Origin of the sequence: Chryseobacterium sp. CFS15, from assembly GCF_031118795.1 — a bacterium.
Taxonomy (GTDB): domain Bacteria; phylum Bacteroidota; class Bacteroidia; order Flavobacteriales; family Weeksellaceae; genus Chryseobacterium; species Chryseobacterium indoltheticum.
Map to the genome: position 1 here is coordinate 57,672 of NZ_JAVHYL010000012.1, position 95,818 is coordinate 153,489.

94 protein-coding genes and 1 riboswitch (1 of these 95 running past the window's edge) are annotated in these 95,818 nt (G+C 34.2%); of the genes, 43 read left to right on the forward strand and 51 right to left on the reverse strand.

Going from position 1 to position 95,818, the window contains the following annotated elements; genetic code table 11:
- The 11 genes from OH814_RS17165 to OH814_RS17215 form a co-directional block, all read right to left on the reverse strand.
- Window positions 1-497, reverse strand: the 5' portion of a protein-coding gene (locus tag OH814_RS17165; RefSeq protein ID WP_308829008.1) for a nitronate monooxygenase. 448 nt of this gene lie to the left of the window's left edge; the window shows 497 of its 945 coding nt (coding positions 1-497); the start codon lies at window positions 495-497; its stop codon lies off the left edge, out of view.
- Between the two features lie 134 nt (window positions 498-631).
- Window positions 632-1,999, reverse strand: a complete 1,368-nt coding sequence (locus OH814_RS17170) for a peptidylprolyl isomerase (protein WP_115619933.1) — start codon at window positions 1,997-1,999, stop codon at window positions 632-634.
- An 88-nt stretch (window positions 2,000-2,087) separates the two neighbouring features.
- Window positions 2,088-3,011 carry a PfkB family carbohydrate kinase gene (locus OH814_RS17175; RefSeq protein WP_308829009.1) on the reverse strand — a complete coding sequence of 308 codons (924 nt, stop codon included), beginning with the start codon at window positions 3,009-3,011 and terminating at the stop codon, window positions 2,088-2,090.
- A gap of 70 nt (window positions 3,012-3,081) precedes the next feature.
- Window positions 3,082-3,639: a gliding motility lipoprotein GldD gene (gene gldD, locus OH814_RS17180; RefSeq protein ID WP_115619935.1), complete on the reverse strand. Its 558-nt coding sequence runs from the start codon at window positions 3,637-3,639 to the stop codon at window positions 3,082-3,084.
- Window positions 3,640-3,857: 218 nt separating this feature from the next.
- Window positions 3,858-4,904 (reverse strand): A/G-specific adenine glycosylase, encoded by a 1,047-nt coding sequence (gene mutY, locus OH814_RS17185; protein ID WP_308829010.1) that lies wholly within the window; start codon window positions 4,902-4,904, stop codon window positions 3,858-3,860.
- A gap of 34 nt (window positions 4,905-4,938) precedes the next feature.
- A complete protein-coding gene (locus OH814_RS17190; RefSeq protein WP_308829011.1) occupies window positions 4,939-5,412 on the reverse strand; it encodes a hypothetical protein in 474 nt (157 codons plus the stop codon).
- Window positions 5,413-5,489: 77 nt separating this feature from the next.
- On the reverse strand, window positions 5,490-6,851 hold the full coding sequence (locus OH814_RS17195) for a DUF5458 family protein (protein ID WP_123885786.1): 1,362 nt from the start codon (window positions 6,849-6,851) through the stop codon (window positions 5,490-5,492).
- Window positions 6,852-6,874: 23 nt separating this feature from the next.
- On the reverse strand, window positions 6,875-7,411 hold the full coding sequence (locus tag OH814_RS17200) for a type VI secretion system contractile sheath small subunit (RefSeq protein ID WP_083677075.1): 537 nt from the start codon (window positions 7,409-7,411) through the stop codon (window positions 6,875-6,877).
- Window positions 7,412-7,563: 152 nt separating this feature from the next.
- Window positions 7,564-9,663 carry a M13 family metallopeptidase gene (locus OH814_RS17205; protein WP_308829012.1) on the reverse strand — a complete coding sequence of 700 codons (2,100 nt, stop codon included), beginning with the start codon at window positions 9,661-9,663 and terminating at the stop codon, window positions 7,564-7,566.
- Window positions 9,664-9,879: 216 nt separating this feature from the next.
- Window positions 9,880-11,934: a M13 family metallopeptidase gene (locus OH814_RS17210; protein WP_076561760.1), complete on the reverse strand. Its 2,055-nt coding sequence runs from the start codon at window positions 11,932-11,934 to the stop codon at window positions 9,880-9,882.
- A gap of 224 nt (window positions 11,935-12,158) precedes the next feature.
- Entirely contained in the window at window positions 12,159-13,409 is a 1,251-nt protein-coding gene (locus OH814_RS17215) for a CinA family nicotinamide mononucleotide deamidase-related protein (protein ID WP_308829013.1), read from the reverse strand.
- A gap of 113 nt (window positions 13,410-13,522) precedes the next feature.
- On the opposite strand from OH814_RS17215, the gene OH814_RS17220 reads away from it, so the two are divergent.
- Window positions 13,523-13,999: a hypothetical protein gene (locus OH814_RS17220; RefSeq protein ID WP_308829014.1), complete on the forward strand. Its 477-nt coding sequence runs from the start codon at window positions 13,523-13,525 to the stop codon at window positions 13,997-13,999.
- 239 nt (window positions 14,000-14,238) lie between these two features.
- Here OH814_RS17220 and OH814_RS17225 read toward each other — a convergent pair whose 3' ends face one another.
- The 4 genes from OH814_RS17225 to OH814_RS17240 form a co-directional block, all read right to left on the reverse strand.
- Window positions 14,239-14,778 (reverse strand): lipocalin family protein, encoded by a 540-nt coding sequence (locus OH814_RS17225; protein ID WP_308829015.1) that lies wholly within the window; start codon window positions 14,776-14,778, stop codon window positions 14,239-14,241.
- A gap of 253 nt (window positions 14,779-15,031) precedes the next feature.
- Window positions 15,032-15,766, reverse strand: coding sequence for a LytTR family DNA-binding domain-containing protein (locus OH814_RS17230; protein WP_308829016.1), 735 nt, complete (start codon window positions 15,764-15,766; stop codon window positions 15,032-15,034).
- Window positions 15,767-15,779: 13 nt separating this feature from the next.
- Window positions 15,780-16,502 (reverse strand): hypothetical protein, encoded by a 723-nt coding sequence (locus tag OH814_RS17235; RefSeq protein ID WP_308829017.1) that lies wholly within the window; start codon window positions 16,500-16,502, stop codon window positions 15,780-15,782.
- A gap of 12 nt (window positions 16,503-16,514) precedes the next feature.
- The gene (locus tag OH814_RS17240; RefSeq protein ID WP_308829018.1) at window positions 16,515-18,284 is read right to left on the reverse strand and encodes a histidine kinase; all 1,770 of its coding nucleotides are present in this window, start codon (window positions 18,282-18,284) and stop codon (window positions 16,515-16,517) included.
- Between the two features lie 131 nt (window positions 18,285-18,415).
- Here OH814_RS17240 and OH814_RS17245 point away from each other — a divergent pair, with 131 nt between their 5' ends.
- The 4 genes from OH814_RS17245 (at window position 18,416) to OH814_RS17260 (ending at window position 23,393) form a co-directional block, all read left to right on the forward strand.
- Entirely contained in the window at window positions 18,416-19,372 is a 957-nt protein-coding gene (locus OH814_RS17245) for an SIMPL domain-containing protein (RefSeq protein ID WP_308829019.1), read from the forward strand.
- Window positions 19,373-19,467: 95 nt separating this feature from the next.
- On the forward strand, window positions 19,468-20,142 hold the full coding sequence (locus OH814_RS17250) for an SIMPL domain-containing protein (protein ID WP_308829020.1): 675 nt from the start codon (window positions 19,468-19,470) through the stop codon (window positions 20,140-20,142).
- Window positions 20,143-20,283: 141 nt separating this feature from the next.
- Window positions 20,284-21,879, forward strand: a complete 1,596-nt coding sequence (locus tag OH814_RS17255; RefSeq protein WP_308829021.1) for a DUF4139 domain-containing protein — start codon at window positions 20,284-20,286, stop codon at window positions 21,877-21,879.
- Between the two features lie 320 nt (window positions 21,880-22,199).
- Window positions 22,200-23,393: a hypothetical protein gene (locus OH814_RS17260; protein WP_308829022.1), complete on the forward strand. Its 1,194-nt coding sequence runs from the start codon at window positions 22,200-22,202 to the stop codon at window positions 23,391-23,393.
- 251 nt (window positions 23,394-23,644) lie between these two features.
- Here the strand turns inward: OH814_RS17260 and OH814_RS17265 are convergent, their stop codons facing one another.
- A complete protein-coding gene (locus OH814_RS17265; protein ID WP_308829023.1) occupies window positions 23,645-24,850 on the reverse strand; it encodes an FAD-binding oxidoreductase in 1,206 nt (401 codons plus the stop codon).
- A gap of 110 nt (window positions 24,851-24,960) precedes the next feature.
- On the opposite strand from OH814_RS17265, the gene OH814_RS17270 reads away from it, so the two are divergent.
- Complete coding sequence (locus tag OH814_RS17270; protein ID WP_076561772.1) at window positions 24,961-25,344, forward strand: STAS/SEC14 domain-containing protein; 384 nt, start codon at window positions 24,961-24,963, stop codon at window positions 25,342-25,344.
- 29 nt (window positions 25,345-25,373) lie between these two features.
- On the opposite strand, the gene OH814_RS17275 is transcribed toward OH814_RS17270, so the two are convergent.
- The 3 genes from OH814_RS17275 to OH814_RS17285 all read right to left on the reverse strand — a co-directional run bounded on the left by OH814_RS17275 (window position 25,374) and on the right by OH814_RS17285 (window position 28,358).
- Window positions 25,374-26,576, reverse strand: a complete 1,203-nt coding sequence (locus tag OH814_RS17275; RefSeq protein ID WP_308829024.1) for an MFS transporter — start codon at window positions 26,574-26,576, stop codon at window positions 25,374-25,376.
- A 181-nt stretch (window positions 26,577-26,757) separates the two neighbouring features.
- The gene (lipA, locus tag OH814_RS17280) at window positions 26,758-27,624 is read right to left on the reverse strand and encodes a lipoyl synthase (RefSeq protein WP_076561774.1); all 867 of its coding nucleotides are present in this window, start codon (window positions 27,622-27,624) and stop codon (window positions 26,758-26,760) included.
- A 173-nt stretch (window positions 27,625-27,797) separates the two neighbouring features.
- Window positions 27,798-28,358 (reverse strand): RNA polymerase sigma factor, encoded by a 561-nt coding sequence (locus tag OH814_RS17285; RefSeq protein WP_076561776.1) that lies wholly within the window; start codon window positions 28,356-28,358, stop codon window positions 27,798-27,800.
- Between the two features lie 206 nt (window positions 28,359-28,564).
- Here OH814_RS17285 and tyrS point away from each other — a divergent pair, with 206 nt between their 5' ends.
- Window positions 28,565-29,860, forward strand: a complete 1,296-nt coding sequence (tyrS, locus tag OH814_RS17290; RefSeq protein WP_115619953.1) for a tyrosine--tRNA ligase — start codon at window positions 28,565-28,567, stop codon at window positions 29,858-29,860.
- Window positions 29,861-29,931: 71 nt separating this feature from the next.
- On the opposite strand, the gene OH814_RS17295 is transcribed toward tyrS, so the two are convergent.
- Both OH814_RS17295 and OH814_RS17300 read right to left on the reverse strand, forming a co-directional pair.
- Window positions 29,932-30,348 carry a hypothetical protein gene (locus OH814_RS17295; protein ID WP_308829025.1) on the reverse strand — a complete coding sequence of 139 codons (417 nt, stop codon included), beginning with the start codon at window positions 30,346-30,348 and terminating at the stop codon, window positions 29,932-29,934.
- A 238-nt stretch (window positions 30,349-30,586) separates the two neighbouring features.
- A complete protein-coding gene (locus OH814_RS17300; protein WP_076561778.1) occupies window positions 30,587-31,003 on the reverse strand; it encodes an MmpS family transport accessory protein in 417 nt (138 codons plus the stop codon).
- A gap of 196 nt (window positions 31,004-31,199) precedes the next feature.
- Between OH814_RS17300 and OH814_RS17305 the strand changes: the two genes are divergently transcribed.
- Together OH814_RS17305 and OH814_RS17310 are read left to right on the forward strand one after the other, a co-directional pair.
- Window positions 31,200-33,185: an ATP-binding protein gene (locus tag OH814_RS17305; RefSeq protein WP_308829026.1), complete on the forward strand. Its 1,986-nt coding sequence runs from the start codon at window positions 31,200-31,202 to the stop codon at window positions 33,183-33,185.
- Window positions 33,172-33,813, forward strand: a complete 642-nt coding sequence (locus OH814_RS17310) for a response regulator (RefSeq protein WP_201135089.1) — start codon at window positions 33,172-33,174, stop codon at window positions 33,811-33,813. The genes OH814_RS17305 and OH814_RS17310 overlap by 14 nt, the downstream gene beginning before the upstream one ends.
- Before the next feature lie 101 nt (window positions 33,814-33,914).
- Here the strand turns inward: OH814_RS17310 and OH814_RS17315 are convergent, their stop codons facing one another.
- The gene (locus OH814_RS17315; RefSeq protein ID WP_308829027.1) at window positions 33,915-34,661 is read right to left on the reverse strand and encodes a DUF6261 family protein; all 747 of its coding nucleotides are present in this window, start codon (window positions 34,659-34,661) and stop codon (window positions 33,915-33,917) included.
- Window positions 34,662-34,692: 31 nt separating this feature from the next.
- Here OH814_RS17315 and OH814_RS17320 point away from each other — a divergent pair, with 31 nt between their 5' ends.
- A complete protein-coding gene (locus OH814_RS17320) occupies window positions 34,693-34,848 on the forward strand; it encodes a hypothetical protein (protein WP_308829028.1) in 156 nt (51 codons plus the stop codon).
- A 44-nt stretch (window positions 34,849-34,892) separates the two neighbouring features.
- On the opposite strand, the gene OH814_RS17325 is transcribed toward OH814_RS17320, so the two are convergent.
- Window positions 34,893-35,246: a helix-turn-helix transcriptional regulator gene (locus OH814_RS17325; RefSeq protein WP_308829029.1), complete on the reverse strand. Its 354-nt coding sequence runs from the start codon at window positions 35,244-35,246 to the stop codon at window positions 34,893-34,895.
- A 152-nt stretch (window positions 35,247-35,398) separates the two neighbouring features.
- On the opposite strand from OH814_RS17325, the gene OH814_RS17330 reads away from it, so the two are divergent.
- From OH814_RS17330 to OH814_RS17360, 7 genes are read left to right on the forward strand one after another with little or no spacing between them, the layout of a single operon-like run.
- Window positions 35,399-36,760, forward strand: coding sequence for a hypothetical protein (locus OH814_RS17330; RefSeq protein ID WP_308829030.1), 1,362 nt, complete (start codon window positions 35,399-35,401; stop codon window positions 36,758-36,760).
- A 17-nt stretch (window positions 36,761-36,777) separates the two neighbouring features.
- The gene (locus OH814_RS17335) at window positions 36,778-37,356 is read left to right on the forward strand and encodes a DUF6705 family protein (RefSeq protein ID WP_308829031.1); all 579 of its coding nucleotides are present in this window, start codon (window positions 36,778-36,780) and stop codon (window positions 37,354-37,356) included.
- Window positions 37,356-37,919 carry a DUF6705 family protein gene (locus tag OH814_RS17340; protein ID WP_308829032.1) on the forward strand — a complete coding sequence of 188 codons (564 nt, stop codon included), beginning with the start codon at window positions 37,356-37,358 and terminating at the stop codon, window positions 37,917-37,919. The genes OH814_RS17335 and OH814_RS17340 overlap by 1 nt, the downstream gene beginning before the upstream one ends.
- A complete protein-coding gene (locus OH814_RS17345) occupies window positions 37,919-38,485 on the forward strand; it encodes a DUF6705 family protein (RefSeq protein WP_308829033.1) in 567 nt (188 codons plus the stop codon). The genes OH814_RS17340 and OH814_RS17345 overlap by 1 nt, the downstream gene beginning before the upstream one ends.
- On the forward strand, window positions 38,485-39,045 hold the full coding sequence (locus OH814_RS17350; protein ID WP_308829034.1) for a DUF6705 family protein: 561 nt from the start codon (window positions 38,485-38,487) through the stop codon (window positions 39,043-39,045). Before OH814_RS17345 ends, OH814_RS17350 begins: the two co-directional genes overlap by 1 nt.
- Window positions 39,045-39,605 carry a DUF6705 family protein gene (locus OH814_RS17355; RefSeq protein WP_308829035.1) on the forward strand — a complete coding sequence of 187 codons (561 nt, stop codon included), beginning with the start codon at window positions 39,045-39,047 and terminating at the stop codon, window positions 39,603-39,605. Before OH814_RS17350 ends, OH814_RS17355 begins: the two co-directional genes overlap by 1 nt.
- Window positions 39,606-39,656: 51 nt before the next feature.
- Window positions 39,657-40,613: a hypothetical protein gene (locus OH814_RS17360; RefSeq protein WP_308829036.1), complete on the forward strand. Its 957-nt coding sequence runs from the start codon at window positions 39,657-39,659 to the stop codon at window positions 40,611-40,613.
- A 121-nt stretch (window positions 40,614-40,734) separates the two neighbouring features.
- Here OH814_RS17360 and OH814_RS17365 read toward each other — a convergent pair whose 3' ends face one another.
- From OH814_RS17365 to OH814_RS17385, 5 genes are all read right to left on the reverse strand, one after another.
- Window positions 40,735-42,312: a DHA2 family efflux MFS transporter permease subunit gene (locus OH814_RS17365; RefSeq protein ID WP_115619976.1), complete on the reverse strand. Its 1,578-nt coding sequence runs from the start codon at window positions 42,310-42,312 to the stop codon at window positions 40,735-40,737.
- A 386-nt stretch (window positions 42,313-42,698) separates the two neighbouring features.
- Window positions 42,699-43,802: an HlyD family secretion protein gene (locus tag OH814_RS17370; RefSeq protein ID WP_076561789.1), complete on the reverse strand. Its 1,104-nt coding sequence runs from the start codon at window positions 43,800-43,802 to the stop codon at window positions 42,699-42,701.
- A 21-nt stretch (window positions 43,803-43,823) separates the two neighbouring features.
- A complete protein-coding gene (locus OH814_RS17375; protein ID WP_279194940.1) occupies window positions 43,824-45,137 on the reverse strand; it encodes a TolC family protein in 1,314 nt (437 codons plus the stop codon).
- Complete coding sequence (locus OH814_RS17380; protein WP_076561791.1) at window positions 45,121-45,747, reverse strand: TetR/AcrR family transcriptional regulator; 627 nt, start codon at window positions 45,745-45,747, stop codon at window positions 45,121-45,123. The genes OH814_RS17375 and OH814_RS17380 overlap by 17 nt, the downstream gene beginning before the upstream one ends.
- Window positions 45,748-45,977: 230 nt before the next feature.
- Window positions 45,978-47,096: a DNA polymerase III subunit delta' gene (locus tag OH814_RS17385; protein WP_308829037.1), complete on the reverse strand. Its 1,119-nt coding sequence runs from the start codon at window positions 47,094-47,096 to the stop codon at window positions 45,978-45,980.
- Window positions 47,097-47,312: 216 nt separating this feature from the next.
- Here OH814_RS17385 and OH814_RS17390 point away from each other — a divergent pair, with 216 nt between their 5' ends.
- The 3 genes from OH814_RS17390 to OH814_RS17400 are packed head-to-tail and all read left to right on the forward strand — an operon-like array spanning window position 47,313 to window position 50,241.
- Window positions 47,313-48,590, forward strand: coding sequence for a hypothetical protein (locus tag OH814_RS17390; RefSeq protein ID WP_279194938.1), 1,278 nt, complete (start codon window positions 47,313-47,315; stop codon window positions 48,588-48,590).
- A complete protein-coding gene (gene lptC, locus OH814_RS17395; RefSeq protein WP_308829038.1) occupies window positions 48,563-49,189 on the forward strand; it encodes an LPS export ABC transporter periplasmic protein LptC in 627 nt (208 codons plus the stop codon). Before OH814_RS17390 ends, lptC begins: the two co-directional genes overlap by 28 nt.
- Window positions 49,190-49,191: 2 nt before the next feature.
- Window positions 49,192-50,241: an anhydro-N-acetylmuramic acid kinase gene (locus tag OH814_RS17400; RefSeq protein WP_308829039.1), complete on the forward strand. Its 1,050-nt coding sequence runs from the start codon at window positions 49,192-49,194 to the stop codon at window positions 50,239-50,241.
- An 11-nt stretch (window positions 50,242-50,252) separates the two neighbouring features.
- On the opposite strand, the gene OH814_RS17405 is transcribed toward OH814_RS17400, so the two are convergent.
- Window positions 50,253-51,173, reverse strand: a complete 921-nt coding sequence (locus OH814_RS17405; protein WP_308829040.1) for a mechanosensitive ion channel family protein — start codon at window positions 51,171-51,173, stop codon at window positions 50,253-50,255.
- A 192-nt stretch (window positions 51,174-51,365) separates the two neighbouring features.
- The gene (locus OH814_RS17410) at window positions 51,366-51,755 is read right to left on the reverse strand and encodes an orotate phosphoribosyltransferase (protein WP_076561796.1); all 390 of its coding nucleotides are present in this window, start codon (window positions 51,753-51,755) and stop codon (window positions 51,366-51,368) included.
- A 29-nt stretch (window positions 51,756-51,784) separates the two neighbouring features.
- Between OH814_RS17410 and OH814_RS17415 the strand changes: the two genes are divergently transcribed.
- Window positions 51,785-52,396: an NUDIX hydrolase gene (locus tag OH814_RS17415; protein WP_115619983.1), complete on the forward strand. Its 612-nt coding sequence runs from the start codon at window positions 51,785-51,787 to the stop codon at window positions 52,394-52,396.
- On the opposite strand, the gene murF is transcribed toward OH814_RS17415, so the two are convergent.
- Both murF and gldJ read right to left on the reverse strand, forming a co-directional pair.
- Entirely contained in the window at window positions 52,389-53,660 is a 1,272-nt protein-coding gene (gene murF, locus OH814_RS17420; RefSeq protein WP_308829041.1) for a UDP-N-acetylmuramoyl-tripeptide--D-alanyl-D-alanine ligase, read from the reverse strand. The genes OH814_RS17415 and murF overlap by 8 nt on opposite strands.
- A 140-nt stretch (window positions 53,661-53,800) precedes the next feature.
- Window positions 53,801-55,402, reverse strand: a complete 1,602-nt coding sequence (gene gldJ / locus OH814_RS17425; RefSeq protein WP_076561799.1) for a gliding motility lipoprotein GldJ — start codon at window positions 55,400-55,402, stop codon at window positions 53,801-53,803.
- Window positions 55,403-55,567: 165 nt separating this feature from the next.
- On the opposite strand from gldJ, the gene porU reads away from it, so the two are divergent.
- From porU to OH814_RS17440, 3 genes are all read left to right on the forward strand, one after another.
- Window positions 55,568-59,467 carry a type IX secretion system sortase PorU gene (gene porU / locus OH814_RS17430; protein WP_308829042.1) on the forward strand — a complete coding sequence of 1,300 codons (3,900 nt, stop codon included), beginning with the start codon at window positions 55,568-55,570 and terminating at the stop codon, window positions 59,465-59,467.
- Between the two features lie 56 nt (window positions 59,468-59,523).
- Entirely contained in the window at window positions 59,524-60,690 is a 1,167-nt protein-coding gene (gene porV, locus OH814_RS17435) for a type IX secretion system outer membrane channel protein PorV (RefSeq protein ID WP_076561801.1), read from the forward strand.
- A gap of 168 nt (window positions 60,691-60,858) precedes the next feature.
- Entirely contained in the window at window positions 60,859-63,123 is a 2,265-nt protein-coding gene (locus OH814_RS17440; protein ID WP_308829043.1) for an FUSC family membrane protein, read from the forward strand.
- Here OH814_RS17440 and OH814_RS17445 read toward each other — a convergent pair.
- Complete coding sequence (locus tag OH814_RS17445; RefSeq protein ID WP_123885826.1) at window positions 63,104-63,718, reverse strand: 4'-phosphopantetheinyl transferase superfamily protein; 615 nt, start codon at window positions 63,716-63,718, stop codon at window positions 63,104-63,106. The genes OH814_RS17440 and OH814_RS17445 overlap by 20 nt on opposite strands.
- A gap of 500 nt (window positions 63,719-64,218) precedes the next feature.
- The gene (locus OH814_RS17450; RefSeq protein WP_308829044.1) at window positions 64,219-64,749 is read right to left on the reverse strand and encodes a pyridoxamine 5'-phosphate oxidase family protein; all 531 of its coding nucleotides are present in this window, start codon (window positions 64,747-64,749) and stop codon (window positions 64,219-64,221) included.
- Window positions 64,750-64,914: 165 nt separating this feature from the next.
- Between OH814_RS17450 and ahcY the strand changes: the two genes are divergently transcribed.
- From ahcY to OH814_RS17470, 4 genes are all read left to right on the forward strand, one after another.
- Entirely contained in the window at window positions 64,915-66,228 is a 1,314-nt protein-coding gene (gene ahcY / locus OH814_RS17455) for an adenosylhomocysteinase (protein ID WP_308829045.1), read from the forward strand.
- Between the two features lie 136 nt (window positions 66,229-66,364).
- Entirely contained in the window at window positions 66,365-67,171 is an 807-nt protein-coding gene (locus OH814_RS17460) for a hypothetical protein (RefSeq protein WP_308829046.1), read from the forward strand.
- Window positions 67,172-67,437: 266 nt separating this feature from the next.
- Window positions 67,438-67,830 (forward strand): inner membrane protein YiaA, encoded by a 393-nt coding sequence (yiaA, locus tag OH814_RS17465; protein ID WP_076561807.1) that lies wholly within the window; start codon window positions 67,438-67,440, stop codon window positions 67,828-67,830.
- Between the two features lie 69 nt (window positions 67,831-67,899).
- On the forward strand, window positions 67,900-69,450 hold the full coding sequence (locus tag OH814_RS17470) for a BspA family leucine-rich repeat surface protein (RefSeq protein ID WP_308829047.1): 1,551 nt from the start codon (window positions 67,900-67,902) through the stop codon (window positions 69,448-69,450).
- Window positions 69,451-69,550: 100 nt separating this feature from the next.
- Here the strand turns inward: OH814_RS17470 and purE are convergent, their stop codons facing one another.
- Window positions 69,551-70,054 carry a 5-(carboxyamino)imidazole ribonucleotide mutase gene (gene purE / locus OH814_RS17475; RefSeq protein ID WP_076561885.1) on the reverse strand — a complete coding sequence of 168 codons (504 nt, stop codon included), beginning with the start codon at window positions 70,052-70,054 and terminating at the stop codon, window positions 69,551-69,553.
- 177 nt (window positions 70,055-70,231) lie between these two features.
- Here purE and OH814_RS17480 point away from each other — a divergent pair, with 177 nt between their 5' ends.
- A complete protein-coding gene (locus OH814_RS17480; protein ID WP_308829068.1) occupies window positions 70,232-71,143 on the forward strand; it encodes an EamA family transporter in 912 nt (303 codons plus the stop codon).
- Between the two features lie 92 nt (window positions 71,144-71,235).
- Window positions 71,236-71,589, forward strand: coding sequence for a hypothetical protein (locus tag OH814_RS17485; protein WP_308829048.1), 354 nt, complete (start codon window positions 71,236-71,238; stop codon window positions 71,587-71,589).
- A gap of 42 nt (window positions 71,590-71,631) precedes the next feature.
- On the opposite strand, the gene OH814_RS17490 is transcribed toward OH814_RS17485, so the two are convergent.
- Together OH814_RS17490 and OH814_RS17495 are read right to left on the reverse strand one after the other, a co-directional pair.
- The gene (locus tag OH814_RS17490; RefSeq protein ID WP_308829049.1) at window positions 71,632-72,741 is read right to left on the reverse strand and encodes a 5-(carboxyamino)imidazole ribonucleotide synthase; all 1,110 of its coding nucleotides are present in this window, start codon (window positions 72,739-72,741) and stop codon (window positions 71,632-71,634) included.
- A gap of 167 nt (window positions 72,742-72,908) precedes the next feature.
- Complete coding sequence (locus OH814_RS17495; protein ID WP_308829050.1) at window positions 72,909-73,457, reverse strand: DUF1543 domain-containing protein; 549 nt, start codon at window positions 73,455-73,457, stop codon at window positions 72,909-72,911.
- Between the two features lie 87 nt (window positions 73,458-73,544).
- On the opposite strand from OH814_RS17495, the gene OH814_RS17500 reads away from it, so the two are divergent.
- Together OH814_RS17500 and OH814_RS17505 are read left to right on the forward strand one after the other, a co-directional pair.
- On the forward strand, window positions 73,545-74,375 hold the full coding sequence (locus OH814_RS17500) for a sulfite exporter TauE/SafE family protein (protein ID WP_076561814.1): 831 nt from the start codon (window positions 73,545-73,547) through the stop codon (window positions 74,373-74,375).
- Window positions 74,372-74,755 (forward strand): DUF1634 domain-containing protein, encoded by a 384-nt coding sequence (locus OH814_RS17505; protein WP_076561815.1) that lies wholly within the window; start codon window positions 74,372-74,374, stop codon window positions 74,753-74,755. The genes OH814_RS17500 and OH814_RS17505 overlap by 4 nt, the downstream gene beginning before the upstream one ends.
- A gap of 32 nt (window positions 74,756-74,787) precedes the next feature.
- On the opposite strand, the gene OH814_RS17510 is transcribed toward OH814_RS17505, so the two are convergent.
- The gene (locus OH814_RS17510) at window positions 74,788-75,165 is read right to left on the reverse strand and encodes a VOC family protein (RefSeq protein WP_308829051.1); all 378 of its coding nucleotides are present in this window, start codon (window positions 75,163-75,165) and stop codon (window positions 74,788-74,790) included.
- Window positions 75,166-75,171: 6 nt separating this feature from the next.
- Window positions 75,172-75,609, reverse strand: coding sequence for a nuclear transport factor 2 family protein (locus OH814_RS17515; protein WP_076561817.1), 438 nt, complete (start codon window positions 75,607-75,609; stop codon window positions 75,172-75,174).
- Between the two features lie 116 nt (window positions 75,610-75,725).
- Here OH814_RS17515 and OH814_RS17520 point away from each other — a divergent pair, with 116 nt between their 5' ends.
- Window positions 75,726-76,808 carry an endonuclease/exonuclease/phosphatase family protein gene (locus OH814_RS17520; RefSeq protein ID WP_308829052.1) on the forward strand — a complete coding sequence of 361 codons (1,083 nt, stop codon included), beginning with the start codon at window positions 75,726-75,728 and terminating at the stop codon, window positions 76,806-76,808.
- A 253-nt stretch (window positions 76,809-77,061) separates the two neighbouring features.
- Here the strand turns inward: OH814_RS17520 and OH814_RS17525 are convergent, their stop codons facing one another.
- On the reverse strand, window positions 77,062-77,760 hold the full coding sequence (locus tag OH814_RS17525; RefSeq protein WP_308829053.1) for a phosphatase PAP2 family protein: 699 nt from the start codon (window positions 77,758-77,760) through the stop codon (window positions 77,062-77,064).
- Between the two features lie 190 nt (window positions 77,761-77,950).
- Here OH814_RS17525 and OH814_RS17530 point away from each other — a divergent pair, with 190 nt between their 5' ends.
- Window positions 77,951-78,373 (forward strand): hypothetical protein, encoded by a 423-nt coding sequence (locus tag OH814_RS17530; RefSeq protein WP_308829054.1) that lies wholly within the window; start codon window positions 77,951-77,953, stop codon window positions 78,371-78,373.
- A gap of 47 nt (window positions 78,374-78,420) precedes the next feature.
- On the opposite strand, the gene OH814_RS17535 is transcribed toward OH814_RS17530, so the two are convergent.
- The 9 genes from OH814_RS17535 to OH814_RS17575 form a co-directional block, all read right to left on the reverse strand.
- Entirely contained in the window at window positions 78,421-78,567 is a 147-nt protein-coding gene (locus OH814_RS17535) for a hypothetical protein (protein ID WP_308829055.1), read from the reverse strand.
- Between the two features lie 16 nt (window positions 78,568-78,583).
- A complete protein-coding gene (locus OH814_RS17540; RefSeq protein WP_374990586.1) occupies window positions 78,584-79,639 on the reverse strand; it encodes a diphosphomevalonate/mevalonate 3,5-bisphosphate decarboxylase family protein in 1,056 nt (351 codons plus the stop codon).
- A 64-nt stretch (window positions 79,640-79,703) separates the two neighbouring features.
- On the reverse strand, window positions 79,704-81,476 hold the full coding sequence (locus OH814_RS17545; RefSeq protein WP_308829057.1) for a long-chain fatty acid--CoA ligase: 1,773 nt from the start codon (window positions 81,474-81,476) through the stop codon (window positions 79,704-79,706).
- A complete protein-coding gene (locus OH814_RS17550) occupies window positions 81,476-82,492 on the reverse strand; it encodes an NAD-dependent epimerase/dehydratase family protein (protein WP_308829058.1) in 1,017 nt (338 codons plus the stop codon). Before OH814_RS17550 ends, OH814_RS17545 begins: the two co-directional genes overlap by 1 nt.
- Before the next feature lie 404 nt (window positions 82,493-82,896).
- Window positions 82,897-83,685: an alpha/beta fold hydrolase gene (locus OH814_RS17555; RefSeq protein WP_308829059.1), complete on the reverse strand. Its 789-nt coding sequence runs from the start codon at window positions 83,683-83,685 to the stop codon at window positions 82,897-82,899.
- A 97-nt stretch (window positions 83,686-83,782) separates the two neighbouring features.
- Window positions 83,783-84,505 carry a pyridoxine 5'-phosphate synthase gene (locus tag OH814_RS17560; protein ID WP_308829060.1) on the reverse strand — a complete coding sequence of 241 codons (723 nt, stop codon included), beginning with the start codon at window positions 84,503-84,505 and terminating at the stop codon, window positions 83,783-83,785.
- 130 nt (window positions 84,506-84,635) lie between these two features.
- Window positions 84,636-84,857, reverse strand: coding sequence for a hypothetical protein (locus tag OH814_RS17565; protein ID WP_076561826.1), 222 nt, complete (start codon window positions 84,855-84,857; stop codon window positions 84,636-84,638).
- Between the two features lie 10 nt (window positions 84,858-84,867).
- Window positions 84,868-85,203 (reverse strand): DUF2085 domain-containing protein, encoded by a 336-nt coding sequence (locus tag OH814_RS17570; RefSeq protein ID WP_076561827.1) that lies wholly within the window; start codon window positions 85,201-85,203, stop codon window positions 84,868-84,870.
- A 23-nt stretch (window positions 85,204-85,226) separates the two neighbouring features.
- Entirely contained in the window at window positions 85,227-86,492 is a 1,266-nt protein-coding gene (locus OH814_RS17575; protein ID WP_279194906.1) for a mechanosensitive ion channel family protein, read from the reverse strand.
- Between the two features lie 169 nt (window positions 86,493-86,661).
- Between OH814_RS17575 and OH814_RS17580 the strand changes: the two genes are divergently transcribed.
- The 4 genes from OH814_RS17580 (at window position 86,662) to OH814_RS17595 (ending at window position 88,878) form a co-directional block, all read left to right on the forward strand.
- Complete coding sequence (locus tag OH814_RS17580) at window positions 86,662-87,096, forward strand: carboxypeptidase-like regulatory domain-containing protein (protein WP_308829061.1); 435 nt, start codon at window positions 86,662-86,664, stop codon at window positions 87,094-87,096.
- A 101-nt stretch (window positions 87,097-87,197) separates the two neighbouring features.
- Window positions 87,198-87,839, forward strand: a complete 642-nt coding sequence (locus tag OH814_RS17585) for a hypothetical protein (protein ID WP_308829062.1) — start codon at window positions 87,198-87,200, stop codon at window positions 87,837-87,839.
- 61 nt (window positions 87,840-87,900) lie between these two features.
- The gene (locus OH814_RS17590; protein ID WP_123885842.1) at window positions 87,901-88,392 is read left to right on the forward strand and encodes a DUF456 domain-containing protein; all 492 of its coding nucleotides are present in this window, start codon (window positions 87,901-87,903) and stop codon (window positions 88,390-88,392) included.
- A 6-nt stretch (window positions 88,393-88,398) separates the two neighbouring features.
- On the forward strand, window positions 88,399-88,878 hold the full coding sequence (locus tag OH814_RS17595) for a hypothetical protein (protein WP_308829063.1): 480 nt from the start codon (window positions 88,399-88,401) through the stop codon (window positions 88,876-88,878).
- A 15-nt stretch (window positions 88,879-88,893) separates the two neighbouring features.
- Here OH814_RS17595 and OH814_RS17600 read toward each other — a convergent pair whose 3' ends face one another.
- Together OH814_RS17600 and OH814_RS17605 are read right to left on the reverse strand one after the other, a co-directional pair.
- Window positions 88,894-89,535, reverse strand: a complete 642-nt coding sequence (locus OH814_RS17600) for a uracil-DNA glycosylase (RefSeq protein WP_308829064.1) — start codon at window positions 89,533-89,535, stop codon at window positions 88,894-88,896.
- A 171-nt stretch (window positions 89,536-89,706) separates the two neighbouring features.
- A complete protein-coding gene (locus OH814_RS17605; RefSeq protein WP_308829065.1) occupies window positions 89,707-90,216 on the reverse strand; it encodes a GNAT family N-acetyltransferase in 510 nt (169 codons plus the stop codon).
- 224 nt (window positions 90,217-90,440) lie between these two features.
- Between OH814_RS17605 and OH814_RS17610 the strand changes: the two genes are divergently transcribed.
- The 5 genes from OH814_RS17610 to OH814_RS17630 all read left to right on the forward strand — a co-directional run bounded on the left by OH814_RS17610 (window position 90,441) and on the right by OH814_RS17630 (window position 95,769).
- Window positions 90,441-92,588: a DNA mismatch repair protein MutS gene (locus tag OH814_RS17610; RefSeq protein ID WP_279194899.1), complete on the forward strand. Its 2,148-nt coding sequence runs from the start codon at window positions 90,441-90,443 to the stop codon at window positions 92,586-92,588.
- 122 nt (window positions 92,589-92,710) lie between these two features.
- Window positions 92,711-93,199, forward strand: a complete 489-nt coding sequence (locus OH814_RS17615; protein ID WP_115620011.1) for a YcxB family protein — start codon at window positions 92,711-92,713, stop codon at window positions 93,197-93,199.
- A gap of 327 nt (window positions 93,200-93,526) precedes the next feature.
- Window positions 93,527-94,186, forward strand: a complete 660-nt coding sequence (locus OH814_RS17620) for an ATP-binding cassette domain-containing protein (RefSeq protein ID WP_308829066.1) — start codon at window positions 93,527-93,529, stop codon at window positions 94,184-94,186.
- 34 nt (window positions 94,187-94,220) lie between these two features.
- Window positions 94,221-95,018: a hypothetical protein gene (locus OH814_RS17625; protein ID WP_228421438.1), complete on the forward strand. Its 798-nt coding sequence runs from the start codon at window positions 94,221-94,223 to the stop codon at window positions 95,016-95,018.
- Window positions 95,019-95,096: 78 nt separating this feature from the next.
- A riboswitch (cobalamin riboswitch) is annotated at window positions 95,097-95,274 on the forward strand.
- 111 nt (window positions 95,275-95,385) lie between these two features.
- A complete protein-coding gene (locus tag OH814_RS17630) occupies window positions 95,386-95,769 on the forward strand; it encodes an acyl-CoA thioesterase (protein WP_074229813.1) in 384 nt (127 codons plus the stop codon).
- Window positions 95,770-95,818 lie beyond the last annotated feature (49 nt).

The window sequence follows — 95,818 nt, forward strand, 5'->3', positions numbered from 1 at the left end:
ATATGTTTTTTAACATTCGGAATCAGGCAAAAAGTTGTTGTTTCATCTCTTCCGTTGTGACCTCCTGCTTCAAAACCTTCAGCAACGATTGCATCAACCCCTGCCTCTTCACATTTAACGGCAAACTTGGTTGAAGAAACCACATGAGCGACTTTTAAACCTTCTTTCTGAAGCGTTTCGGTATATGTTTTAGGACTCCCAGCAGAAGTGAAGACTATTTTCACGCCTTCTTCCAGAATAATATTGATAATTTCTTCTAAATTGGGGTAAAGCAAAGCGACATTTACACCAAAAGGTTTATCGGTAGCTTTCTTGCATTTCTGAATATTCTCTCTTAAAATATCCGGATACATACTTGCCGAACCAATTAAACCCAATCCACCACAATTGGAAACTGCCGAAGCCAACTTCCAACCTGAATGCCAAATCATACCGGCCTGAATAATGGGATATTTTATATTGAAAAGTTCTGTGACTCTATTTTTGTTTTCGTTCATTTCATGAAGCTTTTTAGCGGAGTTGAAATCTATAAAATTACTCATAAGGTAAAAATACTAAAAACGTAGATTCTATAATACATGTGAGAACTATTTTCACAAAAAAACCTTCAGAAAGTTCTGAAGGTTTTGTATTATTTTTTAAGAGATTCTTTTTTCCAGTTCCCTTTAAAATCACAGCTGTCATATCGACCGTCTATAGAAATAAATGTGGTTGGAAGTTTTGAATTGACAAACTTCTCAATCATTTCACTTTTTTTCTTGTTGAGAGCCATCTGCTTTATTCTGTCATAATCTGTTTCAAGAGTTATCTGGTGCGCAGGAATAACATCTTCAATTTTAATGATTTTTACAACTTTTCTCTTTCTGTCATCTTCATCATCAAACGCAGTTGTAATATCATTTTTATTAAGACCGGCAAGCTCGTAACTAATCACTCCCGGAATACTTTCTCTTTCGATTTTACTTGAACCATCTCCACCGGTAATAACACCCGCATTGAATTTAGTTTTTTTATCATCGGAAAACTTAAATGCAGCATCTTTAAAACTCAATTTTTCAGCTAAGACCAAACCTCTTATACTGTCTAATTTTTGTTTTGCAGTAGTAATTTCTGCATCTGTAGGTGTTGCCATCAAAAGAATATGTCTTGCATCATAGGCTTTCCCTGATTTTTTCACCAACTGAATAATATGGTATCCAAACTCAGATTCTACAGGGTCTGAAATTTCACCTTCCTGTAAGTTTAATGCTGCAGCTTCGAAAGGCTTTACCATTTGTCCTTTAAAGATATTTTTCATCAAACCTCCATTTGGTGCTGTTCCCTGGTCTTCAGAATAAATTCTTGCCTGACTTTCGAAACTCTCTCCACCTACAATATCAGCTTTGATTTTCTTTAATTTGCTTATTAACTCTTCTTTATGAGCCTCCGTTAATTTAGGATACATCATAATCTGAGAAAGAGAAACTTCATCTTTTATTTCAGGAAGCTGAGATTTATACATGTTGAAAAAATCTGTTACTTCATTCGGAGTAACATCGGCTTTTTCTGTAATTCTTCCATATTTTGCCTGTCCGTAATATTGATCGGTATCAATTTTTTCGATGGCATTTTTCATCTCAAACTGATTTCTGAACTTATACGCAGTAAGCATCGACTTTTCGTCCGGAAACTGAGAAAGCAATTGGTTGTACTTTGCATTTGCCCCATCTTTAATCGCCGCAGAACGGTTTTCGATCAGGGTATCTCTTTTAGCTTCGTATACCAGAAGTTTATTATTGATTAAGTTTTCCAAAAACTCACATCTGTCGGTTGTTGAAGCACCCTGCTGTTTTCCGTAATTCATCTGCTCTTCAACATCAGATTCCAAAACGATCTCATCACCAATTACTGCCGCAATACCGTCTACCAACTGACCTTTCTTTAGCTGAGCATTGATGTTTCCTGAGAACAACATCGTGAAGACTGCAAGAAGGAAAGTGATTTTTAGTTTATTTGTCATTATACTATTTTAAACAAGTTGCAAATTTAGAATTCTTAATGAATTGCACTCAATTTTTTATTATAAATATTTCTTAAAAAGAGATGATTTATTGCAATTCTACATTAAAAGTTGTCAATTCTTTAAATTGCTTCAATCTGTTTGTAATATCTGCTTCATTTACCTCCTGAATTCTTTCTGTTCCGAATTTTTCTACGGTGAAAGATGCCATTGCGGAACCTACGATTAATGCAGACTTCATGGTTTCAAAATCAAAGGTTCCTTTTTTAGCAAGATAAGCTGCAAAACCGCCTGCAAAAGTATCACCCGCACCAGTCGGATCGAAAACTTCTTCTAAAGGAAGTGCAGGAATTGCGAATACTTTATTATCATGGAACAATAAAGCTCCATGCTCTCCTTTTTTGATAATCACATATTCAGGCCCCATTGTGTGGATCTTTTTAGCTGCTTTTACTAAAGAATATTCACCGGAAAGCTGTCTAGCTTCTTCGTCATTGATGCTGATTACGTCAGTTTTAGCAATCATATCTTTCAGAATATCCATTGCAGAATCCATCCAGAAATTCATGGTATCTAAAATAACCAATTTTGGGCGCTTATTCATTTTTTCTAGAACTGAAAGCTGAACTCCAGGGTGAAGGTTTCCTAATAACAAAATCTCTGCATCTTGCATAGAAGCTGGAATTTTTGGATCAAAATTTTCCAAAACATTCACTTCAGTAGCTAAAGTATCTCTTGTATTTAAATCATTATGATATTTACCAGACCAGAAAAAAGTTTTTCCTTCTTTTACAATTTCTATTCCTTCGATGTTTACATCTCTGTTGGTAAACATATCAAGATATTCTTGTGGGAAATCTCCACCAACTACCGATACAATTCCAGATTTCACACCCAAAATAGAAGATGTAATCCCGATGTAAGTAGCTGCACCACCCAAAATTTTATCTGTTTTACCAAACGGCGTCTCAATTGCATCAAATGCCACGCTTCCTACGACTAAAAGTTTCATATGTATTTTTATCTATTTTTTTTAATTATATGTAATCTTACCGATTCATATGTAATTTATTCTGTTTATTTTATTTTTTCCATTCAAAAGTATCCAGCAAATGCATCATATCTTTTTTGATATAATCGATTGCAGGCGCTAAAGAATCTGGTTTTGGTCTGGAATTAAAGTATAAATAGCCCGTTACGAAATGCTTTGTACTGTCGGTTGCATAAAACTGCAGATTGGATGCAGCCTGACCTTTCAGTTCATAAAAATTTCCGTAGACTTTTTTCTCAGGATATTCGAAAGATTTTGTATCGATAGAACTCGCTTTTACAGTATGTTTATAAACCATTTTTTCGGTTTCCATGATCTGCTGGGCAAAATCATTGTTTATTGGATAATACGTCAGGAAAATCTTAGCCTTCATTTTCGGGTAATTAAGATAATACCAACAAGGTTTTTTTGCATCATAAATTTTAGCATAATCTGAAACTTCAAAAGAATACAGACAATTGGGCTCAAATTTCTGATATTTTGGTGCGGGATACTCTAATCTCAATTCACCGTAAGGCTTTGGAGTAGATTCTTTTTCGCACGAAATAATCAACATTGAAAGAAAAATAAAAATGACTTTTTTAATCATTTTGCAAAAATACAAATTAGATTTTAGATTTAAGGACACAAATTTCAGCATTTCAATGAGTTTTGAAATTTGGATAACAAGAATTTATTTAAATGCCAATATCCATAAAGTCTGTCATTCCGTAGGATTCTCAACTCATTTAATAAACAATAAATAAAAAAACAGCGCTTAGATTCCTAAGAAATTACAATTATGTTGGAGATTTTTCATATTTAACATTAAAAAATTTTATACGCTATATCGTAATTTTGAATATAATTTTCTAAAGGTTTCGGAAATGATCTTTCGTGCGAACCTTCAACATCCGTAATAATGTAATTGTTTTGAGCAATAAAATCTTGCCAAGCCGATTCAGAATCAACCTCAACATTAAAAATTTCTATGCTTAAATTTTTGTGGGTAAGCTTATGACTGACGGTTTTTAGACTTTTAATAAATGTATTTAAATCTTCAGAAATACTCAGTGGAAATTCAAATAATTTCTTCCAGATAAAATCATCCTTTCTTTGCTGGATTAAAAACTGTCCGTTCCGATGAACGAAATAATATTTTAAGTGTAAATCTTCCGTCTTTACTTTTTTAGTTTTGACAGGAAATTGTGAAGTTTTATGTAAAGAAAAAGCAAGGCAATCAGCATTTACAGGACATTCTCCGCACAAAGGATTTTTGGGTTTACAGATTTCCGAGCCTAAATCCATCATTGCCTGATTAAAATCGCCTACATTTTCAGGCATAATCAAAGTTGATAATTCCGAAAAATAATTAAAAGCTCGTGAATTTGAAATATCAAAATCATCAGCAAAAATTCTGCTTAAAACCCGATAAAAATTTCCATCAACTGCGGGCATTTTTCCACCAAAGCAAATACTTGAAACTGCGGCAGCGGTATATTTACCTATACCTTTGAGTTTTAAAATCTCTTCGTAATCAGAAGGAAAAACTCCGTTATAGTCATTAATAATTTGTTGTGAAGCTTTATGAATGTTGATGGCACGGGAGTAATACCCCAAGCCTTTCCAATACAGCAAAACATCATCTTCAGAAGATTCTGCCAAAGTTTTTAGGTCGGGAAATCTTTCGATAAAATTATTGTAGTGATTCAATCCCTGAGCAATTCGGGTTTGCTGAAAAACGATCTCGCAAATCCAGATTTTATAAGGATCTTTGGTTTTTCTGAACGGTAAATCTCTCGCATTTTTATCATACCACTTCAGCAGCTTGTTCCCGATGTGAAGAAAGTCTGAACTTTTTTTATTCTTTTCCAAAAAACCAATTCATTTTAGTGAGGCAAAGATAAAATTATTTTTTTGCGCTATCAAGAAGATAAACTGGTGCACCTTTCAACCATTGATATTTGATTTGTTTCACTTCTGCAATAGATTTATAGCCTTTAAGTTTTTCTAAAAAGACGTATACCGAATCATTTTTTTCTTTTTTAAGATTTAATCTCTGATTGGAAAGAAACCGGTAAGGATACGAAATTACAGAATCTCTTTTGCTGAATAACAAATCTCCCGAATTGATGCTATAGATATAAATTGCTTTGCCTCGACCTGAAGAACTGTCGGTAACAGAAATATCTGAACTTGCCACGACCATATCACTGATTCCGTAAGCTTCGTCTTCAGACATTATATAAGCCTGATTGCTATCTTTTTTTTCGTTTTTGAAAAGATCAACTTCATATTTTCGGGGGCGTTGATATTCTTTTTCACAACTTAAAACAGCAAATAACAGACAGGCTAACAAAGTATAAAACGTAAACTTTTTCATTAAACCGCGTTTAAAAATAATTAGAAAAAAAACCGATGTTTTTGACGCACCGGTTTCTATATTAAATATTGGGAAGATTAATCCTGGATATATTCTGCATCCCACTCGTTACCGTCATCACCTTTGTGGCCGTCAAGCTTGATCACAAAACTTTTTGTCGGGAAGTATGGAGTCAGTCTGATATCTAGCCAAACTCTGTCTTTATTTACTTTATCCTGCTCAAAACGTACAATTTTGAACTTTTCTATTAATTTATCAGCACCCTTGATACCGTCTAAGAAACTTACAATCTGTTTTCTCAAATCGTCTTCGTTTCTTGCATTCCAGTTTTCAAAGGCTCTTCTGTTTAAGAAATCCAATAAAACTTTAGTTACATAATCGAATACACGAACTACAGAATACGTCTGAAGACCGATGTTATCTCCTGTAAACAATGTTTTTGCAGAGAATGCCATGATTTTTCCGTATTCGTTCACCATAGGAACCAATCCCATTTTTTCTAACTGGGAAATTTCACTTTTCTTTAATTCAAATTTCACAGCATCTACTTCGTTGATATTACCGTGTTTTTTACCGGCAGCAACCTGTGACATTAATGTTTTGTGAATTTTTCCTGCCAATGAAGTTGAAGGTGGAAGTTCTACATTTTCTTCTTCTCCTACTTCTTCTGCTCTACCACGACCAACAAGCCAGTTACACGTCATAATGACATTACTTCTGTGCAATTCGCCACCCGTAAGATTTGCAGAGTGAAATAGATCGACTACATCATCAGGCTTATCAAGATTGGCAAAATCGGTAACCATCATTACTTTGTTTTCGTTACAGATTTTTGCCCATTTTTCAATTACTTTATTCGATCCCAAATATCCCGGAATCGCCAAAATAGAATAGTTATCTCTTAGATCTAAACGGTCGTAATAATTTTTAAACTCATCAGAAATAGCATCGATAAATAACGGGTTATCTAAATCTGAAACCTGCTCTAACGTTGCATTGACGATGCTTACATTATCTACCTTGTCTAATTCTGTATTTTTATAAAACTGCGCAACCGTTCTGTATGAAGTTTCCAATTGACGAACAGCATCAAGAGAATTTTTAAGATTTAACTTTAAATTCTGATCTGCATTTTGTGCTTTATTTTTGCAAGTTTCTGCCATTTTTTCGGCAGATTCGTTACTGCTTAAAAGCTCTACCCAGAGATTAATTTTCTGTAGCAGCTCTTTTCTCTCATCGGTTTTATTACCATCATTCAGAAAGATTTCTTTTCTTGCTTTTCTGGTTGGGTTCATATTGGCAATCCCGTCTACGACAGATTCTATAAAGCCAAAACCTCCGATTTTATTTAGTTCTTCAAGCGGATTTCCTTTTGGTCTGCCTGCCTGTTGTTGTTGATTATGCTGTTGACTTTCTGCAGCCTGTAATTTACTATCCATAATATTTGTGTAGGTAATTTAGATTATTTTTCAAGTTCTTGTGCAACATCTTTTAATGCTTCAATAAAAGCAGCTCTGGTCTGCTCGTTTTCCAACATATTGCGAAGAATCTTATTGGTTTTCAGCTGACGTACAATTTTATTGTACTGCTCCTGCTCCATGCTGAGCTGCTGAAGATAATCTGATTTCTGAACAAGATTTTTGGGAGTAAAGTCTGCAAGATTCTGAAAACGGAATTCTTCTTCTACCACACTTCCATCTTCTGTCTCATGCTGTACAGCGACGGAAGGCTGAAAATGTCTGAAAACATCATCTACGGTTTTTAATCCTGTAACGATTTCGGGAACATAAGTTTCGTCTGTTGTAAGCTGGCTTACGATGAGCGATTTGTTTTCCTGAATTTCCTGAATAGCTTCATTAGCGTCGACCTTGACTTCGTTTCCGCCAACACCATAATTAAACATTGCCATATTATTATTATTTTGAGATTGTTGATTTTGGTTTGGATTAGCAAATTTTTGACCAATCCATTGTTTAAATTTATAAAAAAACTGTAACATACAAAATTTTGTGAAGATTTTTCTTAAAATAATTCAATTCTCTATTGATAACCGAATGATTGTTAATATGTTTTGGTATCACTAATCTATGAAAAATAAACAAAAAAACGCACCAAAATGATGCGTTTTAATAATAAGTTATTATACGAGAATTACCAAATTTTGATTCTCTCGGCCGGAGCTTTATAAAGCTTGTCTCCAGGCTTAATATCGAATGCTTTCATAAAAGAATCCTGATTTACCAGAGGCCCGAAAGCTCGGAAATATCCCGGTGAATGCGGATCTGTTTTCACCTGATTCATCATATACTGATCGGTAGATTTTGTTCTCCAAACTGTTGCCCAGCTCATGAAAAACCGCTGATCCTGATTAAACCCGCTAATCAAACCTACATTTCCTTTATCTTTTAAATACATCTGTAAAGCATCATAAGCAACCGCTACGCCACCTAAATCCCCAATATTTTCACCGCTGGTAAATTTTCCGTTTACAAAACTTCCTTTTACCGGTTCGTAAGCGTTGTATTGAGCTGCCAATTGTCCAACTTTTGCATCAAAATTCTTACGATCCTGATCAGTCCACCAATTATTTAGATTTCCGTCGCCATCGAATCTTGAACCGCTGTCATCAAAACCGTGCGAGATTTCATGACCAATCACTGCTCCGATTCCTCCGAAATTCACCGCAGCATCTGCTTTAGGATTGTAAAAAGGTGGCTGTAGAATTGCAGCAGGGAAAACAATTTCGTTATTTGAACCGCTGTAATATGCATTTACGGTTTGTGGAGACATTCCCCATTCCGTTTTATCAACAGGTTTTCCTACTTTTTCTAAGCTTTTCTGATATTGCCAAGCGGAAACATTTTGTAAGTTGGAATATAACGTAGCCCCTTGAGCCGGAGCCTCTACTTTTAATTTAGAATAATCTTTCCACTGATCCGGATAAGCGATTTTCACAGAGAATTTTGATAGTTTTTCCTGAGCTTTTACCTTGGTTTCCGGCGACATCCAATCCATATCATTGATATGTTTTTTGAATGATTTTAAAATGTAGTCGATATACATTTCCATCTGCTGTTTAGATTCCGGCGTAAAATATTTATCAACATACAATTTTCCGAATGCTTCACCCAAAACTCCGTTTACAAGCGCCAAACCTCTTTTGTCCATCGCTCGCTGTTCTTTCTGTCCCTGAAGATATTTAGAGTAAAAATCGAAACGGATATTGTCTAGATTATCGCCCAAATTACTTGCATTGCCATTGATGATATGATATTTCAAATAATCTTTCAACAACGGAAGATTTTTCTGATTGATAAACTGATCCATATTTTGGTAATATTTCAGTTCACCCACGATTACTTTATCAGTATTTACGCCTGCATCTTTCAGATATTTAGCCAAATTTACATTTTTTACCAAGCCAGAAAGCTCAGTAACATTTTTAGGATTATATCTTAAATTGGCATCTCTGTTTTGCTCTAAAGTCAATAAATAATTGGCCAGTTGCTTTTCAAAATCAACTACATTTTTAGCCGTTGCATCAGAATTTTTATATCCTAAAACGACAAACAATTTAGCAACATAATTTTGATATTCAGCTAAAGTTTTGGTATTGGCTTCATTTACTTTTTGATAATAATCTCTTCCTAAACCAAGATCTGGACCACCAAGATAAACCGCATTCATCTTAGAGTTTTTCATGTCTGCGCTTACTCTCCAACCATAGAATGAATTGTCTCCCAATTTGGTTGCTTCTAAAAGATATTCCTGAAGATCATTTACATTTTTAATGGCATCAACTTTTGCTAGATCTCCTTTAATTGGATTGATACCATCTGCATTTCTTTTGCTGACATCCATAAAAGATGCATACAGATTCTGAATTTTTTGTCCTTCAGAGCCTTCAGCATATTTCTCGGTTAAAATTTTATTTAAAATACCTAGCGAAGCATCATCTACATTTTCTCTCAACGCATTGAAAGATCCCCAACTTGCTTTATCAGAAGGAATCTGAGTTTCTTTTACCCAATTCCCGTTGACATAACTGAAGAAATCATCCTGCGGACGAATCGTTTTATCCATATAAGATAAATTAATTCCGTTTTCAGGATAAATAGTCATTGAAGAATTCTCAACAACGATATTTGTAGGAGCTTTTTCCACAGTTGCAGTTGTATTTTTGGTAGTACCACAAGAATTTAAGAATACAATACCTGAGAATGCAAGTACTGCAATATTTAGCTTTTTCATTAAAATAATTTTGATGTGTAAAACAGTTTGATCAAATATAGCAATTAATGTTAAATTAATTTTGTGCGTTTTTTTACATTCCTGAAATTCAAATGAAAAATAGTATCATTTGGCTAAAGCCATTTGAAGAGTTTATTAAGAAAACGAGCTAAATCCCGCTTCTATTGAATAAAAAAACCGCTCATTTCTGAACGGTTTTGATAGTATTGAATATTATTACCAGATTTTAATTCTGTCTTCTGGTTTTTTGTATAGTTTATCACCAGGTTTCACATCAAATGCCTTGTAGAAAGCATCAACGTTTGTCAACGGACCGAAGCTTCTGAAATATCCAGGAGAGTGCGGATCTGTTTTTACTTGATTTACCATATATTTTTCACTTGATAAAGTTCTCCAAACGGTTGCCCAGCTTAGGAAAAATCTCTGATCTTGTGTATAACCGCTGATCATGCCAGGGTTACCTTTATCTTTAAGATACATTTGTAAAGCGTCGTACGCAATGTTTACACCACCAAGATCGGCAATATTTTCACCATTTGTGAACGTACCGTTTACGAAAGTTCCTTTTACAGGCTCGTACTTATCATATTGAGAGGCCAAAGCTTTAGTTGCTTTTTCGAAGTTAGCCTTATCTTCCGGCGTCCACCAATCCACTAAGTTTCCTTCTGCATCAAACTGAGCTCCAGAATCATCAAAACCATGACTCATCTCGTGACCGATAACAGCACCGATTCCTCCAAAATTAACTGCAGCATCAGCTTTAGGATTAAAGAATGGCGGCTGAAGAATTGCAGCAGGGAACACGATCTCGTTATAAACCGGGTTGTAATAAGCGTTTACAGTTTGTGGGGTCATTCCCCATTCTGTTTTGTCAACCGGTTTTCCGATTTTTGCTAAGTCTTTATTGTATTGCCATTCAGAAATATTCTGAAGGTTTGCATATAAATTACCACCTTTAGATTCGGGAACGATATTTAATTTAGAATAATCTTTCCATGTATCAGGATAAGCAACTTTTACCGTAAATTTATTTAGCTTAGCCGTTGCTTTTTCTTTTGTAGTAGCGGACATCCACGCTAAACCGTTGATGTGAACTGCAAAACTTTTCTTTAAATAATCGATCAACTCAACCATCTGAGCTTTTGCTTCAGCCGGGAAGTATTTTTCAACATATAATTTTCCGAAAGCTTCACCCAAAGAACCGTTGATTAACTCATATCCTCTTTTGTTTAAAGCTCTCTGCTCTTGCTGACCTCTTAAATATTTACCATAAAAAGCAAATTTTGCATCTCCTAATTTTTCACTTAAATAAGAAGCGCTTCCATTGATCATGTGGAATTTCAGATAATCTTTAATTACAGGTAATGTTTTGGCATTTACCAATTTATCAAAGTTTTTATAATAATCCAGCTCCCCAATAATCACTCGGTCTGTATCTACCCCAACTTTCTTTAGATAAGCAGGAAGATCTACATTTTTAACCAAAGTTTTAAGTTCAGTCATTGTTTTTGGGTTGTACTGAAGCGTATTATCACGGCTTTGCTCATTCGTTAATAAATGTTTAGCAATACTTTTTTCGTAATCTACAATACCTTTCGCAGCTGCATCAGCGTTTTTGTACCCTAATTCTTTCAGCATAGAAGCTACATACTTTTGGTATTCTGCAAGAGCTTCTGTGTTTTTAGCATCAACTTTCTGATAGTAATCTCTACCCATCCCTAATGAGGCGTCACCAAGGTAAACTGCATTCATATTAGAGTTTTTTAGATCAGAATAAACACCCCATCCGTAGAAATTATTTTCTCCGTCTTTGGTAACTGATGTTAAATAATTCTGAAGATCATTCAGGTTTTTGATTGCATCAATTTTGTTGATGTTTTCCTGAATAGGCTTGATTCCGTCTGCATTTCTCTTCTCCATATTCATGTACGTTGCGTACAAATCCTGGATTTTTTTGCCTTCACTTCCTTCTGCAAATTTATCTTTCAGAAGCGAGTTAAGAATTGTCATCGAATTGTTATCGGTATCATCCGCCAATTTGTTGAAACTTCCCCAAGTTGGTTTATCAGAAGGGATTTTGGCAGTTTTCATCCAAGTTCCGCTTACATAATTATAGAAATCATCCTGTGGACGAACAGATTTATCCATCAAACTGATGTCTAAACCTTTATCTGTTGTAGATGCTGATTGAGTAGATTTAGTCTGAGCGTTCAACGTATTTTGTGAACAAACCCCTGCTAATAAAAACAAAGAAAGCGTTAATTTTTTCATTGTAAATAATAATTTATACAATAAGTATATTTAAATTTAATTTTGTTACGATAAAGTTAATTTATTTTGTGAATTGAATTTTTGGGAAACAATGTGAAATTTTTAAACGCAAAGTTCGCAAAGCTATTTATAAATATTCACTGTTTTAAGGGTCGCAAAGGCGTTTCGCTCAGCAAAATTATAAAGACTTTCTTTATTACAATTTCTTTCGTTTTAAGCTAAGCTTATTTTTTTATTAAAATCCCTACCAAATCCTGAAGAATTTTCTGAGATACGAAAAATGCAAAATCCTGTCGATCTAAATGCGGAAGATGTAGTTTAAAAGATTCAGATTTATTTTTGACTCTGATTGTATAGTAAACAGTTCCCACATCTTTACCATCCTCGCCCTTTCCGGGACCTGCGACTCCAGTTGTAGAAAGTGAAATATCTGTTTTAAATAAATTCTGACAACCTTCTGCCATTTCTCTTGAAACCTCTTCGCTTACTACCGTAAAACGCTCAACGGTGCTTTCAGAAACATGTAAAATATTAATTTTCATTTCCGTTGCATAAGCTACCATTCCACCGATAAAATACTTTGAACTACCCGGATTTGAAGTTAACAAAATAGATAATTCTCCGCCGGTACAACTTTCTGCGGTAGAAATCGTAAGATCTTTTTCGTGTAATATCTCACCTAAAATCTTTTCAATTTTATCTTCTGAAGTCGCAATAATATTTTCACCGATGATAGGAAATAGTTTCTGAATTTGATTTTCGAGCTGAATTTGCAAAAACTGTTCATTTTCTCCGGTTGCTGTCAATCTCAGTTTCACTCTCGTTCCGACGGGAAGATAAGACAAAGCTATATTTTCGGGTAAAGCCAGTTCCCAGTTTTCAATCTGATCTGCCAAAATGCTTTCGGGAATTCCAACCACAGAAACGATGCGTGTAGAAATGTAATTAAGATTAAATTTTTCTTTTAAATAAGGAATAATCTGATCTTTTATCAGAGGTTTTATTTCATACGGAACGCCGGGTAAACTGAAAGACAGTTTTCCATTTTGCTGCATCATCATACAAGGTGCAGTCCCGTAATGATTTTGAAAAACCGTAGATTTTGTAGGCACAAAAGCCTGTTCACGGTTTCTTTCTAGAATTTCTATTCGACCACGTCTTTCCATATAGGCTTTAAGGTGTTCGAAAGTGGGTTCATCCAAAGCAATTTCATCATCAAAAAATTCGGCTAAAGCTTTTTTTGTTTTATCATCTCTCGTTGGCCCCAAACCTCCTGTTGTAATAATCAGGTCTCCAATTTCAAAAGCTGATTTTAAAGTCTCTTTTATTGTTTCTATTTCGTCTGAAATGGTAATGATCTGAGAAACTTTTATCCCTATATTTTTAAGTTCGGTAGCAATAAAATTTGAATTGGTATCAACCGTATTTCCTGAAAGAATTTCGTCACCAATGGTGATAAGAACTGCGTTTTGCATGCGTTTAATTTTGAATAAATCCACTACAAATGACGTGAAAATCTCTGTAGTGAACAAAAGAAAATGATTTTTTATATCTTTGATTTAAACTGTCTGAAACTATAATAAAGATTATGACTAAATATGATGATGCTTCGTGGCATTATGGCGGAGATTTTCCTGAAGGACTTCCCGAAAAAAACGGCGCTACACACACCGGAATGTTTCTTAACTGGTGTATCAACAACAATTTGCATTCTGACGAATTGAAGGAAGATTCACGAAGTGAAATTGAAAATTTGTTAAAACGTGAAATAACCGGTGCAGAATTTATTATCGAATCTATGGACGGAAAATTTTCTGAATATGATCTGAATGACCTGGGAAACAGTTTTGCCAAAGATTATTATGCCGACGAAACCGATTTCGCAGATAAATTCAGCTCATTTGCTACCGATTACATTAATATTTTTGATACTGTAGCAGAAGAAAATGATTTTGAATACGAAACTTTTTATCATATTGAAGATACGTACGAAAATTATGATGTGATGAAACAGATTATCGATTACCGTTTTCAGGAGTGGAAAGAGTATAAAAGCTTAAAATAATTCTCTTTTGTCTTGAAACAAAAGAGACAAAATTCAAGACTTGGAAACTTCCGCTAAAAATTTAGAATTAATCCTAAAATCCCCAAACTTGTGCGAATTCAAAATTAAATCTTTATTTCACAAGGTTTATCGCACTTCGAACAGTGGTAATTTTTTAACGGATTAATTCCAAATTTCTTAACGCTCCATTTTCCTATGTCGATTTTAAGATTGCTTCGTTGTCTAGATTATCGCAATGACTAATCGTGCTTTACCCAAATTAAATCATCGGTATTATAACCTAATTTCTGCGCTTTTGCTAAGAATCTTTCTTTAATACTGTTTGGTATTTCTTTGTTTCGGGATAAAATCCAGATATATTTTGTGCTGTTTCCTACAACTAAAGCATTTTGATAATCATCATCAATATCAATCACATTATAGCCAGCCCAAATAGGTTTGAAAAAGGAAACCTTCAGTCTCGCCTCAGATTTATCATTAACGAATCTTGCTTCTCCGATCGACTCCTTCCATTCTTTCTTTACATAATCATAGCCTCTGTTTTGCACTTTAATTGTTCCGTCGGGATTGAGTGAATAAGTAGCAGTAACATTATCCATATTTTTCTCAAATTTATAATCGAAACGGGCAATTTCGTACCATTTACCAAGATATTTTTCTGAATTAAAATTTTTGACTGCAGTTGCTCCTTTCGGAATCCCAACCGAGCATGAATTTAAGATTAAGAAACCAATAATACCTAATGAAACTGGAATGGCTATTTTCTGAAAAGTTTTCATAATATAAAATTTTGATAATATTAAAATTCAAAAATGATGCCTTAATAAGATTTTAGGATTTAACTGAAAACATGTATTACTATAATTTTGAGATTTGAGAAATTTATTCTTGAATTGTAACCATTAAGGTTTATTAAAAAGTTGAGAAAAGTTAAGTTGAGCTTCGCTTTAAGTATAGATACAATAAAAAAATTATTTGATTTTCTTAATTAAACTAAACACCCTCAATCTTCTTAATGGTTAAAATTAATATTTAAGAAAAAACCTTTAAAAACTGATCTTTAAAACTTCCTGAAACTTCAATTTCGGAGTTATCAGACAAAGTTGCCGTACCGCTTTTATGATAAGATTTTACAAAATTGGTATTGATAATATGCGAACGATGCACCCTTACAAAAGGACTTTCAAGCAAATCATCAAAATGCTTTAAAAACCTGCAAACCATTTTTTTTGAACCGTCTGTAAGATAAACCTGCGTAAAATTTCCATCAGCCTGAAGTCTTATAATATCTTCTGTTTTCACCACGTCAAAACCCTGCAAAGTCGGAAGGATCAATTGTTGTTTTTCGGGTTTTAATTTTAAATTTTCGAGGAGGATTTTGTTTCGGTTTAATTCGTCTTTCTTTTCAATACTTTCTGCAACCTTATTTACCGCCAAAATAAGCTCCTGAATATCAATCGGTTTTAAAATATAATAACTTGCAGATTTATTTAAGGCCTGCAAAGAATATTGAGAAAAAGCAGTAATAAAAATGGTTTCGTAAGAAAATTCTTTCGTTGCTTCCAACACATCAAAAGCATTCCCGAAAGGCATTTCAACATCCAAAAAAACCAGTTGCGGCTGCATTTCTGCGATCAGAGGAACAGCATCTTTTATATTTTCAGCTTCTCCCAGAATCTCGATTTGCGGACAGTATTTTGTGAGGTAATTACTCAGAACTTCTCTTGCAATTTTCTCGTCGTCTACGATTACTGATTTTATTTTCATCTTAATTCAGGTTTTATTTATAAACAGAATTATAAAATTTCAAGGTTTTATAAGAAATTTTTGAAGTTTTATCTTCGGTACATTCTCCATTTACCTTTTTGCTTATTATATGATTACTTTCAGTTTTAATTTTAAGATTGTTAAAACCATTCGTTTTCACTTGATCAACAATAATGACCGAATTATCTTCGTCAAATTCTCCGGAACATTTCATATCCCATTCTCCGCCGTATCTTCTTAGGTTATAGCCATCAAGAACTTTTTTCAAAGTTTTATCTTCAGGATAATACAATGATATATCGGAAGAAGAATAAGGATTGGGATTGCTGCTTCCGTGATAATTTGCAGTAATTCCAAAAGCCCGAATACTGGAATTCAGCTTATAAAGCCCGGTATCTATTGAAAAACCATCTAACATCACTGCATCTGATATAATTTCGGTATCCTCAATATATTTGTTTTTGATTTTCCCCTGATCATCGGTAATTAGTATCGTGTTTTTTACAGTAAATCCGTCATCTTCAAGTTTCCCAAGCAAAACAGGCACTACAATAATATAAGAATTTTCAATATTGGGCATTTTCTTTTCGGTATAGAGTTCATTGTGAACCTCGGAAGAATTAAGTTTTAATTGTTTCAAAACATTTGCAAATCGAACATCATCGTATTGCTGAGCCGACAAAGAAAACGTCATCAATAGCAATAAAAATGCTGCTGTTTTTTTATATAATTCCATCATTTTTTTCTATTAAATTATTATTGAAACCTCAACAAAAACTCCGTTTTCAGAATCTTTTACCGTGCAGACAATATTTTTTTTGTACAAATCATTCAGCAGTCTGATTCTTTCTAAAGTATTTTTCATTCCGCGGCCTTCACGTGTTTTTTGGTGTTCTGTTTTTTGTTTTTTACTTTCTTCTATTCCTATCCCGTTATCTTTAATGGTGATCTTCAGCAAGTCGTTGTTTTTTGTGAATTTTAAACTTAAAAATCCCTTATCAGTTCTGTATCTTAAGCCGTGCCAAACTGCATTTTCTAAAAATGGCTGTATCAACATTCCCGGAACTTTTAGATTTTGCGTATTTAAACTTTCATCCACTTCAATTTCGTAGTCAAATTTATCGGCAAAACGTGTTTTTTCTAAAGCCAGATAATTCTGAAGTAAATCTAATTCCTGCTGAAACGGTATAAAATCTTCACTGGAATTTTCCATAACGCCACGCATTAATTTTGAAAATTTGGTTAAATATTGATTGGCTTCCAGTTCGTTATTGGTTGCAATAAAATGATTGACAGAATTTAAACTGTTAAAAATAAAGTGCGGATTCATCTCACGACGAAGCGACTGCAACGCAATTTTTTTGTTTTTAATCTGAACTTTTTTCAAAGTTCTAAAAATAAAAATTATTAAACCCGTCAGTAAAATCAACACTCCAATTAAACTGTAATTGAAAATATTTTTCTTGCGAATTAGTTCGTCTTTCAATTTCTTTTCTTGCAGAAGTTGAGAAATTTTCTGTTCTGTATCTTCAAGGATTTTATTATCTACCAAACTTCTGTCTTTAGAAACCAGATCAGGTAATTTCCCAAGAAAATCACGATAAAGCAACACAGAAGCATCTGTATTTTCTGAAATATTATAAAGACTGTCAAGTTTTTTTACACTTTTCTGAGCTTCCAAAGTGTGACCTTTCTGTAAAGCAATATCATAAGCATTTTTCAGTAAAACAATTGCTTCCTTCGGATCATTTTTTTTTATGTAAATTTCTGCGAGTTCCTGAATCTGTTCTACTTTTTTCTGAGAATTTTCCTTAACGAAATTTTCTTTTAAAACAGATTTTTTGGCTTCTATTGCTTTGTCAAAATCTTTATTGTCGACATAAAAATTGGTCAGTTTCTGATTGATTGCCAAAGCCTGTTGAGGCGCCTGTTCTTTGGAAATCTGATATGCTGTATTCAGATTTTCCTCCGCTTGCGGAATATTTTTATTTTCAATATTTACATCAGCCATTTGGCTGTAGCTTGCGGCAAGATCTTGTTTATTGTTTTCTTTTTCGCTGATATGAATGTTACTTTGAATAGCTTCAGCTTTATTTTCAGATGCCGGAGAAGAAAGCCTTGAAGCGTCATTGGCATTTAAACTTCTTTTTGATTTAGAATATCCAATTTTTGAAGCCTTTTGGTAATTGCTTTGCGCAGATTTCAGCTTATTCTGATTTTCCTGAGACTGCGCTAATTTTCGGATTACTTTTTCGAGATTTTGCTTGTCATTAAGCTTTTCGTAGATATTTTTAGATTTTATAAAATACTCTTCACTTTTAGAAAAATTTCTATCATTAAAAAATGTTTCGCCGATATTGTAATAAGATTCGGCTTCTGCAGATTCGTTTTTTGTTTCGACTGCTTTTTTCAGTTTTGACGTTTCTGCTACAACTTCCTGCGTCTCCTTACTTTGCGAATAAAGAGTATTCACAGAAATCATCATAAAAACCAACACAAAAAGCCGAACTAAATTCATAAAACAAAGATATACATATATATAGTTTACCCAAAAACTATTCACCAAGTGAAAAGCAAGGTTGACCAAGTTGACTTCAAACAGCTTTTGAAAGACCAATAAGTTTGTGATATAATTTAAACTTAATCATTATGAAAAACATTTTATGCCTGACTTCAGCTTTCTTTTTTCAATTTACTTTTGCACAGTTCTCAGGAAATATTAACTATCAAAATCAAGTGCGTTATCAGGAAAATAATATCAGTATTAATGTTTCTGTAGACAATCACATTGTTATTAGCATAAAAGGTATGGCCAATGTAAAGGCTGATAAATACGTTGCGATTTTTAGTCTGACACAAGTAGCAGAAACAGCGGATGAAGTGAATTCACTGATGGATAAACGTCTAAACACCGCATTAAATCAAATTAAAATTAATAAAGGAATTGAAACGTATGTTGACATGGTTTCTTTTGTGCCGGTCTATCAATATGCGGTAGAGAAAAAGATTTTCAGCCGAAAAACTTACAATGAAGTGCCAACCGGTTTTGAACTTAAAAAAAATCTGCACATTCAATTCTCAGATCCTTCACAGTTGAATGAGTTTATTTCAGTTTTATCAAAAAATGAAATTTATGATCTGGTAAGGGTAGATTATTTTGCAAACAGCCTCGAAACCATCAAAAAAGATTTGATGAATAAAGCAAAAATTGCGCTCCAAGAAAAAGTAAAAAACTATGAAACACTTCTCGGAGAAACTTTTGTAAACAGCGACAAATCAATTAACGATGGATTTCAAACTAAACTTCCGACAGAAATGTACAAATCTTATGAGGCTTACAACAGTTCGTCTCTGGCTTTGACGAAACTGGCAAACGTAAATCAGGCAAATAAATCAACGACCTTGTATTATCAACCGATTTTTGACAAAGAATTCGATTTTGTGATTAATCCCACAATTCTAGAACCCGTTATTCAAGTGATGTATGAAGTGAAATTAGTGATTAATAGAGAGAAAAAAGATGTAAACAAGGAAAGCAAATCTTATATTTTGATAACTCCCAATGGAGAAATGCGAGATTTGAATATTCCTAAATCTAATAAATAAAAACATTCACCAAGTGAAAACCTCAGTTCACCAAGTTTCCAAAATTTCAGTTTCAAATCGTGGTAATTTTACTTTAGAAATTTAAAATAAACAATATGAAACTTAGACACCTTTTATTATTAGGAATCTTTGCAGCAGGAAGTTTGATGAATGCGCAGGAAGTAAAGAAAAATGCAATTGAAGTAACGGGAGTTGCCGAAATGGAAGTAGAACCGGATGAAATCATTTTTAGTATCGGTATAAAAGCCGACAACAAAAATCAATTGGCAGACAGCGAAAAACTTTTATTTGAAACACTGAAAAACAATGGCGTAAAAAATGAAGACATAAAATTTAAATCGATGTACCAGAATTTATATTCGAAAACAACGAAGTTTACCAAGAGTTTTCAGTTTAAAGTAAATGCTAAAACCAATGTGAGTAAGCTTTTTGAAGACCTTAATCAGAAATGGGTAAGCAATCTGAACATTGCAGAAATCAAAAACACAAAAATTGCTGATTTCAGAAAAACGGTTAAAATTAATGCCTTAAAAGCTGCGAAAGAGAAAGCAGATTATCTTTTGGGAAGCATCAATAAAAAGGCCGGAGATGCGATTGAGATTACAGAAATTGAAGATTACATGAGCGATTCGATTCTTCCTGTTGCTTACAGAAGCAAAATGGCGAATGTACAGTTGGAAGCAGCCGATCAAAGTATGGATTATTCGTTCGACAACATCGAAAATATCAAGCTGAAATACAGCATCAAAACAAAATACGAAATTCTTTAGTTTTTTAAGAGGCAGTCAGAAATGGCTGTCTTTTTTTTCGCTTAAAAACTCTCACCAAGTGAAAACCTAAGTTCACCAAGTCTTCAGATTTTCGGTTTCTAATCAAAGTAATTTTACTGTAGAACTTTAAAACAATAAACAATGCGACACTCTATTTTAATACTCATTTTGATGGTTTCGTTTTTTAAATCTCAGGAAATTAAAAAAGAAATCGATGTAAAACAGGCCACTGTATTTCTGCAGGGCGCAAAAGTTTTCGGAAGCACAAACGTTACTCTCCAAAAAGGTAGAAACACCGTAAAAATCATTAATCTTCCGAATGATTTAGATGAAAATACTTACAAAATCAATCTTGAAAAAAACACAACGCTTTTATCAATTACCCCACAAAATAATTATCTCAAAAATGATGAACTGACCGATGGCGAAAAAAAACTGGATGATGAAAGAAAAAAATTTCAGAGACAGGTTAATTTATTGAATATTCAGATTAAAAATCTGACGGGCGAACAAAATATTATTAATGATAATCTTAAAGTTTCAACGAATGATAAATCGACTCCGCAGGAACAGTTGATAAAGCTGACTGAATTTTATAGAAAAAGAATGCTGGAAATCGACAATCAGGTTTTTCTTCTGAACGAACAAAAAACTACGTTTGATGAAAGTATTGCCAAAATCAACAAGCAATTTACCGAAGAACAGACTCATAAAACACAAAACAGAAAAGAATTAATTCTTGAAATTCTCGCCGAAAATGAAATGAATCTGAATCTCGGCGTAAGCTATATCGTTTCTAATGCAGGTTGGATTCCTTCTTATGATTTAAGAGCACAGTCTACAAAAAAACCTTTAGAAATTGTCTACAAAGGAAAAATTTATCAAAAGACCGGACAAGACTGGAACAATATCAAACTTTTTGTGTCCACTTACAGACCTTCTTTCAACCAAAACAGACCTATTTTATCGCCTTTATATGTCGCTGAATATACCGCTTACAATAATGAAGATGCAAAAGTAGGTTATATGCAAAAAGCGAAAGCAGAAATATCAAATTCTTATCAGATGAGAGCAGAAGTTTCTGAACCAAGTCAAATCCCTGTTGCAACGGTTTCGGATAATCAGATGAATATTTTATATGAATTGAATTACAATCAAACCATCGTAAGTCAGGAAAAAGAACAATATGTGATTCTAGATAAGAAAAATGTAGAAGCCAATTATAAATATCACACCGTTCCGAAACTGAACAATCAGGTCTTCTTAATGGCTTTCGTGAAAAACTGGCAGAATTTAAATCTAATTTCAGGTGAAGCGAATATTTATTTTGAAGATAATTATATCGGAAAAACCAATATTACAAGCAATTATATAAAAGACGAGTTCCCAATTTCTCTTGGCATTGATGAAAGAATTGTGGTAAAACGCATCAAACTTGAAGATAAAACAGCTCAAAAATCTTTCAATTCTAATAAATGGGAAACAGAATCTTACGAAATATCCATCAGAAATAATACGAAAGAAAATATTGAACTGGAAGTTTTAGACCAAATTCCATTAAGTGAAAATCAGAAAATTACTGTCAAAACTTTAAACATCGGCGACGGAAATTATGATGACAAAGCCGGAAGTATTCTTTGGAATAGAAAAATCAACAGCGGAGTTTCAGAGAAAATCAATTTCTCTTATGAAGTAAAATATCCGAAGGAAATGCAGATTCAGTATTACAGTCGGTAATTAAGTTTGAGGGTTTGAGAGTCTGAGTGCAGTTGAGAGAGTGCTGAAGGGATGATTTTCTAAAGAACGGGATGAAGTTCTATTAAAAAAGTTATTAATCGCAAAGGCGCAAAGGTTTTAGGAAAAACAAGCTGTTTTTAAGACGCAGAATCACTTCGACTTCGCTCAGTATGACGGAAGATTTTCATTTAGAAATTGCTAATGAATTCTATCGAAGATAAATCCTTGCGGCTTTAAAAGTTTATCAAAATAAAATTGCGTCTTTGCGATTCCGAACAAAAAAGATTTAGTATAAATAAAATTCATCAAAAACATACAATATGAACACATTAAAAGTTTTAACAGTAACAGCAAGCGTATTCGCTTTTTTGAGTGCAGGTGAAATTTCAGATAATCGTTGCAGCAGCAAAGCCAACGATAGAGAAATTGTAGAAAGTAACATTTCAAATCAACGACAAATTTTGGTTTCAAAAGATAATAAAATTCAGGTGGCTTTGCTTTTGGACACTTCCAACAGTATGGATGGCTTAATAGACCAGGCAAAATCAAGACTTTGGAATATCGTCAATACGTTGACCACTTTAAAATACAACGGACAAGCTCCGCAAGTAGAAATTGCTCTTTATGAATATGGAAATGATGATTTAAAAGATGAAAATTACATCAGACAAGTAACTCCGCTTACGCAGGATCTGGATTTGGTTTCAGAAAAACTTTTTGCTCTTAGAACCAATGGCGGAAATGAATATTGTGGAGCCGTAATTCGTGATGCATCATCCAATTTGAAATGGGACGGAAACGAAAAAAGCATGAAACTTATTTACATTGCCGGAAATGAACCTTTTGACCAAGGAAAAATTAGTTATAAAGATGTTATTTCTAAAGCTAAAACCAAAAATATTTACACCAATACAATTTTTTGTGGAAGCCGTGAAGAAGGAATTCAGTCGCATTGGCAAAACGGAGCGAGCTTAGGAGACGGAAAATATTTTAATATCGACAGCGACCAAAAAGTGATTTATATTGAAACGCCTTATGATGTGAAAATTTCGCAGTACAATTCTAAACTGAATGACACTTATATCTCTTACGGACGACGTGGCTCTGAAATGAAAAACAAGCAAACAACTCAAGATTCAAATGCAGAAATGCAATCTGCTTCTAATGCTGTTGAAAGAGCCGTAAGCAAATCAAAGAAAAATGCTTACAAAAATGATCATTGGGATTTGGTGGATAAAGTTGAAAAAGACAAAAGCTACATTTCATCAATAAAAGAGGAGGAATTACCTTCTGAATTAAAAGGTAAAAGCAAAGATGAAATCAAAAAAATTGTAGATCAAAAATCTGCAGACCGAGATAAGATTCAAAAAGAAATTGAAGTTCTTGCTAGAAAAAGACAGGAATTTATCGACGTAGAAACCAAAAAGCGAGGAAATTCTGAAGGTGATGATTTGGGAAAAGCTATTGAAAAATCGATTGTGGAATTGGCGAAAAAGAACGGATATAGTTTTTAGTTTCGGGTTCCGAGATATAGGATTCGAGTTTGAAATTATTTTATTTATTGTTCGAAAGTCCCAAAGGGACGACCTAATAAAGGATAGGATAAAATCCTATCAAAAAAAGTAGCAAAAGAACTGGTCTCAAACATCAGTTCCGTGAAGCAATGATGTAAATGTTAGTATTGTTTATTTTGTTTGGGGGTGTGGCTTTGCCGAATCCCCAAACTTTTTCAGTCAACTTTTAAAACGGAATTTTTAAAGTAAAATTATCTTCCAAATTTAAAATATTCAGAAAGTTGATGTTTTTTATTTTTCATAAAAGCAGAAGCCATTTCCATTCCGGTCACAGAAAAAGTAATTCCGTTTCCGCCAAAACCTAAAACAAAATACGAGTTTTTGAAATTTTCGTGAGTGCCGATATAAGGCAGTCCGTCCTTTGTTTCACCAAACGTTCCAGCCCACACAAAATCAGTGTAAAAATGATAGTCGGGTTGTATTCTTTTTAGGCTTTTCAGAATTTCTTTTTCTTTTTTATTTAACAGAGAATCTCTTTTTTCAGGATCCGAAAAATCTTCATCACCTCCGCCGATTAGTAGTCTTTCGTCGTCTGTAGATCGCATATAAATGTAAGGATGATCGGTATTCCAGACGAGCGTATGTTCAATATTTTTAAATTTATTTTTATCGATTTCTGATACAGCGGCATATGTACTTTTAAGATCTACAAAATCCTCTTTAATCATGGTTTTACTTTCGTAGCCTACACAGTAAATAACTTTTTTGGCCTTAATATTAAAGCCGTCCGTTGTTAATACTAGATTATGATCTCTTAAGTATTTTACAGACTTCATTTCTGTTTTATCGAAAATTTTCAAGCCTTTATTTAAGTTAAATCTCAGCAATTCGTGAGCAAATTTAAAGGCATCTATACTTGCACCTTGTTTAGATAAAATTCCACCGTAGGTATTTTGGAAACCGAATCTTTCTTCAATATCTTCAGCCCCTAACCAAGTCACATCAAATCCAGCTTTTTTTCTCGCAATATATTCCTTTTCAAGCCAGATTGCATCTTTCTTTTTAGAAGCAAAATATAAAGATTGTTTTCTTTTAAAACCAGACCGGGCTTTTATTTCTTTTGCTAATTTTTCAATATCGTCTATAGATTTTGAACAGGCTTTGTAACTTTCTACCGCACCTTTTTCACCAATCATTTCAATCAACTCGTATAGCGGAGTATCAATTTCGTACTGCAACATTGAAGTTGTTGCCGAGGTACTTCCGTTGCAAATTTCACGCTTATCAATTAAAATGGTTTGATATCCGTCTTTTATCATTTGATGGGCAATAAGACTTCCTGTAATACCGCCGCCAATAATAAGAACATCACATTCTTCATCAGATTTCAGGGACGGATAGGAAGATAACAGACCATTTTTCAAAAGCCAGAAAGGTTCGTTAGATTTCAAGTCCATAGAGTTTTTTCAAAATATTAGCAATAATTGAGCCTTAACCATGATGATTATCCAATTATGGTTTAATTATTGATAAAATAAAATCACCAAAACCAATTAAAATATAAATTATGATAACAATACTTAATGATGCTCCGGAAAATGTTGCCGCTTTCAATGCAACAGGTGATGTAACCAAAGAAGATTTTGAGAATCTCGTAATCCCTTATGTGAAGAGTAAAGTAGAACAATTTGATGAATTAAATTACCTTCTTTATCTGGATACTGATCTAGGTAATTTCACGATGGGAGCATGGCTTCAGGATGCACTTTTAGGGATAAAAAACATCACAAAATGGAACCGCGCAGCTATTGTAACAGACAAAGAAGGCGTGCAGAATTTCACAGATATTTTCAGTGTTTTAATGCCTGGAGAATTTAAATCTTTCCCGAAAGAAAATCTTTATAACGCTTTATACTGGTGTCAAAACGGGAACGAAGTTCAAAGCGATTAACAAAAAAGAGAAGCAGTGCTTCTCTTTTTTTATTGGTCACAGGTAGCACATTCTACCGCAATTTCCTTTTCATTTATATTTGGCGATCTGTACAGATAAAAATAAATAATACTAATGCTTAACCCAATAACCGTCATTCCTACTCCTACAAGCGACGGATAATTGTAAGGCAAACCATGTTCTAAAGGAATACCTCCTAAGAAAGCACCCATTGCATTCGCAATATTAAAGGCAGCCTGCATAAAAGCTGCCGCCATCATTTCACTTTTTGGTGCTGCTTTCATCATCATAATATTAATTGGAGCTGCAACTGACATCGATAAAGCTCCACAAATAAATGTTAGCACCAAAGAAATACTTTGATATTCTGAAAGAAAAAATACACCTGATAAAGAACACATCATTAAGAATAACAACAATACACATGTTTTTTCCGGGCCTAATTTATCTGAAAGAAAACCTCCGGCTAAATTTCCTACAACCATTCCGCCACCGGCAAGAATCATAACATACGCCATGTAGCTGCTTTCAATCTTTGAAACAACCGTCATCAACGGCGTAATGTAACTAAACCAAGTGAACAGTCCACCAAAACCGATGGCCGTAATCATTAATACCAACCACGATTGTTTGCCTTTGAGAAATTTTAGTTCCTCTAAAAAATGACTATCTTCTTTTCTTTCCATTGCCGGAAGCCAAAGCTTTAAAGCCAATAAAGTGGTAATCCCAATTACTCCCACAATGGCAAAGTACCAACGCCAGTGAAAAGCATGCCCGATGTAAGTAACTAAAGGAACCATCGCCAAATTAGCGACCGTTAATCCTGTAAACATAAGTGAAATGTATAATGCCTCCTTCCCTTTTCCGGCCATTCTTGATGCGACTACGGTTCCGACTCCGAAAAATGCTCCGTGTGGTAAACCAGACAGAAATCTGATAATTAACATCGAGTTATAATCAGGAGCGATAGCAGACAATGCATTAAAAATAGTGAAGATCACCATCAAAGTAAGCAACACTTTTTTGGGAGGGAATTTTACAGAATATCCAATTAAAATAGGTGCGCCAATTACAACTCCCAAAGCGTACGCCGCAATTAAATGTCCCGCTTGTGGAATGGTAATCTGCAGTGTATTTGCAATATCGGGAAGCAATCCCATAATCGTAAATTCTGTAGTTCCAATGGCCAAGCCACCGATTGCCAATGGCAAAATTCTTTTATCAAACATCATTAATCAATAATTATTTAAAGCAATATTTCCATTGCTTCTTTTAAAAGCACAAAAGTAACTATAATTGGAAAGAAAATGTTGAAAGGTTTGATATAAATTTTATATCAGAACTATAATTAAATCAACTTAACCAATCTTTGAATCAAAAAAATCGCTTCAAAAATTGAAGCGATTTATATTTTTAATGAATATGTTTTTCTGCGTGGTAAGAACTTCTTACAAGAGGCGAACTCTCGACATGTCTGAAACCTAAGCTTCTTGCAAAATCTCCGAATTCATCAAACTCTTCAGGCGTGATAAATTTTTTCACAGGCAAATGCTTTTTAGTCGGCTGCAAATATTGTCCCATCGTAATAACGTCAACATTAGCGTTTCTGATGTCTTCAATAGTCTGGAAAACTTCATCTCTGTTTTCTCCTAAACCAAGCATTAATCCAGTTTTTGTTCTGTTTTGTCCTGCTTCTTTTAAATATCTTAAAACCTCAAGACTTCTCTCATATTTAGCCTGGATTCTTACTTCTCTTGTCAGACGTTTTACCGTTTCCATGTTGTGAGAAATCACTTCCGGAGCAACATCAACCATTCTGTCAAGATGTTTTGTGAGTCCTTGAAAGTCAGGAATTAATGTTTCCATCGTGGTTCCCGGAGAAATTCTTCTTACCGCATTTACAGTTTCACCCCAAAGGATAGATCCCATATCTTTTAAATCATCACGGTCAACAGATGTTAAAACAGCGTGTTTAATTTTCATTAATTTGATTGAACGGGCTACTTTTTCAGGTTCGTCCCAGTTAACATCCATTGGTTTTCCAGTTTTTACACCACAAAATCCACAGCTTCTGGTACAGATATTTCCTAAAATCATGAAAGTTGCCGTTCCTTCTCCCCAACATTCACCCATATTTGGGCAGCTTCCACTTTGGCAAATTGTATTTAATTTATATTTATCTACCAAAGTTCTCAATTCTCTGTAATTCTTTCCGGTAGGAAGTTTTACACGAATCCATTTTGGTTTTTGAACGGTAGTATCTTGAACTAAATTCTCCATTTATCTCTCAAATTGAGGTTCAAAGTTAGTGATTTTTTTATCGACTTCATCTACGATGTAGATTGATGGAAATGATAATTTGTTTTTGCCACGAATGCACGAATGGTTTATTCACTTCCTGCTTAAATTAAAAAATTAGTGCATTCGTGGCAAAAATATTAGTATCTAAAAAACTAGTTATCCTCAAAATCATTATTTTTCAGCAATTCTGCTAAAACTTTTTTCGCTCTCATTACACGAACTTTCGTATTGGCAACAGAAATCCCAAGCTCCTCGGCGATTTCTTTGATGCTTTTTTCTTCAAAGAATCTCAATTTAATAATATCCTGATAATTGCCATCTAAAGATTCGATGGTTTTAATAATCTTTTGCTGCTCTTCGTCAGAAATCATTAACTCTTCAGGAGATTTTGCGTAATGATTTTTTACTTCATCTAAATTTTCTGTAGGATCTTGATTTTCCCGGCTTTTTCTACGCCAGAAATCAATAATTGTATTTTGAGCAATCGTTAGAATCCAGGTTTTAAACTGAAAATGAGGATCGTATAAATCGAGTTTCGATAAAACTTTTGAAAAAACATTGACCGTAATTTCATCTGCATCATTTTCGTCGTGTACTTTTTTCATCACAAAAGAAAAAACGTCTACCCAAAATACATTGATCAGTTTGGTTTGCGCTTTCTGGTCTTTTTCCTTTGCCTTTTGGATGAGAGGAAATAATTGCTCGTCTTTCATTATTAACAAATATAATTGAATTTTGCTAATGAAACAATAAGCGCTGGAAGTTGGATGATCGGTGTTGGAAGTTTGCAACTTTGAAAACATCGCTCTAAAAGTATTAACAGCTATCTTGAAACTAGAAACTTCGAACCTAAAACCCGAAACCCGAAACTCAGGTGATTTTCTTATCTTTGCGTATTAAATTTTAAACTGAAAAAATAATGAACTCTTTTATTGAAGAACTGAAATGGCGTGGGCTTTTTGCCGATATGATGCCCGGAACAGATGAACAACTGAATAAGGAAATGACAACTGCCTATATCGGTTTTGATCCTACTGCAGATTCTTTACACATAGGAAGTCTTATTCAAATTAAAATTTTGGCTCATTTTCAGCAACATGGTCATAAACCAATCGCTTTGGTAGGTGGCGCTACAGGAATGATTGGTGACCCTTCAGGGAAATCTGCAGAGAGAAATCTTTTGGATGAAGAAACACTATTGCATTATGTTGACTGTCTGCAAAATCAACTTTCAAGGTTTTTAAATTTTGATGGAAATGAAACTAACAAAGCCGAATTGGTCAACAATTACGACTGGATGAAGAAAATTTCTTTCCTTGATTTTGCTAAAAATGTAGGGAAAAACATCACCGTTAATTACATGATGGCAAAAGATTCTGTAAAGAAAAGACTTTCAGGGGAAGCCGGTGTTGACGGAATGAGTTTTACAGAGTTTACTTATCAATTAATTCAGGGATATGATTTCCTGCATTTATATCAGAATAATAATGTAAAACTTCAAATGGGAGGTTCTGATCAGTGGGGAAATATCACGACAGGTACAGAATTGATCCGTAGAAAAGCACAGGGAGAAGCATTTGCATTGACTGTTCCTTTGATTACAAAAGCTGACGGTTCGAAATTCGGAAAGTCTGAAAGCGGAGAAAATTACTGGTTAGACAAAAAGAAAACTTCGCCTTACAAATTCTATCAATTTTGGTTGAATGCAACCGATACAGATGCTGAAAGATTTATTAAATTCTACACATTCTTAGGAAAAGAAGAAATTGATGCTTTAATTGAAGACCATAAAACAGCACCACACGAAAGAAAACTTCAGAAAAAATTGGCTGAAGAAGTTACGGTTTGGGTTCACGGAAGAGAAGAATATGAAAGAGCTTTAAAAGCTTCAGAAATTCTTTTTGGAAAATCAACTGCTGAAGATCTGGTAAGCCTTGATGAAGAAATTTTCCTGGAAATTTTTGACGGAGTTCCTCAGAAAGAAGTGGCTAAGGCGGATGTTTTAGGAATTAATATCGTTGATTTACTTTCAGAAAAATCAGGTTTCCTGAAGTCTAAAAGTGAGGCGACAAGAGAATTGAAAGGAAATGCAATCTCTGTAAACAAAGAAAAAATCAATGAAGTTTATACCGCAAATGAAACCGATTTGATTGACGGTAAATTCTTATTACTACAAAAAGGAAAGAAAAGTTACTTTATTGTAAAAGTGATTTAATCTTGAAAACATAAAAAATAATCCGACTCAGCTTTTGAGTCGGATTATCTTTTTATCAAAGTGGATTGTTTTTAAAATGTATAACTTGTTGAAGCCGATAAAGTAAGCCCGCTTGCGACACTTTCTTTTTTAAGCTGGCCATCTACCCAAATCTGAACTTTTAAAGTAGATGCCGCATCAACTCCTGTTGCATTTACCACAACATTAGAATTATAAACTACGCCTTCGGCAGTAATTTCCGGGCTCGTCCATGTTGTTCCGCTCAAACCGGTTACGGTAATAGGATTTCCGTCGATTCCGTAAACAGCTTTACTGATGTTAACTCCGGATGACGCCTCTGCCTTGAAAACTACTTTTTGGGTCTTAATATCTTCAGAAGTATCATCATCATTATCTTTGCGACAAGATTCAACAAGACTCAAAACCATTACTGCTATCAAAGCAACAAATACTCCTTTAAATACCTGATTCAATTTTATTTTTTTCATAAATTATTTTGTTAATAGTATTCGGAATCTCCTTGATTAAACATCCGCAAAGATATCATAGACTAAAAATACTGTCAAGCTTCAAATTTAAAAAAAAATTCTACTCTATTTTAGATATTTTTGAGTTCTGTGTTTCATAGAATTATTTTCGTTAATGGCTATGAAGAATATGGTTTGTTCCACCAAAAAAAGTCCGACTCAAAATTGAGCCGGACTTTTTTTTCATCATTAGTTTATATTAGAATGTATGGCTTGCTGAAGCAGATAAATACTGCCCGCTTGAAGTTCCTTCTTTTTTAAGTTCACCATCTACCCAAATCTGAACTTTTAAAGTAGACGAAGCATTAGCACCAACTGCATTTACGGCAACATTTGCACTCATTGCTCCTGCTTCAGTAGTAATTTCGGGGCTAGACCATGTAGTTCCACTTAAGCTGGTTGCTGTGGTAGGATTTCCATCAATACCGTAAACAGCGATTTCAATATTACTTCCTGCAGATGCTTCTGCCTTGAAAACTACTTTATGAGTTTTGTTGGTTCCTGGAATGTCATCGTCATCATCATTGCTGCAAGATGTCACAAAACCAAAAACCAACGCTGCCATCACCATTACAAATGAGCCTTTCAATACGTTTTTCAATTTCATTTTTTTCATAATTTCTCTTGTTTAAATATTACTGTTAATTTTAATTTGTAATCTTTCTGATTTAGTACCTGCAAAATTATGACGGTCTGACAAGGCAATCAATCCTTAGAATTAAGGAAAATATTCTACCGGATTTTAGGTATTTTTCAATTCTGTATTTTTCACTAAATTGTGGAGTTTTATTTTAAAAAATGAAATTGAGACAATGAAGAACCACCTTATCACCATCTGTATTTTCTTATCTATTTATGTACAGTCGCAGCAACTCATTCCGCTTAATGAGAAAGCCTATTCAGACAGTCTGAAAAAGGTTGCAAACAGCAAGGTTGACAACAACGCCAAAGCGAATTCATATTTCTTATTATCAAACTTTTATAGAAATACAGACTCATTTTTAAGTAAAAACTATTTAGAAAAAGGGAAAGCTTTAAGTGCGAATACACCTTTAAATACTGCGAAATATCATTATTATGAAGGTTGGCATTTTTTAGAAAGCAATAAAGAAAAAGCAGCAGTCTCATTTCAAAAAGCTATAAAGGAATTTTCTAAAATTAAAAGTCAAGAAGCTGACTTTTTTATCGCGTCATCTTGGTACAACTACGGTGTGACCCAGAAAAATAAAGAAGGCTATCCTTTTTTGGTGAAAATCCTGGTCGAAAAAAGCATTCCGCAGATAGAACAATATAAGGATCACAAAACGTTAGGACAATTCTATTCGCAGCTTGCCATCATTCTTACGTATAATGCCGAGTTTGCAAAAGCCTATGAATACAACACAAAAGCCATCAAAATATTAGAAAAAAATGCATCCCATTCTGCTGAATTGTTTTTTGCTTACCTCAATACCGCAAGCAATTTCTGTTATCAGGCAAAAGGTGACGAGGCAAAAAAATATTTAGATAAAGCCGAAAAACTCATTCAGCCTTATCCGGATTCTAATTCAAACGCCTCTTTTTATTATGGAAAAACACTTTACTTCATCACCAAACAGAAAAATGAAGAAGCACTTCCGATGATTGAAAAAGGTTTGGTTTATGCTAAAAGATCCCGCCAAAATCTTTTAACCCAGATGTTTTACATGAATAAATATGATATTTTAAGGAAGCAGAATAAGCTGAATGAAGCAAAAAATGTTCTGGAAAATATCTTATCCGAAAAGACACTCATCATTGATGCAAACAACAGAAAGATTTTCTATAACCAGCTCTCAAGTCTTAACGAACAGATGGGCAACCTTAAAGAAGCTTTGGTCTGGGAAAAGAAATATTCAAAATTAAATGACAGCTTAAATTCTGAAAATGTAAAGCTTGAACTCAATACACTGGAAACGAAATTCAGAACTGCAGAAAAGCAAAAAGAAATTGCCAACCTCAACACTGAGAAAGCTCAAAAAGAGCTTGAACTCAACAAGAAAAATCAATATTTATGGGTGATGGTTTTTGCATCATTATTCCTTCTTATTTTAATTATTTCCATTTATTTCTACACTAAAAAATTAGCTAAAGAAAAAGAAATCAATCATTCTCAGAAGCTTAAAGAAATAGCACAACAGGAAGAATTAAAAATAACAAAAGCCATTCTGGAAGGTGAAGAAAAAGAAAGAGAAAGAGTGGGAAAAGACCTTCACGACGGGCTTGGTGGAATGCTTGCCGGCGTGAAAATTAATTTTTCAGCTTGGGCTTCACAAAATTTAGAGCCAGAAAACAAACAAAATTTCAATGAGATTCTACATCAACTGGATCATTCGGTGACCGAACTCAGAAATATCTCTAGAAATCTAATGCCGGAATCACTTTTAAAACTGGGATTGGAAACCGCTTTAAAAGATCTCTGCGAATTTTACTCCAGAAAAGATCTACATATTGACTTTCAATCTATTGATATCAATTCAAAACTTCCTTTGGCAGTTCAGATCAATATTTTCAGAATTGTACAGGAAATTCTGGCTAATGCTGTGAAACATTCAGAGGCGGAAAATATTCTACTTCAATGCTCTCAGTCGAATGACGTGTTTTTAATTACCATTGAAGATGATGGCAAAGGTTTCTCACAAGATTCTTCACCAACCAAAAGTATGGGACTTCATAATCTAAAAACCCGTGTCGATTATTTAAAAGGTAAAATGGAAATCAATTCTGATCATGAAGGCACTTCAATTAATATAGAACTCAACACCAATGCAATCTCATAAAATCAACATCGTCATTGTAGATGATCATCCCATCGTTATTGAAGGACTGAAAATAATGTTATCTCACAAACCGTTTTTTCACCTTTCAAAAACATTTAACAATGGTGGTGAAGTTATTCAGTTTATTAAATCTAATGAAGTAGATATTATTCTGCTCGATATTTCCCTGCCCGATATCAGCGGAATACAGCTATGTGAAGAAATAAAAAAAATATCTCCGAATACGTCCGTCATTATGTTTAGTAACCGTTCTGAAAGGAGCATTATCATGCAGTGTATACAAAACGGAGCCAGCGGTTATTTATTGAAAAATGTTTCTCTGGAAGAATTGATGGAATGTTTTCACGGCGCACTTTCAGGAAATATTGTTTTCTGTAACGAGACCAAAAATATCATCAGTAAACCTTCGCCACAGGAATTGACCACTACTCCACGCCTGACAAAACGGGAAAAACAGATTCTTCAGTTTTTAGCAAAAGGAAAAACAAGCAATGAGATTGCCGATGAACTTTTTCTAAGCCCCTTAACCGTAGATACCCACCGTAAAAATTTACTGCAAAAGTTCGGTGCCAAAAATTCTGCTGAGCTTGTACACATTGCAGTACAGCAGAATATGATATTGGAATAACAAAACCTCTGAGATTTTCAGAGGTTTTGTTATTGTAAGTTCTTCAGATTGGGGTTTCAGAAGAGCCTTGTCAAGGTTCAGAATCTTGACAAGGCTTATAATTATTTCGCAGAGTCTTCAGTACCTCTAATATCAGTTGATTCCGGTTTCCGGTTAACGAGCAATGCATTATATTGGTCGGTCAATGCATTGAGCTGGTTGATGATTGTAACATAGGGCGACGGCGGAGTTTCTACCAAAAGATGGAGTGCATCGATTCTGTCTCTCAATGCATAATAGGCAACATTTACGTCTTCCCTTGTCAGCTTAATCGTTTCCGGGCTTGCATCACCATATTCCTGGGTACGTGAAAGATATTTTGTATTAAATTCTTCGTTCGCTGCTTTCAGCTCAGCCATCCATTCGCCAAGGTTGAATTCTGAAATGGCATTGATGAGCTCGGGCTTGCCTTCCCAGTCGCGAATAAGATTGTTGAGGGTAGCCGTCTCTGCCTGATAATTGAGCCTTGCGATACCGCTTCCGTACAGAGCCATGTTATCTAGCAGTACCTGTGCATTGTGTTGCTTTGCCGTTTCGAAATGATAGGTATGAGAGAGCAGAAAATAATAGATCCCGTTGATGGCAGCATCTCTCCTGGCGTCTATGAGCAGAAGCTCCTGAGTTTTTTCACTGGCAAGGGCTTTCTTGTAAAGAGTTTCAAGCTCTCCTATTTTAGTATTAAAGGCGTTCAACTTCGCTTCAATATCAAACTGAGCCGAGTTGTTGAGGTTGATAATGCCTGAAAAATCTTTCATGTACTGCAGATATTCTGCATTTCGAAGTTTTTGAAGATCGATTGAATTCATCATTGTATTTGTGTTTATTATATAAAGCCGCCTCGTGCGGTTTGTTTCTTATTCATTTACCCGAAAGCTTCAGGAGGGGCTGAAACATTGCTTCGGGAGCATCCGAAAGTTCGCTGCAGTGTCGCAGGAAGGTTTCGGGATCTTCCGAAACTGTGCTGCAGTGCAGCGTCCGCTTTTCGGAGGTTTCTGAAAACTGCTGCACGACCGCAGGAGGTTTTCGGGAAAGGCAGAAGGCTATTTACTGCCCTGCGATCGGCTTTTCCAGTAGTCTACCTGCTCTTTCAACTCTTTAATACGCTCTTCGTATTGCTCAATGAGTTTTTCGGAAGTATTAATTGTTGCATAATTTTGGGCTATTGCAATCTTATTATCACTTTGGTTTACCGTTATACTGTCACCGCTCAAAAAATCCAGCACACTTACATCTAACACTTTTGCCATTTCCTCTACCTGAGAAAACCCGGGTTTGCTTTTATCATTCTCAAAATTGGAATAGGTCTTTTGAGAAACATTCAGCATCTCGGCAAGGTATTCCTGCGTAAAGTTTTTGTTGATTCTTGCTTTTTTCAGTTTCTCGCCCAGTGTCATAGCCTAATTTTTTTTTCAAAAGTACATAATTTTTCTTTTAGTAAAATAATACGGAAACCAGTAATTTCCTACATGCTCTTTTACGGATATTTGTCACATATTTGTAGAGTTAAGAAAAAAGTATATATTTAACACGCTAAAACACAACCAATATGAAAAAAAATCTATTGCTCAGGCTCTGCCTGATAATGACGGTGCTACTGTCTCTTTACTCCTGTATTCATGAGGAAATCATTTCTTCATCTGACCCTTCTACAGAATATATCAACAAAAGCCTCTGGAAAGAAGATGAAACGTACATTAAAAATGTAATGCAGGTGTATTTTGAAAACGAGGCAGAGATCAAAAAAGCAAACGGCATCCCTTTTTGGAACTATGCCACTACCGTAGAAACTTTTGATGAGCGTTTTCTAATGGTTCCTGTGGTATCAAATAACAAAGTAGTTTCTGTTCTTCAGGTTCCCAGAAGGGGCAGTAAAATTTATTTTTATTATACTTATTATCCTGAGCATATATCATTTTTTCAGGCTTTGGTTTTTGGGAAACACAAAAAAGCGATTACTCGTGAAAACTCTACCGCTGCAAAATCTATAAGCTGTACTACTCAAACATTCGCTATCTGGTATCCTGCAGATGAAAGTAATCCTGACCCTGAATCAGGAGAAGGAAGCTGGGGAACACGAACGGTCGTTGTTTGCAGAGAACTTCTTGAAGATTGTGTAAGTATTATAGATGAGTTTGGCCAATGCACCGGCGGCGGCGGTAATGATCCAGGATATCAATATCCCGGAGGCGGAAGTGATAGTCCCCCTAAGCTGCCTCCGCGAAAAAACCCGTGTGAAAAAACAAAAGTTATATCCACAGATCCTGCTGTGAAGGCGAAAATTGAATTCATAAAAGAAAAAGCAGATCTCAATGGTAATGAGTTTGGTTTTAAAATACAAGGAAACGGAGAAACATCTGCTGTAACAGAAGGAGGGAAAGACTTCTGGGATCCTGGTGACCTTAGCAGGGTTTCTGGTTTGTATCATTGTCATTCTGGTGATGGCGTTAATATCTTTTCTCCTCCAGATATACACAATCTTTTTCCTCACATTATTATATCTGTAACATCGCCCGGAGGTGCTCCCACAGTAAAAGATGTATTTAAAGGAATTGTAGGTTCTGCAGAATGTAATAATTGCCCGGGAGGTAAAGAATATTTCCATTACATTATACGTTTTAACGGTACGATGGATCAAGCATCTACAATTTCTTCTACTAATTATGATATGACGAAATTAAAAAAAGAATATAAAAGGCGAGATAATGAATTGGTATCTGCTTCTATGTATTCAAATAATGATGGTTTATCATTAAATAGTAAGGGAGTAGAAAAATTGTTTTTTGAAACTTTAGATAAAATGGAGATTGCTAAAGACTTAATGATATTACAAAGCGTAGATAGTAATGGAAATATAAGTACAATAAAATTAAACCCGGATGGAACAACTGAAGCTGTACCGTGCCCATAACTTTAAAATAAATTATTATGAAAATACTATTATATAAAAAAATATTTTTTTCTTTTGTTTTGATTGGTATTATTTCCTGTAAAGCACAACAAAACCCTCTTCCACTAAACACATGGATGGAAAATATACCCCAAGGTGCCTATGTGAAAGATTTAAATAATGAATTATCTCCATACGTTGGAACATATAAAGCAACCTATCAAGGGAATGAGATTACTTTATTTATTACAAAAGAAGAAAATAAGTTAGAAGAGTTAACTAATAAATATTATTACAATGATGTATTAAATGTAAAGTATAAAATAAAAAATAGTTCCGGACAAATTTTACAAGAAACACAAAATGGAACAACTCCTAATAATATTATAACCAGTACACGTACTAAACCTAGTACAGGACAGATTATTTTATATTATGAAGGAACCAATTGTGGAGTTGGATGGGGAGATATTTATTTAAAGAAAATAAATAATACTCAAATTTCTTGGACATATAATGCAGAAAGTACATTAATTACTGAACAAAACTGTCCGGGAAATCCTGACAAAACAGTTTATCTCCCTCAAACTAAGGATTTGATCTTTACAAAGCAGTAATGAGAGATATTATTTTATGTATAGGGCTATTTGTTGTGCTTTCCTGTAAGGCACAACAAGATCCTCTTCCATTAAATACATGGATGGAAAACATACCACAAGGTGCCTATGTGAAAGATTTAAACAATGAATTAAATCCTTATGTAGGAATTTACAAGGGAAACTATAAGGGAAACGAAATCACACTATTCATTAATAAAGTAGAACATAAGTTTGAGAAGAGAACTAATAAAGACTATTTTATGGATGTTTTGGATGTAAAATATATTGTAGAAAATTCAGCCGGATTAGTTCTGCAAGATACGTCTAATGGTAATTTTTCCAATATCAAACTCTATAGCTTAGGAGTAAACCCTGAAGATAGTTCTGCAGACTTTCATTATAGCGGTACGAATTGCAGGGTTGGCTGGGGATTAATAAATTTAAAAAAACTAAGCTCAACACAATTATCTTGGGAATATTATCCTAACAACAGAATTGTTAGTGATGCAACCTGCCCGCCTGGCACAGATACAACTGTTTATCTGCCACATACTAAAGGTCTGGTTTTTACTAAACAGTAATGAAGAGATTTATAATATTTTGTGGATTGTTTGCTGTGCTTTCTTGCAAAGCACAGCAACTTCCCTTGAATACAAATATGGAAGATATACCTATTAACGGATATGTAAAAGATTTTGACAATGAGCTAAATCCGTATGTAGGCACATACAAAGCAACTTACGAAGGAAAAGAAATCACATTGTTTATAACAAAAGAAGAAAATAGACCAATGAAACTAATGAATAAAAACTTCTATAACGATGTTTTGTCAATTAGATATATTGTTAAGAACTCTTCGGGAATAGTTCTTCAGAATACTAAAGATATGAATTTAAATAATCAAACTCGTTTCAATATTTTAAGTATGGGAACGATGCCAGAATTAGGGAAGGTTGCTTTTGGTTATGATGGAACTAATTGTGGAGTCGGCTGGGGACAGATAGACCTTAAAAAGCTGAATGCTATGCAAATTTCGTGGGATTATTATCCTAACAACAGAATTGTTAGTGATGCAACCTGCCCGCCTGGCACCGATACAACTGTTTATCTGCCACATACCAAAGGGCTGGTTTTTACTAAACAGTAATGAAGAGATTTATAATATTTTGTGGATTGTTTGCTGTGCTTTCTTGTAAAGCCCAGCAACTTCCTTTGAATACTTGGGTAGAAAATACTCCTAATAATGCTTACTTAAAAGATTTGGGTAATGAGTTGGCTCCTTATGTAGGAATCTACAAAGCAAATTATAAGGGGAATGAAATCATCTTATTTATTACAAAAGAAGAGGATAAATTAATTAAATATCCTGATAAACAATTTTATCAAGATGTTTTAGTAATAAAATATATTGTAAAAAATTCATCAGGAATAACAATTCAAGATACTCAAAACATAAATCATCAGTCTTACTTTAAGATTACAAGCATGGGAACAATGCCGGAATTAGGAAAAGTTGCTTTAAGCTATAGTGGTACCAATTGTGGCGTTGGCTGGGGACAGATAGATCTTAAAAAGTTGAATGACATGCAGATTTCGTGGGATTATTTTCCAAATAATATAATTTTAGATGAATCAACCCGCCCATCGGGCACCGATACAACTGTTTATCTGCCACATACTAAAGGTCTGGTTTTTACTAAACAGTAATGAAGAAATTTATAATATTTTGTGGATTGTTTGCTGTGCTTTCTTGCAAAGCACAGCAACTTCCTTTGAATACTTGGATGGAAAATACTCCTAACAATGCCCACTTAAAAGATTTGGGCAATGAGCTGGCTCCTTATGCCGGAATCTACAAAGCAAATTATAAAGGGAATGAGATTACTTTATTTATTACGAAAGATGAAGATAAATTAATTAAATATCCTGATCAGCAATTTTATAAAGATGTTTTAGTAATAAAATATATTGTAAAGAATTCATCAGGAATAACAATTCAAGATACTCAAAACATAAATCATCAGTCCTATTTTAAGATTACAAGCATGGGAACAATGCCGGAATTAGGAAAAGTTGCTTTAAGCTATAGTGGTACCAATTGTGGTGTTGGCTGGGGACAGATAGACCTTAAAAAGTTGAATGACATGCAGATTTCGTGGGATTATTATCCTAATAACAGAATTATTAGTGATGCAACCTGCCCGTCTGGCACAGATACAACTGTTTATCTGCCACATACCAAAGGGCTGGTTTTTACTAAACAGTAAAAAAATAAACTGCTGAAAGGCGGTTTTATTCATTATCAATAAAATACAAATATGAAGAACACTATAGTTTATGTTTTAATTTGTTTTGTGCCATTTCTGCTGAATGCACAAAAAGTTAAAATAGAAGGGTATGTTGAGCAACCTAAAAATGGTTGGCAAATAAGCTGTATTATATTAAACGATACAATTAATAAACTTGATAAATTAGGAATAAAAGATGTCTCTATAAGGAATAAGTTAATCGATAATAAGGATGTTTTTACCTGTAGCGATGATACCAATTATTTTTCAATTAATGCAAGGCCAAGTGACACCTTGTTTTTCAAAAATAATGTTAGACTATACCACGTAGAAAAACATGCAGTTTCAGATTTAATTAAGAAAAAAAATCTTGTTATCAAGTTCAGAACAAAACCCTGCATCACACCAAAAGAATGTGATCAGAAGTTACCTTCTAAAACATATATTTTCGTTGGAAGTAAAATAAATGTATCATATGCAGATACATCAGATTATTGTTATATGCTAATGGATTCTAAATATAATGCCAACTACAAAATTGAGCAAGAATTTGGCGACCATTTTCCAGATTCTACAATAGCATTTACGGCATATGATCATAACAGTATGTCACAATATTTATTTAAGAACTACGAAAACGTACTGATTTTTGTTGGAGAATACTGCGATGATCTTATCCATATGAAATATCAGTTTTTCCCTGTTTACAAAACACAAAATGGAAGATGGGCAACTCCTGTTGATGCTTATAAGGTTAAATATGATAAAGCTAAAGAAGATTTATATGAAAATATCGTTTTTGACAAGTCAGTAAGTTTCGATCTACCTAATGAACAATCTGATGAACAAATGGCTCAATTTATAAAGAATAGATTTCCCGAGAAATATTACAGCATAAAAGACGGAAAAGCATATCCTATAATGGGAAGATATGCTGAAGATTTGGTAAAATATTGGATGGAAACATATTGGAGCAAAGTGAAATGAAACAGTTTGCCCAAACATTAATGAGAAATATTGTAGTTTGTTATTGAGTGCTTGCTTTACTCCCCTATAAGACACAAAAGAGGCTGTCTCAAAAATGAGAGAGCCTCTTTTCATTTATATTTTAGTGCATTGCTTCACTCAGATCTATTTTTTCTTTGCTTTTCCGCTCTCTAATAAATAGGATAAACGGAATACATATCAGGAACGCTATACCGAGATAAAGGAAAACATCCATATAAGATAAAACAGTTGCCTGTTTGGTGACGGTCATATCTAAAACCTTGTAAGCTGCATTCATGGCTGCATCAGGGGTCATTCCTTTTGCTATAAAATTAGCTTTTAAACCGGCTAATCGCTGCTGAACATCAAAGCTGTCACTGTCGAGATGGGATATTAAATTTACCCTGTATTTCTGACTGGCGTTGGCAATAAATGTCGTAATCGCTGCAATTCCGAAAGAACCGCCAAGCTGTCTCATCATTCCTGTAAAAGCTGCTCCCTGTCCGATTTCCTGACCTTTCAATGTGCTTAATGACAAAGATGTAATTGGAATAAACAATAAACCAAGTCCCATTCCTCGTACAATCAGCATCCAGAAAAAGGCTTCTTTACTGGTATCGGGTGTCAGAATTTTGTAACCCCAGAAACTGTAAACAAAGAAGATAAACAATCCTAAGGAAACCAGAATCTGCTGTTTTGCCCCTTTTGAAAGTAATCTTCCGATAATAGGCATCATGAAAGCTGTCGTTAAAGCTGCAGGAATCATTAATGCTCCTGACTGAAGTGCCGTCCAGCCCAGAATACTTTGCGTATATAAAGGAACGATAAACGTTGAACCGTACAAACCGAATCCTAAAACAAAGGACATGACGGTTCCGATCCTCAGGTTTCCGTTCTTTAAAACCCGGAGCTCCACAATAGGATATTTGAAGGTGAGCTCTCGCCAGAGGAATAAGATAAATCCTAAAACAGCTGTCGTTGTAAAGGTTACGATCATTCCGCTTTCAAACCAGTCTTCTTCATGACCTCTTTCCAGAATAAACTGTAAAGAACCGACAGTTAATGCCAACAACATAATTCCAAGCCAATCGACATCCGAAGCTTTGCGTTTTTCAGAGAATTTCGGGCTTTTCACAAACTGTAAAGTCATTAATGTTGCTGCAATACCAATTGGAATATTGATGTAAAAAATATACGGCCAGCTGTAATTATCAACAATATAACCTCCCAAAGGCGGACCTAAAGTTGGACCAATGATTACTCCCAAACCGTAAATTGCCTGTGCCATACTACGTTTTTCAACCGGATAAGATTCGGTAATAATGGTTTGTGAGGTTACGAGTAACGCTCCACCACCAATTCCCTGACACAATCTGAAAAATACCAGTTCCCAGATATTATCGGCATTTCCGCATAAAAATGAGAAAATGGTAAATATAATAATGGAAGCTGCAAAATAGTTTCTTCTTCCGAATTGCTGCGAAAGCCAGCTTGTCATTGGTACTACGATAACGTTACCAATCGCATATGCTGTAATTACCCAACCCACTTCAGAAAGTGTGGCACCCATGTTTCCCTTCATTTCGTTGAGGGCAACATTTACAATCGTGGAATCCACAATTTCAAGCAAAGCACAAAGAATCGCTGTAATCGTAATGATTACTCTTCGGGCTCCATATTCTACTAATGAATCTTGCATTGATTTTTTAATGTGTTTTAAAGAAGGTTGAGGTAAAGATTTAGGCTAAGAATAAAGTATTTCTTAAGCTTAAAATCATTGTTCCTCATCTTTAAGAATTATAAAAAGTGAATTGTCAATAATCAATCAACATCGTTGTCTATTTTACTACTTCATTTCCAATCTGTCATCAATCATTGCCATAATCCTCATCAACCATCCTGCATCTAATTCCTCAACATTCCCAATTGACTCGCCTCAGCAAACTGACAATTCACTTATATATTTTTAATAAAAAATGAATTGTCAATACCCATCAACATTGTTATCAATCTTCAGCTGCATTTCCATTCACAATTGACCTGCTTCCGCAAAATTGACAATTCACTTAACTAACTTTTTCAATATTATTTTAAAGAAACTTCTGCTTTCACATTCATTCCTGTTCTTAATCTTTTTGCAATTTTCGGATCAAGATTTACAAAATCGATTTTTATAGGAAGTCTCTGTACTACTTTTACAAAGTTTCCGCTTGCATTATCCGGAGGCAAAATTGAGAATGTAGAACCTGTCGCAGGAGAGAATGAGCTTACAACTCCTTCAAATTCTGTATCAGGAAAAGCATCAATTTCTATTTTCACTTTTTGTCCTTCAACCATTTTGGCAACCTGAGTTTCTTTAAAGTTTGCAATTACCCATTTTTGATCATTTTTAACCAAGCTAAATAACTGTGCACCTGCCTGTAAAAACTGACCTTTCTGAATAGGAACTTTCCCAACAAAACCGTCTTCCGGAGCAACAATAATAGTATAAGAAAGATTTAATTTTGCGCTTTCTACATCAACTTCTCTCTGTTTTGCTACCGAACCGGCCACTGAAATCTGTTGTGAGCTTGCTTCTGTTTGTGAAGACGCTATTCCTGTTTGTTGTGCGATCTGGTTTCTTGTGTCAACTAAAACCTGTAATTGCTTATCTGCAGATTGTTTTGCCGCTAAAGCCTGTTCGTACTGCTGTTCTGTAATTGAATGATCTTTTACAAGAACTGAATATCTTTTCAAATCCTGCCCTGTTTTCCAAACGTTTACCTTTGCAGCTTCTATCTGTGCATTTGCTGTTGCTACAGCCGCTTGTGAACTGCTTATGTTTTTTGATGTTGCATTGGTAGAAGACTGCGCTGAAGAAATATTGCTTTTCGCCGTTGACAAAGCTGCCTGAGCTTGCTCCAACGCCATTTTCTGATCTTTATTATCTAAAATAACCAGTGTATCACCTTTTTTTACAAATTGATTGTCTTTCACTCTCACCTCGGCTACATATCCTGAAATTTTAGAAATCACAGGGTTCATGTTAGAAGCAATTTGAGCATCATCAGTTTCTTCGTGCACTTGCCCGTAAGAATAGGTTCTATATCCATAAATCCCGCCTACGACAATGATTACCGCTAAAATGATCGGGAAAACTAAACTTTTTTTCTTTTTTGGTTCAGTTGCTTGAGTATTGTTATTTTCCATTTTGGATATTTGTTCTTGTTTTTATTTGATTGTTAAAGTTCCTGTAGTCTGCAATAGTTTTCTGTAAGCCAGGGCTGCGTCTGCTTTCGCATTGATAACACCTACGTTTGCGGCAATCTGAGCAGCATCAGCATCCAAAAGTTCCGTCATGGTTGCAAGACCGTTATCATACTTATTTTTTGTAATTCTGTAGTTTTCATTTGCCTGAACGGCTGCTTTTTCGAAAACAGCAATTCTTTTTTTAGAATAATCTGAATTCTGATATTCTCTATTTACGTCTAGTTTAATATTATCATTCAATAATTCATTGGTTGCAGACAACTGCATCTCTCTGGCTTTAGACTGTTTTAAAGAAGAATTTTCTTTCCAGAGATTCGACAGGTTATAAGAAACTCCCACCCCAACATTAACAGCATTATAAATTGTTAAAAATTTTGGAATATCTGCCGCTACATATCCGCCTGTAAATGCAATTGAAGGAAGGTTTTCAGCTTTTGCAGATTTCGTTCCCAACTCTGCTGCTTTTCTCTGCTGATCTAGAGCCTGTAAATCTTTACGATTTTCTCTCGCTTCATTCAGATAAAAATCAACTGGTTTTACATCATCAGATTCATCAATATAGTTTTGGTCGACTTCAATTTCCGTAGTTTCAGGAAGACCGAGCAACAGATCCATATTGATATTGGCAATATTGTAGTTGTTTTTAGCTTCCAATAACTGCAATTCGATGTTTGAAGTCTGAAGGTTTGCTTTTAAACGGTCGTTTCTAGCAATTACTCCATTATTTTCAAGCTTTAGAAATGTTTCATCCCTTTTTTGAGAAGCGGTAAGGTTTTCTTCCAAAACTTTAATAGACTGATTGGCTTTAAACAAATTGTTATAAGCCTGAGCCACATTGTATGCAATGGCAACTTTATCATTTTCGGTGCTCAACTTTGATGCTTCCACCAAATATTTCGCAGACTGAATACCATATTTTATTCTTCCACCGCTGTAGATTGGAACACTCAAATTCGCCGAACCAAACGCTACCTGATGTACTTCTGGGCCGCCAGCACCGGAAACACCCGGAAGTCTGATGTCAACATTAGGCTTTAAAGGCAGATACAAATAACTTGCAGAAACTTTCAATTCCGGGAGCTGTCTGTTTTTTGCTTCCAAAAGATCGGCTGTTGCTTCTTCTATTTTGGCAGCATCTATTTTTAAACTTTTGCTGTTCTGGATTCCCAACTGCACGGCTTCATCTAGGCTGAGCTGTTTTTTCTCCTGAGCGTGGGTGTACATCATCCCTGCAAAAAGGGAGAGTACAATAACTGAGTTATTTATTCTCTTCATAACCTAAAAGGTCTTTTAAAATATGTTTTATATGTTTGTTGAGTTCCGAATAATATTTTTCTTCAAAAGCTTCTTCGTCTTCTGTATTATTAAGAAATTCTTTATACATTTCTTTAGCATTGGACGCATAAAATAACGTTCCGCTTACGGTAGAATGTAGTAAATAAATAGGTGGATTTTTAGTGAAAATTCCTTTTTGAATTCCGCTTTCCAGAATTTTAGAATACATGGAAATAAAGCTCATTTTGGTTTCCTTCAAAAACTGTACAATCTGAGGGTTTTCTGTATAAAGCTGTTCTCGCTGCATAATTCTGTAAAAGCATTTATTATGTCTTACTCTTCCTGCAAACTGATCAACAATTTTTTGAATTTTTTCCCATTCGTCAATATCTGTTCTTTCTAAAATGTCTTTTGAGAAAAACTGTCCTTCCTGCATTCTATACTCCACCAGTTTCTCGTAAAGTTTTTCTTTAGAACCGAAATAATAAGAAATCATAGAAATATTTACATTGGCAGCTTTAGAGATCTCTCTGGTTGAGGTACCCTGAAAACCATTTTCTGCAAATAATTTCTCTGCTGCAAATAATATATTTTCTTCTTTTGAAATCATTTTATACTCTCGTTTTTTCAGGGAGCAAATTTACAACAGATTTCCGAAAAATCAAACGATTGATTGATTTTTAATTTAAATTTAATGATTAGTTAATTTATACATTTTTAAATAACTAAAAATCAGTTACTTAAACTTCATTTATAAATTAGATTAATATTATTGATGGTGTAATTATTAGAGTTTTCGAGCAAATAAATGCTTCAACTCCGACCAATTGCCAGAGTTTCTTACGAATTTTTATGAATATATCTTGAAAGTTTGATTCCTAAATCGGTCCAGACGATTTTAGGATTTCCATTTCTGGTAAGATGCAGATCTGCAGTATTGATCTCATCTAAAATACTGACGATGTTTGCCCCACTGATGAATTTTGAAAAACCCGACCAATTGAATCCATTGGCATCAATCTTTTTATATACCAATTCTTCAGACTGATAATTTTGTAACAATGCCAATCTGAAAATTTCTGAGGCATAATTGAGAAAGTTCTTTTGTTTTTCTCTGTTCCAGCCAGCAATTTCTTTTGCCCAGATAATAATATTTTTAAGAAATTCAGGTTTCTTTTTTACCATAAATGCGTCACGAACCCATTGTACAAAAAGCTTTTCAAACTCAGGATTTTTATCTTGCGAACTTAGAAATTTTACAGCATCATTGAGGTTTCCTTGTGATTGATGCACAATTTCTTTCCCTTTTTCATCTGAAACATTAAATTTATTTTTCAGATAAACTTCCAGATCTTCATCACTTATTCTGGGAACGTCAATAAGTTGTGTTCTGGATAAAATTGTTGGTAAAATATCGTCGCTGCTTTCTGCTGTTAAAAGAATAATGGTTTTTGCAGGTGGTTCCTCCAAAAATTTAAGAAACTTGTTGGATGCTGCAACATTCATTTTGTCAGCTCGCCAAACAACGAGAATTTTGGTTCCGCCTTCAAAACTTTTCAGAGCAAATTTTTGATTTTGCTCGTCTATTTCGTCTGCAGAAATAAAGAACTGTTTGTTTTCAGATTCCAAAACGGCCGTCCAGTCATCAAAACTAGCGTAGGGAAAATCTAAAATCATTTCTCTGAACTCTTCGAATTTATTTTTACTCAATGAGTTTCTGTTATCTGTAAAAACCGGAAAGCTGAAGTGTAAATCTAAATGATTGAGATGCTCTACTTTTGAGGCAGCATGCTCGTTTTCACGTTTTAAGATCTCTTTTGCATACGCTAAAACTAAAGGCATTGTACCATAACCTTCTTTTCCTATAAAGAGCTGGGCGTGGCTTACTCTGTTTTCGGTAATGCTGTCTTGTAGAAGTTTTTTAAGATTTTCTTGTCCGGCGATGTTTTCCCAATTCATGTTTCAAAGATAAGAATTTTTAAAAATGGTAGCGAGTCAAGTGTCAATTTTGCTTCCCAAGTGAATAGTTAATTTAATGTCTTTAAAAAATTGACAGTAAAGCTAATTTTTTGTTGACAATTCAAGACAAATTCTCCCTTAACAAACTTTAACCTCAGTAAATTTTTACAATTCATTAATATTTAAGATATTTGCGCATTATTTTAAAAATATAGAATGAAAAAAATTTTTGTACTATCATTCATTTCAGTTGGGTACTTCCTTAACGCGCAAAGTTTGAGCAACTCACCTTATGCAACTTATGGAATTGGTGATGTAAAATATGATAATACGATTGAAACTTCCTCAATGGGAGGGATCTCAACTGCTTTTATAAGTGATTTCAGCAGTAATTTTAACTTTGGAAACCCTGCTAATAACAGCAATTTTGAGTTAACAAGCATTAAGCTTGAAGCTACTAACGAAAACAATTATTTCAAAACTGATTATAATAATACGAAGTCTACAAAACATTCCACGTATTTATCGAATATTTCCCTAGCATTTCCTATTTCATCAAAAATAAAAATGGGATTCCTTTATCAGCCTTACAGTTCTAAGAGCTATGAAGTTGTACATACTGAAACTCAGCTTGATGGTACTGTTTATGGAAATAGATTCAAAGGTAGTGGTACATTAAATACCGCTCAGTTAGCATTATCATACAAGATAAATTCGCAATTTGCTGTAGGAGCAAGAGCTAATTATTACTTTGGTAATCTTTATGATCTGAATGAATTTTCTACTTCGACCGCAGAATTAATCAATGGGTACGAAACCAAAAACAGCATAAAAAACTTCAACTTTACATTAGGTACAAGCTATCAAAGCATAGATACGCGTAATGACCACAAATTGACGATTGGTGCAACTGCTACATTTGGTAATACAAGTAATATGACTACCAATTATATTAACAGCACTTATTTTTACAGTGATGTTGACATCAAAGGTGGAGAAAAAATTATTGACCAGAAAAGTACAAGCTCAAATAATTTATTACCCCTTCAGGCATCAGTGGGTGTAGGATATGGTAGCGAAAACGAATGGTTTGTATCAGGACAGATTGATTATAAAAAAGGAGAATCTATAAGCTATTTCGGTAATACTTTTGATTATCAGGATTCTTACAGAATTTCTGCCGGAGGTTGGTATTTGCCAAACTACAATAACTTTAGAAGCTATTTCTCGAGAATTGTTTACCGTTATGGTGCTTTCTATGAAAAAGGAAGCCTTGAAATTGCAGGAAACAGCATCAATAAATTTGGTATATCAGGAGGTGTAATGTTGCCTTTCAAAACCAGCAGCATCACCAGAATGAGTGGTCTTGAAATTGGTGTAGAAGTAGGAAAAAGAGGAACGCTTAAAAATAACCTGATCAACCAGAATTTTGTCAATCTAAAAGTTGGTTTCAATTTTGCTGACAGATGGTTCAGAAAACAGCTTTACAACTAAGAATGAATCTTATTTCAAATAAAATTTTTACAAATATAGCATACCTTTTTAGTTGTGCTATATTTTTTATATTCACATCCTGCGAAGAAGATCTTACTAAACTCAATGGGGACAATGACAAGAACTTCCCATCGCAGATTATTCACAATGCAAATATTATACAGAGAGATTCTGGTATGATTACTTTAAAAGCCACTGCTCCTATTATTGAAAAATACGAATTGATCGACAGCCCATACACCGTCGCCAAGAAAGGAATGAAAATAGAGTTTTTTGATAAAAAAAATCCTACAAAGCCTGGTAACATTACTGCGAAATATGCAAAAATGTATGATTACAAAAAATTCTATGAAGCAAGAGGTGATGTGAAAATTCTTACCAGTGACGGACAAAGATTTGCTACACAAAGTGTTTTTTGGGATCAGAAAAAAAATAGAATCTACACAAGAGATACGGTTTACGCTACAATGGAAGACGGCTCTACTCTTGTACACGCCAACGGAATGACTGCGAAAGATGATTTCTCAGAATATAAATTCTTTAATAATTCCGGGGATCTCGATGTAAGTAAGACTAAAATGGCACAACCAAAACCCTAGCAATGATCGTTTATAAAGCAATTGGGTTAATGTCCGGAACCAGTCTGGATGGCTTAGATATTTGCTTTGCAAAGTTTTGGAAAGAAAATTCTTGTTGGAAATTTGAAATCATTGAAGCAGAAACTATTGCTTATTCTGAAACTTTAGAAGAACAACTTAGAAATTCTATTCATTTATCTGCGCAAGACTTATTAGCTTTACACTCAGAATATGGTTTTTATCTTGGTCAGACGACAGATGATTTCATTACAAGAAAGCAGCTTTCTGCTATTGATGTCATCGCTTCTCATGGCCATACTGTTTTTCATCAGCCAAACAGAAAATTCACCCTTCAGATCGGTGACGGAAGAGCCATAAAATTACAAACTAAAATACCCGTTATTTACGATTTCCGGTCTCAGGATGTTTTACTTGGCGGAAACGGTGCACCTTTGGTTCCAATAGGTGACGAGCTTTTGTTTTCTGAGTATGATGCCTGTCTTAATTTAGGTGGATTTTCAAATATCTCTTTTAAAATTAACGACCAAAGAATTGCTTTTGATATTGCTCCTGTCAATATTGTTTTAAATAAATTAGCTCAAAACTTTGGTCAGAACTTTGATCAGAATGGAGAGTTGGCCAAACAAGGAAAAATAAATACTGAACTGCTAAATCAACTTAATTCTTTGGAATTTTATCATCAGCCACATCCAAAATCATTAGGAATTGAATGGTGCAATGAAAATATATTTCCGCTGTTTACCGATTTAGATGCTAAAGATATTTTAGCAACTTTCACGGAACATGCAGCTGAACAGATTTCAAAAGTTTTAAATCATTATCAATTAAAAAAGATCCTTTTTACAGGCGGCGGAACTTACAATCAATACTTTATTGAAAAGATTAAAGGAAAAACTACATCAGAAATTATTATTCCCGAAAAAGAAATTATTGACTTCAAAGAAGCCTTAGTTTTTGCTTTTATGGGTGTTTTAAAAATGAATAATGAAATTAATGTACTTTCTTCTGCAACCGGAAGTTCACAAAATCACAGTTCGGGAATTTTTGTTTAATTTAAATTGATTTATTTCGTAGAAATTTCGTTTTCATCCGCTTTGTTGAGTTTGAAAGGAATTTCTGATGCATTCTTATACAATTTAAGCTCAATAATATCTGAAGGAAGATTGAAGTCTTTAGCTGCCAACGCTTCTTTCACCTTTCTGATAATCAATCCTCGCAAAATCATTGAAGCCTTACGATAATCTACAGTATAAACCCAGAAAAACACTTTCAGGTTGACTGTACTGGCCGCAAGATTATCTTCAATTACATAGTTTTCGTGCTCAATATCTTTTACAATATCCTCATTTTCATCCAAAACTTTCTGGATCACCTTTTTTGCAGATTCAATGTCATCTTCATAACCAATACCAACTACAAAATCAAGCCTGTAAAAACCGTCTGCCGTATAATTTTCGACCGGTTTTGTAAGCACATCACTATTCGGAATAAAAATATCCCGTCCGTCAAAAGTTTTTATATGGCTATAACGGAAACTCAACGCCTTCACTTTGCCGAAAATATCATCAATTTTTATTGTATCATTTATGTGAAAAGGGCGGTTGAACGCTAAGATAATTCCTGCAAGAAAATTTTTGCCAATATCCTGAAATGCGAAACCTAAAATAATAGCACTTCCGCCTACTGCTGTAAGTAGTCCGGCTGCTAAACCGTCTAATCCTGCAATGCGTAATGCGAACATTATTGCCACTATGATCAATACCAGTTTTACTGCCTGTGTCAAAAACTTTGACATCAGCGGATCATCAGATTGTTTTAAGAATTTTCTTCTGTAAAAATTGGTAAGTAACTGAGCGATTAAAACTCCTAAAACAACGACTAATAAAGCTAAAGCAAGTCGCGGAAGGATACTGAGAAAACCTTCATAATAATTGTTGAGAGATTTCTGAATGGCTTCGGTGGAAGACTGAAGTAAGATAATCATAAGTGTTTTTTTATAAATATAAGAAATATATATTAATCTTATGATAGATGAAACTTTAGTCGTAATTAATATTATTTATTCTAAAATATGAAAATAACAGTAGTGTGTTAGTTGAACATATATTTAAAATTTAAGCGAAATAATTTATCATTTCAAAGCATAAAAAAACCTTCATTTCTGAAGGTTTGTGTTTTATTTGTAAGCTTCGATCTTATCTGTCAAAGTATTAATAAAATTCTGAAGTGGTTTCTCAACCATCATCTTAATAAAAGGATTAAATTTTCCTTCAAAAAGCATTTGTACTTCAGTTTGATTTTCATTCAAAGGCTTTAAAGTTGCTGTAAGCGTAAAGTCTAAGCTTGAGCTAGCCGATTTCAAAACAGCTTTTTCATCAGTAACTTCATCTATTTTAAGTGCAATTTCAGGCATTCCCTGAAGTCCGAATTTGAAGCCGTCTTCTCTGGTTTCAAACTTTTGAAGACCATCCGGCATAAATTCTTTATAATTTTCAGGAGATTTCAGCAACTCAGATAAATCTTTAGATGATTTATTGACAATAATTTTTCGTCCTTCTAAATTCATTTTTTATTTTTGTATTTAAATTACTACAAATGTATAAAGTTTTTGTGAACGAAAAAAAATTATTGATATCTAAGAAGCCGGAAAACTTAGAGAAAGTCTTAAATTACGAAAGTTTCACAACTTTAGAAATCGCCCTTGATCTTCTGCAGAATACATCTGCTTCCGAGCTTAATGTATATGGCGAGAAAATAGACGAGATTTGGGAAGAGTTTAAAAAACTTTTCAGAATCATTGAAGCAGCGGGAGGAATTGTAAACAAGCCGAATGGAGATACACTTTTCATCAGAAGATTAGGAAAATGGGATCTTCCGAAAGGTAAAATGGAAAAAGGTGAGTCGCGTGAAGAATCTGCGATAAGAGAAATTGAAGAAGAGACAAATCTTCTCAATGTACAGCTTAGAGATTTTATCAACACCACCTACCATATTTATATTGAAAGAAATGGCGACCGTGTTTTGAAACACACGCATTGGTTTGAAATGTTTTTTGACGGTGAAGATACTTCAAAACCTCAGTTGGAAGAAGGAATCACAGAAGTTGCCTGGAAAAACACCACTCAGATTGAGAATGAAGTTTTTCCAAATACCTTCCAGAATATAAAATTGATTTTAAAGGAATTTTGGGATACAAAATCTAAATAAAATCGATTGCTTTTTCTAACGAAATTCCTCGTGAAGCTTTAAGAAGAATATTTTCTGACTTGATTTTGTTGTCTTTTAAATATTGAATTAATTGATCTGTACTTTCAAAAGCCGCAGAACTTTTGTTGACGTTTTTAAAGTGTTTTCCAACAGTGATAATTTGGTCAAAGCCTAGCTCCTGAGCCAGTAAAAGAATATCCTGATGTTCTTTTTCGCTTTCGTCCCCTAATTCTAGCATATCGCCTATAACGATTGTTTTTGAGCCTGTAAAATTGGTGAAATTGTACAATGAAGCAGACATTGAGCTTGGGTTTGCATTGTAGGTATCTAAAACTAAAATTTTATCATCTTTTTTTACAACCTGAGATCTCATATTGGTTGGAGTATACGATTCTATTGCAGTTTGAATTTTATCAAAATCTATCCCAAAATAAAGTCCTAAGCTTGCTGCTGCGCACAGATTGGTGAAATTGTAGTCTCCTGTCAGTTTTGATAATGCTTTCTGATTCTGATATTGTAAACCGACAAAATTATTTTCAGAAAAAGCATCAAAATAATAGTCAGAATCTGCTTTTCCGAAAGTTATTTTTGATGCATAATCCTTAGTTTTATCAAACTGAATAGGATCATTTTCATTAATTAAAACTATTTGATTTGCATTTTTCAGATAATCATACAATTCAGATTTCCCTTTTATAACGCCCTCAAATCCACCGAAACCTTCTAAATGTGCTTTTCCGAAATTGGTTATATAACCATAATTTGGTCGTGCAATAGTACAAAGCAATTCGATCTCTTTCTGATGATTGGCTCCCATTTCAATAACCGCCATTTCATGTTCAGGTTTAATAGATAGGATGGTTAACGGTACACCGATGTGATTATTTAAATTCCCAAAAGTATATTGTACGTTAAATTTTTCTGATAACACAGCGTGAATAAGCTCTTTGGTCGTAGTTTTACCATTACTTCCGGTAAGGCCTATAATCGGAATATGTAATTGATTTCTGTGATGTACAGACAGTTCCTGCAAAAACTCTAACGTAGAAGGAACATAAAAAATATTTTTCTCTGAATTTTCAAATTCTTTATTCTCTATAATTACAGCAATTGCGCCGAGGTCAACAGCCTTTTCAGCTAAGGTTGCTGCATCAAAATTATCTCCCGAAAATGCAAAGAAAATATCATTCTTCTCTATTTTTCTACTGTCAATAGTTACTTTTTTTGCATTTAAAAAGATCGGATAAAACTGTTCTATATTCATTATATTTTTTTTCAGAGGTCACGCTGCAATTGCAAAATCTACGTTGGTTTTTTATATTTTTCAGCAAAGCAATTTCACGATTCAAAAATAAAAAACCTCCCGACAATTCGGGAGGTTTTTTTTAAGTATTTTGATAAATATTATCTTCTTGTTCTAGCTTTGTCGTTTACTCTAGCATCTTGTGCAACACGGAAACCGATCCAACCATAACCAGATGCCTGATCTTTGTATCTTCTCTGTCCCGGATCCAACCAATATGCTGAATCTTGCCAAGAACCACCTTTCACAACTCTGATGTCATTAGAAATCGCTGAAGTTCTGTCTTTAGTATCTTTTTGCATGATTACTCTGCCGTTTGCATCAACAACAAATTTAGTTGTTGGAGCATTATACATATTGTATGTTGAAGCAGAATCGTTTGCATTTCTATAATCTAATGAAGACTGTCTGTCACCATCTCTGTAGTTTCTGTAATCTGCGATAGTCTCTCTCTCAAACTGACCAGGTAAGTTTTTGTAAACTAATCTTCCGTCTGCTAAAGTATCGTATTTCATATTACCTTCCTCTACCATTTTGTAAGTTCCGTCACCGTTTCTTACGATAGCCTGAGGCATATTTCCTCTGTAATAGTTGAAGTCGCTACCTGATTCATCAATGATTGGTCTGTAAACATCTGCAGTCCATTCTGAAACGTTTCCAAACATACCGTAAATACCAATATTGTTTGTAGGAAACTGTCTAACATCTGAAGTTTTAGCAGCACCATCATTTTTCCATCCTGCAGTACCTGAGTAATCTCCTCTTCCTTGCTTGAAGTTTTCAAGGATCATCCCTCTATTTTTACCTTTGGTGCCTCTAAGAAGATCTACCTGAGGTTTTTTCTCTAAGTAATTGTTGTACTCTCTGTTTTTCTCCATTCCAAGAGCAGCAAATTCCCATTCTACTTCTGTCGGAAGTCTGAATTTGGTAACCATCGCAGCATTCGGAGCACCGTTTGCAGCCTGAATTCTTTGGTTGGTCGTTTTCATACCAGTCCTTTGATTCATTCTTTGCTGATTGATGTAACCTTGCATTTCAGGATCATTCGATTTGAATTTATCCATATTGAAAGCTGTTCCACCTTGGTTATTAGATTCGTTGATGTACAAATCTTTTGCAATAATACCTGCCTGCATCAAAGCTTTTTCGTTTGCTCTGTCTGTCAACCATTCACAATATCTGTTTGCTTGTGTCCAAGAAACTCCTACTACCGGGTAATAATCGTAGTTCTGATCTCTGAAATAAGTTTCATTAAGATCATTTCTAGACAATTTATTATCCCATAACAAAGTATCCGGTAAAGCACCGTTGTAAATTTCTTTATAACTAGGATCACTTGGAGGGAATACATACTTCAACCATGTAAGGTATTCGCGGTATTCGTAGTTAGTAATCTCAGTTTCACCGATAAAGAACGAACTCACCTGCATTCTGCGAGGCGTGTTATTCCAATCGTGCATTACATCATCTTTCACTAATCCCATTGTAAAAGTTCCTCCTTCAACATATACCATTCCCGGCCAACCTTTTTGCTTCTGTTGCTTTCCTGCAAAAAACCAACCCTGTTTTTCGTTTGGTTTCCAACCTGTCTTGCTGACAAATTTTTTGGTACCCCCGCCTCCGGAAGTTCCTGAACCACCACAGCTGGTTAATGCAAGTGTAGAACTCAATGCTATTAATGAAAACAACTTTAGTTTTTTCATAGTCGATATAAATATTATTCAAAGTACAAAGAAAAAATAAATTATTCAATAAATCAAATAAAGATTTGATTTTTTTGAAAATTCTTAACAAATTAATTTTATGGTATCACATATTAATTACAAAATTTTCATTTATTTTGTAATTTAGAAATTTCAAACATAAACATGAGACTAAAAATCGCTCTCTTACTTATAATTGCTTTTGTATCAACCTCTTGGGCTCAAAGAGTACCCATTAATTGGGAAGGTGCCAAAATTCAGGATTATGGTGATACAAAAAAGAATCTTCCTAATTTTACAAACGAAGGTTTTTCGTATAGCCAAAATAATATTTTTATCGTTAATAAGCAAAAAGCAGGCGAAAAACAGCTTCGTGTTTCTAATCTTATTTGGGAATCTGTATCTGCTAAAGATTTATTTGAACTGAATAAAGATCTTATCCAGGATTTTGATATTTCAGACATCGACTATTATTATTTGGATGGAGAAAGATATGCAAGTGTAAAGGTTGGGTTGTTTAAAAATAATAAAGGCAAAATCCTTAGACTTTCATCTTTTGATATTTCAGAAAGCAATTCTTCTGCACCTTTAGTCGCCAGTAAGGTGGGAACAACTCAAAATCCTTTATCAAGTGGCGGTTTTTATAAAATTAAAGTTGATAAATCGGGCGTTTTCAAAATAACCACTCAGTTTTTGAAAGACAATGGAATGAACCCGGCTAATATAAATCCTAAAAATTTCAGAATCTACGGAAATGGAGGGATAATGCTTCCGGAATTTAATCAGGATGCAAAATATAGCGCTTTACAGGAAAATGCTATTCAGGTGGTTGGTGAAGATGATAATGTATGGAATGATGGCGATTATGCTCTTTTCTATGCTCAGGGACCAAATGGATATAATCTTTACAACACGACAAACGGAAACGGATTTAAGAGAGCTGAAACAAGGCTGAATGACAGAAGTGAAAATGTAAAAAACATCTATGAAGACTTTTCTTATTACTATATTAATTTTGATAAAGGTGCAGGAAAACGGGTGCAGAATGTTGATCTGAATCTTCCTGCGACACCTCTTATCTCAAGATTTGACAACTATCAGGTTATTAATAATGATCAGAAAAATTTATTAAAAGTAGGTAGAATCTGGGTAGAAGATCAAGGTTTTACCACCGATAAAGCAGTTACATTCAATTTAGCATCGCCTATTCAGGGAACTGATGTTATACGCTACAGAACTCAGGTTGTAGGATGGAGATCACAGCAAAACAGCATTACGTTTAATATCAATAGTCAAAATCCTTTACCGAAAATAGTACCGCCAAATGATCAGGATTACGCCTATGATTTTTTTCCAATGACTTACAGCGGCACAATATCTAATCTATCTGGTAATCAACTTACAATTAATTATCTGCCCAATATTTCAACCAATCCGAATGGAACTTTTTATCTTGATTATGCAGAAGTACAATACAAAGATGATTTGAAATTTAATGGAACTCAAATGAGTTTCAGAGATTTTTCTTTAGCAAGCGGAACCAATACCAATTACGGTTTTAGTATTTCAAATACCGGAAATCTGGAGCAGGTTTGGGATGTAACTGATATTACTAATGCTAACAGAAGAGTAAATAAGGCGGCGGGAACTGGAAATTTCAATTTCGGATATGCTACTTCCGATCCTAATTTTAATAACGAATTTGTTGCTTTCAGAGCTGATGCAGCTTTTTCACCTCAATATGTCGGAAGAATAAATAATCAAAACCTTTCTGCATTACAAAATGTAGACTATTTGATTATTACCACGCCTCAAATGATGGCACAGGCGCAGAGAATCGCCAATTATCATCAGACAAAAAATAATTTTAGCGTTCAGATTGTAGACACAGATAAAATTTATAACGAATTTGGGAGTGGAAGCAGAGATCTTACCGCAATAAGAGATTTTGTAACTAAACTCAATACGCCGCTTGGAAGTCTAAAGTATGTATTTATTTTAGGAGACACTTCTTACGACTACAAAAACAGGATTTCAGGAAACTCAAATATTGTTTCAAGTTATCATAGCGAATGGTCTTCCGATTTTGTGAGTTCATTTGTCACAGATGATTATATTGTGATGACAAAGCCGCAAACTGCCAGAGAAATAACAAATAACCTTCCGGATTTACCTGTAGGGAGAATTCCGGCAGCCAATCCTACCGAGGCAGCCAATATGGTTGATAAAACTTTAGCATATTACAATTCACTTCCAGGGCAATCATCGCCTTTCGGAGAATGGAGGATGAAGTTAGATTTCGTAGTGGATGATGATGGACAAGGCGGCGGTCCTTTTCACAATGTGATGAACAACACTCTTGCAAACACATTTGAAATTCCATTGACAAATACTTTGAAAGAATACAATGTAAGAAAACTTTATCTGGATGCATTTCAGGCACAAAGTACGGCAGGAGGCCAGAGATATCCTCAGGTAAATCAGGCAATATCCAATGACATAGGCAACAGTCTTTATTTATTCTATTTCGGACATGGAGGTATTAATGGATGGGCTCAGGAACGGGTTTTAACAACAGATGAAATTCAGAACTCAAATAATTTCTCCAATGTTTACAGCCGTTTTCCATTTGTATCGACTATTACTTGTGAATTTACACTTTGGGATGAGCCTTCTACTTTTTCGGCGGGAGAACAGTTTATTAAATTAAAACAAGGAGGTCCTGCTGCAATGATTACATCGAGTCGAGCAGTTGGTGTGGGTTACGGAAGAGATTTCACAGATCTTTATACAAAAGAAATGTTCAAAATGACCAATGATGATTTTAATACAGTCGGAAATGCTCATTTAAATGCTAAAAAACTAAGACCTGGAGACAGCAATCACTTAAAGGTAAATGTCTTGGGAGATCCTGCAATGAAATTGAGCAGACCACAAAGACTATTGGCAATAGACGCTATAGAAACTCCTGTGCCAGGATTGATAAGAGGTTTGGATTTTGTAAAAGTAAAAGGTCATATTAATAATCCAAACGGAACCGTAAATACAACATTTAACGGAAGAGTCGTGATTAATATTTTTGATAAAAAATTAAATAAAACAACATTAAATAATGATGGAGATTTAACTCCTGTTTTAAGCTATAAAGAAGAAGGAAGTGCTATTGTAAAAGCTTCAGGAACAGCAGTAAACGGAGTTTTCACTGTAGAATTTTATGTTCCGAAAGATATCAATTACGCTGTGGGAGAAGGTAGAATCTTGGGATATGCAGATAACAAATCAATTGATGTATTTGATAACCAGTTTGTACAGGTAGGAGATATTAATCCTAATGGACTTAATGATAATGAGCCTCCAAAAATAAAACTGTATATGAATAACACCAATTTTGCAAATGGTGGTATTACAGATCAGAACCCGATGCTTTTGGCATGTTTGAATGACGATACAGGAATAAACTCTACCGGTTCTGGTGTTGGCCATGATATTACAGTATATCTTGACGGGCAAATTATCAACACCGTTGTTTTAAATGATTTCTTTGCTTCAGGTGAAGGAAACGGATGTATTAATCCTGCCTTAGCAGACTACCAAAAAGGAAATGTAACCTACCCTTTCAGAAACTTAGCGATTGGTCAGCATCAATTAACATTTAAAGTTTGGGACATCAACAATAATTCGACAACTGAAACGTTAAACTTTGAAGTTAAAGACGAAGCCGATCAACATTTGATCATCAACAGACCGTTGAACTGGCCAAATCCTTTCACCAATAAAACATACGTTCAGTTTGAGCACAATTGTGATGATATTTTAGATGTAAACGTTCAAATCTATACGATTACAGGAAAATTGGTGAGAACTTTAACAAATGTTGTTGTTGCAGAACCGTTCCTACAGGGCTTTAGAACGCCACGTCAAGCAATAGAATGGGACGGAAAAGACGATTTTGGTGACACTGTAGCAAAAGGTACGTATATTTTTAAGATATTTGCAAAAAGTCAAAATCAAGAAAAATGCAAAGGAAGTGCTACAGCTGTAGAAAAAATGGTACTTTTGAAGTAAATAAATAATTAATCAACAATATCAATAAAAAACTGATAATATATAAAAGACAACATATGAATTTAACTACTAAACTGCTTTTAGGGATTGGTTTGAGTGCTGGTTTTTTAAGCTACGCGCAAGATTTGAGTCAGGTAAGACCTGTATTAACCGGAGCTCCATTTCTTAGAATTGCACCAGATGCACGATCAGGAGGTATGGGAGATCAGGGTGTGGCAACTTCACCTGATGCATTCTCACAATTCTGGAATGCGGCAAAATATCCTTTTAGCAGAACAAGTTCTTCTGTAGGTTTGAACTACACACCATATATGGGAAAATTAACCAATGATGTGTTTTTATTGTACGGTGCTTTCCACAAATTTTTAGGTCAGGAAGAAAGATCTACTATTTCTGCAAGTATCTATTACTTCAATATGGGAGAAGTAGAACTTACCGAGCTTGGTGTAGATAACACAGTAACATCTAATGGAGTTTCAAAACCAAACGAAATGTCAATTGATGTTGCCTATGGTTTGAAATTATCAGATTCTTACTCAATGGCAGTTACAGGTAGATTCATTCGTTCAGACTTATCTGGAGGTTTCAACACCGACACTACTCTGAAACCCGCAAATACATTTGCTGTAGACGTTTCAGGTTACTATACATCTCCGAGATTCTCTAGCTTTGGAAATTACGAAGGTAAAGTGAATGCAGGTTTTGCAGTAACAAACTTAGGTCCGAAATTAGACTATACAGGTGATGAGGCTTCAAGATCTTATCTTCCGACAATGGCTAGATTAGGTGTTGGTTACGATATGTATCTTGACGAAATGAACAGAGTAGGTATTTCTGTGGAAGGATCTAAAATATTGGTTCCGGGATCAGAGTTTGTAGGTACCGACCCTAATACAAGACAGCCGATTTATCAGGTACCCAACGTTGGTGTAATGGCAGGTATCGGAAAATCTTTCAAAAATACCAATTCAATCATGTATAGTGGTGCATTAGAATATTCTTATGACAATGCATTTGCTGTAAGAGGAGGTTATTTCCACGAAAGTGAAGAGCAGGGAGCAAGACAGTTTGCAACTGCAGGTATTGGTTTAAAGTACCGTTCTTTCGGTCTTGATGTATCTTATTTGATCAATATGTCTAAAATCAATACAGCATTAGACAACACGATTCGTTTCGGTTTAACTTGGAACATCGGTGATGAAACTTCAAATGTAGATTATTAAAAAACATACTATAAAAAGTTTTGAAAAGTCTCATTTGTATGAGGCTTTTTTTTGTTTTGCTATTTTGATGTCATTTTCAAGAGCGTCTAATAAAATATTTAAATAAAAATTCACAATTCACGTACGAAGTAAAACTGACAATTCACATTTAACCCTTATTTTTGTAAAATGAACTATTCTGCGGAGCTTAAAAAAATCGTTACCAGCCAATATGTATATTCTTCGATACGAATTACATTGGCGACGGTGATTCCGTGTTTAGTTCTCTCCTATTTTGGTCTACTCAAAGAATATTTCCTTTTTCCTTTGGGAACCAGCTTTGTGGCATTGACTGACCAGCCGGGACCATTTATCAGACGTAGAAATTCATTGACATTTGCTATTTTCTGCTTTGTTGTTGTTGCATCAATTGCGAGTTTAGTGAAAGGCATTATTCCGCTTGTTCTTCTGGAAGTTATTGTTTTCGGAATGTTTTTCTCATTAATCGGAGTTTACGGACAAAGATTAGCGGCCGTAGGCTCATTAGCCTTAGTCGTGTTAGCCATTTTTATCGACGGTCATTTAACAGGAGCCAATATTCTTAAAAGCTTACTTATTTTCGCAGCCGGATGCATCTGGTTTTTGTTGATTTTCCTTATCGTCACAACGATTCAGCCTTATAAACTGGCAAGTCAAATGATTGGTGAAAATTACCTTCAGCTTGCTGAATTCCTGAAAATAAAAGCAAATTATTATCAGAAAAATCCTGATTTCGACAAGTTAAGCTTACAGATAATTGCCAAACAGATCGGCATAAAAAATCTTCAGGAGGAAACCCGGGAAACCGTTTTTAAAACCAGAACCATCGTTAACGAATCTACAACAATCAGCAGATTATTGATGCTGATGTTCCTGAATTCAATGGATCTTCATGAAAAGCTGATGACCTCTGAAAGCGATTACAAAAAGCTGCAGGAAAGTTTTAAAGACACTACAATCCTGGTAAAAATACACGATTATCTGAATATTCTTTCAGAAGAAATTGCCAATATTGGGATCTCTTTACAAAGCAGCGCCCGCGCAAAACCTATTTCCGATCTGGAAGTACATTTTCATGAGCTCAATGTACATTACTACGAATTGCGAAATAAAGAAATGACTCCCGAGAATCTGGAAAACTTCATGATTCTACGCCAGATTATGATGCGTATCAATGAAATTACCAAAGAGATCAATGAGATTTATAAAGTTTTTTCACAGAATGTAAAGCTGGCGAAAAGTCTTTCTACAGGTTTAGATTTAAAGAAATTTATGCCTAAAGAAGAGAAAATCAATTTTAAGGTTTTAAAAAGCAATATTTCTCTTACCTCATCCCATTTCAGGCATGCAATAAGAATTACCATCGCTCTCTTAATCGGTTATCTGGTTTCTCTGCTGCCATTCCTGGTGATTGGGCATACCTATTGGATTTTAATCACCATTGTTGCAATCTTAAAACCAGCCTACTCTATTACCAAACAGAGAAATTTACTGCGTTTTTACGGCACCGTTGCCGGAGCAGTGATTGCTTATGGTTTATTGCATTTCATTCATATTAATGCTGTGCTTTTCGGTATTCTTTTATTAAGTATGATTTTGTGTTTCAGCTTATTAAAAGGTAAATATTTCTGGGCAGTTTTATTTATGACGATTTATGTTTTTATGAGTTTTAATTTCTTAAATCCTGGAAACGTAAATGTTATTTTCAAAGATAGAATTGTAGACACTTTTATCGCAGGGATTATTGCATTTTTGGTTTCATACATTGTACTTCCGGTTTGGGAACATACGCAAAATTTAGATTTAATGAAAAAATCTGCAGAATCTAATCTTACGTATTTTCACAGCGTGATGTCTAAGTTTCTGAACGAAAATTTCGATGTAGAAAACTATAAAGTTAAACGTAAAAACGCAATCATTTCATTAGCCAATCTTTCAGATAATTTCCAGAGAATGATTTCTGACCCCAAAAATCAGCAGAAAAAACTGGAAGTTGTGCATCAGTTTGTAGCAACATCACATTTGATTACAGCTTATACCGCTTCGTTGTCACAATATGCCAAAAGTAATCAGCAATACCCCGAAATAGATTCTGAAAGCTGGAGTAAAAAGATAGAATCAGAAATGAATCAGGTATCGGCAATACTTAATGGAGATAAAATTTCAGAAACATTAAGAATGGACAGTCGTCTGGAACCTGAAGAATCGTCAATCGAAGATATGCTTCACAAAAGAAAAACCGAACTTCTGGAAAATGAGCATTTCGACATACGAGATCCTAATAAAATCTCTCATTTAACAGAATTGAAGAACATTCATGATGTTTTAGAACTTATTTATGATGTTGCTAAAGAACAGCGAAAAGTAATCGAGAAGTACAGAAACGAAGAGAAGACTACTCTTCCACAATCGTAAAGCAGTATTCATCAAAAAACTCTACTCTTGCCTTGAGTTCATCTGAGATCTGATCATCATGAACTCTGCACTTGATGTGGTGCAGATATTTTAATTCAAAAGGTCTTACTTCATAATGCTTTTTCAGCGACCAGTGCTTTGAATGATGAATCTTGTACATACTTTCCTTTACACTCCAAATGATGGTATAAAAAACAACTTCTGTATCAAAAGGGATAAATCCTCTTTCATTTTCGTACGTGAATTTATCGATAACCCTTAAAATTTTAGGATTAAATTTTTCAATATCAATTCCTATTTTATTCTTAGAAATAGCAATCGCTGCAAAAGGAAAAGAATGGGTGATGGAAATTTCGGCATCTTTGGGAGACAAGAAAGGCTCTCTCTCTTTATACAGAATTTTAGAGTTGGGTTTTAAACTTTTCAAAAGTTTTCTGACCATTAAAACCTCCAGCAATTTTTTAGGATGATAATCTTTCACTTTATCAGCATTTTCGGGCTCTAAAAGCTCATCAATATTGAGCTCTTCATTCTCATCATATTTCCAGACTAGAATAGTTGCAGTATCATCAGAAAAATCTCGGTAAAGAGGCATGGGTTTGTTTATTGGGTAAAATTAGTGAAAAAATTTTGGTTGGAAGATGGATGTTTGGTGATGGAAGTTTTTATTACTAATTCCTTTTTTATTTTTAACGCAAAGGTTTATTAATCGTTATGCTAAAGTTAAGGAGCAAAGAAAATCAACAAAATTGATTTGATGAAGCGTTTGTTTTATACGTAAGCTTCATCTGCGACTTGTCGCAAAACTTTGCTCCTTAAATAATACAAGTTTGCAAAACAAATCTTTGCGTTTACTCAGAAGTTTTCGAAGATTCTCAAACATAGTTTGTCATGATGAAAGCATCTAAACAACGTTTAAACGCAATATTGAGATGCTTTCAGCATGACAAATTGATCGCAGAAATTTAGATTAAAGTTTAAACAAAAAATTCACTTAAATCCTAGACCTAAGTGAATTTGAATATTATTTAAAGCTAAAAACAGTAAAGCGTAAAGCATTAAACTTCCCACTTCCATCGTCCAGCTTCCATCAATTTATTTCGACTGATGATTCTGATCATTTCTATGTTCCATAATCTGAAGATTTTCATCTACAAAATAAGCGCTTCCGAAACCGTTTACATAAGAACCTTTTACAGGATGAAGACCAATCAGGATAAAATCTTTCATTTCAGAAATAACATCTACTACTTTTCCGTGCGTTTCTTTTAACTGAGAAACAACAGTGTTCCAAATCTCAGAATCTCTTTCTACCTGCGAAGTTGATGCCTCAATGGTTAATCTTTCACGAGCATAAATCTGTTTTGTAGCAGATTCATCTTCGATAAACATAATCGACGTTTGTCTTCCGTCAGCAAGATTTTTGGTATGTTTTGCCATGAAAGAAACCAAAATATAGAATGTATTTTCTACCTGTACAAAAGGGGCATAGCTAGAATTGGGTGTTCCCTCTCCGTCTACCGTCGCCAGAATGATACTTTTTGTTCTTTCAACCAATTCTTTTACTTTGGGAGCAAGAGGCTTTGCCTGTCTTTGGGCCTCTTCCTGCGCATGTGTATGATTCATAATAGAGATTTATTTTGTGCAAAAATACATAATTTAGAATAAATAAAAATAAAATTCATAGTATGTATTATTTCATGCTAATCGGCAAGATGCTTTTTTTTATATCTAAATTATATGTTGTAATTTTGCACTTTATTTAATTGAAATTAAAAATTATTCATCGATATGAGTACTACAACACAATACGTTCCTTATAAAGTTAAGGATATTTCTCTTGCAGAATGGGGAAGAAAAGAAATCACCCTTGCAGAAGCAGAAATGCCGGGTTTAATGTCTATTCGTGAAGAATACGGACCATCTCAACCGTTGAAAGGATCTAGAATCGCAGGATGTCTTCACATGACGATACAAACTGCCGTTTTGATCGAAACTTTGGTCGCTCTTGGTGCTGAGGTTACTTGGTCTTCTTGTAATATTTTCTCTACTCAGGATCACGCTGCTGCTGCTATTGCTGCTGCAGGAATCCCTGTTTACGCTTGGAAAGGCTTAAACGAAGAAGAATTTGACTGGTGTATCGAGCAGACTTTATTCTTCGGTGAAGACAGAAAACCATTAAACATGATTTTGGATGATGGTGGAGATTTAACAAACATGGTTTTTGATAAATACCCTGAATTCACAAAAGATATCAAAGGTCTTTCTGAGGAAACTACAACCGGAGTTCACAGATTGTACGAAAGAATGAAAAACGGAACTTTGGTAATGCCTGCAATCAACGTAAACGATTCAGTTACCAAGTCAAAATTCGATAACAAATACGGATGTAAAGAATCTGCAGTAGATGCTGTAAGAAGAGCGACAGACCTTATGTTGGCAGGAAAAAGAGTAGTAGTTTGCGGATACGGAGACGTAGGTAAAGGTACTGCAGCTTCTTTCAGAGGAGCAGGTTCTATCGTTACTGTTACTGAGATCGACCCAATCTGTGCGCTTCAGGCTGCAATGGATGGTTACGAAGTAAAAAGATTAGACACTGTTGTGGATAACGCAGATATCGTAATCACGACTACAGGTAACTTCAACATCGTAAGAAAAGAACATTTCTTAAAATTAAAAGATAAAGCGATCGTTTGTAACATCGGTCATTTCGATAACGAAATCGATATGGCTTGGCTAAACGAAAATTACGGTCACACAAAATCTGAAGTAAAACCTCAGGTTGACATCTATACAATCGAAGGCAAAGAAGTAATTATTCTTGCTGAAGGTAGATTGGTAAACCTTGGTTGCGCAACAGGTCACCCGAGTTTTGTAATGTCTAACTCTTTCTCTAACCAGACTTTGGCTCAGATAGAACTTTGGACTAATTCTGAAGCCTATGGAAATGAAGTATATATGCTTCCTAAGCATTTGGATGAGAAAGTAGCTGCTCTTCACCTTAAAAAATTAAGCGTTGAGCTGGAAACTCTTTCTACTGAACAAGCTGAATACATCGGTGTAGATGTGAAAGGGCCATTCAAGCCTGAGTATTACAGATACTAAGATATTGCGATGCTTAGCTTGTTGAAGCATTTCAACTAAAAAATAAAATCCCATTATTCAAAATAATGGGATTTTTTCTTTCAATATTTTAAAACTCATTTAGGAATTGCTATTTTTGACAAATTAAAATTTGAAAATGAAAAAGTATTTTTTCCTGAGTTTAATGAGTTCTGTAGTTTTTTTTAACAGCTGCAACAGCACCGATGAATATGAGCTGATCACTGATCCTGTACAACAAAGAATATTGTTGAGTAAAGTGACAACGGTTTACTATGATAATCCCGCAAATCCTCAAACTACGGTATCAACTTTAGAATATAATAATCAAGGAGATTTATCAAAAATGAAATCTGAAGGAAGAACTTCAATTTTTGAGTATGATACAAACGGAAAACCTTCAAAAATAAATTACTATAATTCTGCGGGAACTTTAGAATATTATTTACTGTATACTTATTCTAACAACGAACTCCAGAATACTAAAGCAATTTACAGCAATCCCGACTTCAATAGAACCATCACCTATACTTATGATAACGGCAAGGTGGTTACTTCCACTCAATGCCAATCTGCAAACTGTAGCAATCCTAGCCTCTCTTCATACACTTATAATGGGGATAATATCACTGTAGAAACATCAGAAATCGGAGGCACTTTTCCTTCATCCACTAAACATGAATATTTATATGACAATCAGCTCAATCCTTATACTTTTACCAATAAATATTTCAGAATAATGATGGGAGGTGCGTATGCGTTGAGCAAAAACAATTACGCTTCAGAGAGAATCAGCTTTAAAGACAGCGCAGGAAATTGGGTTCAGAATCAAAACATTATCTACGAAATTCAGTACAACAGTGCACAATTACCTGTTCAGGTCATCGGAAAAGCAGCAAACGGAAGCAATTATGTAAAATATAATTACGAATATATTCTTCAGTAATAAAATGATCAAAACTTTCCTTTTTGGAGAGTTTTTGTTTTTTTAGGAGCAATTCCCGCTATCCGTTGTATCTTTTCTCCAAGCTAAACCTCATAGGTTTTGGAAATCTATGAGGTTTTTCCATTCCTAAAAAAAGGATATCTCTCCTATTGGGCTATTATTTAACAACAGATTTCAATAAATTTCAATATCCTATGAAATAACGGTAAGCATTAACTTAAAAAATAATATATTTGAATGAATAATAAACAAAAAAATAACAAGTAATGAAAAAACAAGGAGTTTCAAATGCATTCGTAGCCGCATCTTGGGTGGCGCTCGCTGCAGGAATGATAGGATTTATTGTAGGGCTCGCAAGAGCTGAAATGCAGCTTAACGAAAAAGGATATTACTTTACCATACTGCTTTACGGTTTGTTTGCGGTAGTTTCTCTACAGAAAGCTGTTCGTGACCGATTAGAAAACATCAAAGTTACCGATATCTATTACGGAATTTGTTGGTTTGCCACATTATCATCGATCGTTTTACTGGCAATTGGTCTTTGGAATGCGACCATCCTTCCTAGTGAAAAAGGTTTTTATGGTTTTGCATTTTTACTGGCTTTATTTGGTGCAATCGCCGTCCAGAAAAATACCCGAGACAATATGACTCAGGAATAAATAACTCACACTCACCAAAATTTGGTGAGTTTTTTTATTTTACATATATTTATTTCACAAAATACTGATATGTTTAAAAAACTTTTACCATTTATTTTATTACTCACTTTTCATTTCCTGCAATCGCAGAACGAATTTATTACCATTTGGAAACCTCCTACCGCGCCTAATATGGATTTCACCGTTGTAGCACCCTACCAGGTTGGAGCCAATCAGATATGGTTTCCCGGCGTAGGACAAAATTATACGATCAGTTGGGAAGAAGTAGGTTACCCGCAACACAACGGTACAATGCCTAATGTAACTTCTACTACTCAGATTTTAATTGACTTCGGAACAGCTTTAAATCCTTTATCGAATGATGTAAAATACAGAGTAAAAGTTAGCAATGGCAATGGCAGCTTCAACCAGATAAAGTTTGGATTGATGTATCCCAGTACAGCTTCATACCAATTTCCGATGTTCCAAAATCTTGGGAGTATTGAAAGAATACTTGAAGTAGAGCAATGGGGAAATATTCAGTGGACATCAATGTACAGTGCATTTGCAAATTGTGAACACTTAAAAATCACAGCAACAGATTTACCCAATTTTAATAATGTTACAGATGTCTCTTATATGTTTTATAAAATTCCTAATCTCGTTGCACATGCATCAATGGGAAATTGGAACATGTCAACAATTAAAAATTTTCAGGCAATGTTTGGAGGCTCCTCGGGCGATCTAATTACTGATACATTTAATGCACCTATATATTCTTGGAATATCTCTTCCGCAGAAAACCTCAGCCATATGTTTGAGGGAAGATTCGCATTCAACCAGAATATCAATAATTGGAATACCACCAATGTTAAAAACATGAGCTATATGTTTGCCGGCTGTGAGGCTTTTAACCAACCTCTAAATAACTGGAATACTTCTAACGTTACAAACATGTCGAATATGTTTCAGAGTAGTAATTTTAATCAACCAATTAACAGCTGGAATACATCTAAAGTAACAGATATTTCCGGTATGTTTCATGATGCAGATTATTTTAACCAACCTCTTGTTTCCTGGAACACCAATAAACTTGAAAATATGAACAGTGCATTTGTGGGAGCAGACAGTTTTGATCAAAGCCTCGGAAGCTGGGATTTAAGCTCGCTTACGAATGCGACTCTTGCTATTAGCGGAACGGCAATGAGCTGCATTAATTACAGCAACACTCTTACAGGATGGGCACTAAACCCCAATACAGCCAACAATATTTCGTTGGGTCCGTTGCTTATGCTTTCCTATTCTCCAGATGTCATTACAGACAGAAATACACTAATCAGTAAAGGCTGGCAAATTTTCGGAGACACCTTAGGAACCTGCGTAACAAAAGAAGGTCTTGGAACTTCAGAAACAGTTTCTTTAAAATCTTCTGTTTATCCAAATCCTGCGCATCACATTATTTATTTAAAAAATATGTCTGCTGCAACAAACTTTATCATAACAGATCTGAGTAGTAGAATAATGATGAAAGATATAATAAAAGAAGATTTTATCAATATTCAAAACCTTACTTCTGGAACTTACATTTTACAAATCATTACAAAAGAAAAAACAGAATCTTTCAAATTCATCAAAAAATAAGAAAAGCCTCACAGAAATGTGGGGCTTTTCTATTTATAAAAAAGAATTAATCAATTTTCACGGAATCAAAAACTCACAATTGACAATTCATTATTCACTCTTAATTATCATATTGGTTAGGATGCTTTGCTTTAATATCATCCACGGTACCCAAAACTTTATCTTTCAAAGTATCTTGGTAAACCTGTAGTTTTTCTGCAATTTCTTCATTTCCGCTTCCTAAAATTTTAGCCGCTAAAATCCCGGCATTCAGTGCGCCGTTTAATGCAACGGTAGCTACAGGAATTCCGCCCGGCATTTGTAAAATAGACAAAACAGAATCCCAGCCATCAATAGAATTGCTGGAAAGTATAGGAACTCCGATTACCGGTAAAGTAGTACAGCTTGCAACCATTCCGGGAAGGTGAGCAGCTCCGCCCGCTCCGGCAATAATTACCTTCAACCCTCTTTCTTTTGCAGTTTTTGCATAATCAAACATTCTTTCTGGAGTTCTGTGAGCCGAAACCACGGTCAGTTCGTAAGGAATGTCTAAACTTTTCAAAAAATTAGCCGCTAATTCCATAATCGGTAAGTCACTCTGACTTCCCATAATAATTCCTACCATTTTTTCAATTTTATTAGATTTCAAAGATAAGGATTTTAAAAAAGTGAATGTGAATTCTGTCATTTGTAATTTTATTTATTCTGCGGGTTAAAGCTAAAAAATAACTTTTTGAGCATTAAAAGAGCGGGAATTTCCGGCTCATTATTTTTATATTTGCATACGAATCACATTTTAATTTTGAGAAATTACAAACTTACTTTAGCCATCCTCACTGTAGCCGTTGTTTGGGGAACTACTTTTTTATCTATTCGTGTGGCTGTAGAGACCATTCCCGCATGGTTTGTAGCGGGAATCCGTCAGTTTTTAGCCGCAATTATAATGATGGTGATCCTTTTTTACAGAAAAGAATTCAAATGGATTGGCTGGAAAAACCTAGGCTACCAAATTGTTTTTTCAACCTTAATGCTTGTTATCGCCAATGGTATGACCACGGTTGCTGAGGAAACCGTCACCAGCAGTCTGGCTTCATTAGTGAGTGCCTGCTCACCCATCGTCGTATTTCTAGGAAGTGTGGCGATCGGGTTACAGAAATTTAGTTTTCGCGCTTTAGTAGGGATAATATTGTGCTTCAGTGGTATTCTTTTTATATTTTGGGATGGCTTGAATGACCTTTCAAATCCTGATTATCTGGTAGGTGTCATCTTTCTTTTTATCGCAATTTTAGGATGGGCATCGGGAACTATTTTCACAAAAAAACTGAATATTCAAAGTAAAAACATAACCCTTAATCTTTTTTATCAATTTCTTTTTGCTGGAATAGTACAGTTGTGTTTTGCATTTCTATTTTCAGACGCCTATCAATTTGAAAACTGGAGTATAAAAAGTATTTCTGCAATGCTTTATTTATCTATTTTCGGTTCTGTGGCTGCTTTTTTTGCTTTTCATTATGCGTTAACAAGAGTATCTCCGGTTCAGGTTTCAATTTTAGCGTATATCAACACGATAATTTCAATATTCTTAAGCTGGCTGATTTTGGATGAAACGATTTCTGCTAAATTTATCATCGCAGCGATCTTGATTATCGTCGGGGTTTTTATCATTAATTATAATAAAGAGCTTTTTAAGAGAAAGAAAATAGAAATTGAATAATGAGAAAATATCTGCCATTTTTAAGCAAAGATTTAATCATAAAAACCTAAAACACGAAAGCTTATTAACTAATATTGTATTTTACCTTAAGTATGAAAAAAACACTCATCATCTCCATATCAGTAATCGCTCTAATCATTTTATCAATTACCATTTATTGGAAACTTCCTATTGAAATCACCAGAAAATCTGATATTAAATCGGGAAATAAAATAGTTGAGAATATTGAGAATTACCGAAAAAACAGTTACAAACTTCCTGAAGTTAACGATTGGCAAACTTTAGAGCAATTGGGATTACAAAAAGATAATCCTGAAAAACCGGTTTACAACAAGGATGAGACAGGAAATTACGAACTGGTCTATGATGACGGTTTAGGCGGTCCTTATTTATTATGGAATTCAACGGAGAAAAAATGGACGATTGATCAGCCGAAAATCAAATAAAAAAGACTGCTTTTGGGCAGTCTTTTCAATATATTTTAAACGTTAAGCAATCACTCTTACCATCGCTTTTACCTGTATCAATTTCTCCATCAATTCTTCTCTGGATTCTGCCAAAACATTGATGTGTCCCATTTTTCTTCCGGGTTTGGTTTCTGTTTTTCCGTAAAGGTGAATGTAGGTTTCCGGAAGTTTTAAAACGTCTTCCATTCCTTCATAAATTACTTTTCCTGAAAAGCCTTCTGCTCCGACTAAATTCAGCATTCCGCTGTAAATAACGGCATCTGTATCAGCTAAAGGAAGATTTTTTACCACGCGATACATCTGTTCGAATTGCGAATTGGCATTTCCTTCCTGACTTTGATGTCCTGAATTGTGAAGCCTCGGAGCCGTTTCATTGACCCAAACTTTTCCTTCTTTATCTAAAAATAATTCAATCGCAAAAAGTCCCGGAGAATTAACGGCATTCAGGAATTTCTCAGTAATTGAATCGATTTGATCTTCAATTTCTTCACTCAAAAAAACCGGACAAATATTAAAATCAAGCAAATTCAACTTCGGATCTGCAACCATTTCCGTTACAGGAAAAATTTGAGTTTCTCCGTTTTCGTTTTTAGCAACAATTACCGAAAGTTCTTTGTCGATATCAACCAGTTTTTCAAGAACAGAATCCTGTATCCAAAGATTTTTCATGTCTTCATTGGTACGAATAACCTGAACTCCTTTTCCGTCGTAACCGCCTGTATTCATTTTCTGTACAAAAGGAAGTGGTATTTTTATTTCATCTGAACTTCCATCCATAATTTCAAAGTCCGGACTTGGAATATCATGAGCCTTATAAAATTGCTTTTGAAGAATCTTTTGCTGAATGGTTTTGATGATTTGCGCATTAGGCACCACTTTCACCCCTTGTTTTTCGAGTTCAGCCAAAGCATCTGCATTTACATGCTCGATTTCGATTGTTACAACATCTTTATCTTTCCCGAAATTCAAAACTGTTTCATAATCATTGAAACTTCCTTGCGTAAAATGCGAAATATTATGACAAGGCGCATCTGATGCCGGATCTAAAGTGTAAAATTCATCATCATACTTCAGCGCTTCCTGAATCAACATTCTGCCGAGCTGTCCGCCTCCCAAAATTCCTATTTTCATTTTTACTTTTATTTTTTCTATTAGATTTAATTTTTTCTAAATTTTTAAACATCCAAATTGTCATTCCGACGAAGGAGGAATCTCTACACTGAATATTTGAGAATCTTCACTCCACTACGTTTCATTCAGAAATCGAAGTTTCGACGAAGTCAATGACATTAGAATATCTAAATTTTATCAATTTTCAAATATCCCAATCCCATCGGATTTTCCTGATTTTCAGTATCAGACTTCATTAAAACAATCGAATATTTTTCTTTCATTTTTCCAGGAAGAATATCATTCACATTGAAAATATCGTCAATATCAACACCATGTTTATCATCGATATGACTTACCGCACCTTCAAATCCCATTGTTTTATAAAACTCGGTTTGTTTTGCTTTTTTCACGATTTCAGCCATTGAAGTTCCAACCATTAAATGTTGCTCATGAAACTCTTCAAAATAGCCTTTCTTATATCCACCTAAATTGATAAAATACAGCTGATTATCTGAAACTTCTTCTCCTTTTTCTGCAATCTTTACTTCAAAACCATCAGCAAATTTCACTTCCTGATAACAGTCGAGATGAATTTTCCCATCAGCTTCTTTCCAGAACTCTTTAATATCCGGAACCAAATCTTTGAGGCTTTCAGCGATCCCAAAGAAAACATCATGTTGTTCTATATTTCTGCCTTTTGGCGTTGCACCGAGGATCATATAAAATAACTTCATTTTGAATTTTATTTTTGCAAAAATACGGCAAAAAATAATCTTGGGTTAATGTTTGCCTGAAAACCGCAATAGTTTTATATTTGTACCATGTCGGAGATCATTATTCTTTTTCTTGGCGCTATCTCGGCCGGTCTTTTAGGTTCACTTACCGGTTTGGGAGGAGGAGTTATCATTATCCCTTTATTAACGCTTGGTTTTGGCGTTCCTATGCATTACGCAATTGGCGCTTCACTGATTTCGGTGATCGGAACATCTTCCGGTGCGGCCGTTGCTTTCGTAAAAGAAGGTTTTACCAATATGAGGATCGGAATGTTTCTCGAGATTGCAACCACTTCAGGAGCAATTGTGGGAGCTTTAGTTTCCGGAATGCTTAATCCTAATACAATCGGGATCATCTTTGCCAGCATACTTTTGCTTACAGTTATTTTAAATCTTAAAGGAAAACCCGATCATCAGGAGCCTCTAATTAAAGGAAGCCTTGAAGATAAGCTCAAGCTCTACGGTACTTTTCCCGATAAAGGAATTGTAAAAAACTATGCCGCAAGAAATACTGTTCCCGGGTTTTTTATGATGATGTTTGCAGGCGCAATGTCGGGGCTTTTAGGAATCGGTTCAGGAGCTTTGAAAGTTTTGGCAATGGATAATATGATGAGATTACCTTTCAAGGTTTCTACAACGACCAGTAATTTTATGATTGGCGTAACTGCAGTAGCCAGTTCATTGATCTATTTTCAGAGAGGAGAAATTATTCCCGTAATTGTAGCACCCGTTTTGGTAGGTGTTGTTGTTGGAAGTTTTATAGGATCTAAAACCTTAATGGTTTCAAAAACAAAAAAACTGAAGACGTTTTTTGCCATCGTTATTACGATTCTTTCAGTGTATATGATGTATAACGGTATTAGAAGCAATTTCTCATGAGAAAAGATTTTACAGATATTGATCTTAACCGTTCTGTCGGGAATCTCCTTCGTTTGGGCGTTATTTTATCGGTTATCACTTCATTGATTGGTTTTGTAAAGCTTTTTATGGAAGGTTTCCAAATGCCCAGAAAATATAAGCTTCTCGATATGGGAACTTCTTCAGAGAAAGTCTGGAGTCATTTCTGGGAAACACTTTGCAAAGGTGACGGCATGGCCATCATTCAGTTGGGAATTCTGATGCTTATTTTCACACCGTTGATGAGAATTATTTTTGCACTTATTGGCTATCTTAAAGAGAAAGATTATGTCTACGTTGTCATTTCTTCAATTGTCTTGGCAATTATGGCGGTAAGTTTCTTTACGGGATATGCGCATTAATTATCATTGATGATTGATCAACAATAATTGATTTAATTCTCATAAAATTCCAGAGGTAAATCATCCGGATCTTGTGTAAAGAAAAACCCTTTTCCGGTAAATTCATCAATGCGTATTTCTTCGCAGTTTAAACCTTTTTGAATTAATTCTTCACGTTTTTCATTGACGTTTTCTACCGAAAATGCCAAATGTCGTAAGCCACAAGATTCAGGTCTTGAAGGTCTCTTGGGAGAGTTAGGAAAAGAAAATAACTCAATAACATAATGTTCCCCGATAGCTAAATCAAGCTTGTAAGACTGCCTTTCTTCACGGTATACTTCACGAATAATATTTAAACCTAAAACATCCGTATAAAACTTTTTTGAAACTTGGTAATCTGAGCAAATGATAGCGATATGATGAATTTTCATTTTAAATTATTTATTACAGTTTGTTCTTCTTGTATCGATTAAATATTGAATTTTCCAGACATTATTTTGTTTTACCAGCTGAAAACTATTGGCTCCGCAATGTGAGAATTTCCCTTTGTAATAAAATTCGTACGGTGTAAAAACGCTTGCCAGATTTCCGTCAACATGAATAGCTTCAAATTTAATCTTTTCGTCTGCATCATTTTTTGATAGCTTAGAGAAAGAGGATAAGAAATCTTGTAGCTTTTCTGTTTTCACTGCATCACTTTTCGTAATTGTTTGTAAAATTGCGTTATCGGCAAAGACAGATTTTATCATGACTGTATCTGCATTTTTCATGCCTGTAAAAAGATTTTCTATACTTTCTTTTATTGCATCGTTTTCTGTTTTTTGAGCAAAACAAAACGAGCTTAAAAACAACAGAACTATTAAAAATTTTTCCATGATTACGGTTTAAGGTTTAAAATTAAAAAAAATATGCTCCGACACAACTGTTTATATAAAAACTGGCACGAAATTACCTGAAAATAGCTTATTTTTATCCGTTTATTTTAAGATATATGTGGGAAACTTACCTTGTTCTAAGTATTTTATTACTGATTTTAACCGTATTGCCAAAACTTCCAAGCCCGCATTGGATTTTTCGCTTTCCCGATTTTGGTAAAATACAGATTACCTATTTTACAATTATCACTTTTGCTTTAGGATTTATTGTCGAAAAAACACAGTATTTTTGGTATATGCAAGGTTTATTATTAGCCATGATCATTTACCACGGGATCACACTAATAAAATACACTCCGCTTTACAAAGTAAAAAAACAGCCGCAGACCGATAAATCTTCAAAGAAATACCATTTTATATCTGCCAATGTCTATCAGTTTAATACAGATTTCAGTAAATTTATTCATCTCATCAAAAAAAATAAGCCTGAAATATTCTTAACGATGGAAAGCAACGGAGATTGGGAAAAAGCGTTGCAGGTTTTAGAAAAGGATTATCCGTACCAACATAAAGTTACGCTTGAAAACACGTACGGAATGCATTTTTATTCTAAAATGAAAATTGAAGAATCAAAAACGCATTATTTCGTAGCGGATGATATCCCGAGTATTGAGGCACATTTAAAAACCGAAGATGGTTTTGAGTTTGTATTTTTTGGGGTTCATCCGCCACCGCCAAGTCCGACAGAAGAAGAAACTTCAAAGGAAAGAGACGGCGACATTCTAAGTGTTGCCAGAAGAGTGACCGAAATAAAAAAACCTGTAATTGTTGTAGGAGATTTCAATAATGTTGCGTGGTCTAAATCTTCCGTTTTATTCAGAAAAACAAGTCATTTGATCGATCCTAGAGTCGGGCATGCCTTTGTGTCTACATTTCATGCAAAGTACAGACTTTTTAGATTTCCTATTGATTTGATGTTTCACAGTGATGATATTTTCATTAAGGATTTAAAAACACTTGAAAATTTTGGTTCAGACCACCTTCCAGTATATTGTGAGTTTTTCATCGACCATCATAATGATGATCAGGAAGAACGTGTAGAACAGGCAGATGCTGAGGAAATAGCTGAAGCAAAGGAAATGATCGAAGAAGGCAAAGAAGAGGATGGTGAGCGCGATGCGGTAGTTACCGAAGATTGAGAATTACTTTAAAATTTATAATAGCATTTAATTATTGACTTTATCAGAATAATTTTAACAATCTGCAGGCTTTAAGGAACGATGATTTTTTAGCTTCATCAAATCAACTTGTTGATTATTCCTTGTTTCTTAATTTGATTACCGAAACTTAATTCTTTGCAGGGAAATTGATATGCAAAAAATTTTTAGAAACCGTTAAAGAAAGTTACAAAGGCAAATGAAGCTTTAATAATTCATTTTTTTAATAATGAATTTATTTCTGAACTTGAGTCGATTTCTTTTTGCTTCTCAGATAAATACTTCCTGTAAGCATCACAAAAAGAACTCCCACGATAAATCCGCCAATGACATCTGTAAACCAGTGCGCACCCAAATAAATACGTGAAACAGCTCCCAAAACAATCATTGCCAGACAGATTACTGTAATCATTATTTTCCACGAAATTTTTAAAATGCTCGAAGAGATAGCAATCACCATTAATGTTCCGAAAAAAGCAGTATAAAACAAAACATGTCCGCTGGGAAAGCTTTGATAATGTGTTTCTTCAACAATTCTTACAAAATCGGTCGTTGGTCGTGGACGGTCGATGAGCATTTTTAAAACATAACTTACGCCGCCTGATAATAGACATGATAATACAAATAATCCTTCCCTGAAATATTTAAATATCAAGAAAACCAAAGAAAATACAGTAACCATGATCGCTGCAACATAAACTGTTCCCAGCCAACTAAAACCTTTCATCAAAACATCCAAAAGCGCACTCGGATCTTCCTGCAGTTCCTGAGAAACAAGAAGATCCCAAGATTTTGGAGACGAGTCGACAACATAAAAACTCAAAAGGAGAAAAACAATGATAAAAAAAATAGAAAAACATAAAAAAAGTGTTTTTCTTCTATCTCTAAAATAGGTTGAGAAATTACTCAGAAACTCATTATTTTTAAACTCCATGTGATATGAATTTTGAATTATTTTAATTGAACATTTGTGTTTGCAAATTTGATGCAAATGCTTTCGAAATGACAAATTAATCATTTTTATTTAAATTATATTTTCTAAAAACTCATTGTAGATTTTTAATAAAATAAAGAAAGTATATTTGAAACATTAAACTTTATAATTTTTTTGAAGATCAATTATGATGAAAAAGCAGATCGCAAAAATAATAGGTTCCGGATTACTTGCCAGCTTTTTGGCAGGAACAATTTTTATGATTGGATTTTTGATCATAATTGATATGCAAACTTCAGATTATTATGAAGACGGAAGACCAAAAATGAATTGTTTTGGCGGTTTGCAATATGGGATCGCAATAGGAATTCAAATTTTGATAGCTTTGTTTAATTTACCTGCATTTCTAATTCTTTTTAAGCAAATCAGAAAAAATAAATATCTTGTATTTCTAGCATTTTTTGCCGGATACTTGCTCTATTTTACTTTAATTTTAGCAAGTTTTTCCGAATTTTCAGGTGAAGAATATGTTATCATTATTCCCTGGGTCAACTTTTTGGTGTGGATTATTTATTACTTTAAATTGAGAAGAATGATCAACAGAAATCAATGAAACTTTGCATAGACAAAAAAAGCGAACTAAAAGTCCGCTCCTATATTTTAAAAAGGCCAAAGATCTCGCCAATCCCATCCCCAATTGATTGTTCGGTTTCTTCCCCAAGTTTCAACAACCGAACCTTTATTATAACTTACATTAAGATAGAGTAATAGCAGAAAACTAATCGATAAGCAAATTAGTAAAACCATTTTTTTCTTTTTCATTCTAAAACTTCATCACATCCTTCACTACTCCACTTTTCTGGGTATGTTGTAGCAATTCAGCTTCAATAAAAGTTTTTATTTTTTCTTCTGAACCATCATTTGGAAACAGTAAGTGAACATTTGCACCGGCATCTAAAGTGAAGAATAGCGGCAAATCGGTTTCTCTTCTGAAATCCCAAATTTTATTGATCACTTCTAAAGTTCCTGTTTTCATTAAAATAAATGCAGAGTCGCTCATCATCATCATCGCATGAAGCGTCAATGCTTCATGTTCTACCAATTTGATAAAATGCTGCATATCTCCACTTTTCAAGATTTCTTTCATCGGAACAAAATTTTCTCTTGCCTCCTGAAATCTTCTTTCTGCATAAGGATTCGTATTCATCAAACCATGACCAACTGTAGAAGAAACGCTTTTTACTCCTTCATGAATCAGTAAAACCCAATCGTTAAAATCTTTGAAAATATCATGAATTTCAGAATTCGGATATTGTACGGAAAACAGATCTGAGCTTCCTTCAACCTCATCAGTTTCACCCCAAACAACCAGTCCGTTGTAAAGGCTTCTGCACGCACTCCCGCTTCCTAATCTTGCTAAAAAAGAAGCTTTTGTTAAAGATTCTTCGTCAGATTTTTTCCCTGAAAAACTTTCATCGAGTTTCATAAGACATTTTGCAATCGCTCCAAAACCTGATGCTGAACTCGCAATACCTGAACTGTGAGGAAATGTGTTTTCTGTTCTGATAATGTATTTTCCTTGTAGAATCCAAGGCAGATATTGCTCGATACTTTTAAAATATTTTTCAATTTTTTCGGCAAATTTCACTTCTTCGTTTCCTGATAGAAAAGTCTGCACAGAAAATGATTCATTTGCTACAAATTCCATCTCAGTATTTGTTTTGCAGTGATTCAATGTAAAACTGATACTCGGGTTTGCCGGAATCTGATCTTTATATTTCCCCCAATATTTAATTAAGGCAATATTTGACGGACAGCTTTCTGAAACTGTTTGTGTATGTATATTAAACTCTTTTTTTCCTAAAAATTCTTGTATTATCATCGTTTAATTACTAAACTTTTAATTTTATATTTTTTGTATCAACCTAAATCTCAACCTCAAATTAATACATCTTTTCAATAATATCTGCATATTTTTTCAACACGATATTTCTTTTCACTTTTAAAGTCGGGGTGATTTCGCCTGAGCCAATTTCAAATTCAGAAGGCATTAAGGTAAATTTCTTCACCTTTTCAAAATCAGAAAGATGCTTTTGAAATTCGTTTACTTTTTCTTTGTAAAAATCCTGTATTTCTTTCTTATTTACAATTTCTTCCCAATTGGTAAACGGAATATTATTTTTCTTAAGATAACTTTCTAAAAACTCAAAATTTGGTACAATTAAGGCTGAAACAAATTGTTTTCCTTCTGCAATCAAAACAATCTGCTGAATAAAATTATTATTGGTCAACAAATTTTCAATCATTTGCGGGGCAATATATTTTCCATTGGATGTTTTCATCAGATCTTTGATTCTGTCGGTAATAAACAGATTTCCTTTTTCATCAAACTTTCCGGCATCACCGGTTTTGAACCAGCCATCCTGAGTAAAAACCTTTTCGGTTTCTTCAGGTTTGTTGTAATAACCTTTCATAATTCCGTTTCCTTTTGCCTGAATTTCATCCTGTTCTCCAATACGAATTTCAACGCCTGGCAAAGGTTTTCCACAGCTTCCATGTTCAAAATTTGTGAACGGAAAAGCTGTTAAAGTCGCAGTAGTTTCCGTAAGGCCGTAACCAACGGTAAGATGAATGTTCACCGACTCAAAAAACTGGGTAACTTCCGGTGACAAGGAAGCGCCTCCGCAAGGCATAAACCAAAGTCGGCCGCCCATTTTTTCTTTAATTTTACTGTAAACCAGCAATTCGGCAAATGTTTCTTTTATTTTTAAACCGAACGGAATTTGTTTTTCCGTTCTTCTCAATTCTCGTGTTTGTTTACCAGTTTCTAAGGCCCAATTGAAGATTTTCTTTTTTAATGACGAACCTTCTTCTGCTTTTTCTAAAACCCCGGCATATACCTTCTGAAAAAATCTCGGAACAGCGCACATCATCGTTGGCTTTACCTCTTCCAAAGCTTTCGCTATACTTTTCGGATCTTCTAAAAAATAGACTCTTGCTCCGCCATACAGACAAAGCAAACTCCAGCTTCTTTCGAAAACGTGGGTTAAAGGTAAAAACGCTAATGAAAGCTCTTCTTCAAAATTTTTAAATTTAAAAAACTCAAAATGAGCATCAAATGCTTTAGTGAAATTTCCATGTGTTAACATCACTCCTTTTGGAGTTCCCGTGGTGCCTGAAGTATAAATAATGGTGGCTAAATCATCATCATTTTTAGAAATAATGTCAAGTTCCGGAGAAGATTTGGCAATAAAGTCTTCAAGGTAAAAACTGCTGAATTCTTTCTTAATCCAGACTGCTTTTTTAGAAACAATAATTGTTTTAAGATAATTATCTGCGTCTTCTTTTTTCAAAATCTCAAGGCATCCGTCATATTGTACCTGATCTCCGACCAAAACAATTTTTGCACTTGAATCTTTCAGTATAAATTCTGCCTGTTCTGCATTATTGGTAGAATAAATAGGAACTGTAATCGCACCAATTGACATGGCTGCCAAATCGAAAATCATCCATTCTGCAGAATTTTCGGCATAGATCGCTACTTTATCATTTTCCCCAACACCCGAATCTTTTAGCGCATTGGCCGTTTTATAAACAATTTCGCCAAACTTTTTCCAGCTCAATTCTTTCCAGCCTTCCTTCTTTTTGAAACCGACTGCCGATTTTAAAGGGTGCTTTTCTATATTTTTTTTAATAATTGCCTCTGCAAGATTCATTATTTTTTGTTCAGCTTTTTGTCGTTAATATAATTGTTGAGATGAAAATCGATGCTTTCATGTACCGGAATAAACTTGAAATCTAAGGTATCCTTAATTTTTTGATTAGAGATCACATTAAGAGACGAAACCGCCTCAATATTTGATTTTGTAGCCATTTTCAGTTGAGGAAAAATCCACCCGAAAAGTAAATTGGCAATTCTACCGATTTTCAAGGTACTTTTAGAAAGAATTTTAGCATCTTTCAAGCCTAATTTTGTTCTGATCTGTTTTCCAAGATCAGCGTATTTTTTACTTTCTGATACGAGAATAAAACGTTCTCCGAAAGCATTATTTTCCATTAACTTAATTGAAATTTCAGCCACATCTCTTACGTCAACATAACTTGTTCCGCCAGAGAAAGTAAAACTATTATTCTCAAAGGTCGGGAAAATATCTCCGCTGCTTTTCCCCCAGTTTCCGGTTCCGATGATCATTCCGGGATTGATGATTATCGTGTTTAAGCCTTCTGCAGAAGCTCTCCAGATTTCCATTTCAGAAAGATGCTTTGAAATAGCATAAGCAGAATGCTCTTCTTTAGGATTAAAATCTGAACTTTCGTCGAGCTCACCTTTTTCATTAAATGAATCCAACACAGCAATGGAACTGACGTGAAGAAATTTTTCTACTGTCGAGTTTTCACAGGCAAAAAGAAGATTTTCGGTAGCCTTAATATTCGTATGATACATTTCTTTCTCATCTTTCGGATGAAAACTTACTTTTGCAGCACAGTGATACACTTCGGTAATATCTTTTAAGGCAGATTCAACAGCATTAATATCATCAAAATCGACATCAATCCATTCGATTTTATTGAAAAAATCATCAGGCTTTTCGGTATAAAACTGATAAGAATGTTTTACTTCGTTGATGTTGCTTGAAGGTCTTTTTGCAGCACGTACTTTTCTACCTTTTTTCAAAAGTTCCAAAACAATGACTCTGCCTAAAATTCCTGTTGCTCCTGTTACAAAAACCATGAATTTACTTCTAATTGATGACCTGCTAAAATTAGTCGATTTTAAATTTTTTAAAAAATAATTTAAGCGTAATTCAGCTTAAAAACGATTTATGCAAATTTGCAACTTTTTCAGCCAAAATTCATTAGATTTTTATAATTATTAAGATTAAATAGGGTCATAAAAAAAGGAAACCTACGTGCTAAGTTTCCTTTCTTATATAAATTTGCTAAGTATGAATTATTTACTAAATTCAAGTTAATAACTCAAATATTCATCTATAAATTAAGATTATTTTTCAAATAATCTGACATAAACCAATATATTTATCAACTTGACAAAACTAATTTACAATAAAATAATTCACAATATTTAAAAATAAAATATTTGGGAAAAATTTAACAGTACTTAAAATGACTGTTTAATTATTTAATTTGTAAAAAGTCTTTTACTGCGATTGAAAAATCAACAGGATTATCTGCCTGAACCCAATGCGCTGCATTTTTAATTTTCACAAACTGAGCTTTTGGAAACTGCTGTTTGATTGAAAATTCATCCTGTGGCAAGATGTAATTAGATTTTTCGCCAGCAATAAATAAAGCTTCGCCTTGAAAAACTCCGTATTTAATCGCATTAGAAACAAATTCGTTGTATTTCTCAGAAAGTGTTTTCAGATTAAATCTCCAGTTGAGTTTTTTACTATCACCGGATTCTTCCCAATACAGATTTTTAGCTAAAAACTGAATCGTCGATTTCTCCGGAATATATTGCGTTAAAACTGCTTCAACTTCATTTCTGGAAGCAACCGTATTAAAATCTACTGTTTCCAACGCTTTGATAATTCCCTGGTGATGCGGCGGATAAGCTTTTTGAGAAATATCTACAACAATTAATTTATCTACTTTTTCAGGATAATTGATTGCGAACTGCATTACTGCTTTTCCACCCAAAGAATGTCCTAAAACGTGGGCTTTCTCTATTCCGTAATGCGTCATATAATTGGCAATATCATCCGCCAGATCATCATGCGACATGTTTTCAGAGTGAAAACTTCTGCCGTGATTTCTTAAATCTATCAAATGAACAGTCAAAAACTCGCCCAATTCTTTTCCGAAACTTCCCCAATTATCAAGCATTCCAAACAAACCGTGAAATACCAAAAGCGGTGTTGACGATATATTTTCGCCAAATATTTTTGAATGTAAAATTTCCATATATAAAATTTTTTAAGGAGGAAGTTGGATGATGGAGGCAGGAAGTTATTAAAAGTGTATAATCAAACTTCCAGCTTCGAACATCCAGCTTCCAGCTTTATGCCCATTTTGCTAATCTCTTTAAATACGCCTGAACCGTATTTTCCATTCCCATATATAAAGCTTCTGAAACCAAAGCATGACCAATGGAAACTTCCAAAAGATTGGGAATATTATCTGCGAAATATTTTAAATTTTCTAAACTTAAATCGTGACCCGCATTGATTCCTAAACCAAATTCAGCAGCTTTTACAGCAGTTTCATAATATGGTTTAATAGCTTCTTCTTTATTTGTTGTATAATTTTTTGCGTACGCTTCTGTATACAGTTCAATTCTATCGGCTCCGGTTTTAGCAGCATACTCTACCAATTCAGGATCGGGATCAAGGAAGATAGACGTACGAATTCCTGCATTTTTAAATTCAGCGATAATTTCTGTTAAAAAATCAAAGTGCTTTTTGGTATCCCAACCTGCGTTTGAAGTGATTGCATCATCAGCATCAGGAACCAATGTTACCTGTTCCGGTTTTATTTCCAAAACCATGTCGATAAACTCCCGATGAGGATTTCCTTCAATATTATATTCGGTAGTTACCAAAGGTTTCAGGTCATACACATCTTTTCTTGTAATATGTCTTTCATCAGGTCTTGGATGGATGGTGATTCCGTGCGCACCAAATTCCTGAATTTTTATTGCTGCTTCAGTCACACTTGGCGTTTCGCCGCCTCTTGCATTTCTCAGCGTTGCAATTTTATTAATGTTTACACTTAGTTTTGTCATTGTATTATTCAAGTTTAAGGCTAAAAATCAGAATTTTAAGTATGATAAACTTAAACTTAAAATCTCTTACCCTCATTAATTAAAGTACAAAAATAAAAAAACCACTCGAAAGTGGCTTTATAAAAGTTTTTTAACTTCCTGTGAGCGCAAGTCTCACTACCGTGAGAACGACGTTTACCCCAAGCCCAATCAATGCTAAATTACAAGCTGATTTTGCTGCAACAGGCTCATTTTCCTTTTTAACAAAGTAAATAATTGCTCCGGCAAGTGGAATACAAAATGATAAAACCTTAAGTCCGATATGTAAATCTTCGTTGGACTTCTGTGGTAAGTTTTCTTTAAATTCTGACATAGTTTATATTTTATGATAATAGTAATTCGATAAATTTATAGGTATGATACGTTATTCGCTCGCTAAATCCGCTCATTCCTATTCCAGCTAAAATTCCGGTAGAGAAACGCAAAAAATTTGTACTTTCTCTATTTAAATAAGCCTGCGTAAGCCCATCAATCAATGTGGGAAGAATAAGAATTATACTTATAATCATTCCTATCTGATAAAACCAAAGCAAAGGAATCATTATAAAAAAGCCCAAATATATACCTGTGCATCTTGCGCACACAGGAAATTGTTTCTTTTTATAAAAAAAAGATCGCGAAGGTATTCGGTGACAATCTACCCATTCTATTTTTGTCATCTTGCTAAAGTAATAAAAAATATTTATTTTGGAAATCCTATTTGCATAATTTGAAGATCAAATTCTTTTGAAGCAACCAATAAGTGATCAAAAATATCTGCCTGAATTTCCTCAAAACGTTGCCAATTTGAATCATTAGTAAAACAATACACTTCCATTGGAAGCCCTTGCGTAGTAATTTCTAGCTGACGTACCATGATTGGATTTTCTTTATTTATTTCACGATCATTTTCGAGATATTTCTGAGCGTAGTACCTGAAAACGCCAATATTAGTGAGCTGTCTTCCGTTAATTACTTTATCTCTATGGCCAATCGATTCTTTTTCATGATTGATTTCAGAAATTTTTTCGATCAGGTAATCAGATATTAGATTGATTTCTTTTAAACGTTCAATCTCTTCAGGATTTAAAAATTTAAATGAATTGATATTAAAGAAAATAGATTTTTTAATTCTTCGGGTATTCGATTCAGACATCACCTGAAGATTTTTAATCTCGGTAGTCAGCAAATCATACGTTGGAATTGATGAAATTGTTTTATCGAAATTAGCAATTTTGGTAGTTAACAAGCTGATATCCAAAATATTTCCTTCGATACTGTATTTAGGAATGCCGATCCAGTCACCTACTTTTAAACTTTTAGAAGTTGCTACGTGAATACCGGTTACAAAACCCAAAATAGTGTCTCTGAAAACTAATACCAAAACCGCCGTAATCGCCCCTAGACTTCCTACAATTGTAGTTCCTTTGATCCCGAAAACCACGCAGATACTCACAATGCTAAACAAGAATATTCCCAGAATTTTTACAGTTTCGGAAATCGCATTGATTGCCATTACCTTGTAATAATCCTGCTGTATTGTAAAATAGTTTCTAAATGCCGTTAATGAGCGGTACAACATTCCCGCAAGGATCATAACCAACCCTAAATTTACAGATCTGATAATGAAAATTGTTGTTTGTTTTAAAGCTCCTACAAAAATAGCCTCATGCATAGAACCTACAATCGCCAAAGCTGTAAAATGAGCGACTGAATTGGTTATTTTAGATTGATAAATAGATTTTAAGATAGGAAATCGGTTTTCATTTCGGAAAAGTCGAAATACATAATTGATGATGATTTTAAAAATAAAATCCAGAAACAAAAAAATCGCCACCAGCAAACTTAGTTTCACAATGATGTGAAAGACCCAATCGAGCCCCGTAGGAGAAACCTTACTGATGTAAATGTAAAGTTGCTCGCTCATTTCCTGAAAAAAACTCTTGGTATCTTTTATTTCGTCTTTCATTGACAACAAATTTAATAAAATTAAGAGTTACTGCAACCCTAATCAAATAAGAATTTTTGATAACATTACACAAATATGACTAGCAATTACATAAAATATATTTAATAATAAAATCAAATTAACAATAAATTCATTAATTTAGTATTCTAAACCACAAAACTATAATCTTATGAAAAACTTCAACTTACTATTGATCTTCATCATTCTTTTATCATTTGGATCATGCCGATCAGATTCTGAAACACCTGCCGAAATAACAATTGATAACACTATCAAAACCGGCAAACTTACTGGAAAAGTGATGTCCCAAAATGGTACCAAACCCATCGGCGGAGCATCAGTTTTTACTTTTGATGAAAAATACAAAATCTACTACACCACTTCTGATGCAGACGGCAATTTTACCTTAGAAGCTCCAGCCGGAAATCAAACGATTCATATTCAAACCGGTGACGGTAGTAATTTCCGTACCCAAATTGCAGCTACCGTAAAAAATAATGAAACTGTAAATCTGAATGCAGACCAAACTAAACTAAATCAGGTTGCAAAAATAGCCTATGTAAAAGGAACCTATGATAAATTGAAGACATTATCCAGACTTTAGGGTATAACGCTACCGAGATCACCAATGCAGACCTTGCCAACATCAATACAATTGCTCAGTATGATATTATATTTCTGAACTGCGGTTCAAGAAATTACAGTGTGAATCAATCACTTTATCCTGCAATAGATGCCAATTTAGCTGTTTTTGTTGCCAACGGCGGAAGTATCTACGCTTCAGATTGGGATGTTTCTTATTTGGTTGGCGGAACAGACAATACCAGCAACTGTTCGCTTGCCGGAGGATTTGTTCCGGACACAAAGTTATGTTCAAAAAATACAGGAACTTCAGGAATAGTTGCAGCAACCGTAAACAATGCAGGATTATCAACAGCTTTAGGATTTAATACTGTTAATATTGATTTTGATTTAAGTTCATGGCAAAAAATCACAAATTACGATCCTGCGTATTGGGAAGTTTTAGTAAAAGAAACCTCCTCCAATAATGCTTTAATGATCAGAACCAATCATTTTACGGCAACAGGAATTCCGGCAACTCCAATTGGTAATGCTCCCAATTCTACATTTACAACCGTTTGTATTACACTTCCGGGAAATATCCAGATCAGTATTTCTGTCCCTACCATTACAGTTCCTTATCTGGTGGCTTTAGGGGCAACTGTAGGGCCTTGTTCGGGATCTACAAACAGTGGCTACATTTATTACACAAGTTTCCACAACCATGCTTCAGGAAACATTGGTAACGCAGGAGTAATTCTACAGTACGTTATTCTGAATCTATAAATCGGCTTAAAAATTGATACATAAAAAGTGGCTTTAAGTCACTTTTTTTATTAAAATAAATATGGATCATTCAATCATTACGTTTTTAAGTATTGTCTTGCTTATTCTGGGAATCTTAGGAACTTTTTTACCGGTTTTACCAGGGCTAGTCTTAAGTCTTGCCGGATTATTAATTTATAAATACGGAACAGATTCTGATCTTTCGATGATCTATATTTGGGCATTCGTTATTCTGACGCTTGCTTCGGCAGTTTTAAATTATGTAATTCCAGCAAAAACCAATAGAAAATATGGCGGAACACGCTGGGGAAGCATCGGCTCGGTTATTGGAACCATTGTCGGAATATTTCTTCCAATTCCTTTAGGATTTTTGGTAGGAATGTTTGCCGGAGTTTTTATCGGTGAACTTTTACACGACAGTAAAGACATGAATAAAGCTTTAAAATCAACAAAAGGAGCTTTCATTGGCTTTATCTACGGAACAGGATTTAGTTTAGTCGTTGGAATTGCAATGTTTTTAGTTGTAATTTTAGACATCGTTAATGTAATATAAATAGAAATGTATAAAAATATAATAGTTGGCCTAAGTTTTATTAGCTTAATAAATTGCAATGCGCAGAAAGAAGCGAAAAAACAAGCTGTAAACAATCAAACACCCGTTGTGAATACTATTCCTACCAAGAACGAAGGCAAAATTATTTACTTCAACGAGGGAGAAAATAAATTCTTGCCAGAGTTTCAAATGAATGTAACGTTCAAGAATATTGCAGAAGACAGCCGTTGTCCTCAAGGCACACAATGTGTCTGGGCGGGAGTTGCCGTTGCTAATGTAGAATTGATGAGCACCACAAGCAGACCAATGACCTTTCAATTTTCAACTACAGAAGTGAAGGGAAAAGATTATCACAAAACGCAATCATTCAACGGATATACCATTTCTTTAAAAGAAATTACACCTCATCCGACGTCAGAAAATAGTGCAAAATCGCTTTCCGGAAAATACAGAATAGGAATTGAGATCAGTAAAGAAAATAATTAAAACAACCTTACAACCTTACCAAGAGATCGCTTTCTTACCTTTTGATGCCAGATATTCGTTGATTTTCGAAAAAGGTTTACTTCCATAAAAACCTCTGTATACAGAAAAGGGCGAGGGATGCGCAGATTTTAAAATAAAATGCTTAGCCGGATTGATCAATTCGGCTTTTTTCTGTGCAAAAGCTCCCCACAAAACAAAAACTACATTTTCCTTCTTATCTGAAATTTCTTTAATGATAAAATCGGTAAACTTTTCCCAACCTAAATCTTTGTGAGAGTTCGGAGAATGAGCACGAACGGTTAACGTTGCATTCAACAACAAAACTCCCTGTTTAGCCCAATCGTCTAATTCTTTTGAAGTTCGCTCCACACCAATATCATCTTTTAATTCGGTGAAAATATTTTTAAGTGAAGGCGGTGCCGTTACCTTTTCTGAAACTGAAAAACACAAACCATTTGCCTGAAAATCGTTATGATAAGGATCCTGACCAATAATCACCACTTCCACATCTTCAAAAGCCGTTAATTCCAACGCTCTGAAAATCTGATTTTTTGGAGGGAATACTTTTGTACTTGCATATTCCTGTTTTACTTTCTCCCAAAGTTGGGTAAAATATTCGGTACTTTTTATCGGTGCTAAAACTTCTGTCCAGGTCATGATTTCAATTTAAAATTTGAGAACGGGTTAATCTTAAAATTCAATTTTTATGCTAAACTGTCATTGACTTCGTTCAATCTTAGATTTCTGAATGAAGCAAAGCGTAATAAGAATCTATTAGCAAAATTAATGATTAGAATTGAGATTCTTCCTTTGTCAGAAATGACAAAATCACATATTTTTCCTTAGGCTAAATACCAAATTCTCAGGAAAACCTTCATCCGCTCTCCCCTCTTCCAAAATAAATTGATGTTTTAAAAGAAGTGACTTTGAATTTTCATTGAATTTATTGGTGAAAGCTAAAATTTCATCTAAATATAATTCATTAAAACCAAAATTCAAAACAGCTTTCAAAGCTTCAGACATAATTCCTTTTCTATGATAATCAGGCAACAGTTCATACCCGACTTCGGCTTCTTTACGGTCTTCAGAAAATCGGTATAAACATATTGTTCCGATAAGATTTGTTTGATTTTTTAAAGAGATTCCCAAATAAAATGTTTCTTTGTTTGCAGTTCGTTGTTTTATCGTTAAAATAAAACTCAGTGCTTCATAATTCGTTTGTGGTGGATTTCTCTTTAAAAATCTATTGATTTCTTCATTGCTCCGAATTTTCAGAATATCCTCTGCGTGATTTTCATTGATTTCTTTAAGAATTAATCGTTCGGTTTCTATTCTCATATTTCAAATGTAATAAAACCTTGTTGAAATTAATATTTAAAACTGAACCATTAAGGAAGTTAAGGTTATTAAGAAATCAAATAGATTTTCTTTAAAGCTGATAAATGTAAAAGCGAATCAACTTAATATTGTTAACTGCTTAATAAAAACCTTAATGGTTAAAATTTAAAATACATTTTCAAATTCTCAAATTAATTCATTTCCAAATTAATTATCTTTGCACTGTGTATATAAATAAAGAAGATTTAGACGAATTAGAGTTTCCGCAATTGCTCGCGGAAATTGCTCCTTTTGCATATTCTCCAAAAACGAGAGATAAAATTCTTGAACTTCGTCCGATGAACATTGACGAAGCTGAAGTTTCATTGAAAAAAACTTCCGAATATCTATCAAGTTTTGAAAGTTCGAATGCGGTTCCGTTTGACGAATATGAAGATATTGAAAATGAACTAAAGTTGATGCTGATCGAAAATTATCGATTGGAAAATGTAGCTTTTATCAAAATAAAAACGCTTACGGAACAAATCGGAAAACTACAGAAATTTTTTCCGACGATGCCCGAAACTTTCCCCAATTTGATTCAGGATGTTTCTGCACTTGAATATAAAAAGGAAATCATTGATAAAATTGATAAAGTTTTCAACCGTTTTGGCGAAGTGAAAAGTGAAGCTTCCCCGATTTTAAAAGAGTTGAGAACTGAAATTCAGCATGCTAAAAAAGCAATTACAGAAAATTTCAACAGAGCTTTGTTCAATTACGGACAGAGTGAATTTCTGGATGATATTCGAGAAACAATTATTGACGACCAAAGAGTTTTAGCCGTAAAATCAGCATACAAAAAAAGAGTTGCAGGAAGAGTTTTAGGACTTTCAAAAACAGGTTCTATCACGTATATGCAGCCGGATTCTGTGGTAAAACATCATTTTAAACTTAAGGAAAGTCAGGAAGAGGAAAAAAAGGAAATCGACAAAATTCTGAGAAAATTAACGGCAGAGTTGGCCGAATTTCAACCTCAGCTTTGGAGATATCAGATGTATATTTTCGATCTTGATTTAACGAGGGCCAAATCGAAGTTTGCTGAGCAAATCAACGGAATTTTACCTAAAATAAACCGTCACAAAACCTTACGATTAAAAGATGCTTTCCATCCTTTATTGTTTTTAAGAAATAAAGCAGAAAACAAAACTATTTTCCCACAAACATTAGCTTTAACGGAGCACAACAGAATTATCTGTATTTCCGGACCCAATGCCGGTGGAAAATCGATTACACTGAAAACTGTTGGGCTACTTCAACTAATGATTCAGAGCGGAATTTTAGTTCCTACACATCCGAAATCTGAGATGTTTTTCTTCGATAAGATAATGACCGATATTGGTGACAATCAATCTATTGAAAATCATCTTTCGACCTATTCATCAAGATTAAAGAAAATGGGTGGAATCATCCGTGAAGCTGATGGCGAAACGCTTTTACTGATCGACGAATTCGGAACAGGTTCTGATCCTGAGCTGGGTGGCGCTTTGGCAGAAAGTTTCTTAGAGTTTTTCTATGACAAAAAAAGTTTTGCGATTATTACAACGCATTATACTAATATCAAACTTGTTGTAGAACAACTTCCCAATGCAGAAAATGCAGCGATGCTATTTAATGAAGAAACTTTAGAACCAATGTATAAACTGGAAGTCGGACAAGCCGGAAGTTCATTTACATTTGAAGTTGCCGAAAAGAATAAAATTCCACGTTTTATCATTCATTCTGCGAAGAAAAAAGTGGAACATGATATTGTAAATTTAGATAAAACGATTGTAAAGCTTCAACAGGAAAAATACGAAGTTGAAAAACTAAAAACCGATCTTGCCGAAAGAAAAGAATCGGTGGAAGACAAGCGTGATAATTTGCAAAAACTAAATGAGCAGCTGCAGCAAAAGTTATTTAATTTCCAGAAATTATATGAAGATGAACACCGAAAACTTCAGTTTGGAAGCAAAATAGAAGCCTTTATCGACAGTTATGTGAAAGGAAAATCGAGGAAAGACGTGGTGAAAGATTTTGTAAAGATCTTGGAGCAGGAAAAATTCAGAAAAATTGGAGCTGACAAAGATGAATCTAAGCGTCTGCAGGTCGTAAAAAGAAAAATTACGCAACAATTGAAGAAGGAAGACGTGATCGAAAAAATTACGGAAACCAACGAAAAAATTGAGGAAAAACGTAAATCTGACCGAGCTGTCTGGATGAAAGAAGGGCAACGCGTGAGAATTACCGGAAGTACGAGTGTGGGAACAATTGAGAAAATCTCGAGAAATAAAGTGACGGTAAATTACGGTACTTTTAAGACGATGATTGATGCAGACGAATTGGAAAGGATCTAATTTTCAACGCAAAGATTATCTTCTACTTTTAATATTTTAAGAAGCAAAGAGTTGCTAACAAGTCGCTTAAGCTTGAATATTCAGACGATTTATCAAAATATTTTATTGATTATTACTTTTAAATGACTGTAAAAACTCATATTACATTTAAGGAATTTTTGAATTTTAATATTAAAAGTTCATTGCCGAGAATTATTATTTTCTCTTTCATTATCCTGATATTTTTGGTTTTGAATCTTTATAATACTGAAAATGATACGCAGAATATCTTACAATCTGCATCGATTTGGTTTGCTGCTGTTTTTGTTTTTATCATCATCCGTTCTTATTTCCGTTTGAAGAATGCATTTTTTTCTAACAAGAAAATTCAGGAAGAAATCATTTATACTTTTACTGAAGAAAAAGTTCAGACAAAGGGCGAAACTTTCGAAGGCGATTTCGCCTGGAATACAGTCTACAAGATTAAAGAAACCAAGGATTGGCTTTTGATCTATCAAAGTAAAACAACGATGAATATGGTTCCGAAAAAATACTTTTCCGACAGCCAGATTTCAGAACTGAGGAACATGATTAAAAAAAGTAATGTAAAAGCAAAGCTTTTAAATAATTAAACTAAAAGAGAGCAACCTTATATTGCTCTCTTTTTTATTTCTATTTTTGAATATGCTTATCAATTTAAAAGTATTGTGGATTTTTTACAGGAAACTTCTTATTCCGGGAGTTTTGTTTTCTTTATTAACATCCATTCCTGCAGGAATAAATTTTGAATCCTTCAGCTTTGGATTTTTATTTATTTTCCCGTTAATGCATTACTTCATTTATGAATTAAGACTTAAAAACGAATATCATTTCTATGCTAATTTTGGGTTTTCAAGAATATCACTTTGGATGATAACAGTTGCTTTTAGTATTATTTTAAAACTTATTTCTGTTATTCTATGAGCAAGCTTCATATCGACAGTATTACAAAGTCTTTTGGTAAAAAAGATATTTTAAAAGACATTTATTTAAGCTGTGAAACCGGGAATATTTCTGGACTTTTAGGAAGAAATGGTTCTGGGAAATCAACTTTGTTTCAAATTATTTTTGGAACGATAAAAGGTGATACTCAATATATAAAATTCAACGATATAATTTTAAAGAATCAATCTGATAGGAAAAATAGAATCGCTTATTTACCTCAACATTCATTTTTACCGAAGAATATAAAGATCAAAAACCTTATTGATTTATTTTGTGCTAAAGAAAATAATGAGAAAATTTCTCAATCAAAATTCATTCAACCATTTTTAAATGAAACTCCAAATACACTTTCCGGAGGCGAACTCAGAATTGTTGAAGTTTTGTTGATTATTTATTCCAAAGCTGAAGTAGTTTTACTGGATGAACCTTTTCACAGCCTTTCGCCAAAAATAGTAACCGAAATAAAAACAATTATCAAACAACAAACTGATAAAGGTTTTATCATTTCAGATCATCAATATCATGACGTTTTAGATATTTCAGACAATATTTTTCTTCTTTCGGATACTCATTTAAAGCCAATCAAAGATTTAACAGAATTGAAAAGGTTTAATTATCTTCCTACAACTATTTAATTTATATCTTTGAACTATAAATATTCTTTTTATCATGACTTTCATCCACAAAGCAATCTATTTATCGGTATTTTGTATTTTCTCTTTTAGTTTGGTTAATGCTCAGAATAAAGTTCCTTTTGGTGTTGTAAAAGCCGAAGAAGGCTATGCAATGGTGCGTGTACACAAAGAAGATTACCGTAAAATCGTTGATAAAATCAGAATGAAAAAAGGAGACGTTTTTGTGTATGTAAAACCCGCTCCCGGAGAAACTGAATGGATATGGATAAAATATCCTGAAAAAGAAGAGCTCCCAAAGCCTTTCGTACGATACGACAGTCTTAATAAAGAAGGAATGGTGAACAAAAGCCGTATTGCATTTATCGATCAGCTTCCGAAGTTCACTCCGGTATTATCCAAAAACGGTAGATCGATCACTTTTACAGACAACAATAATCAGAAAATACCAACCGCTCAGCGAACGAAAGTGGTGATTGACATTTATCCTTCAAGCGCAAAATTCAAAAAACAGGAAAAGGATGCGGAAGGTAATATAGTTAAAATAGACAAACAAAAAACCTGGGGACTTGGAAAAGAGCTTCCTGAAGATTTAAAGGAAATAAAATCAGTTCGTGTACAGCAGCCCGGAAGAGGCTCTGTTTTCGTGAGAGAAGCAATTAAAAACATGTTTAATCCAACGATGGATTTTGACAATATGGGTGTTACATCAATCGATGATGATCATATTTTTCTTTATATGATTAATGGTTCTGGAGAGCACAGATACACGACTTTCTGGACCATTAAGGAAGGAAAAGCGATCAGCCAGATTATTTATAGCAACCCTGAATAATTCTTTACAAATATTCTTATTATTATTCTTATTTTTGCAACCGAAAAGTCTTTAGCTTTTGGCGTATCGCTTTATGCTACTATTTTTCGAGAAACTGGTTCTGTTTAACCGCAGATTAAAAGGGAATCGTGTGAAAATCACGAACTGTCGCGCAACTGTAAGTAACCGAAGTCTTTATAAAAAGCCACTGTGCAAAGCATGGGAAGGAATAAAGATGTTACAAGTCAGGAGACCTGCCTATTTCTTTAGACAAAAACTTTCGCGATTTGAAGTTTATTGATCTTATAGGTTTTCAGGAATTTCATGTTCCTGAATAATTCTGTTGGTTTCAATATCATTTCATTTTCGCTTTAATTTATAATGAAATATGACTACAGAAGAAAGAATTCAATCATCGGAAACCAGAATTTTTAAAGCCGTTTTCCCCAATACTACTAATCATTACGATACCCTTTTTGGAGGAACCGCTATGCAATTGATGGATGAAGTTGCCTTTATTACCGCAACAAGATTTGCCAGAAAACGAGTGGTAACCGTAAGCAGCGATAAAATTGATTTTAAAAAACCAATTCCTGCAGGAACGATTGTGGAATTAATCGGAAAAGTTTCGCACGTTGGAAAAACGAGTATGAAAGTGAATGTTGAGATCTACACCGAGCAAATGTATTCTTACGAAAGAGAAAAGGCAATTGTAGGAGATTTTACTTTTGTAGCGATTGACGAATTTAAGAAACCAATTCAAATACTATAAATAGAGGTTTCGGCAACCTTTGGTTGCCGAAACCAATTGAAATTCAATG

Bases quoted from the DNA above. Each gene is read 5' to 3' on its own strand.
- OH814_RS17225 (WP_308829015.1), bottom strand. From the start codon at position 14,778: ATGAAAACTTTTCAGAAAATAGCCATTCCAGTTTCATTAGGTATTATT.
- OH814_RS17330 (WP_308829030.1), top strand. From the start codon at position 35,399: ATGAAAAAAAATCTATTGCTCAGGCTCTGCCTGATAATGACGGTGCTA.
- lipA (WP_076561774.1), bottom strand. From the start codon at position 27,624: ATGGAGAATTTAGTTCAAGATACTACCGTTCAAAAACCAAAATGGATT.
- OH814_RS17310 (WP_201135089.1), top strand. From the start codon at position 33,172: ATGCAATCTCATAAAATCAACATCGTCATTGTAGATGATCATCCCATC.
- OH814_RS17510 (WP_308829051.1), bottom strand. From the start codon at position 75,165: ATGAAAATTCATCATATCGCTATCATTTGCTCAGATTACCAAGTTTCA.
- OH814_RS17175 (WP_308829009.1), bottom strand. From the start codon at position 3,011: ATGAAACTTTTAGTCGTAGGAAGCGTGGCATTTGATGCAATTGAGACG.
- OH814_RS17230 (WP_308829016.1), bottom strand. From the start codon at position 15,766: ATGAAAATAAAATCAGTAATCGTAGACGACGAGAAAATTGCAAGAGAA.
- OH814_RS17495 (WP_308829050.1), bottom strand. From the start codon at position 73,457: ATGAAGTTATTTTATATGATCCTCGGTGCAACGCCAAAAGGCAGAAAT.
- OH814_RS17190 (WP_308829011.1), bottom strand. From the start codon at position 5,412: ATGAAAAAGTTTACGTTTTATACTTTGTTAGCCTGTCTGTTATTTGCT.
- OH814_RS17450 (WP_308829044.1), bottom strand. From the start codon at position 64,749: ATGAATCATACACATGCGCAGGAAGAGGCCCAAAGACAGGCAAAGCCT.
- OH814_RS17265 (WP_308829023.1), bottom strand. From the start codon at position 24,850: ATGGACTTGAAATCTAACGAACCTTTCTGGCTTTTGAAAAATGGTCTG.
- OH814_RS17370 (WP_076561789.1), bottom strand. From the start codon at position 43,802: ATGGAAAATAACAATACTCAAGCAACTGAACCAAAAAAGAAAAAAAGT.
- OH814_RS17550 (WP_308829058.1), bottom strand. From the start codon at position 82,492: ATGGTTTTTGTAACAGGAGCAACAGGAATTTTAGGCAGAGTCATTGTT.
- murF (WP_308829041.1), bottom strand. From the start codon at position 53,660: ATGAATATAGAACAGTTTTATCCGATCTTTTTAAATGCAAAAAAAGTA.
- OH814_RS17170 (WP_115619933.1), bottom strand. From the start codon at position 1,999: ATGACAAATAAACTAAAAATCACTTTCCTTCTTGCAGTCTTCACGATG.
- OH814_RS17545 (WP_308829057.1), bottom strand. From the start codon at position 81,476: ATGAATCTTGCAGAGGCAATTATTAAAAAAAATATAGAAAAGCACCCT.
- yiaA (WP_076561807.1), top strand. From the start codon at position 67,438: ATGAAAAAACAAGGAGTTTCAAATGCATTCGTAGCCGCATCTTGGGTG.
- OH814_RS17250 (WP_308829020.1), top strand. From the start codon at position 19,468: ATGAAACTTAGACACCTTTTATTATTAGGAATCTTTGCAGCAGGAAGT.
- purE (WP_076561885.1), bottom strand. From the start codon at position 70,054: ATGGTAGGAATTATTATGGGAAGTCAGAGTGACTTACCGATTATGGAA.
- OH814_RS17595 (WP_308829063.1), top strand. From the start codon at position 88,399: ATGTATAAAAATATAATAGTTGGCCTAAGTTTTATTAGCTTAATAAAT.
- OH814_RS17445 (WP_123885826.1), bottom strand. From the start codon at position 63,718: ATGCCTCTTTACCGAGATTTTTCTGATGATACTGCAACTATTCTAGTC.
- OH814_RS17520 (WP_308829052.1), top strand. From the start codon at position 75,726: ATGTGGGAAACTTACCTTGTTCTAAGTATTTTATTACTGATTTTAACC.
- OH814_RS17380 (WP_076561791.1), bottom strand. From the start codon at position 45,747: ATGATTTCAAAAGAAGAAAATATATTATTTGCAGCAGAGAAATTATTT.
- OH814_RS17400 (WP_308829039.1), top strand. From the start codon at position 49,192: ATGATCGTTTATAAAGCAATTGGGTTAATGTCCGGAACCAGTCTGGAT.
- OH814_RS17600 (WP_308829064.1), bottom strand. From the start codon at position 89,535: ATGACCTGGACAGAAGTTTTAGCACCGATAAAAAGTACCGAATATTTT.
- OH814_RS17460 (WP_308829046.1), top strand. From the start codon at position 66,365: ATGAAAAAGTATTTTTTCCTGAGTTTAATGAGTTCTGTAGTTTTTTTT.
- OH814_RS17440 (WP_308829043.1), top strand. From the start codon at position 60,859: ATGAACTATTCTGCGGAGCTTAAAAAAATCGTTACCAGCCAATATGTA.
- OH814_RS17415 (WP_115619983.1), top strand. From the start codon at position 51,785: ATGTATAAAGTTTTTGTGAACGAAAAAAAATTATTGATATCTAAGAAG.
- OH814_RS17215 (WP_308829013.1), bottom strand. From the start codon at position 13,409: ATGCAAAACGCAGTTCTTATCACCATTGGTGACGAAATTCTTTCAGGA.
- OH814_RS17530 (WP_308829054.1), top strand. From the start codon at position 77,951: ATGAAAAAGCAGATCGCAAAAATAATAGGTTCCGGATTACTTGCCAGC.
- lptC (WP_308829038.1), top strand. From the start codon at position 48,563: ATGGTTCAGAAAACAGCTTTACAACTAAGAATGAATCTTATTTCAAAT.
- OH814_RS17500 (WP_076561814.1), top strand. From the start codon at position 73,545: ATGTCGGAGATCATTATTCTTTTTCTTGGCGCTATCTCGGCCGGTCTT.
- OH814_RS17365 (WP_115619976.1), bottom strand. From the start codon at position 42,312: ATGCAAGATTCATTAGTAGAATATGGAGCCCGAAGAGTAATCATTACG.
- OH814_RS17340 (WP_308829032.1), top strand. From the start codon at position 37,356: ATGAGAGATATTATTTTATGTATAGGGCTATTTGTTGTGCTTTCCTGT.
- OH814_RS17255 (WP_308829021.1), top strand. From the start codon at position 20,284: ATGCGACACTCTATTTTAATACTCATTTTGATGGTTTCGTTTTTTAAA.
- OH814_RS17300 (WP_076561778.1), bottom strand. From the start codon at position 31,003: ATGAAAAAAATGAAATTGAAAAACGTATTGAAAGGCTCATTTGTAATG.
- OH814_RS17245 (WP_308829019.1), top strand. From the start codon at position 18,416: ATGAAAAACATTTTATGCCTGACTTCAGCTTTCTTTTTTCAATTTACT.
- tyrS (WP_115619953.1), top strand. From the start codon at position 28,565: ATGAACTCTTTTATTGAAGAACTGAAATGGCGTGGGCTTTTTGCCGAT.
- OH814_RS17515 (WP_076561817.1), bottom strand. From the start codon at position 75,609: ATGGAAAAATTTTTAATAGTTCTGTTGTTTTTAAGCTCGTTTTGTTTT.
- porV (WP_076561801.1), top strand. From the start codon at position 59,524: ATGAATTTAACTACTAAACTGCTTTTAGGGATTGGTTTGAGTGCTGGT.
- OH814_RS17210 (WP_076561760.1), bottom strand. From the start codon at position 11,934: ATGAAAAAATTAACGCTTTCTTTGTTTTTATTAGCAGGGGTTTGTTCA.
- OH814_RS17285 (WP_076561776.1), bottom strand. From the start codon at position 28,358: ATGAAAGACGAGCAATTATTTCCTCTCATCCAAAAGGCAAAGGAAAAA.
- OH814_RS17630 (WP_074229813.1), top strand. From the start codon at position 95,386: ATGACTACAGAAGAAAGAATTCAATCATCGGAAACCAGAATTTTTAAA.
- OH814_RS17360 (WP_308829036.1), top strand. From the start codon at position 39,657: ATGAAGAACACTATAGTTTATGTTTTAATTTGTTTTGTGCCATTTCTG.
- OH814_RS17205 (WP_308829012.1), bottom strand. From the start codon at position 9,663: ATGAAAAAGCTAAATATTGCAGTACTTGCATTCTCAGGTATTGTATTC.
- OH814_RS17565 (WP_076561826.1), bottom strand. From the start codon at position 84,857: ATGTCAGAATTTAAAGAAAACTTACCACAGAAGTCCAACGAAGATTTA.
- OH814_RS17605 (WP_308829065.1), bottom strand. From the start codon at position 90,216: ATGAGAATAGAAACCGAACGATTAATTCTTAAAGAAATCAATGAAAAT.
- OH814_RS17195 (WP_123885786.1), bottom strand. From the start codon at position 6,851: ATGGATAGTAAATTACAGGCTGCAGAAAGTCAACAGCATAATCAACAA.
- OH814_RS17470 (WP_308829047.1), top strand. From the start codon at position 67,900: ATGTTTAAAAAACTTTTACCATTTATTTTATTACTCACTTTTCATTTC.
- OH814_RS17555 (WP_308829059.1), bottom strand. From the start codon at position 83,685: ATGGAAATTTTACATTCAAAAATATTTGGCGAAAATATATCGTCAACA.
- OH814_RS17580 (WP_308829061.1), top strand. From the start codon at position 86,662: ATGAAAAACTTCAACTTACTATTGATCTTCATCATTCTTTTATCATTT.
- OH814_RS17275 (WP_308829024.1), bottom strand. From the start codon at position 26,576: ATGATGTTTGATAAAAGAATTTTGCCATTGGCAATCGGTGGCTTGGCC.
- OH814_RS17385 (WP_308829037.1), bottom strand. From the start codon at position 47,096: ATGAATTGGGAAAACATCGCCGGACAAGAAAATCTTAAAAAACTTCTA.
- OH814_RS17325 (WP_308829029.1), bottom strand. From the start codon at position 35,246: ATGACACTGGGCGAGAAACTGAAAAAAGCAAGAATCAACAAAAACTTT.
- OH814_RS17295 (WP_308829025.1), bottom strand. From the start codon at position 30,348: ATGAAAAAAATAAAATTGAATCAGGTATTTAAAGGAGTATTTGTTGCT.
- OH814_RS17575 (WP_279194906.1), bottom strand. From the start codon at position 86,492: ATGAAAGACGAAATAAAAGATACCAAGAGTTTTTTTCAGGAAATGAGC.
- OH814_RS17625 (WP_228421438.1), top strand. From the start codon at position 94,221: ATGACTTTCATCCACAAAGCAATCTATTTATCGGTATTTTGTATTTTC.
- OH814_RS17220 (WP_308829014.1), top strand. From the start codon at position 13,523: ATGACTAAATATGATGATGCTTCGTGGCATTATGGCGGAGATTTTCCT.
- OH814_RS17410 (WP_076561796.1), bottom strand. From the start codon at position 51,755: ATGAATTTAGAAGGACGAAAAATTATTGTCAATAAATCATCTAAAGAT.
- OH814_RS17260 (WP_308829022.1), top strand. From the start codon at position 22,200: ATGAACACATTAAAAGTTTTAACAGTAACAGCAAGCGTATTCGCTTTT.
- ahcY (WP_308829045.1), top strand. From the start codon at position 64,915: ATGAGTACTACAACACAATACGTTCCTTATAAAGTTAAGGATATTTCT.
- OH814_RS17490 (WP_308829049.1), bottom strand. From the start codon at position 72,741: ATGAAAATAGGAATTTTGGGAGGCGGACAGCTCGGCAGAATGTTGATT.
- OH814_RS17390 (WP_279194938.1), top strand. From the start codon at position 47,313: ATGAAAAAAATTTTTGTACTATCATTCATTTCAGTTGGGTACTTCCTT.
- OH814_RS17620 (WP_308829066.1), top strand. From the start codon at position 93,527: ATGAGCAAGCTTCATATCGACAGTATTACAAAGTCTTTTGGTAAAAAA.
- OH814_RS17375 (WP_279194940.1), bottom strand. From the start codon at position 45,137: ATGAAGAGAATAAATAACTCAGTTATTGTACTCTCCCTTTTTGCAGGG.
- OH814_RS17405 (WP_308829040.1), bottom strand. From the start codon at position 51,173: ATGATTATCTTACTTCAGTCTTCCACCGAAGCCATTCAGAAATCTCTC.
- OH814_RS17335 (WP_308829031.1), top strand. From the start codon at position 36,778: ATGAAAATACTATTATATAAAAAAATATTTTTTTCTTTTGTTTTGATT.
- OH814_RS17485 (WP_308829048.1), top strand. From the start codon at position 71,236: ATGAAAAAAACACTCATCATCTCCATATCAGTAATCGCTCTAATCATT.
- OH814_RS17345 (WP_308829033.1), top strand. From the start codon at position 37,919: ATGAAGAGATTTATAATATTTTGTGGATTGTTTGCTGTGCTTTCTTGC.
- OH814_RS17200 (WP_083677075.1), bottom strand. From the start codon at position 7,411: ATGTTACAGTTTTTTTATAAATTTAAACAATGGATTGGTCAAAAATTT.
- OH814_RS17590 (WP_123885842.1), top strand. From the start codon at position 87,901: ATGGATCATTCAATCATTACGTTTTTAAGTATTGTCTTGCTTATTCTG.
- OH814_RS17560 (WP_308829060.1), bottom strand. From the start codon at position 84,505: ATGACAAAACTAAGTGTAAACATTAATAAAATTGCAACGCTGAGAAAT.
- gldJ (WP_076561799.1), bottom strand. From the start codon at position 55,402: ATGAAAAAACTAAAGTTGTTTTCATTAATAGCATTGAGTTCTACACTT.
- OH814_RS17615 (WP_115620011.1), top strand. From the start codon at position 92,711: ATGACTGTAAAAACTCATATTACATTTAAGGAATTTTTGAATTTTAAT.
- porU (WP_308829042.1), top strand. From the start codon at position 55,568: ATGAGACTAAAAATCGCTCTCTTACTTATAATTGCTTTTGTATCAACC.
- OH814_RS17355 (WP_308829035.1), top strand. From the start codon at position 39,045: ATGAAGAAATTTATAATATTTTGTGGATTGTTTGCTGTGCTTTCTTGC.
- OH814_RS17525 (WP_308829053.1), bottom strand. From the start codon at position 77,760: ATGGAGTTTAAAAATAATGAGTTTCTGAGTAATTTCTCAACCTATTTT.
- OH814_RS17315 (WP_308829027.1), bottom strand. From the start codon at position 34,661: ATGATGAATTCAATCGATCTTCAAAAACTTCGAAATGCAGAATATCTG.
- gldD (WP_115619935.1), bottom strand. From the start codon at position 3,639: ATGATTAAAAAAGTCATTTTTATTTTTCTTTCAATGTTGATTATTTCG.
- OH814_RS17350 (WP_308829034.1), top strand. From the start codon at position 38,485: ATGAAGAGATTTATAATATTTTGTGGATTGTTTGCTGTGCTTTCTTGT.
- OH814_RS17240 (WP_308829018.1), bottom strand. From the start codon at position 18,284: ATGAATTTAGTTCGGCTTTTTGTGTTGGTTTTTATGATGATTTCTGTG.
- OH814_RS17570 (WP_076561827.1), bottom strand. From the start codon at position 85,203: ATGACAAAAATAGAATGGGTAGATTGTCACCGAATACCTTCGCGATCT.
- OH814_RS17505 (WP_076561815.1), top strand. From the start codon at position 74,372: ATGAGAAAAGATTTTACAGATATTGATCTTAACCGTTCTGTCGGGAAT.
- OH814_RS17270 (WP_076561772.1), top strand. From the start codon at position 24,961: ATGATAACAATACTTAATGATGCTCCGGAAAATGTTGCCGCTTTCAAT.
- OH814_RS17235 (WP_308829017.1), bottom strand. From the start codon at position 16,502: ATGGAATTATATAAAAAAACAGCAGCATTTTTATTGCTATTGATGACG.
- OH814_RS17535 (WP_308829055.1), bottom strand. From the start codon at position 78,567: ATGGTTTTACTAATTTGCTTATCGATTAGTTTTCTGCTATTACTCTAT.
- OH814_RS17305 (WP_308829026.1), top strand. From the start codon at position 31,200: ATGAAGAACCACCTTATCACCATCTGTATTTTCTTATCTATTTATGTA.